Origin of the sequence: Frondihabitans peucedani (genome assembly GCF_039537585.1) — a bacterium.
Taxonomy (GTDB): Bacteria; Actinomycetota; Actinomycetes; order Actinomycetales; family Microbacteriaceae; genus Frondihabitans; species Frondihabitans peucedani.
In genome coordinates, this window is record NZ_BAABAU010000003.1 from 1 (window position 1) to 112,230 (window position 112,230).

Below are 112,230 nucleotides of genomic sequence, written 5' to 3' on the forward strand. Positions count from 1 at the left end.
TAAAAGAAAAACACAGCAGCAACCGGAATAGGCTGACCACTGCAAGTTTGATGCTGACCAAAAGAACAAAACAATCTGACGATTGTTGTCCATTTCAATCTCAAAGAAACCAAGCACCCGACCATCCGTTACTCCGAAGGAGTGACAGAAAGAATCGAATGCCGAGGTATAATTTGGCATTTGACAATGTGCACGCTGTTGAGTTCTCAAGGACCAAACGCACCCCGAACCACACCAAAACCATGGCGCTCGTCGGAAGCAACTGTGAAACCCTACCCACCCCTCCGGGCCCTGTCAAACCCGACCCGAAGACCGTGAACGACTAGACTTCCCAGCCCCCATAAAAGAGCACCAGGCATGCAAGCGAACCTGCAAGGTGAGGACTTACCACCCTACCCACAACCCGTTCAACTCACAAGAAGGAACGAGGGGGAAGGAGCCACCACTTGAGGAAGGTTAGCCAGGCACAAGACCCGGCCCGTTTTCATTCCTTTGGGCTGACAGGAAGAAACATTACGTCCCCCACACCCAACCAGCAAATCCCACCCACATCCCGGGCGTGTCGCACCACCCCCACCCGACAAAACCCCTGATCCTGCGCCGAAAGGCCACCCCCCGCCCCAAAACACGACAACACAGGGCAGAAAGCGGCCTCTCGAGAGGAGCAGCGATGGCGGCCTTCAGTCGGCGACCGTGACGCCGGCGAGCGTCTTCTTGCCGCGTCGCAGAACGGCATGCTTTCCGGCCAGAGCCAGGGACGCGACCGGCGCCGACTCGTCGGACACCCGCTCGTTGTTCACGTAGACCCCGCCCTCGGCCGCCGCGCGTCGGGCAGCCCCGAGCGACGCGACGAGACCGGTGGCCACGAGAGCCTGCGAGACCGTGGTGGTCGCATCGACCTCCGCATTCGGGAGCTCGGCGATGGCCGCTTCGAGAACGTCGATCGGCAGAGCCGCCAGATCGCCCTGCCCGAAGAGCGCGGCCGACGCGTCGATCGCAGCCTGCGCGGCGTCGACACCGTGGACGAGCGACGTCACCTCCAGTGCCAGTCGCTTCTGGGCCTCCCGAGCGAACGGCCGCTCGGCTACCTGCGCCGCGTACTCCTCGATCTCGGCACGGCCGAGGAACGTGAAGACCTTGAGGCGATCGATCACGTCTTTGTCGTCCTGGTTGAGCCAGAACTGGTAGAACGCGTACGGCGAGGTCATCGACGGATCGAGCCAGACGGCGTTCCCCTCGCTTTTGCCGAACTTCGTGCCGTCGGAATTCACGACGAGCGGGGTGCCGATGGCGTGGACGGAGACACCCTCGGTGCGCCGGATCAGCTCGGTCCCGCTGGTGAGATTGCCCCACTGATCGCTGCCACCGGTCTGGAGGACGCACCCGTACGTCCGGTAGAGCTCGCGGAAGTCGAGCCCCTGCAGGATCTGGTAGCTGAACTCGGTGTAGCTGATGCCGGCGTCGGAGTTCAGCCGGGCCGAGACGGCGTCTTTCTTGAGCATCGTGCCCACGCGGAAGTTCTTGCCGATATCGCGGAGGAACTCGATGGCCGACAGAGGCTCGGTCCAGTCGAGGTTGTTCACGACTCGAAGGCCGTTCTCGCCCTCGGGCGACAGGAACTTCTCGACGTGAACGCGGATGCGGTCGACCCACTCGGCCGTCTGCTCGCGCGTCTTGAGCGTCCGTTCAGCAGTCGGACGGGGATCGCCGATGAGACCGGTCGAGCCGCCGACGAGTCCGAGCGGCTTGTGGCCAGCGAGCTGGAGACGCCGGAGGAGGAGCAGCTGCACGAGGTTGCCGAGGTGCAGGCTCGGCGCGGTCGGGTCGAACCCGCAGTAGTACGTGATCGGGGGCCCGGCCAGGAGCTCTCGGAGCGCGGACTCGTCGGTCGAGACGTGGACGAGCCCGCGATAGACGATCTCGTCCCACACGTTCTCGAAGGAGGGATCGTTCGTCTGGGTGGCCAGGAGGTCGGCCGTCGATTGACTCGTCACCCCGTGAGTTTAGCGGAGGGCCTCGTCACGGACGCCGACGCGAGACCGCCGCACGGTAGGCGGAGACGGTCGGGTCGTCGACGTAGAAGCGCCAGGGATACGCGTCGGTGCCTGCGACACCGGAGACGCCCACTCGGGGTGACGACAGGATCCTGCGCTCGGGCACGATAGGGAACTCGAGCGAGAACGGGGGCGTGGCGATGCTCGACCCGTTGTCGGCGAGCTCGATACCGAGCGCAGTCCCGAGGTTGCCCGGGCCGCGAGCAAGGTCGGCGTCGCGCCTCGCCGTGGGTCGACGGAGGCGGGCGATGTCGAGTCCGTCGACGACCTCTCCCCCGCGCAGGAGGACTCCGGACGGGGAGCCCTCCGGGCCGCAGACGAGGTTGAGGCAGCGGTGGATGCCGTACGACAGGTACACGTAGAGGGTTCCCGGGGGTCCCCACATGCTCGCGTTTCGCGGGGTCATGCCGCGGTGGGCGTGCGAACCGGAGTCTCGACCCTCACCGAGATAGGCCTCGACTTCGGTGAGACGGACAGCGACCCCGCCCGACCGGAAGACTGCTCCGAGCAGCAGCGGGGCTGCGTCGAGAGCGGGCCGGTCGAGCGGGGTCGTCATGGAGTCGCGACGGAGATCTAGAAGAAGCGCTGGCCGGTCGCGATCGTGTAGACGATCGCGGCCACGACGATCACGACGGCGACCGTCGCCACGGTCGGGAGCAGCCAGGGGCGAGCCCTGGGGTGCTTGTCGGTCGAGCCGGGACGACCGGTGTCGCGTGCCATCGTCGTCACGCCCGCTCGGGAGCGAAGTACGCGACGAGCTCGCGGACACGAGCGGTCAGGGCTGCCAGTTGCTCGGCGACCCGCGCCGGAGCCGTGCCCCCGACACCGTCGCGACTGGCGATCGACCCCTCGACCGTCAGCACGCCGCGGATCTCCGGGGTGAGGTGCGGCGACACCTCGACGTACTGCTCGTCGGTCGGCTCGTCGAGGTCGAGGCCGTTCTGCTCGCAGAACCGCACCAGGGCGCCGCTGATCTCGTGAGCGTCACGGAACGGCACGCCCTGCTTGACCAGCCACTCCGCGACATCCGTCGCGAGCGAGAATCCCTGTGGCGCCAGCTCGGCGAGGCGGTCCTCGTCGAACTCGAGCGTCGCGATCATCCCGGTGAAGGCGGGCAGCAGCACCTCCAGCTGGGTGACCGTGTCGAACACGGGCTCCTTGTCTTCCTGGAGGTCGCGGTTGTAGGCCAGCGGCAGGCCCTTGAACGTCGCCAGGAGTCCGGTGAGGTTGCCGATGAGCCGGCCCGCCTTGCCGCGCGCGAGCTCCGCGATGTCCGGGTTCTTCTTCTGCGGCATGATCGACGAGCCCGTCGAGTAGCCGTCGTCGAGGCGGACGAAGCCGAACTCGCGCGTGTTCCAGAGGATGACCTCCTCGGCGAGCCGGCTGAGGTCGATCCCGATCGAGGCGGTGACGAAGGCGAACTCGGCCACCACGTCGCGCGAGGCGGTGGCGTCGATGGAGTTCTCGGTGGTGCGGTCGAAGCCGAGCTCGCGGGCCACCAGCGCAGGATCGAGACCGAGCGAGGATCCTGCCAGAGCACCCGACCCGTAGGGCGACGCACCGGCCCGGACCGACCAGTCGCGCAGGCGCTCCAGGTCGCGGACCAGCGGCCACGCGTGTGCGAGCAGGTGGTGGGCGAGCAGGACGGGCTGAGCGTGCTGGAGGTGCGTCCGGCCCGGCATGACAGCGCGGTCGTGCCTGGTGGCCTGCCCGGCGATGGCGTCGACGAGCTCCGTGACGAGATGGGCGATGACCCGGCCGTGGTCGCGGAGGTACAGGCGGACGAGAGTGGCGATCTGGTCGTTGCGGCTTCGGCCGGCGCGGAGCTTGCCCCCGAGTTCGGGCCCGGCGATCGCCATGAGGTGCCGCTCGAGGGCGGAGTGGACGTCCTCATCGGTCTCGGCCGCGGTGAGCCGACCCTCCACGACTCCCTGCTCGAGCGCTTCGAGGGCGTCGAGCATCACGGGGAGCTCCGCGTCGTCGAGGTAGCCGGCGGCGTGGAGCGCTCGCGCGTGCGCGCGGGACCCGGCGATGTCGTACGGCGCCAGCTGCCAGTCGAACTGCGTCGACCGGCTGAGGGCTGTGAGCTCGGGACTCGGCCCGGACGCGAAGCGGCCGCCCCACAGGGCGCCCGCCTCCGCAGCCCGGGACGAGCTCGACGAATCGGACACGACTACTGCGCCAGGTCGCGGCGGGCGGAGATCTTCGACGGAAGCGACCACAGCTCGATGAAGCCCTTCGACAGCGACTGGTCGAAGGTGTCGCCGGTGTCGTAGGTGGCGAGGTCGAAGTCGTAGAGGCTCTGCGCGCTCTTCTGGCCGGTGACCGTCGCGCGGCCGCCCTGCAGCTTCAGACGGATGTCTCCGGAGACGTACTTCTGGGTGTCGTCGATGAAGACGTCGAGCGACCGCTTGAGTCCGCCGAACCAGAGGCCGTCGTAGACGAGGTTCGACCACTCCGCCTCGACGCCGCGCTTGTAGCGGCTGACGTCGCGTTCGAGAGTGAGGCTCTCGAGGGCCTCGTGCGCCTCGATGAGGGCCATCGCGGCCGGGGCCTCGTAGACCTCGCGGCTCTTGATGCCGACGAGACGGTCTTCGACGACGTCGATGCGGCCGACGCCGTGCCTGCCCGCGAGCTCGTTCATCTTCTCGACGATGGCGAGAGCCGAGAGACTCACGCCGTCGATGGCGACCGGGATGCCCGCCTCGAAGGTGATGGTGATCTCGTCGGCGTCCTTCTGGACCGTGGGGTCTTGCGTGTACTCGTAGAGGTCTTCGATGGGTGCGTTCCACGGGTCTTCGAGGAAGCCCGTCTCGACGGCGCGGCCCCACACGTTCTTGTCGATCGAGTACGGCGACGCCGCGCTCTGGCGGATCGGGAGACCGTGCTCCTCGGCGTAGATGATCGCCTTGTCGCGGGTGAGAGCCAGATCGCGGACCGGGGCGATGCTCGTGAGGTCGGGGGCGAGCGCTGCGACCGCGGCTTCGAAACGGACCTGGTCGTTGCCCTTGCCGGTGCAGCCGTGAGCCACCGAGTCGGCGCCGAGCGACTTCGCCGTGAGGGCGAGGTGCTTCGAGATGAGCGGACGGCTGAGCGCCGACACCAGCGGGTAGCGCTTCTGGTAGAGGGCGTTGGCCTTGAGCGCCGGCATCAGGTAGTCGTCGGCGAACTCCTCCTTCGCGTCGACGACGATCGACTCGACGGCACCGCAGTCGAGCGCGCGCTGGCGCACGTCGTTCATGTCTTCGCCACCCTGCCCGACGTCGACGGCCAGAGCCACGACCTCCTTGCCGGTGGCGTCCTTCAGCCAGCCGATGCCGACAGAGGTGTCGAGCCCGCCCGAGTAGGCCAGGACTACGCGATCTGCCATGATTCTCCTTGATTCGTGTGTGTCGGTGTGAGTGGTGTCTGAGGTCGGCTACTGCGAGAGCAGCCAGGTGAGGAGGGCCTTCTGGGCGTGGAGGCGGTTCTCCGCCTCGTCCCAGATGACGCTCCGCGGGCCGTCGATGACGTCGGCCTCGACCTCGTAGCCCCGGTCGGCCGGGAGGCAGTGCAGGAAGATCGCCTCGTCGTCGGCCTGGGCCATGAGCGCCTGGTCGACCTTGTACGACCCGAAGGTCGCGACCCGGTGGGCCTTCTCGTCTTCCTTGCCCATCGACACCCAGGTGTCGGTGACGACGATGTCGGCACCGCGGACCGCCTCGACCGCGTCGGTCACGACCGTCGCCGAGCCGCCGGTCGCTGCGGCGATCCGCTCGGCGTCCGCGACGACAGCGGCCTCGGGGGCGAACTCGGTGGGCGCGCCGATCCTGACGTGCATGCCTGCCGTCGTCCCGGCGAGGAGGTACGACTGCGCCATGTTGCAGCGGCCGTCACCCACGAACGCGACCGTCAGGCCTGCGAGAGCACCCTTCCGCTCGCGGATCGTGAGGAGGTCGGCCAGCAGCTGGCAGGGGTGGAAGTCGTCGGAGAGCGCATTGACCACGGGGACGAGGGCCCCCTCGGCCATCTGCTCCAGACCGGCCTGGGCGTAGGTCCGCCAGACGATGGCGGCGACCTGGCGCTCGAGCACCCGGGCGGTGTCGCTCGGGGTCTCCTTGCCGCCGAGCTGGCTCGACGCGGTCTCGAGGATCAGCGGCTGACCCCCGAGCTCGGCGATGCCGACCGCGAACGAGACGCGCGTCCGGGTCGAGGACTTGTCGAAGATCACTGCAACCGTCTGAGGCCCGACGAGCGGGCGCTCCAGATAGCGGTCGGCCTTCAGGGTCGCCGCGAGATCCAGGATCGCCGACTGCTCGGCCTGGTCGAGGTCGTCGTCGCGAAGGAAGTGCCTCGGCATCAGATGCCCTTCAGGACGGCGGCGAAGATCTCGATGAACTCGGCGATCTCGGCGTCGCCCACGATGAGCGGCGGCGCGATCCTGATGCTCGAGTCGTTCGCGGCGTTGATGATGAGGCCCGCCTCGAGAGCGCGGGCAGAGATCTCGTCGGCGATCGGCTGACGGAGCCCGACGCCGATCAGGAGGCCGCGGCCCCGGATCTCGTCGACGTGCGGCGACGCGAGCGCAGCGATGGCCTCCCGGATCTGGTGACCGCGTCGACTGGCGTTGTCGATCAGACCGGCGTCCTCGATCTCGCCGAGGACCGCGTTGGCGGCGGTCGTCGCGAAAGGATTGCCGCCGAAGGTCGAGCCGTGCTGACCCGCCTCGAAGAGGTCGGAGGCCGAGCCGAACGTGACGAGAGCGCCGATCGGGATGCCGCCGGCGATCCCCTTGGCGATCGTGATCGCGTCGGGCGTGATGCCGAACTGCTGGAACGCGAACCAGGATCCCGTCCGGCCCACGCCGGTCTGGATCTCGTCGAGCACGAGGAGCGCCCCGTGCTCCGTGGTCAGGGCGCGCGCCGCCTCGAGGAACCCCTCGGGCAGGTCGACGACGCCGGCCTCGCCCTTGATCGGCTCGATGATGATGCCGGCGACGCGGTCGTCGATCGCGTGCTCGAGAGCCTCGATCGTGGTGTCGATGTGCTCGACGCCCGGCAGCATCGGCTCGAACGGCTCGCGGAGGGCGGGCTTGCCGGTCAGGGCGAGAGCGCCCATGGTGCGACCGTGGAACGAGCTCTGGAGTGCCAGGATCCTGGTCTTCGAGCCGTCGGCGCCGCGGTTCAGCCGCATCAGCTTGAACGCGGCCTCGTTGGCCTCGGCTCCGGAGTTGCCGTAGTACACGCGGCCCTCATCGCCCGCGCCCGTGATGCGCTTGAGGCGCTCGGCGAGCTCGACCTGGGCCGGCGTGGCGAAGTAGTTGGAGACGTGGATGAGCGTGGCGGCCTGCTGGGAGACCGCGTCGACGAGCACCGGGTGCGCGTGCCCGAGGGCGTTGACCGCGATCCCGGCGAGGAAGTCGAGGTACCGCTTGCCGTCGACGTCCCACACCTGGCAGCCCTCGCCGCGAGCGAGCATCACCTTCGGGGTCGAAAGGGACTTCATGAGGGAGTCACCGAATCGGCGCTGCCACGTGCCTTCGGTTGTCTGGGTGGTCGTGGTCATGACTGTCCTTTCTTCTGCTCGTTCGTGTTCTGGTGGGAGGGGCTCAGTCGGACGTAGGTGCTCGGCTTGCCGTTGGGGACGACCTCGGTGCCCGCACCGCGCTGGGTGAAGATCTCGAGGAGGATCGAGTGCGGGATGCGGCCGTCGATGATGGTCGCTCCCCCGACGCCCGCGACGACGGCGTCGAGGCAGGCGGTCATCTTGGGGATCATGCCGCTCTCGAGTCGCGGGAGGAGCTCGGTGAGCTCGTCGACCGAGATGAGGGCGACGAGCGACGAGCGGTCGGGCCAGTCGGCGTAGAGGCCCGGGACGTCGGTCAGCATGACGAGCTTCGAGGCGTCGAGGGCGATCGCGAGTGCCGCGGCAGCCGCATCGGCGTTGACGTTCAGCGCGCCGTCCGGGTCGAGCTCGTTGACCGCGATCGAGGACACGACCGGGATGCGGCCCGCCCCGATCTCGGCCAGGACCCGCGACGGATCGACCGCCGTGATGTCGCCGACGTGCCCGAGGTCGAAGGTCTCGCCGTCGATCTCGACGCCGCGCCTGTGCCCCTCGAAGAGCTTCGCCTCGTCGGTCCCGTCGCTGAAGACGCCGCGGGCGAGATCGCCGTGCTCGTTGATCAGATCGACGATCTCGGCGTTCACCTCGCCGGCCAGGACGTCGCGGACGACCGAGATCGCCTCGGTCGTCGTGACGCGGTACCCGCCTCGGAACTCGGACTCGATGCCGGCCGCCTTCAGCGCGGCCGAGATCTGCGGCCCCCCGCCGTGCACGACGACCGGGTGGAGCCCGACGCGGAGCAGGTAGACCATGTCTTCGGCGAAGGCCCGTTTGAGGTCGTCGTTGATCATGGCGTTGCCGCCGAACTTGACCACGACGATCTTGTCGGCGTAGTTCTTCAGCCACGGGAGCGACTCGATGAGGGTGGCGGCCTTGACCGCCGCGATCGCCTGTTCTGTGTCCATCGTCAGCGCCCTCAGCTCGAGTACGCGCTGTTCTCGTGCACGTAGTCGTGCGTGAGATCGTTGGTCAGGATGGTCGCCGTCTCGGAACCGGCGTGGAGATCGAGCAGGATGTGGAGCGCCCGCGGCGTCATGTCGACCTCCGTCACCGGACGGTCGGGTGCGCCCTTGGCGCACAGCCGGACGCCGTTGAACGACACGTCGACGTCGTAGGGGTCGAACTCCGCCTGCGTGGTGCCGATCGCCGCGAGGACGCGGCCCCAGTTGGGGTCGTTGCCGAACACGGCCGCCATCAGCAGATTGCTGCGGGCGAGGGACCGCCCGACCTCGACCGCATCCTGCTCCGAGACCGCGTTCACGACCTCGACGGTGATGTCGTGCGAGGCCCCCTCGGCGTCGCCCTGGAGCTGGCGGGCGAGGTCGGCGCAGAGCTCGGTGACGGCGGCGGCGAAGTCGGCCTCTGCCGGCGCGACGCCCGAGGCACCGCTCGCGAGCAGCACGACGGTGTCGTTCGTCGACATGCAGCCGTCGGAGTCGAGCCGGTCGAAGGTGACCCGCGTCGCCTGGCGGAGCGCCCGGTCGAGGGCGGCGGCCGGCAGGTCGGCGTCGGTCGTCAGCACGACGAGCATCGTGGCGAGGCCGGGCGCGAGCATCCCGGCGCCCTTCGCCATGCCGCCGACGCTCCAGCCGTCGCCCTGGACCACGGCCTCTTTCGGGTGGGTGTCGGTCGTCATGATCGCCGACGCGGCATCTCTCCCGCCGTCGGGGGCGAGTGCGAGAGCGGCCGCGCGCGATCCTGCGAGGACCTTGTCGCGGAACGCCTGGTCTCCGGTGCCGATCAGACCCGTCGAGCAGACGACGACGTCGCCGGCGCCGATCTCGAGAGCGTCGGCGACCGCCTCGGCCGTCGAGTGCGTGGTCTGGAACCCGAAGGAGCCGGTGAAGCAGTTGGCGCCGCCCGAGTTGAGGACCACGGCCCGCGCGACACCGTCGGCGAGCACCTGCTGCGACCACAGGACGGGGTTGGCCTTGGCGCGGTTCGACGTGAAGACCGCCGCTGCAGCCGAGCTCGGACCCCGGTTGACGACCAGGGCGACATCGGGCAGGCCGGTCGACTTGAGGCCGGCGACGACGCCGGAGGCCTCGAAGCCCCGGGCCGCGGTGACGCTCACGGTGCTACTCCGTCGGTGCTGAGCCCCAGGGTCTCGGGGAGGCCGAGAGCGATGTTGGCCGACTGGACGGCAGCACCGGCGGTGCCCTTGCCGAGGTTGTCGAGGGCGCTGACGACGATGACACGGCCGGCCGCCTCGTCGACGGCGAGCCCGACCAGGCAGCTGTTCGACCCGATCGTGTCGGCGACCCGCGGGAACTCGCCCTCGGGGAGCAGAGTCACGAACGGCTCGTCGGCGTACGCGAGCTCCCACGCGCGCCGGAGGTCGTGCTCGGTCGCGCCGGGCGCGAGCCTGGCCGTGGTCGTCGCCAGGATGCCCCGCGCCATCGGCACGAGGACGGGGGTGAACGAGAGTCGGACGTCGGTGCCGCCCGCGAGCCGCAGGTTCTGCTGCGTCTCGGGGATGTGCCGGTGCGTGCCGCCGACGCCGTAGACCGAGGCGGAGCCGAGCATCTCGCTGGCGAGGAGGTGCGGCTTCAGGGCCTTGCCCGCGCCGGAAGGGCCGACGGCCAGGACCGACACGATGTCGTCGACCTCGACGAGGCCGGCCTCCACGCCCGGAGCGAGGCCGAGCGAGATCGCGGTGACGTTGCAGCCGGGCACGGCGATGCGGCGGGTGCCGACGATCTCGTCGCGCTGCTTCGTCTTGCCCGCATGGAGCAGCTCGGGCATGCCGTAGGTCCAGGCGCCGAAGAACTCGCCACCGTAGAACGCGGCCCAGTCGGCCTCGTCGGTCAGGCGGTGGTCGGCGCCGCAGTCGACGACGAGCGTCTCGTCGGAGAGCTGGGCCGTGATCTCGCCGGACTTGCCGTGCGGCAGCGCGAGGAAGACGACGTCGTGACCCGAGAGGTTCTCGGGGGACGTCTCGAGGAGTGTCAGGTGCGCGAGAGAGCGCAGGTGGGGTTGAGCCGCGATGAGCGGCTGGCCCGCGTTGGTGAACGCCGTGACGGTCGTCACGTCGAATTCCGGATGCGCGGTGAGGAGTCGGAGGAGCTCTCCCCCGGCGTAACCGCTTGCGCCTGCGACGGCGACGGATAAAGGCATGCTTCTACCCTAATGTTCGGCTGGACGGGATCGGGGCGGCGGCGCCTCGCGACGACTAGTCGCGGAGCGTCGCCCCGAATCGCTCGCCGGCCAGACGCACGGCGCCCAGCTTCGCCTCCGAGGCCTCGGCTGCGGTGAGGGTGCGGTCGGTCGCGCGGAACCGCAGCGCGAACGTCAGCGACTTCGAGCCGTCTTCGAGGCCCTCGCCCCGGTAGTCGTCGACGAGGCGCGCGGCCTCGAGGAGGTCGCCCGCGCCTTCGACGACCGCGTCGAGCACCTCGCCCGCGGGCGCGTCGGCGCCTACGACGAGCGTCAGGTCTTGCGTGGCGGCGGGGTAGCCCGAGATCGGACGGGGCTCGGGCTCCGTGCGGCCCAGGGCGATGAGTCGGTCGAGATCGATCTCGGCGACGACGACCGTGCGAGGCAGGTCGAGATCGAGCGCGAGGGCCGGCAGGAGCTCGCCGGCGAAGCCGACGACCTCGTCGCCCACCAGAACGTCTGCGGTGCGGCCGGGGTGGAGCGAGGCGTGCCGACTCTGGCGGACACGGATCTCGGCCGCCACCTGACGAGCCGCGACTCGGAGCGCGTCGATCACCTCGGCCAGATCGGTCGCTGCGGCCTGCTGACCGGGCTGCCTGTCGACGGTCGTTCCCGTCGCCAGGATCGCGAGGTGCCGGGGCTGCACGGGCAGGCTCCCATCGAGATCTGCCAGGACGGCATCGTCGGGACGGGCTGCGCCGACCGGGATGAAGTCGGTGCCGGCTGCCCTCCCCGGAGCCGTGAAGTAGACCGAGCCGGTCTCGTAGAGCGCCAGGTCGACGAGGCCGCGCGAGAGGTTCCGGCGCGCGGTGTCGAGCAGGCCCGGGATCAGCGACATGCGCATCTCGGGAGCGTCGGAGTCGAGAGGGTTCGCCAGGCGCACCGGAGCCGCCGGCGACTGGCGGTCGGCACCGCCGACGGAGGGCGCGAACGCCGCGTTGCGGGCGGTCGACACGAAGGGGTAGGCGAAGACCTCGGTGAAGCCCGCGGCCGCGAGCCCGGTCGAGACACCGCGACGCAGGACCTGCTCGCGCGTCAGCCCGCGGCCGGGAGGGGCGGTGGGCAGGACGGAGGGGATGCGGTCGTAGCCGGTGATGCGTGCGACCTCTTCGACGAGGTCGGCCGAGTGCTGGAGGTCGGGCCGCCAGGTCGGTGGCGTGACGCTCCAGCCGCCGTCGGCGCTCTGCACGTCGGCACCGATGGCGAGGAGGCTCTCCTCCACCTCGGCGTCTGCGTAGTCGACGCCGATCAGCGATGCGGCGCGGCCCTGCGGCAGGAAGATCGCGTCCGGTGCCTCGGAGACGTCGAAGGACGAGCCCAGAGAGTCGCTCGTGCCGCCGGCGAGCTCCACGAGGAGCGACACGGCGCGCTCGGCAGCGAAGCGGGCGACCGCGGGATCGACCCCGCGCTCGAAGCGACGAGACGCTTCGCTCGGCAGCTTGTGGCGGCGCGCAGTCCGGGCGATGCTGATCGGCTCGAAGGTCGCTGCCTCGATGACGACGTCGGTCGTCGACGCGGTGACCTCCGTGCGGGCACCGCCCATGACGCCGGCCAGGCCGACGGGCCCGTCGTCGTCGGTGATGAGGAGGTCTTCGGCGTCGAGGGTGCGCTCGACGCCGTCGAGCGTCGTGAGCCTCTCGCCCGGAGCGGCACGGCGGACGGTGAAGCCGCCCGACACCGTCGCGAGGTCGTAGGCGTGCAGCGGCTGGCCGAACTCGAGCATGACGTAGTTCGTGATGTCGACCGGGAGCGAGATCGACCGGATGCCGGCGAGCCGGAGCCGGGAGCGCATCGCCGGAGGCGTCGGCAGGGTCGGGTCGATGCCGCGGACGACGGCAGTCGTGAAGGTGGTGACGCCGGTGCGACCGCGGACGGGGGCCTCGTCGGAGACGGTGACTCGGAAGCCCTCGCGAGGAGCGGGCTCCTGCTCGGCGACGGGATCGCGGAAGGCGGCTCCGGTCGCGTGCGAGTACTCGCGGGCGACGCCGCGGATGCTCAGGGCGTAGCCGCGGTCGGGCGTGACGTTGATCTCGACGGCGGCGTCGTCGAGACCCAGCAGCGGAATGGCGTCGGCGCCGACCACCGGGTCGAGGCCCAGGTCGCTCAGCAGCAGGATGCCGTCGTGCTCGTCGCCGAGACCGAGTTCGCGGCTCGACGCGATCATGCCGTCGGACACGTGCCCGTATGTCTTGCGCGCGGCGATCGGGAACGGCCCGGGCAGGATCGCGCCGGGGAGGCTCACGACCACCTTGTCGCCCACCGCGAAGTTGTGCGCGCCGCAGACGATGCCGCGGACGTCGTCGTCGTCGGTGGCCGCGTTCGGACCCACGGCGACGCGGCACCAGTTGATCGTCTTGCCGTTCTTCTGCGGCTCGGGCGTGAACTCGAGCACCTGGCCCACGACCAGCGGACCGGTCACCTCGGAGAGGTGGACGTCTTCTTCTTCGAAGCCGACGCTGACCAGCGCCTCGTGGACGTGCTCGAGCGTGACGTCGTCGGGGAGGTCGGTGTACTCGCCGAGCCAGGACAGCGGGATGCGCATCAGACCACCATCCCGAACTGCTCGCTGAAGCGGACGTCGCCCTCGACCATGTCGCGCATGTCGTTGAGGTCGTTGCGGAACTGGAGGGTGCGCTCGATGCCCATGCCGAAGGCGAAGCCCTGGTACTCGTCGGGGTCGATGCCGGCCGACCTCAGCACGTTCGGGTTGACCATGCCGCAGCCCCCCCACTCGACCCAGCGCGCGCCGCCCTTGGCGTGCGGCTGCCAGACGTCCATCTCGGCGCTCGGCTCGGTGAAGGGGAAGAAGTTGGGGCGGAGTCGGATCTGAGCCTCGGCACCGAACATCTGGCGGGCCAGGTGCTCGAGCGTGCCGCGCAGGTGCGCCATCGTCAGGCCCCGGTCGATCGCGATGCCCTCGATCTGGGTGAAGACGGGCGTGTGGGTCGAGTCGAGCTCGTCGGTGCGGAAGACACGACCCGTGGCCACGTTGTAGACGGGGAGGTCTTTCGCGAGCAGGGTCCGGATCTGCACGGGCGACGTGTGCGTGCGGAGCACGAGGTGCCGCTCGACGGGATCGACGAAGAAGGTGTCTTGCATGGCGCGGGCCGGGTGGTCGGCGTCGAAGTTCAAGGCGTCGAAGTTGTACCACTCGTGCTCGAGCTCGGGCCCCTCGGAGAGCTCCCATCCCATGCCGATGAAGATGTCGGCCATCTTCTCTTGGAGGAGGCTCAGCGGATGGCGCGAACCCGGGCGGCGACGCGTCGGCAGGGCGGTGACGTCGACGCGCTCGGACTCGAGACGCTCGGCCTCCTCCGCCTCGGCGAGCTGCTGCTCGCGGGCGGCGATCGCCTGGTTGACCCGGCCCCGGGCGGCTCCCATGAGCTTGCCGGCGGCGGCCTTCTGGTCGTTCGGGAGGTCGCGGAGCCCGGCGTTCATCCGAGCCAGGGCCGAGCCCTCGCCGATGTGCTGACCCCGCACGACCTTGAGCGCGGCGACGGTCGAGGCCGTCTCCACCGCAGCGAGTGCGGCGTCGACAGCGCCCGCCACGGAGGCGTCGGTGATGGCTAGCGTGTCTGACACGAGAACCAAGCCTAGCGAACCCTGTGCCCCTCCTTCACCGCTCACGGCTCCGGTCGCTCGAGCCGATCGGGAGGACCGGCCGCGCGCGGCGTCAGGAACGCTGCGCGAAAGCGCTCTCGTAGAGGCAGACCGATGCTGCGGTGGCGAGGTTCATGCTCTCGGCGTGGCCGTAGATCGGGACGACGACCGCTCGATCGGCCAGGGCGAGGTTCTCGTCGGTAAGTCCCCGCGCCTCGTTGCCGAAGAGCCAGGCCGTCGGAGCCGACAGCACGCCCTCCTGCCGGGCCGCGAGGAGGTCGCCGCCCTTGACGTCGGCCGCGAGCACCTGAAGGCCGGTCTCGGCGCAGCGCTTGAGGACAGCAGCGAGCTCGATCCCCACGGCGACCGGCACGTGGAAGAGAGACCCGGTGGTCGCACGGACCACCTTGGGGTTGTAGAGGTCGACACTCCTGCCGGTCATGATGACCGCGTCGGCCCCCGCGGCGTCGGCGGCCCGGATGATCGTGCCGGCGTTGCCCGGGTCGCGGACCTCCTCCAGGATCGCGATCAGGCGGGGCGCCTCGTCGTCGCCCGACCCGAAGATGTCTTTGACGCTGGTCGGGAACTGGCGGCAGACAGCGACGAGGCCCTGCGGCGTGACCGTGTCGGCCATCGCCTGCAGGACGTCCTCGGTGACGAACTCGATGTCGACCCCCGCGTCGACGGCGGCCTGCGCGAGCTCGGTGTAGCGCTCGAGAGCCGTCGGCGTGGCGAAGAGCTCGACCACCAGCTCGGGGCGGAAGGTCAGGGCTTCGGTGACGGCTTGCGGGCCTTCCAACAGAAAGAGCCCGGTCTGGGACCGGGCGTCTCTCTTGGCCAGTTTGGCCACCGCGCGCACTCGAGGCGAGCGCGGGTTGTCGATCATCTGGTTGCTGGGCACAGAACAACTATGCCCGAGGCAGCCGGGGAACTACGCGACCTGTGCCTTCGGCGCCGACGTGTCGGCGGGGAGGGCGGCCTTCGCGGTGGCGACGAGGCCGGCGAAGGTGGCGGGCTCGGTGACCGCGAGGTCGGCGAGCAGACGGCGGTCGACCTCGACGCCGGCCAGAGCGAGGCCCTGGATGAAGCGGTTGTAGGTCAGGCCGTTGGCACGCGAGGCCGCGTTGATGCGCTGGATCCAGAGGCGGCGGAACTCGCCCTTCTTGGCACGGCGGTCGCGGTACGCGTAGACGAGCGAGTGGATGCCCTGCTCTTTTGCCTTGCGGTAGAGGCGCGAACGCTGACCGCGGTAGCCCTTGGCGCGCTCGAGGATGACGCGACGCTTCTTGTGGGCGTTGACGGCCCTCTTTACTCTTGCCATTTTTCTAGTTCCTTACGGTTTCAGATCGACTCAGCGGCCGAGAAGCTTCTTGATGACCTTGCTGTCGGCCTTGGACAGCACCTGGTCCTGGTTGAGGCGGGCCTTGCGCTTGGCGGACTTCACCTCGAGGTTGTGGCGCATGCCGGCCTGCTGCTTCATGATCTTGCCGGTGCCAGTGACCTTGAACCGCTTCTTGGTGCCGGAGTGGGTCTTCATCTTGGGCATAGTCGTTACTTTCTTCTTCGGAACCGCGAGTGGTGACCCGGCGGTGCGAGGCTCGCGCCCGAGTGCTGCTGCTACTCGGCGGTCGCTTCGGCGGACTTCGACTCCGCGGCCGGGGCCTCGGAGTTCGTGGGGTGCTTCGGCGGCTTGTTGGCCGCCTTGCGGGCTTCTGTCTCGGCTTTCGCCTCGGCCTTGTTCTTCAGGGGGCCGATGACCATGACCATGTTGCGGCCGTCGATCGTGGGGTTGTTCTCGACCGTGCCCCACTCCGCGACGTCTTCGGCGAAGCGCTGGAGGAGGCGGACGCCCTGCTCGGGACGCGACTGCTCGCGGCCTCGGAACAGGATCATGGCCTTGACCTTGTCGCCCGACTGGAGGAAGCCCTCCGCGCGCTTGAGCTTGGTCTGGTAGTCGTGGGTGTCGATCTTCAGGCGGAAACGGACCTCTTTGAGGATCGTGTTGGCCTGGTTCCGACGTGCTTCTTTGGCCTTCTGGGCCGCCTCGTACTTGAACTTGCCGTAATCCATGATCTTTGCCACGGGCGGCTTCGAGTTCGGTGCAACTTCGACCAGATCCAGGTCGGCCTCCTGCGCGAGACGCAGGGCCATGGCGATGGGGACAACGCCCACCTGCTCGCCGGCAGGCCCGACGAGTCGGACCTCTGGGACGCGGATGCGGTCGTTGGTACGGGGATCGCTGATGCGGGGCTCCTCTTATTCTTTCTTCAACGCTCCGGCGGATGACCGGGCGGGCTGAAAAGAGGAAATCAGGTGCCCGCACACACGTGTGCCGGCACCGCACCCTGTCGAGCGGACCTCGTCGAGTGACGGGGAACGCCGGGGCACAACAACCCGGTAACCTTGTAGGACGGTCTCGATTCTTTGCAGAATCAGCGCGGGTGGGAGAATCTCCACTTTCGTAACAGGGCGCAAGACCCCGTAGCCGAAGAGAGCTTAGCAGAGAGAATGCACGTGAGCCACACCCCGCACGAATCCCCGTACGACTCCTTCGGCGACGGCGTCGACGCCGTCGGTGCCGAGCGCGACATCGCCGACGTCCCGGCGGTGGAGGTCATCAACACGGTGGCCGTCCACCTCCTGAGCGCCGGCGCCGTGAAGCTCGGCCTCGCCGACTCCCCCGATACGCAGACCGACCTCGACGAGGCCCGGAAGCTCATCACAGCCCTGGCGGGCCTCGTCACTGCGGCCGCGCCCGAGATCGGCGACGCGCACGCGAGGGCCCTCCGCGACGGCCTCCGCACGCTGCAGCTCGCCTTCCGCGAGGCCTCGCCGATCGCCGACCCCGTCGGCAAGGGGCCCGGCGAGAAGTACACCGGCCCGGTCAACTAGCCCCGGAGCCGGCCGGGGCCGGCCTCAGCTCGCAGCGACGACGCGGACGGCCATGCTGTCGACCCTCGTCGCGACGACCTCGTCGCCGGCCCATGCCTCCTGGAGCCGCGCGAGGAGCGCCGACAGGGCAGCGCGGTCGAGGCCCGGCCGGAGTCCCAGCTCGACGACGACCTCGGGGCCGCCCAGTCGGGCATCGGGCGACGCGGCGGCGACAGTCACGGTCGACACAGCAGGATCGTCCGCGGCCGGCCGCAGGAACGCCTCGGCCACCTCGTCGTCGGCATAGGCGGGCGTCCACGGCAGTGCCTGGGCGAGTGCCCACAGCGCCGGCCGACGCACTCCGAACTCCGTGTCGGACCCGGGGTCGAGGACGAGGAGCTCGGTCGCCTCGGAAGCTGCGGCGATCGCGATCCTGCGTGTCTCGGCGGGCACCGGCCGCGCACCCGGGTTCCAGGCGCGGAGGGTGTCGACACTGGAGAACGCGGGCAGCACGCTGCGGCCGTCGGGGCCGGCGACCGTCACGATGGCGAGCTCCTGGGTCTTGTCGACCCGGACGCCGTGCTCGTTGACCCCCTCGTCGCCGGCGTGGGCCATCAGCGGGATCAGCAGACGCGCCCCCCGAAGCGCGTCGACGACCGCGGCCTCGGAGACCTCGCGGGCCCGGAAGCGCGCCAGGGCACGGACGAGCGCAGGATCAGCGGACCCGTCGTCGCCCGCGTACGCCGTGTCGTGCGCCTGGAACGTCCGCCCGGCCCAGGGGGTGCCGGCACTGTCGGCGCCGCCGGCGAGCCCCTCGTGCCCCGGGACCGCAGGATGCTCGGGCCGGGCCGCCATCACCGGCTCGCGACGTCGAGGGCGGCCCGCAGCGTGAAGGCGCCCGAGTACAGGGCCTTGCCGACGATCGCGCCCTCGAGCCCCTCCGGGACGAGCTCCCGCAGGGCGATCAGGTCGTCGAGGCTCGAGATGCCCCCGGACGCGACGACGGGACGGTCGGTGCGGGCCATGACCTGCCGCAGCAGGTCGAGGTTCGGGCCCTGCAGGGTGCCGTCCTTCGTGACGTCGGTCACGACGTAGCGCGAGCAGCCGGCGTCCTCGAGTCGGGCAAGGACGTCCCAGAGGTCTCCGCCCTCTCTCGTCCACCCGCGGGCGGCGAGCGTCGTGCCGCGGACGTCGAGGCCGACGGCCACGGCGTCGCCGTGCTCCGCGATGGCGTGCGCCGCCCACTCGGGGTTCTCGAGTGCAGCGGTGCCGAGGTTGATGCGCTTGACGCCGGTCTCGAGGGCCTCGGCCAGGGAACGGTCGTCGCGGATGCCGCCCGACAGCTCGACGTGGAGACCCTTGACGTGGTGGATGACCCGGCGGATGAGCGCCCGGTTGTCGCCCCGGCCGAAGGCGGCGTCGAGGTCGACGAGGTGGAGCCACTCGGCTCCCTGCTCCTGCCAGTCGGCCGCTGCGTCGACAGGGTCGCCGTAGCTCGTCTCGGTGCCGGCCTCCCCCTGCGTCAGGCGCACAGCCTTCCCGTCGGCCACGTCGACGGCGGGGAGGAGGGTGAGGGCGGGGGTGGAGGTGAACTCGCTCATGGGACTCTCTGGAGGGGCGGGCACGGACGGGCCGTGCGGAAAGGACGAGGCTGGGGCCGGGTCGACTCAGAGAGTCTGGAGCCAGTTGGTCAGGAGGCGGATGCCCGGCTGCCCGGACTTCTCGGGATGGAACTGCGTCGCCCAGAGGGGACCGTTCTCGACGGCGGCGACGAACGGCCCGCCGTGGTCGGCCCAGGTGACCTTCGGCGACTTCCGGGCTCCGTGACCCTCGAGCGACCACTCCTGGGCGGCGTAGGAGTGGACGAAGTAGAAGCGCTCGTCACGGACGCCGTCGAACAGCTGAGAGTCGACCGGGGCGTCGACGGTGTTCCAGCCCATGTGCGGCACGACCTGCGACTTGAGCGGCTCGATGCTGCCGGGCCACTCGCCGAGCCCCTCGGTGGTCTGGCCTCGCTCGACGCCGCGGTCGAAGAGGACCTGCATGCCGACGCAGATGCCGAGGACCGGACGGCCGCCGGCGAGGCGGCGATCGATCTTCTCGGCTCCGCGGACCGATTCGAGCTGGCTCATCACCGCGCTGAAGGCCCCGACTCCGGGGACGAAGAGGCCGTCGGCCGCAGCGACGTGTGCGCTGTCGGCGGTGAGCTCGACGTCGGCGCCGGCGAGCTCGAGGGCCTTGATGGCCGAGTGCACGTTGCCGCTGCCGTAGTCGAGCACGACGACGTGCGGCCTGGCACCAGAGGCGGGCTCGCCGGTAAGGGCGGTGCTCACAGAGTCCCCTTCGTCGACGGGATGCCGGTGATGCGCGGGTCGGGCTCGACAGCAGCGCGGAGAGCCCTGGCGAACGCCTTGAACTCGGCTTCGGCGATGTGGTGCGGGTCGCGGCCGCCCTGCACCGTGACGTGGACGGTGAGGCCGGCGTGGAACGTGATCGCCTCGAAGACGTGACGGACCATCGAGCCGGTGAAGTGCCCGCCGATCAGGTGGAGCTCGAAGCCGGCGGGCTCGCCGGAGTGCACCAGGTAGGGGCGGCCGGACACGTCGACGACGGCCTGGACGAGAGCCTCGTCGAGGGGGACGAGGGCGTCGCCGTAGCGGCGGATGCCCCGCTTGTCGCCGAGGGCCTCTCGAAGGGCGGTGCCGAATGCGATCCCGATGTCCTCGACCGTGTGGTGGACGTCGATGTGCGTGTCGCCGGTGGCCTTCACGTCGAGGTCGATGAGGGAGTGCTTCGACAGGGCCGTCAGCAGGTGGTCGTAGAACGGGACCGACGTGTCGATGCTCGAGGCTCCCGTGCCGTCGAGATCGATCGCGAGCTCGATGCTCGACTCGCTCGTGGTGCGCGAGACGCTGGCAGTGCGGCGAAGACTCGCCGCGCCGGCGCTCGATCCGGTCGGGCTCTCAGTGGTCATGCTCCGAGCCTAATGTCGCGCATGGCGTCGAGGAACGCGGTCGTCTCGGCCTCGGTGCCCGCGCTGACCCGCAGGTGACCGGGGATCGCCAGGTCGCGCACGATGATGCCGCGGTCGAGCAGGGCCTCGAAGACGGCTCGCGGGTCGTCGACCCCGCCGAAGAGGACGAAGTTCGACCAGGTCGGCCACGGGTGATAGCCGAGCTCGCCCAGGCCGTGCACGATACGGTCGCGCTGCGCCTTGATGTCGTCGACCATCGCGAGCATCTCGTCGGCGTGCCTCAGGGCGGCGACGGCGGCCGCCTGGGTCAGAGACGACAGGTGGTACGGCAGCCGGACCAGCCGGAGAGCATCGATCACGGCCGGATCGGCAGCGAGATACCCGACACGGGCGCCGGCGAACGCGAAGGCCTTGCTCATGGTGCGCGAGACGAGCAGGCGCGGACGGCCTTCGAGCAGGGTCACCGCGCTCGGCCGGTCGGCGGGCATGAACTCGAAGTACGCCTCGTCGACGAGGACGATGCCCCGGCTCGCCTCGTACGCGGCCTCGATCGTCGCCAGCTCGACCGGCGTGCCCGTCGGGTTGTTGGGAGCGCAGAGGAAGACGAGGTCGGGGTCGACCCGTCGGATCTCGGCCGCCACCGTCTCGGGGGTGATCTCGAACCCCTCGTCGCGGCGGCCCTCCACCCACTCGGTGCCGGTGCCCCGCGTGATGATGGAGTGCATGGAGTAGGTGGGCGGGAAGCCGAGGGCACGGCGACCGGGGCCGCCGAAGGCCTGCAGGATCTGCTGGATCACCTCGTTCGACCCGTTCGCCGCCCAGATCTGGTCGGCCCGCAGCCCGTGGCCGATGTAGCCCGCGAGGCTCTCGCGGAGCGCCGTGAACTCCCGGTCGGGGTAGCGGTTGACGTCGAGGACGGCAGCAGCGAGCGACTCGACGATGTCGCGAGCGACGTCTTCGGGAATGGGATGCGTGTTCTCGTTGACGTTGAGGGCGACGGGCACCTTCTTCTGGGGCGCGCCGTAGGGCGACTGACCACGGAGGTCGTCGCGGATGGGCAGGTCGTCGAGTGTCAGAGCCACCCCTCTATTTTACGGGGCGCCGTCGAGTGTTGCTGCGGTCGTCCACAGGCGGAGCAGCCGGCAGCGGGTACTGGTGGCGGCGGGCCGCCGACACGAGAAGGGCAACCCCTCACGGGGACGCCCTCTGGCTGATCCGGCGGCTGCCACGCGACGGCCGACAGAGCGTCGACCGATCGCGCCTAGCTGTGGTCGTACTTCAGCGGGATCGCCAGCGACTGACCCGGCAGGACCTGCGTGGTGGAGAGGTTGTTGAGCTGCTGGATGTCGGCGATGACGTCTCGGGGATCGGAGTCGGGAGCGACGTCTTCGGCGACCTGCCAGAGCGTCTCGCCCGCGGCGACGGTCACGTGCTGGAAGTGGACGTCGCCCGCGGTGCCTGTGGCCACGGCACTGCCGCCGCTCAGGACGAAGCCCAGCACCGTCGCCAGGACCGCCAGCGCCACTGTCGCTGTGAGCACGAGGCGCCCGCGGCGCGTGATGTGAAGGTGGGATGCGCGAGCAGGGGCTTCGACGGAGGCGCGCTCGACGTCGACGGGGAGAATGCCGTGCGTGCCAGCGACGCGGGGGAAGGCTGTGATGGTGGCGCTCATGATGGTCCTCTCAGAAAACCTGGGGCCCGCAGACGGGGCCGTACCGCAAACCGGGGGCCTTCGCGCCGAGTGGTCGAGACCGAACACTCGGCCGGGACTGCTCGTGCTCTCGCACTGGCGCGAAGACGTGTTCCGAACATATCTTCGAACAGCAGCGATTTCAAGAGGATCCGGCCAGAAAGCCTCGAAAAGAGTGCGACACGCTCGAACATATGTTTGTCGGGCATACCGCGACCGGATACAGTTTCGATCGCTGGCCCTATCAGAACAGGAGCCACCGACATTCGAGTCGGAGGCGCCTCCGGGCCAGAGACGACCGGGACGGCGAGGAGAGTCATGAGCGCAGCGGAGACGACCGAGGCGGACCCACGGGCCCGCAAGCCTCTGACGGCCAAGCAGACGCTGATCCTGGGCGCGATCCGCGATTCGATCGCCGCGCGCGGCTACCCGCCGAGCATGCGCGAGATCGGCGACGCCGTCGGCCTCGCATCCCTCTCGAGCGTGACCCACCAGCTGAACCAGCTCGAGCTCGCCGGGGTCATCCGCCGCGACCCGAACCGGCCTCGCGCGCTCGAGGTGCTGGCTGAGGATCCCGCGAAGGAGGAGCCGACCCCGTCGATCGTCCGCTTCGACGACGACGACAACGTCACCGCCCGGGTCCCGCTCGTCGGTCGCATCGCGGCCGGCGTCCCGATCACGGCCGAGCAGCAGGTCGAAGACGTCATGCCGCTCCCCCGCACCCTCGTCGGCAAGGGCGAGCTCTTCATGCTGAGGGTGGTCGGCGAGTCGATGATCGACGCCGCCATCTGCGACGGCGACTGGGTCGTCGTCCGCCAGCAGAACGACGCCGAGAACGGCGAGATCGTCGCCGCGATGCTCGACGACGAGGCGACCGTCAAGGTCTTCCGCCAGCGCGACGGTCACACGTGGCTGCTCCCCCGCAACTCGAACTTCGAGCCGATCGTGGGCGACCACGCGCAGATCCTCGGCAAGGTCGTGGCGGTCCTGCGGTCGCTCTGACCACGGCCTGAACACCCGCCTCGCGCAGCCCCGTACGTGAACCGCCCCCGACCAGAAGGCCGGGGGCGGTTCGCGTCGGTCGGCTTGCTAGGCCACGAACTCCTGGAGCGTCGGGGCATCCTGCGGGTAGACCTTCGCGATGACCCGCGTGCCGGCCTCGACGTACTGCACGTCGACGACCCGCCCGATCTCGTGGATCCTGGCGATCACCTCGCCGCGGTCGTACGGCACCAGCAGGTCGAGCTCGACCTCGGGCCGCGGGAGCAGCTCGGCGAGCTTCGCGCGGAGCTCGTCGATGCCCTCGCCGGTCCGGGCCGACACGAAGACCGCGTCGGGCACCAGACCGCGGAGCACGAGGCGCTGACCCTCGTCGACCAGGTCGCTCTTGTTGAACACGACGACCTCGGGGATCTCGCGGCCGTCGACCTCGGAGATGACCTCCCGCACCGTCGCGAGCTGCGCGGCCGGGTCGGGGTGCGACCCGTCGACGACGTGCACGATGATGTCGCTGCCCTCGACCTCCTCCAGCGTCGACCGGAAGGCCTCCACCAGCTGGTGCGGCAGATTGCGGACGAAGCCGACGGTGTCGGTGTACGTGAACGGGCGGCCGTCGTCGGTGACGCTCTTGCGGACGGTGGCATCGAGGGTCGCGAACAGCGCGTTCTCGACCAGGACGCCTGCCCGCGTGAGGCGGTTGAGGAGGCTCGACTTGCCCGCGTTCGTGTAGCCGGCGATGGCCACGCTCGGGACGACGTTGCGGACGCGGTTCGCGCGCTTGGCGTCTCGAGCCGGCTTCATCTCCTTGATCTTCTTGCGCAGGATCGCCATCCGCGTGTGGATGCGGCGGCGGTCGAGCTCGATCTTCGTCTCACCGGGACCACGCGAGCCCATGCCCGCGCCCGCGCCGCCCACCTGGCCACCGGCCTGGCGGGACATCGACTCGCCCCAGCCGCGGAGCCGCGGGAGGAGGTACTCGAGCTGGGCGAGCTCGACCTGCGCCTTGCCCTCGCGGCTCTTGGCGTGCTGGCTGAAGATGTCGAGGATGACGGCCGTGCGGTCGATCACCTTCACCTTCACCACGTCCTCGAGCGCGCGCCGCTGGCTCGGAGCCAGCTCGGTGTCGGCGATCACGGTGTCGGCGCCGAGCGCCATGACGGTGTTCTTCAGCTCGATCGCCTTGCCCGAGCCGAGGTAGGTGCTGGGGTCGGGGTTCGGACGGCGCTGGAGCAGACCGTCGAGGACGACCGCACCGGCCGTCTCGGCGAGAGCCGCGAGCTCGCGGAGGGAGTTCTCGGCATCCTGCAGGGAGCCCTGCGAATACACGCCGATCAGGACGACGTTCTCGAGTCGGAGCTGTCGGTATTCGACCTCGGTGACGTCTTCGAGCTCGGTCGAGAGCCCGGCCACGCGCCGGAGCGCCTGACGGTCTTCGAGGTCGAACTGGTCGCCGTCGGTCGCGTCGCCGTCGACTGCGGGGCCTCGGAGGCCCCTCGTCTGGATCGCCGACGCGGGCGAGAAGACCGACAGACCGGCGCGGGTCTCGGAGCCTCGCAGGATGCGGTCGACGACGTCGTCGCTCTCCTGGCGCTCGGTGCCCGTGCTGCTGTGCTCAGTCATTGCAGTCACATTAGACCTTTCAGGTTCGATAATCTGTGGGGATGGCCAGCGAGCACTACTTCTCGTCGCAGCCGTCGAGCGAACTCCGACCGCGAGAGATCACGGTCGAGATCGCGGGCCGCGAACTCTCTCTGGCGACCGCCGCCGGCGTCTTCTCACCGGGGCGGATCGACCCGGGCACTCAGGTGCTCCTGGCCGAGATGCCGACGCCACCGCGCGAAGGCACCTTCTTGGATGTGGGATGTGGTTGGGGGCCCGTCGCCCTCACACTCGCCCTGCTCTCCCCCGACGCCACGGTGTGGGCGGTCGATGTGAACGAGCGGGTGCTGGAGCTGCTGCGCGAGAACGCGAGACGGGCGGGCATCACCAACATCAACGCGGTGCTGCCCGACGATGTTCCCTCGGAGATCGAGTTCGACGGCATCTGGTCGAACCCGCCCATCCGGGTCGGCAAGACCGTTCTGCACGAGATCCTGTCGCAGTGGCTGCCTCGGCTCGGACGAGACCTCGAGGCGTACCTCGTGGTGGCGAAGAACCTCGGAGCCGACTCGCTGCAGAAGTGGCTGAACGAAGACCTGAAGGGCGTCGTGGAGGTCGAGCGAACGTCGACATCGAAGGGCTACCGCATTCTGCGGGCGACACGCCTGTAGTTCAGGTTCAGATCTTCATGCCTTGATTCTACGCGCCGTGGGCAGGATGCGAAAGGGCAGGCAGGCGCCTGCAGCCCGGTCAGATGGCGAGCTCTCCCGTGAACACCAGCTCGGCCGGACCGCTCAGCGAGACGTGCTCGCCGTCCTCCGTGGCGAACATGCGGACGCCGACGGTTCCGCCCGGGACGTCCACCCGCCACTGGTCGGGCGCGCTGGGGCCCGCGTAGTAGCGGACCGCGAGAGCTGCCGCCGCGGCGCCGGTGCCGCACGACAGCGTCTCGCCGGAGCCTCGTTCGTGGACGCGCATCGTGATCCTGCCCACGCCGTCGGCGACGAGCGGGTCGGACGGCACGACGAATTCGACGTTCGCGCCCTCGAGAGGCGCCGGCTCGATGATCGGGATGACCGTGAGATCGACCTTGGCAAGCTCGTCGGCGGTCGCCAGCGCGACCACGACGTGCGGGTTGCCGACGCTCAGCCCGAGCCCCGGCCGCACGGCGTGGAGATCGCGCGCCCGCACCTCGGGGTGCTCGTCGTCGAGGCGCCACCGCCCCAGGTCGACCTGGAACCCGCGGGCGTTGAGCTGCACGTCGCGGACGCCTGCGCGGGTGCCGATGGAGAGCGTCTCGCCCGGGGTCAGAGTCGCGAGACCCTGCTCGAGGAGGTATGCCGTGAAGACGCGGATGCCGTTGCCGCACATCTCGGCGGCGCTCCCGTCGGCGTTGTGGTAGTCCATGAACCACTCCGCGGCGTCGTCCTCCTCGAGGATCGCCCGCCCCTCGGGGTGGTTCTCGGACCGCACCGCGCGGATCACGCCGTCGCCGCCGACGCCGAAGTGGCGGTCTGCCAGCGCGCGGATGCGGTCGGGCGTCAGGTCGAAGTCGCCCTCCGGATCGGAGAACAGCACGAAGTCGTTGCCGGTGCCCTGACCCTTGGTGAATCGGACGGTGGTCGGCTGCGCGGTGGTGGTCACCCCAGCAGTGTATCGGCGGCCGCCTCCGCTGCCCCGGGAGTGCCGGATCGCGACCAGGACACCCGCGGATAGCGCCGGAACCAGCTCACCTGCCGACGCGCGTAGCGTCTCGTGAGCTGCTTCGTGGCATCCTGCGCCTCGCTCTCGGACAGGTCGCCGCGGACCTCGGCGATCGCCTGCGCGTAGCCGATCGCTCGAGAGGCGGTGACGCCCTGTTCGAGCCCCTGCGGCAGGAGCGCGCGGACCTCGTCGACGAGGCCGTCACGCCACATCGCCTCGACGCGCCGGTCGAGGCGGTCGACCAGCACGCCGCGCTCCTCCTCCAGGCCGAAGAAGACGGCAGGATGCCACAGGGGCGCGTCGTCGGGGAGGCCCACGGCGAACGACTCCCCGGTGAGTTCGCCGACCTCGAGGGCGCGGGCGAGTCGGCGCCCGTTGTGAGGCCCGATCGCCGTGGCCGCTGCAGGATCGCGCTCCCGCAGCAGCTCGTGGAGGGCGCGAGCCCCCTCCCGCTCGAGCTGGTCTTCGTAGCGCGCGCGGATCTCGGGGTCGGTGCCCGGGAACCGGAAGTCGAAGGCCACGCCGCTGACGTAGAGGCCCGAACCACCGACCAGGATCGGCACGCGGTCGCGGCGCAGGATGTCGTCGATCACGTCGCGCGCACGCCCCTGGTACCACTCGACGCTCGCCTCTGCGGTGACGTCGAGCTCGTCGAGGAGGTGGTGCGGGACGCCGCGACGCTCACCCGGCGACAGCTTGGCAGTGCCGACGTCCATGCCGCGGTAGAGCTGCATCGCGTCGGCGTTCACGATCTCGGCTGCGGAGCCTCGTCGCGCGAGAGCGTCGGCGAGGTCGAGGGCGAAGGCGGATTTTCCGGTGCCCGTCGCGCCCACGACGACCGCGAGGCGCCCGGTCGCGTCGCCGGCGAGGCGCCCGGTCGCGTCGGCGGATCCGCGATCGGCGGGCGCAGGATCGGGGTGGCTCACGACCTAGCGCTGGCCGTCGGCGGGGTCGTAGATCGGGGTCGTCGCGACACGGAGCGTCGGGAGGCCGAGCGAGACGCGAGCGCCGGTGCCGGTGCCGGTGCCGGTGCCGGTGCCGGTGCCGGTGCCGGTGCCGTTAGTGGCGCCCGCATGCCCCGCTCCGCTCGTCGAGGACGGGACCGCGCAGCTCGCGATCTCGGCGGCGTCCCACGCGTCGCCGGCGCGGGTGCGCCGGACGGAGAACTCCGACCCGGGCGCGGCGTCGGCGATCAGGTAGAAGGGCTTCGCATCGGTGATCGTCGTCGTGACGACATCGCCCGGGCGGGGCGCCGGGGCGCCTTCGGGGACCTCGAAGTGGACGAGCCGTGAGTCTTCGGCACGGCCGGAGAGGCGGTGCGTGGCCTTGTCTTTGCGGCCCTCGCCGGTGGCGACGAGGATCTCGACGCGGCGTCCGACCTGCTTCTGGTTCTCTTCGGCGGAGATGCGGTCTTGGACGGCGACGAGACGCTCGTACCGCTCCTGAACGACCTCCTTCGGGAGCTGGTCGGGCAGCGTGGCGGCCGGAGTGCCGGGCCGGATGGAGTACTGGAACGTGAAGGCGCTGGCGAAGCGGGCCTCTTCGACGACGCGGAGCGTCTCGAGGAAGTCGGCTTCGGTCTCGCCGGGGAAGCCGACGATGATGTCGGTGCTGATCGCGGCGTTCGGGATCCGGGCGCGGACACGGTCGAGGATGCCGAGGAACTTCTCGCTCCGATAGCTGCGCCGCATCGCCTTCAGGATGCGGTCGGACCCCGATTGGAGCGGCATGTGCAGCTGGGGCATGACGCTCGGCGTCTCGGCCATCGCGTCGATGACGTCGTCGGTGAAGGCGGCGGGGTGCGGACTCGTGAAGCGGATGCGCTCGAGGCCGGGGATCGTGCCCACGGCGCGGAGGAGCTTGGCGAACGCGCCGCGGTCGCCGAACTCGACGCCGTACGAGTTGACGTTCTGGCCGAGGAGCGTGACCTCGACGGCCCCGTCGTCGACCAGCGCCCGGATCTCGCTCAGGATGTCGCCGGGACGGCGGTCTTTCTCCTTGCCGCGGAGCGCGGGCACGATGCAGAACGTGCAGGTGTTGTTGCAACCGACCGAGATGGAGACCCAGCCGCTGTAGGTCGAGTCGCGCTTCGTCGGCAGCGTCGAGGGGAACACGTCGAGGGACTCGAGGATCTCCAGCTGCGCCTCGTCGTTGTGCCGGGCCCGCTCGAGGAGCGTGGGCAGCGCGCCCATGTTGTGCGTGCCGAAGACCACGTCGACCCACGGGGCCTTCTCGAGGATGACGGACTTGTCTTTCTGGGCGAGGCAGCCGCCGACCGCGATCTGCATGCCCGCGTGGTCGCGCTTCAGGGCGGCCAGGTGCCCGAGGGTGCCGTAGAGCTTGTTGTCGGCGTTCTCGCGGACGGCGCAGGTGTTGATGACGACGATGTCGGCTTGTCGGCCCGCGGCGGGAAGGTAGCCGGCGGCCTCCAGCGACCCGCTCAGGCGCTCCGAGTCGTGCACGTTCATCTGACAGCCGAAGGTGCGGACCTCGTAGGTGCGCGGCGCCGCTGCTGCTGCGCTGGGGGTGGGACTGCTCTCGAGGACCGTCGACATAGTGCTCCAGTGTAAATCGTCAGGCCGTCGACCGAGTCGCAGTCGAACCGTCGACCCGCCGCCGCATCCGGGGTCTCAGCGTGCTGCGACAGTCGTCACTCGAAGCGGACGCCGCCGCCTCGGCCCCCGCGGGGAAGAGCCTTCTCGACCGCGCGGCGGATCACCTCGGACCGGTAGCCGCGTCGCATCAGGAAGGCGTTCAGTCGCCTCTCGGCCGTCGCCTGATCGAGGCCGCGCAGCTGGCCCGCCCTCTTCAGAGCCCACTCGTCGCAGCGCGCCTGCTCTTCGTCGTCGTCGATCTCGGAGACGGCCTGTTCGATCGCCTCCTGGGCGATGCCCCGCTGCCGCAGCTCGGCGGTGATGGCCTGCTTGCCGAGGCCCTTGCGGTCTTGCTTGGTGCGGACCAGGTTCTCGGCCAGCTCCGCGTCGTCGAGCAGCCCCACCCGCTCGAGCCGCTCGACCTCGGCGATCACGACCTCCTCGGGGAGGTCGCGCGACCGCAGTGTCTTGGCCATCTCGTGCGACGACACCCCTCGGCGACTCAGCGCGTGCAGGCTGATGTTCTCAGCCCGCTTCTGCGCTGCCTCGAGGCCTTCCGGCTCGGGCTCGGGCGGCTCGTCGTCGTCGAACCGCACGCCGCTGTCGGGGCCCTCGGTCTTCGCGGCGAAGGCGGCGTACGTCGGCAGAGGGCTCACGATCGCGGTGGCGTCACCGTCGACAGCGCGGAGGGCAGAGGCCCGCCGCCGAGTGCTGGGGTGCGTGCTCGTGCCTGCTCCCCCGTCGGCGCGCCCGTCAGAGGCACTGCCCGCAGCATCATCGCCACTGTGTTCGATGGCGCCAGCCTCAGCGGCCCCGGCCTCAGCGGCACCGGCCTCATCGGCCCCGGGAGTCGCGCTCAGGGCCCAGCCGTCAGCAGTCTCGCCTGCCGAGGCCGCGGCGCCCGAGGCACGGCCGGACGACCGCCCGGAGCCCGGCGACTTCGCTCCGAAGAGCGGAGTCACCGGAGCGAGGCGGTCGTCGTGCTCCGTCACGCGCCCTTGCGCTCAGCCAGCTTGCGCTGGATGGGCTCGACGGGTGCAGCAGCGGAAGCCGCATCGGTTGCGGCCTTGGCGGCAGCCCCGTCGGCTCCGACGCCGAGCTTGGCGAGGATCTTCTGCTCGATCTCGTCGGCGATGGCCTTGTTCTGCAGCAGGAAGTTGCGCGAGTTCTCTTTGCCCTGGCCGAGCTGGTCGCCTTCGTAGGTGTACCAGGCGCCCGACTTGCGGACGATGCTGTGCTCGACACCGAAGTCGATCAGGCTGCCCTCGCGGGAGATGCCGACGCCGTACAGGATGTCGAACTCGGCCTGCTTGAAGGGCGGAGCCATCTTGTTCTTGACGACCTTCACGCGCGTGCGGTTGCCCACCGCGTCGCTGCCGTCTTTCAGGGTCTCGATGCGGCGGATGTCGAGCCGTACCGAGGCGTAGAACTTCAGCGCCTTGCCGCCCGCGGTGGTCTCGGGGCTTCCGAAGAACACGCCGATCTTCTCGCGGAGCTGGTTGATGAAGATCATCGTGGTGCCGGTCTGGTTGAGACCACCGGTGAGCTTTCGGAGGGCCTGCGACATGAGTCGCGCCTGGAGGCCGACGTGGGAGTCGCCCATCTCGCCCTCGATCTCGGCGCGGGGCACCAGGGCCGCCACGGAGTCGATGACGACGAGGTCGATGGACCCGGATCGGACGAGCATGTCGGCGATCTCGAGGGCCTGCTCACCGGTGTCGGGCTGCGACACGAGGAGGGCGTCGATGTCGACGCCGAGCTTCTTGGCGTACTCGGGGTCGAGCGCGTGCTCGGCGTCGATGAAGGCGGCGATACCGCCGGCCTTCTGCGCGTTGGCGATGGCGTGCAGCGTCAGCGTCGTCTTTCCCGAGGACTCGGGGCCGTAAATCTCGACGATGCGGCCACGCGGAAGACCACCGATGCCGAGGGCGACGTCGAGGGCGATCGAGCCGGTGGGGATGATGGCGACGGGGGCGCGGTCGTCGCTGCCCAGCCTCATCACCGCACCCTTGCCGAACTGACGGTCGATCTGGGCGAGAGCGGTCTCGAGGGCCTTCTCGCGATCAGCAACTGAGGGCATGGTGTTCTCCTTGTGACTGTCACCGTCGCGGCCACGGCCGAAGGGTGAGAAGCGGTGCGCCTATAGGCTGTCGCGTCTTCGTCGGCCGGTGGAGCAAGGCCGCCGTGTCTACGACAAGGCTCTGGGGTGCGCTGTTGTCCGGAACGTTACGGGCGGCCACCGACACTCGAGAGCGACGTGCGACTACCTGTGGAGAACCGGGCGGAAGTGCGCCCCTGTGAGGATGAGGCTAGCACTCGACCGAACACACGTTCGAGTGGCGCGGCCGCGTGTCGCGCGATCCTGCAGGGCCTGCTTCTGACGTTCGTGCGCAGAAGAGCCGGGCTAGGTGCGGGGCTTCGGCAGGCCGACGCCGTAGCGCCGCTCGGGCGGCACGCCCTCGACCTCACAGAGCGCCAGCCACACGTCGCGCGGGTCTTCGCCGCGCGTGACGGCCTCGTCGGCGGTCGCGTTGCCGAAGGCGGGCAGGACGACGTCGCGGGTCACGACGCGGCCGTACCCCTCGCCGAACTCGTCGACGACGGCCCGGGCGAATTCACTCTTGCGCACGAGGCGAGGGTACCTTCCTGGAGGTCCGGAGGCTCAGCGAGAGCCGGGAAACACGAACGCCCCGACGATGTCGGGGCGTTCGCTTCGGAGCCGGTGCGTTCTACCGGACCGCGAGGTCGGCGTCGAACTCGGCGACGAGGTCGTCGGGGAGCGTGTCGGGGACGGGGCTGAGCCCCTCGAGGACCGCCATGCGGTCTCCGACCTCACGCATGATGGTGGAAATGGGCGTCTCGAGAGCATCCGCAACCGAAGCGAGGATCTCGGAGCTGGCCTCTTTCTGACCGCGCTCGACCTCGCTCAGGTAACCGAGCGCGACGCTGGCCTTCGAAGCGACCTGGCGGAGCGTGCGGCCTTTCTGCAGGCGGAAGTCACGAAGGACGTCACCGATTTCTTGACGTACGAGAACCATAGGACCCTCCTCCTGAGGACGACCCACCGTGATCGAAGTACCAGGTGGGTGAGTAACACTAATGCGACCGCTGCTGTAACCATAGCCAGCAGACTTTGAATGCGCCGTGTGTACCTGCGAGTTGTAACGCGACCGAAACCCGCGCTATTCCCGAGATCGCTGGAGCAGCCTCTCAGCCGCCGCAAGGGATTCGGACACGGTGGCCCTGCGGATTGCCTCGCGGTCGCCCTCGAGAGAGAGAGCTGTCACATCGACGTGGGAGCCGAGCGAGACACCGACGTAGACGGTGCCGACCGGCTTGCCGTCTTGCGGGTCGGGCCCGGCGACACCCGTCGTCGAGATGCCGACGTCGGCCGGGCGGCCGTCGACGGTCAGGCGCTGGCGGACGCCCTGGGCCATCTGAGCCGCGACGTCGGGGTGCACGGCTCCCTCGCGCTCGAGCAGGCCGGCGTCGACGCCGAGGAGGGAGTGCTTGAGCAGAGTCTGGTAGGCGACGACGCCGCCCGCGACGACGGCGGACGCCCCCGGTACGGAGACCAGCTCGGCGACGACCAGCCCGCCCGTCAGCGACTCGGCGACTGCGACGGTCAGGCCGGCCGAGCGGAGCTCGGCGACCAGATCGACGGCGGTGGTCACGCTGCCCCGCCGGAGCGGCTCCGCGAGTGCAGGAGCGCCACCCGCATGTAGTCGAGCCCCGACAGGATCGTCGCCACGAACGCCGCCGACATGACGACGATGTTCACGTAGTCGAACCAGTGGCCGAACCAGTGCACGAACGGGAACAGGGCGAGCGTCAGCGCGACCCCCTGGAGCAGGGTCTTGAGCTTGCCGCCGCGAGAGGCGGCGATGACGCGGTCGCGGAGCGCGATGAACCGGTAGACGGTGATGCCGACCTCCCGGACCAGGATGAGGACGGTCACCCACCAGGGCAGCTCGCCGAGCACCGACAGGACGATGAACGCCCCGCCGGTCAGGACCTTGTCGGCCAGAGGGTCGACGATCTTGCCGAAGTCGGACACCAGGTTCTGACGGCGGGCGAGGAACCCGTCGAGGCTGTCGGTCAGGATCGCGACCACGAAGATGACGGCCGCCCAGACGCGGAGCGCACCGTCGGCGTGGTCGTCGGCGATCAGCAGGACGAAGAACACCGGGGCCATCAGGATGCGGACCACCGTGATGATGTTGGCGATGTTCGCCGTCGATGCGGGCCCGTCGCCGCGGCTGACGATCCGCCCGGTCAGGGGGAAGGCCTTGGCACGAGGGGTGTCGCCGTTCGGTGAGGAGCTCATGGACTCAGTCTCGTCCTGTCAGGCCCCAGGCGTCTTCGGACCCGTCGTCGCCGTCGACCTCCTCGTAGCCGCGGGTCAGGTCGCCGACCGGGTCGGCGGAGTAGCGGTCGCCCGCCGAGCGGTCGCCGCCCGCGCGCTCCGCCGGAGCGTCGGGACGCGGTGCGTAGCGCGGGTCGTCGACCGTCGGGCTGGCCGGCGCCGAGCCCTGGGAGCCTCCCTCGAGGCCGCGGAGCTTCGCGAGGACGCCGGGCAGCTGCTCGACGGTCACGAGGACGTCGCGCGCCTTGGAGCCCTCGGACGGGCCGACGATCTCGCGGGACTCCATGAGGTCCATCAGGCGCCCGGCCTTGGCGAATCCGACGCGGAGCTTGCGCTGCAGCATCGAGGTCGAGCCGAACTGCGTCGAGACGACGAGCTCGGCCGCCGCGAGGAGGAGCTCGAGGTCGTCGCCGATGTCGCCGTCGATCTCTTTCTTCTCGACCACGGCCGCGACGTCGGAGCGGTACTCGGGCCGCGCCTGCCGCGTGACGTGCGCGACCACGTCGTTGATCTCGCTCTCCTGGACCCAGGCGCCCTGGATGCGCATGGCCTTGGAGGCGCCCATGGGGAGGAAGAGGCCGTCGCCCTGGCCGATCAGCTTGTCGGCGCCCGGCTGGTCGAGGATGACGCGGGAGTCGGTGACGCTCGCCACGGCGAACGCCAGGCGCGACGGCACGTTGGCCTTGATGAGGCCCGTGACGACGTCCACGGACGGCCGCTGCGTGGCGAGCACGAGGTGGATGCCGGACGCGCGGGCGAGCTGCGTGATGCGGACGATGGAGTCCTCGACGTCGCGCGGCGCGACCATCATCAGGTCGGCGAGCTCGTCGACGACCACGAGGAGGTAGGGGTAGGGCTTGAGCGAGCGCTCGCTCCCCTGCGGCAGGACGATCTCGTTGTTCACGACCGCCTTGTTGAAGTCGTCGATGTGACGGAAGCCGAACGACGCGAGATCGTCGTACCGCATGTCCATCTCCTTCACGACCCACTGGAGAGCCTCGGCGGCCTTCTTGGAGTTCGTGATGATCGGCGTGATCAGGTGCGGGATGCCCGCGTAGATCGACAGCTCGACGCGCTTCGGGTCGATCAGCACCATGCGGACGTCGGTCGGCTTCGCGCGCATCAGGAGCGAGGTGATCAGCGTGTTGATGAAGATCGACTTGCCGGAGCCGGTCGACCCGGCGACCAGGAGGTGCGGCATCTTCGCGAGGTTCGCCACGACGTAGCCGCCCTCGACGTCTTTGCCGACGCCGATGGTCATCGGGTGGGTGCTCTTCGTCGCCGTGGAGGAGCGCAGGACGTCGCCGAGCGACACGATCTCGCGGTCGGTGTTGGGGATCTCGACACCGATGGCGCTCTTGCCGGGGATCGGCGACAGGATCCGCACCTCGTTGGAGGCGACGGCGTACGAGAGGTTCTTCGACAGCGCGGTGACCTTCTCGACCTTGACGCCCGGGCCGAGCTCGATCTCGTAGCGCGTCACGGTCGGGCCGCGCGAGAAGCCGACGACGCGGGCGTCGACGGAGAACTGCGTCAGCACCTCGGTGATGGCGGCGACGATGGTGTCGTTCGCCTCGCTCCGGGTCTTCGCAGGATCGCCCGGACTCAGCGTCGAGACGGCCGGGAGACGGTAGGGCGCGGCGTCGTCGTCGACGAGGTCGAGGCGCTGCGGCTCGTCGGCCTCGTCGGGCTCGAAGAACTCCGAGGCGGCGTCGGACGGGCCGAGGCTCGCGGCCGGAACGACGGGCCCCGCGGGTGCCGCCGCGGTCGCGGGGAGGCTCGGGAGGACCGTCGTCGCGGAGTCGTCGCCCGACAGGTGACGGACGGCCTCTTCTGCGAAGCCAAGGTCGCTCAGCAGGTCTGTCTCGGCAGTCGCCGCGGCGGCGGCGCCGAACGGCTCGGGCGCCCCGGCCGTGGACGGCACGACTGGCGCGGGCACCGGGGGCTGCCCCTCGATGATGTCGGTGAACGACGCGGACTCCCCTCGACGGCCTCGGCGCTTGCGCGAGCCCAGGCCCTCGGTCGGTGCCGTCTCGGCCACGACGGGGGTGTCGTACGCGGGGTCTTCTTCGCGGCCGCTCTTGTTGCGGCGCCACCACGGGAGCGAGTCGGCGTCTTCGTCGTCGACGCCGTCGATCGGCTGCTGCCCGGTCTCGTCTCGGCCGCGAGAGGGCGCGGAGGCAGCATCGTCGGGCCCGGGGGCGTCGAAGAGGTAGGCGTACAGCTCGTGGACGCGTCGGCCGATGTGGTTCGGCGGCGTCTTCGTGACGATCAGGATCGACAGCGCCAGGACGAAGCAGACCACCGGGACCGCCACCCAGACGGTGAGGAGGTTGACCATCCACGACGCGACGACCCAGCCGAGGATGCCGCCGCCCGCTGCGAGGCCGGCCATGCCGTCGGACGCGACGGGACGCCCGCCGTAGATGTGGCAGAGACCGCTGATCGAGACGACGAGGAGGCCGAGCCCGATGCCGATCCTGGTGTTGTCGTGCACGGAGGAGGGGTGTCGGAACAGCCAGCCGGCGAAGACCACCATGATGACCGGCAGGGCGTAGGCGACGCGGCCGAAGAGCCCGCCGAACGTGTAGTGGTCGAGAGCCATCGCGATCGGGTCGGCCGGATTCAGCCACTCGACGACGGCGCCGGCGACCGCGAGGAGCACCAGGAAGAAGGGCACGCCGTCGCGGCGCTCCGCAGGATCGAGGGACTCTTTGCCGAGGACGCGGAAGCCCGCGCCGACGATGTGGGCGAGGCCGAGCCACGCGCGCGTGCCGAGACCGGGGCCCTCGTGCACCGGCACGGGGGCGCGGGTGGCGGGCGCCTTGGACGCGGGGAGCCGCTTGGTCGCGGCGGCGCCGGAGCGCGAGGAACCGCGCGCCGGAGCCTTCGTCGACACAGGGGTCTTCGAAGACGCGCGAGGGCGCGACGACGGTTTCGTGCTCGTAGCCATGCCGCAAAGGTACAGGCCGCCACCGTCAGCAGGCTCGTTCGGAGGCGCGTGTCACCAGTCACACCAGTAACACGCGCCCCACGAGGAGGGCCGGGATCGGCCGGGGATCAGGCCGAGATGACGACCGGGACGATCATCGGACGACGGCGGTGCTGGCTGTTGACCCAGCGCCCGACGGTCCGGCGGACGACCTGGCTGAAGGCGTGCGCGTCGCGCGTGCCGTTCTCGGCGGCCTCGGTGAGCGCGGCCAGGATCTTCGGCCGCACGTCGTCGAAGACCGACTCGTCTTCGGCGAATCCGCGCGACTGGATCTCGGGGCCGACGACGACGCGACCGGTGGTGGGGTCGATCGCCAGGAAGACGCTGATGAAGCCCTCCTCGGCCAGCACGCGCCGGTCTTTCAGGTCGGCGTCGGTGATCTCGCCCACGGTCGAGCCGTCGACGTACACGTAGCCGAGGTCGAGCTGACCGGCGACGGTCACGACGCCGTCGCGGAGGTCGACCACGATGCCGTCCTGCCCGGTGATGATGTTCTTCCGCGGCACGCCCGTGCGCTCGGCCAGCGCGGCGTTGGCGAAGAGGTGCCGGTGCTCGCCGTGGACGGGCAGGACGTTCTTCGGGCGCAGGATGTTGTAGCAGTACAGCAGCTCGCCGGCGGAGGCGTGCCCGGAGACGTGCACCTTCGCGTTGCCCTTGTGCACGACGTGCGCGCCGAGCTTGGTCAGCCCGTCGATGACGCGGTAGACGGCGTTCTCGTTGCCGGGGATGAGGCTCGAGGCCAGGATGACCGTGTCGCCCTCGCCGATCTCGATCTGGTGCTCGAGGTTCGCCATCCGCGCCAGGACCGCCATCGGCTCGCCCTGCGACCCGGTCGACATGTAGACGATCCGGTCGTCGGGGAGGTCTTTCGCCTTCTTCGAGTCGATGAGGACGTTCTCGGGGACCTTCAGGTAGCCGAGGTCGGCGGCGATCGTCATGTTGCGGATCATCGAGCGGCCCATGAACGCGACGCGGCGCCCGTTGGCGTGTGCGGCGTCGAGCACCTGCTGGACGCGGTGGACGTGGCTGGAGAAGCTCGCGACCACGACCCGGCGCGGAGCGCGGGCGATGATGTCGTCGAGGACCGGCCCGATGTCGCGCTCGAGAGCGGTGAAGCCGGGGACGTCGGCGTTCGTCGAGTCGGGGAGGAACAGATCGACACCCTCCTCGCCCAGGCGGGCGAAGGCCCGGAGGTCGGTGATGCGGTCGTCGAGCGGGAGCTGGTCCATCTTGAAGTCGCCCGTGTGGAGCACGAGCCCGGCCGAGGTGCGGATCGCGACCGCGAGCGCGTCGGGGATGGAGTGGTTCACCGCGACGAACTCGAGCTCGAACGGGCCGAGCTTCTCGATCTGCCCCTCCTTGACCGCCAGCGTGTAGGGCTGGATGCGGTGCTCCTTGAGCTTCGCCTCGACGAGCGCCAGGGTCAGGGTCGACCCGAGCAGCGGGATGTCTTTACGGAGACGGAGGAGGTAGGGGACCGCGCCGATGTGGTCTTCGTGACCGTGCGTCAGGACGACGCCGAGGATGTCGTCGAGACGGTCTTTGATCGGCGAGAAGTCGGGCAGGATCAGGTCGACGCCCGGCTGGTGCTCTTCGGGGAAGAGCACGCCGGCGTCGACGATGAGGAGCTTGCCGTCGAGCTCGTAGACGGTCATGTTGCGGCCGATCTCGCCGAGGCCGCCGATCGGGATGACACGGAGCGTGCCCTTCTCGAGGGCGCGGGGAGTCTGGATTGTCGTGGGCATCTGTTCCTTGGTGTTCGTGTGCGAGGTCGTGAGCCTCCGGTGTAGGTCTGTGTGCCCGGCGCGCGGGTGGTGGGCCCGCGCTAGCGCGTGGTGCCGTGCACCTTCGGCAGGGCGCCGCCCGCGGCCGCGTTGCGGTCGGGGCGGAAGGACGAGAAGTCGACGCCGGGGATCTGCCCCACGTGCGACAGCTCGTCTTCGATCAGGGCGGCCTCGGTGTCTTCGGGGCCGACGAGCGGCAGGCGGACCCGCGGGCTCGAGATGCGGCCGAGGCCGTGGAGGATGTACTTCGCCGCGACCGTGCCGGGCACGTGCGTCATGACGGCGCGGACCAGCGGCTCGAGCTGCTTGTGGGCGGCCGTCGCGGTCGCGAGGTCGCCCGCGTTCACCGCGTCGACGATGGTGCGGTAGGGCGCGGCCGCGATGTTCGCGGTGACGCCGATGAGGCCGGTCGCGCCGATCGAGAGGTGCGGGAGCACGTTCGTGTCGTCGCCGGAGAAGTAGAGCAGGTCGGTCTGGTTGAGCACCCGGCTGACCTCGGCGAAGTCGCCCTTGGCGTCTTTCACGCCGACGATGTTGGGGTGCTTCGCGGCGCGCAGGATCGTCTCGTAGCGGATGGGCACGCCGGTGCGGCCCGGGATGTCGTACAGCAGCACCGGGAGGTCGGTCGCGTCGGCGATCATCCGGAAGTGGGTCAGGATGCCGGCCTGCGTCGGCTTGTTGTAGTACGGCGTGACGATCATGACGCCGTCGGCGCCGGCCTTCTCGCTGGCCTTGTAGAGCTGGATCGCGTGGGCGGTCTCGTTGGAGCCGCCGCCGGTGATGATCTTCGCCCGGCCGGCCGCGACCGACCTGCCCACCTCGACCAGCCGCAGCTTCTCGGGGTCGGTCAGCGTCGAGGTCTCGCCGGTGGTGCCGGTCACGACGATGCCGTCGGCGCCCGCGTTGATGCAGTCGTCGATGTGCTTCTCGACGCCCGGCCAGTCGACCTCGCCGTCGGCCGTGAAGGGCGTGACCAGAGCGACCAGGACCTGACCGAAGGGATTCGCGATGTTCGACACCCCTACAGAGTATCGGCACCGCCACCCCTTGCAGGAATCGTCCGGGTTTTGCAACCCCCCACGAGCACGGACGCGGCGGGGTTCGATGCTGGACGTGAGCACAGCACCGACCGGCACGACCGACCTGGACCCGAACGACCCGGACCCGAACGATCCGGACCCGAACGATCCGGACACGCACGAGCCCGACCTGCCCGACCTCGACCGCACGGCCCTGGAGCGCTTCGGCTGGGAGCACGTCCACCACGGCCAGCGCGAGGCCGTCGAGCACCTGCTCGCGGGACGAGACGTCGTGACCATCATGCCCACGGGCTACGGCAAGTCGGCGGTCTACCAGCTCGCGGCCGTCCTGCTCGACGCGCCGGTCGTCGTCGCGTCGCCGCTGATCGCCCTGCAGGCCGACCAGGAGGCCGGTCTCCTCGAGGCCCCCGGCGCTCCGCCCACCGCCTCCGTCAACTCGTCGAAGAGCGCGTCGCAGCTCGCCGCCGCGTGGGAGATGGTCGAGGGCGGCGGGGCGTCGATCCTGTTCGTGTCGCCGGAGCAGCTCGCGAAGCCGGAGATCCTCGAGCGGCTCTCGGAGCGCGGCGTCGCGCTCGTGGTCGTGGACGAGGCGCACTGCGTGTCGTCGTGGGGGCACGACTTCCGCCCCGACTACCTACGGATCGGCGACGCGGTGCGGCGGCTCGGGCATCCGACGACGCTCGCGCTGACGGCCACCGCGTCGCTGCCCGTCCGGCGGGAGATCGTCGACCGGCTGGGGATGCGCGATCCTGCGATCGTCAGTCACGGGATCGACCGGCCGAACATCCGGCTCGCCGTCGTCCGGCACGCCGACGCGGACGCCAAGCGCGACGCGGTGGCCGACGAGGTCGTCGCCCGCGCGGAGGCCGCACCCGGGTCGGGGCTCGTCTACGTCGCGACGCGGAAGGACACCGAGAGCCTGGCGGCGATCCTGCGCGATCGCGGCCTGTCGGCGGAGGCGTATCACGGCGGGCTCGCGGCGAAGCGGCGGGACGGGATCCACGGGCGGTTCCACGACGGCGAGACGCGGGTCGTCGTCGCGACCAGCGCCTTCGGCATGGGGATCGACAAGCCGGACGTGCGCTTCGTGGTGCACGAGGCGGTGCCGGAGTCGATCGACGCGTACTACCAGGAGATCGGCCGGAGCGGGCGCGACGGCGACGAGGCGTCGGCGACTCTCCACTATCGGAGCGAGGACCTCGGGCTACGGGCGTTCTTCGCGTCGCGGAAGCCGGGTCGGGCGACGGTCCGGCGGGCGGTCGAGGCGCTGGAGCAGGCGGACGGGCCGCTGACCGTCGTCGATGTCGCGGAGCGGTCCGGGCTCGCTCGTCGGACCGCGGGCTCCGTCGCGAATCTGCTGGAGGAGGCGGGCGTCGTGCGCTCCGACGACCGCGGGCTCGTCGCGGACGGCCCCGTCGATGCCGAGGAGGCCGTCGCGCGCGTCCGGGAGGTGACGGGCGGGCAGGAGCGCATCGCCGCGTCCCGCCTCGAGATGATGCGCTCCTACGCCGAGGCGCGGACCTGTCGGCGGCGCGTGCTGCTCGGGTACTTCGGCGAGCAGGACGCTCAGGAGTGCGGGCACTGCGACCTCTGCGAGGAGACCGGCGCCCAGGATCACGGGGCTGCCGGAACCGCGGCGCAGGAGCACGACAGCGGGACCGTGGCCGCGGACGAGGTCTCAGACGACGCCCCGGACGAGTCACCCGAGCGCTGTCTCGACGTGGAGACGGAGGTCGAGCACCGCGAATGGGGCCGCGGCACCGTGATGGAGAGCGAGGCGGACCGCGCGACGATCTTCTTCGAGGGGCAGGGCTACCGGGTGCTGTCTCGGGAGCTGGTCGAGGAGAACGGCCTCCTGACGAGCGTCGAGTAGACGCCGGGCGACCGCGGACCGACTACGGGGCGACACGGCCGTTCTTGCCGAACGCGGCGTAGGTGAGCGGCATGAGCCCGGCCCAGATGTCTTCCATCTTCTCGGCGCACATCTCGATCTCGCGCTGCGGGAACGACGGGAAGTGCGTGCCCTCGCGCTTGGTGCGGAGACTCAGGAAGTTCATCAGGGAGCGCGCGTTCACCGTGACGTACATCGACGAGTAGATGTTCAGAGGCAGGACGATGCGGGCGACCTCGCGGGCGACGCCGGCGTCGAGCATGTCCTGGTAGGCGTCGAAGGCCTGGACGGACGACTCGCGGACGGCCGAGTCGACGAGCTCGAACTGGTCGGCGGTGCCGGGCACGAAGTCGTAGGCGCCGGGCTTGCCGACCTGGACCAGGTTGCGCGTCTCGGCGGGCACGTAGAAGACCGGGTTGAGCTCGCGGTAGCGGCCGCTCTCTTCGTTGTACGACGCCATGCGGTGCCGCATGAACTCGCGGAACACGAAGATCGGCGCCTGGACGTAGAAGGTCATCGAGTTGTGCTCGAACGGGGAGCCGTGACGGTCGCGCATCAGGTAGTTGATGAGACCGGCGCCCTTCGTCGCCCCCTCGCTCTCGGCGCTCGCCTGCGCGCCCTCGAGGGTCTGCTCGCCCATCGTCGAGACGCGGGCCGCGAAGAGCACGTCGGAGTCGTGGGCGCTCGACCGGACGAGCTCGACGGTGACGTCGCTGCGGAACTCCGGCGTCGGCCGGGCGCGAGCGCCCTCGTGAGCAGCGCTGGCCGCGGCGAGCTCGGAGGTGCCGGCCTGCGTGGTGGCTGCGGGCTCGGTGGCGGTGGGCTCGGTGGCTGCGGGCTCCGACGATGCGGGCGTGGTCGATGCGGGCGTGGTCGAGGCTTCTTCTGGCACGGGAACGAGACTACCGGCGAGCGGAGACATTCACGGCGGCGTCCCCAGCCAACCGGGCGGACGCCCGTCTACGCTGAACCCGACGAAGGGCGCTCCATGACTCCGAACGACTCCACCGGCTCGACCGTTCTCATCGCCGGAGGCTCCGGGCTGATCGGGTCCGAGGTCACCAGGCAGCTCGAGGCGGCCGGGCACACCGTGCTCACCCTGGTGCGGCGGCCTCCGTCGAAGCCGACCGAGTTCACCTGGTCGCCCGCCGCGGGCATCCTCGACTACACGCTGATGGACCGCGCCGACTCGGTCGTCAACCTCTCCGGGGCGTCGCTGTCGAAGCTCCCGTGGACGCCTGCCTACAAGCACGAGATCCACGACTCCCGGGTCACCGCGACGCGGACCCTCGTCGAGGCGATGCGACGTGCCGAGACCCCTCCGAGCGTCTTCCTGAGCGGGTCCGCGGTCGGCGTCTACGGCGACCGGCCGCTCGACATCCTGACCGAGGACTCGACCCGCGGCACGGGGTTCCTGGCCGACGTGGTCACCGACTGGGAGGCCGAGGCGGAGGGCGCGCCGGAGTCGACGCGCGTCGTCCTGCTCCGCACCGGGATCGTCATCGGGCCCGGCGGCGCGATGAAGCCGCTGCTCGCCCTGACGAAGGCGTTCCTCGGGTCACGGCTCGGCAACGGCTCGCAGATCTGGCCGTGGATCAGCCTCCACGACGAGGCCGCGGCGATCGTCCACCTGCTGAGCAGCGACCTCGAAGGCCCGGTCAACCTCGCCGGCCCGGTCCCCGCCACCAGCAACCGCCTGACCGCGCGGGTCGCCGAAGACCTCGGCAAGCCCTACCGGCTCGCCGTCCCCGAGTTCGCGATCCGCGGGTTGCTCGGCGACGCCGGCCAGGAGATGCTGCTGTCGAGCCAGAAGGTGGTGCCGCAGAGGCTGCTCGACGACGGGTTCGTGTTCCGCCACGAGACGGCCGAGCAGGCGCTCGACGCCCTGATCAAGTAGGGCTGGAGGGCTCGCGCCGCAGGCGGATGGAGCGCCGGATGGCGCCGCGCGCGCGGCGCCGGTCTCCGCACGCGTCGTAGGCCAGCCCGAGCCGGAACCAGGCCCGCCAGTCGTCGGGGCTGGCCTTCACGGCGTCGGCGTAGCCCGGGAACGCCTCGTCGGCCGCCTCCCGCTCGTAGCGTCCGCTCGCCCGGCGGGGCACGTCGTCGACGGGCAGCGAGCCCTCGCTCTCGAGCTGCTTCACGATGCGCTCGGTCGTCCAGCCGAAGCGCACCTCGGCCAGCAGGGCGAAGACGCCGATGATCGGCAGCACGAACAGCGCGACTCCGATCACGATCGCGACCGGCTCGCCGGTCTCGAGGAACAGCACGGCCCGCTGGGCGATGAGGACGAGGTAGAGCACGAGGAGCGCGCACATCACGACGGCCGCGATCCTGCCCTTCACGGGGTCGTCACTCCGGGGCCCCGAGCGACAGGATCGAGTCGAGGCCGACGACGACTCCCGTGACGGTGGGCGCCGCGTCGAGAGAGAGCCGGATGCCCTTCTCGTAGGCCGACTGCGCCGTCGTGTCGTGGAGGAGCGACAGCGTCTCGCCTGTGCCGCCGAAGACGACCTCCTGGCGGGCCTCGATGCCGGGGAGCCGGAGGCTGTGCACCGGCACGCTGGCGACCTGCTGCCCGCGGGCCCGCTGGTCGGCGTGCGGCGCGCGGACGGGCCCGAGGTCGCGCCGTGCCGCGGCGATGAGCTCCGCCGTGCGGATCGCGGTGCCCGACGGCGAGTCGACCTTGCCGGGGTGGTGGGTCTCGATGATCTCGACGGACTCGTAGAAGCGGGCCGCCATCGTGGCGAAGGTGGTGGCGAGCACCGATCCGACCGAGAAGTTGGGGATGACCAGGACGCCGGGCCCGTCGACCTCGGCGACGACGCGGCGGAGCGCTGCGAGCCGGGGCTCCGACCAGCCGGAGGTGCCGACGAGGACCGGGATGCCGGCCCGGACGGCCTTCTCGACGATGCCGGGGCTCACGGCGGGCACGGTCACGTCGACGACGAGGGCGGCACCGACGACGCCCTCGAGGTCGTCCTTCGACGAGAGGCCGGCGTGCAGCTCGAGCTCCGGGTCGTCGTCGATCAGCCGGAGGAACAGCCGCCCCATCTTGCCTGTTGCTCCGACCACGGCGACACGAGTTGTCATGCGTCAAGGCTACCCGGGGGTCGCTAGCATCGTCGTCGTGGTGCACTATCGCGAGGTCCCTGTCGACGAGCCCGAGGCGCACGCCCTCCTCGAGGCCTACTTCACCGAGCGGATCGCGACGTTCCCCGATCCTGCCGGGTACACCACCACGTTCCCCGACTCGGCCGCGTTCGTGCCGCCGCGCGGAGTGTTCGTCGTCGTCGACCTCGACGATCGAGAGGCCGTGGCCTGCGGCGGCATCCGCAGGATCGACGCCGGCTCGTCAGGAGAGGTCAGGTACGAGGTCAAGCACCTCTTCGTGTCGCCGGACGGCCGTGGGCACGGGCTGGGCAAGGCCCTGCTCGCCGAGCTCGAGCGTCGCGCCGCCCGGTTCGGAGCGACGGAGGCCGTGCTCGACACCAACGACAGCCTGACCGCTGCCGGGGGCCTCTACCGCTCGACCGGCTACTCGTCGATCGAGCCCTACAACGACAACCCGAACGCGACGCACTGGTACGCCAAGCGCCTGAGCGCCGTCGACGCGCCGGATATCTCCGGCTAGAGCGGCTGCTCGACCGGGAGGCCGGTCCGGAGCTCCACCGGCAGGTGCCCGAGGTCGTTGTGCGTCACGAGCTCCGGCGGCTTCGCCGAGCGCACCCGGATGATCGTGAGCCCGCAGTTGGCCTGGTTGACGCCCATCCAGCGCCAGGACGGCGCCCCGAACACCTCGCGGACGAACCAGCCGATCACGAAGTTGTGCGTGATGAGGAGGTCGTGTCGGTCTTCGCGAGCCGGCGTCAGCCACTCGGCGACCGCGTCGGACATCTGCGCCTCGCCGGCCTCGATCTCCTGCTCGGTCACTCCCCCGAAGAACGGCTTGTAGGCCTGCGGCATGTCGGGCGACGGCCCGCAGGGGATGCAGTCGAACAGGAGCGTCGACGGCTCCGGCGTCAGGGCCGGCATCATCTCGGTCATGATCGTGGCCGTCTCGGCGGCGCGCTCGAGGGGCGAGTGCCAGGCCGCGTCGAACGGGACCCCGCCGAGCCGCTGGGCGATCGCGCGGGCCTGCCGCTTGCCCCGCTCGGAGAGCGGGCCGTCGGGGAGGCCGTACTCGGCGTCCTGCTGCTCGCCGTGCCGGACGAGGTAGAGGTAGTGCGACACTGTCGCCTCCTGATTCACGGAAGGGCCGGCGGCGTCGTCGCCGCGGGCCGGACGTCGGACGGATCGAACAGCGCAGGATCGACGTCGCCCACGACCACCGTGGACAGTACGCCCGCGCGCAGCTCGGCGGCGAGACTCTGCACGTCGTCGGCCGTGACCGCCGCCAGGCGGGCCAGCGACTCGTCGAGATCGACGAACTCGCCCGTTGAGATCTCGGCCCGCCCGAGGCGGTTCATGCGCGTGTCGCTGTCTTCGAGGGCCAGGGCGGCCGCCCCGCCGAGCATGCCGAGGGAGCGCTCGAGCTCGTCGGAGGTGGCACCGTCGGCCGCGAGCCGGTCGAACTCGTCGAGCAGGAGCCTCGACACGTCGGGGGCGTTGCGGGGCGCGCAGCCGGCGTAGAGGCCGAAGAGGCCGCCGTCGGAGTAGCTGGGCGTGAACGAGTAGACGGAGTAGGCGAGGCCGCGCTTCTCGCGGATCTCCTGGAAGAGCCGCGACGACATGCCGCCGCCGAGGACGGCGTTCAGCATGCTCAGCACGGGGCGCCGCGGGTCGGTGAGTGCCAGGCCGGGCACGCCGAGCAGCACCGTGGCCTGCTCCAGGGGGCGAGGGAGGACGAGGACGGGCTCGCCCTGCACGAAGGGGGCCGGGGCGGTGGAGCGACGAGGGACCGGGGTGCCCGCGGAGGCGGGCCAGCCGGCCCGGGTGAGGGCGGCCTCGATCCTGCGCACCAGCTCGTCGTGATCGACGGCACCGGCGACGGTGACGATGAGGTCTTGCGGACGGTAGTTGGCCCGGTAGTGGCGGAGCACGTCGTCGCGCTTCGCCTGGCGGATGCTGTCGGGCGAGCCGCCGATGGGCCGACCGAGCGGGTGGTCGCCGAAGACGGACTCGAAGAGGCGCTCGCTGCCGACGTCGGCCGCGTCGTCGTCGGCCATCGCCAGCTCGTCGAGGATGACGCCCCGCTCGATCTCGAACTCGGCCTCGTCGAGCGTCGACGAGATCACCATGTCGGCGAGGACATCGACAGCCATGTCGAGATCGACGTCGCGGACCTTGGCGTAGTAGCAGGTGTACTCCTTGGCGGTCGCGGCGTTGTGCTCGCCGCCGACGCTCTCGAAGGCCACGGAGATGTCGAAGGCCGACCTCGTCTCGGTGCCCTTGAAGAGGAGGTGCTCGAGGAAGTGGGTGGAGCCCCGTTCGCCCTCGGTCTCGTCGCGCGAGCCCACGGCGACCCAGAAGCCGACGGTCGCGCTCCGGGCCCCGGCCATGCGCTCGGAGAGCACCCGGACACCGGTCGTCAGGATGCTCCGGCGGACGAGCTCGTCGCCGGATGCGCGGAACGAGAGCTCGACCTGGTCGAGTGGCAGCGGGACAGGACCATTCATCGCGTTCGAGCCTACGGGATCGCTGACACCCGAACTGGGGTACGGCAATTGTGGACAGACAGACTCGTCTGTTTGTCCTCCTCCATGCTAGGGTCGGTCCACCGAGTGAGGGGCCGAGGCCCCGAAGCCCGGCGGCTAGTCGGACATCCGTCTGCCACCGTCGTTCCCCTGACGACGGTCTCCAGCCGAATCGTCCTCAAGGAGCCACGCTGTGACGGTCGAATTCCCCCCATCGGCCGTCCAGCGCTCCCCTGACGGGCGTGGCCTCCAGTCGGGCCCCGGCGCCAAGGCGCGCGTGCTCGCGACCGCAGACCGCCTCTTCTACCACGAGGGCATCCGGACCGTCGGCGTCGACCGGCTGATCGCCGAGTCGTCGGTGACGAAGGCGACGTTCTACAAGCACTTCGGGTCGAAGGACAACCTCGTCCTCGACTACATCGGACGCCGCCGCGACGAGGCCAGGCAGTCGGTCGAGGACATCCGGCGCGCCACCGAGACGCCGCTCGCCGCGCTCCGCGCCATCGCCCTCGACATCGTCGAGGCCCTGCAGTCGGCCGACTTCCGCGGCTGCCCCTTCTCGAACGCCGCATCCGAGTTCGCGGAGGCGGCCCACCCCGTCCGCCGGGTCGTCGTCGCGCACCGCGACTGGTACACCGAAGCCCTCGACGAGCTCTTCCGAGACGCCTCGCACCCGATGCCGGGCGATGCGGCCGACGAGTTCTACCTGGCCCGCGACGGTGCCATGAGCGGCGCCTACGCCGGCGACGCCATCGCGTCCTCGGCGGCCTTCACCCGCGTCACCGACGCCCTCCTCGCCGACTGCCGCTGACCGTGCGCGCCGTCGTCCTGGTCGCGCTCGTCGCGGCCGCGGTCCGCGTGACGCTGCGGGGCCGGGGTCGCTAGGAGCTGACCCGGTCGAGCTCCGCGACCTCGTGCCGCGTGAGCTGGACTCGAGCGGCCTCGGCCAGCTCGACGACCTGCTGCGGCGACGTGGCGCTGGCGACGGGCGCGACGACGTTCGGCTTGGCCAGCAGCCACGCGAGGGAGACCGCGGCGACCGGCGCGGCGTGGAGCGAGGCGATGCGGTCGAGCTCCGCCAGGATCCGGAGGTTCCGCTTCGAGAGGAGCTTCGCGACCTCGCTCCCCCGCCGGTGACCCTTGATGTCGGCCTTCGTGCGGTACTTGCCGGAGAGGAAGCCGCTCGCGAGCGCGAACCGCGGCATGACGGCCAGGCGCTGCTGGGCCGCGACCTTCGCGAGGTCTCTCTCGTACTCGGCGCGGTGGACGAGGCTGTACTGGTTCTGCAGCGCCACCATCGGGGCGATGCCGAGCATGCCCGAGGCGATCCTGGCCTCGTAGAGCCGGTTGCCGGAGTGGTCGGACCCGCCGAACCAGCGGACCTTGCCGGACCGGATCAGGCGGTCGACGCCGAGCAGGGTGCGTTCGAACGCCACCTCGGTGTCGTCGATGTGCAGGTAGAGGAGGTCGATGCGGTCGGTGCCGAGCCGCTTCAGCGACGCGTCGACGGCACGCTCCATCGCCCACGGCGTGAGACCCGGGTTGTCGCGGTTCTTGCCGACCTTCGTGGCGAGCACGACGTCGTCGCGCGAGCGCCTCGAGCGCATCCACTGCCCGATCAGGCGCTCGCTCGCGCCGTCGGTGTACGAGTCGGCCGTGTCGAGGAAGTTCCCGCCCACGTTGAGGTAGGTGTCGAGGACGTCGAAGGTCTGGGCGTCGTCGGTCGTCCAGCCGAAGACGTTGCCGCTCAGCGCGACCGGGAAGACCCGGAGGTCGGAGACTCCGAGGCGCCGGCGGGGCTGGATGATGCCGAGGTCGACCGGGACGGTGGAGATGGGCTGCGTCGGAGCGGAGTGGCGGCCGTGGGGTGCGGCGGGCCGCTGATCCTGCGCATTCTCATGCGCGTCGTCCTGTGTGGCCGCGGATCGGCGCGCGGAGGATCGCGGAAGGGACGAATCGACGCGTGCGGTCGGTTCGGTCACTCGCTGCCTCCTGATATCTGCCTGAGACGAGAGTAGATCGCCTTCTGGGCCGCAACAGCGCGGCGCACCAACTCGTTACCGAATTCGTCACCCCAGTTCCGGGGCGGTTTCGCAATCCGGCCCACCGTCGGGCCGGGGTACGGCTGCCAGTGGGTTCATCGAAAGCGCTCAGCCGTCTCTGGGCTGAGTGCGGTGGTGCCCACAGGGGCCGTCCGTAGTGTCTGTCGTGTGCGGTTCCTGGGAGGGTTCCGGGGCGACGTTCTTCGTGGTGGGGGGCGTCGTCGTCACACTGTGCCGGTGGGTAAGCCGGCGCCGAGAAGGGCCAGTGCGGTGGGGATCGCGCTGGCCCTTCGCCAATTCTGCTGCCGACCCGCGGGGCCGCGCCGCGCGGGGGCGGAACGCGGAACGCCCGCCGCCGACCGGGGTCGGGGCGGGCGCTCGCGTGATGAGGCTCGGAGAGGCTAGACCTCGACCGACGCGTCTTCGGAGACCTCGGCCGCGCCGGAGGAGTCGGTGTCGGCCTCCTCGGCGATGACCGGGGCGAGCGAGAGCTTGCCGCGGTCGTCGGTCTTGGTGATCTCGACCAGGATCTTCTGGCCGACTCCGAGGACGTCCTCGACGTTCTCGACGCGCTTGCCACCGGCGAGCTTGCGGACCTCGCTGATGTGCAGCAGACCGTCTTTCCCGGGGAGGAGCGAGACGAACGCACCGAAGGTCGCGATCTTGACGACCGTGCCGAGGAACTGCTCGCCGACCTCGGGGTTGGTCGGGTTGGCGATCGCGTTGACCTGGGCGCGGGCGGCCTCGGCCGACGGACCGTCGACGGCGCCGATGTACACGGTGCCGTCTTCTTCGATCGAGATGTCGGCGCCGGTCTCGTCCTGGATGGCGTTGATCGTCTTGCCCTTCGGGCCGATCAGCTCGCCGATCTTGTCCTGCGGGATCTGCACCGAGATCACGCGAGGCGCGGTCGGGGCCATCTCGTCGGGGGTGTCGATCGCCGAGTTCAGCACGTTCAGGATGGCCGTGCGGGCCTCCTTCGCCTGCTTGAGGGCGGCGTCGAGCACGGCCGAGGGGATGCCGTCGAGCTTCGTGTCGAGCTGGATCGCGGTGACGAACTCGGCGGTGCCGGCGACCTTGAAGTCCATGTCGCCGAGGGCGTCTTCGGCACCGAGGATGTCGGTGAGGGCGGCGTAGCGGGTCTGGCCGTCGACCTCGTCGGAGACGAGACCCATGGCGATGCCGGCGACGGGGGCCTTCAGCGGGACGCCCGCGTTGAGCAGCGACAGCGTCGAGGCGCAGACGGAGCCCATCGAGGTCGAGCCGTTCGAGGACAGCGCCTCGGACACCTGACGGATCGCGTAGGGGAACTCCTCGCGGCTCGGCAGGACCGGCACGAGGGCGCGCTCGGCGAGGAAGCCGTGGCCGATCTCGCGACGCTTCGGCGAACCGACGCGGCCGGTCTCACCGGTCGAGTAGGGCGGGAAGTTGTAGTGGTGCAGGTAGCGCTTCTTGGTGATCGGGCTCAGCGAGTCGATCTGCTGCTCCATCTTGAGCATGTTCAGCGTGGTGACACCCAGGATCTGGGTCTCGCCGCGCTGGAAGATGGCGGAGCCGTGCACGCGCGGGATGACCTGCACCTCGGCGTCGAGCGGACGGATGTCGGCGAGGCCGCGGCCGTCCATGCGGATCTGCTCGGTGAGGATGCGTGAGCGGACGACCTTCTTGGTGACGGACTTGTAGGCGCCCGAGACCTGACCGGTGGCGGTGGCGGGCAGCGAGCCCGCCTCGACCTGCTCGGCGATGGCGGCCTTGACGCGGCCCTTCAGCGCGTCGTCGGCGTCCTGGCGCTCCTGCTTCGCGGCGATCTGGTAGACGCCCTTCAGCTCCTCCTCCGCGACAGCGGCGACGGCCGAGTAGACCTCGTCGGTGTAGGGCGGGAAGACGGGGTAGTCGGCGATCTCCTTCGCGGACTGCGCGGCGAGCTTGGCCTGCGCCTCGACGAGGACCTTGAGGAACGGCTTGGCCGCCTCGAGACCCTGCGCGACGACGGCCTCGTCGGGCTTGGTGTCGCCGCCCTGGATGAGGCCCCAGGCGTGCTCGGTGGCCTCGGCCTCGACCATCATGATCGCGACGTCTTCATTGCCGGCGGCGTCGGTGACGACGCGGCCCGCGACGGTCAGGTCGAAGACGGCGTCCTCGAGCTGCGACGCCTTCGGGAAGGCGACCCACTGGCCCTTGATGAGCGCGAGGCGCACACCGGCGATCGGGCCGGAGAAGGGCAGACCGGAGATCTGCGTGGAGGCGCTGGCCGCGTTGATGGCCAGGGCGTCGTAGAACTCGTCGGGCGCGATCGACAGGACCGTGATGACGATCTGGACCTCGTTGCGGAGGCCGTCGACGAACGACGGGCGCAGCGGCCGGTCGATCAGACGGCAGACGAGGATCGCCTCGGTGGAGGGGCGGCCCTCGCGACGGAAGAACGAGCCGGGGATCTTGCCCGCGGCGTAGGAGCGCTCCTCGACGTCGACGGTCAGGGGGAAGAAGTCGAAGTTGTCCTTCGGGTTCTTCGAGGCGGAAGTGGCCGACAGAAGCATGGTGTCTTCGTCGAGGTACGCGGCGACGGCTCCCTGAGCCTGCTGCGCGAGGCGGCCGGTCTCGAACCGGACCGTCCTGGTGCCGTACTTGCCGTTGTCGATGACGGCTTCGGCGAACTTGATCTCTGGACCCTCCATATGGGGGTTCTCTCCTCTTTGTTTTGTATCGCCCGACCTTGTTGACAGGCGATGTCGCACAGGGAGCACACGCGGAGTGGAGGCGACCTCGACGGCACGCCTGAGGGCGTGCGCAGACGAACCGCGCTTAGGAGGCGGTGGCGTGTGCCTGGCCAGCAGTAGAAACGGTCGGAGGCGCAGGATGAACCCGCGCGGCTTCCGCACATCACCACCGATGACCAGCTTCGTGCCGACCTGTTCCGGGGTGTTCCGTATTTCTTTGTATCGGCGCGATCCTAGCATTCCGCGTGGAAATCCCTCCGAACCGCGAGTCGCGAGCGGGACGGGAGTGGCGCCTGTTACTGGTGTTACTCGTGTGATCGGCGTTACAGTCGGGCCTATGGCAAACGACGCACGGCGATCGCGCACGCCCCGGCGCCTGGCTCTGCCCTCCCTCGGCGTCCTGCTCGTGGCCGGTCTCGCCGCGACGGTCGTGCTCGGAGCACCGCAGCCGGCCTCGGCCTACCCGTCCTGGAGCGAGGTGCAGGCGGCCAAGGGAAACGCCGCCGCCACCAAGACCCGGGTCGACCAGATCACGTCGGCACTCAGCGGCCTCGAGACAGAGGCTGCGGCCCGGAGCAGCGAGGCCCTGAAGGCCGATGCGGCCAGCACCGACGCCGAGACGCGGCTCCAAGCGGCGACCGAGCAGGCCCGCGCTCTCGACCAGCAGCTCGCAGCCGAGAAGAAGAAGGCCGGCGAGGCCCACGAGCAGGCGGGCCAGCTCGCGGCGCACCTCTACCGCATCGGGAACAGCACCTCGCTCGACGGCCAGCTCTTCTCCGGGCGCGACGCCAGCGGCACCCTCTACAAGCTCGGCGCCCTGTCGCAGCTGACCGCCCAGTGGCAGACGGTCCTCGACGACGCGACCGTCGCGAGCCACGCCGTCTCCTCCCTCAGCGCTCAGGCCGGCGTCGCAGCCCGCGAGCGCGACCGCCTCGCGGTGAAGGCTCAGACCACCCTGGCCGCGGCGACGGCCGCTCAGCGCGCCGCCGACCAGGAGGTCGCGACGGCGACGACGCACCAGCAGACCCTCTACGCCCAGCTCGCCTCCCTGAACAACACCTCGGCGACCCTCGAGGCGAAGTACCGGCAGGGCGAGGCGGCGAAGGCCGCCTACGAGGCGCAGCAGAAGGCCGCCGCCGCCGAGCACGCGAGGCTCGTCGCGGCGAACGAGGCGGCGCACCGGCCGAAGCCGGTCGCCGCGCCGGCGCCCGTCCCAGGGTCCGGCTCCAGTGCGGGGTCGGGGTCGAGCGGCTCGGGGTCGAGCGGGTCGGGTTCGAGCGGGTCGGGGTCGTCCGCCGGGTCGGCTCCGGTCTCGACCGGCGGATCGCTCGGATCGGGCGTCGTCGACGATCCGGCGGGGGCCCAGGCCTACGCGTCGAGCGTCCTCGGCTCGTACGGCTGGTCGTCGTCGCAGATGTCGTGCCTCGTGCTCCTCTGGAACCAGGAGTCGGGCTGGCGGACGTCGGCCCTCAACCCCTCGAGCGACGCCTACGGCATCCCGCAGGCCCTGCCCGCAGACAAGCTGGCCTCCGCCGGCCTCGACTGGCAGACCAGCTACCGGACCCAGATCAACTGGGGCCTCGGCTACATCCGGGCCGTCTACTCCTCCCCCTGCGGTGCCTGGGCCCACGAGGTCGCGCACAACTGGTACTGACCCGCTCGGTGTGGCGGGATCCACAGGCGTCTGCAGACGTTCTCCACAGCCGCAGGATCGGCAGAGGCGGAGCATAGAGGGCGTGGCTACTCTGATCCCATGGACACCCTCCGGAGCCTGATCGCAGCCAGGTCGAGCGATGCGCCCGACGACGCCTACCTCGAAGACGCCCGCAGCGAGCGCGTCGTCACCTTCGCCGATCTCGACCGGCAGGCGACCTCGTGGTCGCGAGCCCTCGACGCCCTCGGCGTAGGTTCGAATGCGACCGTGGTCGTCGACATCGGCGACCCGCTGGCGTTCGCCGTCGCCCACCTCGCCGTGGTCGCCTCCGGTCGGCGGAGCGTGCCCGTCAACCCCCAGGGCACCTGGGCGGAGACCCTCCGCGCGGTGTCGCTCGGCGGCTCTGCGGCGATCGTGAGCGACCGCGACGAGCCCGGCGAGTCGAGCGTCCCGGTGCTGCGGCCCGACCCCGCGACGTGCTCTCCCGCGGGGGCGGCCGACTTCGATCCTGCGGCACCCGTCGACGGAGGCGCCGCTGAGCCGGGGGCGGGCTCCGTGATCCTCTTCACCTCGGGCTCGACCGGCACACCGAAGGGGGTCGAGCTGACCGAGGCGCAGCTGCTCTTCGTCGCCCGCGCGATCGCCCGGCACAACGCGCTGACGAGCGACGACCGCGGCTTCAACTCGCTGCCGCTGTTCCACGTCAACGCCGAGGTCGTCGGTCTGCTCTCGACGCTCGTCGCCGGCGCGACGCTCGTCCTCGACCGCGGATTCCACCGCACGGGCTTCTGGGAGCTGCTCGAGGAGCGGCGGATCACCTGGCTGAACGCGGTGCCCGCGATCCTGGCCGTCCTGGCGAAGTCCGGGCCCGCGCGGCCGCCGGCGGGGCTGCGCTTCGTCCGGAGCGCGTCGTCGGCCCTGCCCGAGGCCGTGCGGACGGCGTTCGCCGGCATCCCCATGATCATCAGCTACGGCATGACCGAGGGCGCGAGCCAGATCACGGCGACGCCGCTCGGCGAAGAGCCCCGCGCGGGCTCCGTCGGGCTGCCGGTCGGCGACGAGGTGCAGCCGCGCGACGCCTCGGGAGGCGCCGTGCCCGTCGGCGAGATCGGCGAGCTGTGGATCCGGGGTCCGGGCGTCGTCACCGGCTACTTCGAGGGCCGTGCCGCCGACCGCTTCGACGCCGACGGCTGGCTCCGCACCGGCGACCTCGGGCACGTCGACGCCGACGGCTGGGTGTACCTCGCCGGCCGCACCGACGACGTCATCAACCGCGGCGGCGAGAAGGTCTACCCCGCCGAGGTCGAGGACGTCCTGCTCGAAGACGCGCGGGTGCGCGAGGCGGTCGTGGTGGCGCGGCCCGACCAGATCCTCGGGTCGGTGCCCGTGGCGTACGTCATCCCCGCCGATCTCGACCTCGCCGATCCTGCGCGCCCCGACGAGGCCCGGAAGGCGCTGACCGCCGACCTCGCGGCCCGCTGCGACGCCGAGCTGCCCCGGTTCAAGAGGCCGGTCGACATCACGGTGGTCGAAGACCTCCCGCGGACGCCGACCGGCAAGGTGCAGCGCGGCCGGACCCGCGAGCTGCTCGCGGAGTCGACGCCAGCGTGAGCGAGAGGGGCGACCTGCGCGCTCCGGGCGACCCCGTCTCCGTGCCGACCGCAGCGTCGACGCCGTCTCGGGATGCCGATCCGGCCGCGACGCCAGCGCCGGTGCGCGCGGAGTCGCCGAGGCGGAAGCACCTGTACGAGGTCGACATCCTCCGGATCCTGACCTTCGTCTGCGTGATCGCCGTGCACGTGGTCAGCCACGCGGCGTCGAGCGGCGACGTCGGGCAGAACGGGTTCCTGATCCTGGTCCACTTCACCCGAGAGGTGTTCTTCGCCCTCACGGCCTTCGTCCTGGTGTACAGCTTCCTGCTGCGGCCGCGGCCCCTGGCGGAGTTCTGGCCGAGGCGGTTCCTGCTCGTCGCCCTCCCCTACGTCACCTGGTCGGCCATCTACGTCGTCGCCGACTGGCTGCACGACCCGCAGGGCACGCTCCTCTCGCTCCTGCCGGCGTTCTGGCGCGACCTCTACACCGGCTCGGCCTGGTACCACCTCTACTTCCTGCTCGTGACGATGCAGGTGTACCTCCTCCTGCCGGTGATCGTCCGGCTGGTCCGGGCGACGCGCGGGCACCACCGGCTCGTGCTCGGCATCGCGCTGGCCGTCGAGCTCGTCATCGTCGGCAGCTACCAGTACTTCCCGGCGCTGACCGCGTCGTTCAACCACTACAGCCGCATCGAGTTCTGGAGCTACGGCTTCCTGATCGTCGCCGGCGCGATCGCCGCCGACCACGTGGGGCCGTTCCTCGCCTGGGTCCGCGGCAGCCGCGGGCTGATCGGGATCATCACCGCCGTCGGCGCCGCCGTCTCCCTCGCGGTCTACGCGATCAACCTCGGGCTCGGTCAGTCGCCGGTCAAGGCGTCCACGGCCCTGCAGCCGGTCGTGATCGTGTGGTCGATCCCGGTCGCCCTCGCGTTCCTGGCGATCGGCACGGCCTGGGCCGACAGGCGTGTCGCAGGATCGCGCACCGCCCGCCTCGTCGACACGGCGAGCGACCGCTCCTTCGGCATCTTCCTGGCACACCCGTTCCTGATCTGGGTGCTGCTCCTCGCCTTCGACGGCTGGCTGCCGCGGATGATCCCGAGCCCGTGGCTGAGCGTCGTGCTGTACGTGCTGGTGGTCGTCGGGACGGTGCTGCTGGTCGAGATCCTGCGACGCACGCCCCTGAGCCTCGCCCTGACCGGTAGGCCGTTCCGCTCGCGCCGGTAGCCGCGCGCCCGGCGGGGGGCAGGGCTCCGGCGCCGGGCGGGAGCTAGGCCAGCTTCTGCGCCCGGGCGAGGCCGTCGGTCGACGAGATGCGCTGCGGGTTCATCCGCCAGGCGACGACGGCGGCCGCGCCGAGGAGCACGATCGACGCGACGAACGGCCACTGCCAGCCGGTGGCGTCGACGAGGGCGCCGAACACGATGGGCGAGAAGATCCCGGCGATGCCGAAGCCGGTGTTCATCATGCCGCTGGCGGTCCCGGCCCACTCGGGCGCGGCATCCATCGGGATCGCCCACAGCACGGCGTTGCAGAGCTCGAGGAAGAAGAACGACAGCGTCAACGACACGATCGCGACCGTGAGGTCGTGGAACACGAAGACCGGCACCAGGCAGAGCGCCGATCCGATCAGGCCGATCATGAGGGTGTTGCGGCGGGCGCTCCGCATGTCGCGGGTGCGGCGGAAGAACGCGTCGCTGACCACGCCGCCGACGGTGTCGCCGACCACGCCGCCGAGGAGCACCAGGGAGGTGAACACGGCGAAGGTGGTCAGCTTCAGGCCGAAGCTGTCGCCGAGGAACGACGGCAGCCAGGTCAGGAACACCCACAGGGTCCAGCCGTAGCCGAAGTCGACGAAGGTGACCGGCAGGATGGTGCGGATCAATCGCTTCCACGGCACCGGCGGGCGCACAGCGTCTTTCGGCACCGACGGCATCTCCGCCAGCTCGACCTGCGTGACCTTCTTGTGCTCGTCGGGGCGGTTGCGGAAGTACAGGAACCAGATGACGCCCCACACCGCGCTCACGACGCCGAGGATGAGGAACGACTCGCGCCAGCCGGCCCAGACGATGAGGGCTGCGACGATGAGCGGGGCGGCGGCGTTGCCGAGGCGCGAGGCCGAGTGGACGACTCCCTGGACGAAGCCGTTCCGGTCGGACGGCACCCACCTCGTCATCGCGGACGTCGCCGTCGGGAAGGCGGCCGCCTCGGTCAGGCCGAGCAGGATGCGGGCGGCGAAGAGCGACCAGAAGCCGATCGAGAGACCGGTCGCGAGTGTCGCGACTCCCCAGAGCAGCGCGATCACGAAGAGCGCCTTCCGGGCGCCGAACCTCTCGCCGATGTTGCCGCCGACCACCTGGAGCAGCGCGTACGGGATGGAGAAGGCGGCGACGACGAGCCCCAGCTGCGTGTCGGTCAGCGAGAGGTCGGCCTTGATGCTCGGGAGGGCCGTCGAGATGTTCGTGCGGTCGATGTACGAGATCGCGTACATGACGCAGAGGATGAGGACGACGTTCCCGCGGACGCGATGCCGCATCGGCGTCGCCTTGACCTTGACGGGCTTCTCTTCGGTCAGACTCATTGGTTCGGGCACCTTCGGGGTTGTTCGTTCTTGTGTACTCCGGAGCGAAGTTCGACGCTCCCCCATGAACTCTGCAGAGTCCCCCTCGGGTCATCCTAAGCAGAATCGGGCAAACGGCTAAGAGCCGATCTCTCCGGAGACGCAGAACGGCCCCTCCTGAGACAGGAGGGGCCGTTCTGGTGTCGTGTTTCAGACACGAACTGCGAAACGCGGCGTGAGCCGAGCGGTGCGCGGGACTAGCGGCGCAGGCCGAGACGCTCGATGAGCGCGCGGTAGCGGTTGATGTCGACGTCGCTCAGGTAGCCGAGCAGACGACGACGCTGGCCCACGAGGAGCAGCAGACCACGACGCGAGTGGTGGTCGTGCTTGTGCTCTTTGAGGTGCTCGGTCAGGTCTTTGATGCGCTGAGTCATGACAGCCACCTGGACTTCGGGGGAACCCGTGTCGCCGGGGTGGGTCGCGTACTCTTCGATGATCGCAGTCTTCACTTCGGGTGCAAGTGCCATAGCTGGATCCCCTCTCTGTCGTTGCGCGGTGCTTCACGCCTGATGCGCGAGGCTCTCTTTATCCGCGGCCGTTGGACGGCAACCTGAAGAGCTTAGCACCTGTCAGTACTGCCGGACAGCGCGCGACCGCCCGGCCGACGCGGACCGCGGCGAGCGCCGGGGCTTCCGGCCGGCGTTCGCGAACGGCAGGAAGAGCAGCCGGAGGAACAGCGCCGCGAGGACCCCGAGCAGGCCGCCGGCGCTGTTGTGGACGACGTCGCCGTAGTCCTCGACGCGGGTCGACGACAGGACCGTGCCCTGGTAGGTCTCGATCCCGAGCGACAGGACGACGCAGAGGGCCACGGCGAGGAAGAACAGCCGCTTCGGGAAGAACAGCGCCAGGAAGAATCCGAGCGGGACGAACATGGCCGCATTGGCGATCGACTCGACGACGTCGAAGGTGAGCCAGCTCGTCGAGGAGTGCCGGCCGAAGAAGCCGAGGGCGCGCCAGAGGAGCTCACCGGTCTGAGAGTCGTAGACGGAGGGCCGGAGGGTCATCCAGGCGACGAAGAGCAGGTAGAGGGCGGTGACGACGAGGAGCCACGGTCGGAATCGCATCCGGTCATCCTCCCCGATGCCGCCTGCGGATTCCCACGACGCGCCTCGGCGTCAGCCGAGGAGTCCCTGGACGACCGTCGGGGCCTCGAGCACGACGGCCAGCAGGAGGGCGGCGGCAGCACCCACGGCCCAGGCGGCCCGGATCCTGCGCGCGCCGTCGACCTCGGCCCGGACGCGTGCGAACCAGGACTGCAGCTCGGCCTGCGTCGGGAGCGCCTCGGGGGCCCTCGAGTCCGGGGCGGCGGAGGCCTCTGCTGGTGGTGCCGCGAGGGCGGGCCTCGGGTGCCAGGTGCGCGGCTTGAGAGCGGCGCGGGTGAGCTCGCGGACCTCGTCGACCGTCAGGATCGCGGGGAGGCCGCGCAGGTGGCGCTCGATCGCCGCCGCTCGGACGATCACGACCTCCTCCGGCTGCTGCGCGATCCTGAGGTGCGTCGCGCCGAGCACGACCACGAGCGGCGCGACCGGCACGGGGCGTCCGAGCGCGGTCTCGAGCAGGATCGACACGCGCCCGGCGCCGACGACGGAGTCGCGGAGGTACGGGGTCGACTCCCCGTCGGCGATGACCGAGTGGTCCCAGACGACGACGCGCTTGCCGGGGTGGTTCTCGGTCGTGAGCGTGAAGACGCCGGCCGGTCCGATGACGACGTGGTCGACGTCGCGAACGCCGTCGCCGACCGGCACCGAGTGGAGCACCCGCCAGGCCTCGCCGCGCGTGCCGAGGGCGCGCAGCCGCTCGGCGACCTCGAGCTCGCCCACGGCTCCGACGAACCACAGACGGGCGCCGGGGGCGAGAGGGCTGCGGCCGGTAAGGCGCATCCGAGGACTTCGGTGAGCAGCGTCGTGCTGGCTCCGCCAGAGGCGTTCGAGCATCGTGGGCTCCGGCGCGCGGTCGTCGGCCAGCGGTGCTGACACGAGGTCGTCACTCGGACTCGGGATCGTCAATGGGAGGCCTTTCGAAGCGGTCCTCGAACGCTACCGACGCCCCGGTCGCTGCCGGTAGCGCTCATTGGGGGGTGAAATCCCGAACGGGGGCCGTACGGATGCTGAATGTCTCTCGGGTCCCAGCCGAATCGCTGCCCACCGCTCAGGAGTCGCCGCGCAGCACCTCAATAGGCTGTCGGCGTGGACACCCTCACCGCCCTGTGGTCGCGCGTCACCCAGATCTCGGCGCCGCTGACGGTCCCGCTGCTGGTCGGCTCGCTCGTCGTCGGCATCCTGCTCGTCCTGCTGCCGGGCACCTGGCACACCGTCCGGCACGCGGTGACCGTGGTCCACGAGGGCGGTCACGGGCTCGCCGCGGTCGTGAGCGGGAGGCGCCTGTCGGGCATCCGGCTGCACTCCGACACGTCCGGCCTCACCGTGTCGAAGGGGCCGCGCACCGGGCCCGGCATGGTCCTGACCCTGCTCGCCGGCTACACGGCCCCGGCCCTCGCTGCCCTCGGAGCTGCCTGGATGCTCAGTCGCGGCTACTCCGCGGGGCTCCTCTGGGCGCTGCTGGTCGTGCTCGCGCTGATGCTGATCCAGATCCGGAACTGGTTCGGGCTGTGGGTGATCCTCGTCGGCGCGGCTCTCGTCGCCGCCGTCACATTCTTCGCCACGCCGCAGTGGCAGCTGGTCTTCGGGCACGTGGTCACGGTGGTCCTGGCGCTCGGCGCCCTCCGGGCGAGCATCGAGCTTCAGGCGAGCAGGCGCCGCAGCCGAGGCGGCCAGTCGGACGCCGACCAGCTCGCGCGCCTGACGCGGGTGCCGGGGCTCGTCTGGGTGTTCGTGTTCGTCGTCGTGGCGCTCGGCTGTGCGATCGCCGACGCCTGGATGCTCGTGCCGCAGGGGCTGCTCACGCAGCCGTAGCGGGGCGGGAGTCGCGTCAGGCCGGCGCCGACGAGATCGCGTGCACCGGCACGCGCGAGGCGAGGCGGTCGCGTCCGCCGAGCCCGTCGAGCTCGAGGAGCACTGCCACGCCGACCACCTCGTAGCCCGCGCGCTCGAGCAGCGTGATGGAGGCCTCCGCCGTGCCGCCGGTGGCGAGGACGTCGTCGACGACCAGGACGCGCGAGCCGCGCGGCAGCTGGCCCGGTCGGAGCTCGATCGTGGCCTCTCCGTACTCGAGCGCGTAGCTCTCGCTGAGCACCTCGCCCGGGAGCTTGCCCGCCTTGCGGACGGTCAGGACGCCGGTGCCGGTCTGCGCGCCGATGCCTCCGGCGAGCGCGAAGCCGCGGGCCTCGATGCCCGCGACGGCCGTGAAGGCCCCCTCGAACGGCTCGGCCAGCTCGGCGCAGACGACGCCGAAGGCCTCGGCGTCGGCGAAGACCGGGGTGATGTCGCGGAACAGGATGCCGGGCTTCGGGAAGTCGGCCACGACGGCGGTAAGTCGGTCGACGAGGGCGGAGGCATCGGCTGCGGTCATGGGATCAACGGTAGCGGGCCCCGGCTGCGCGTCCCGCCTCGGGTGCCGCCCGATCCTGCGCTCGGACGCGTACCCCGGACTGGGGCCGCTCCGTCCCCCGAACGGGCGCTGCTGGTCGGCGCCGCCCTCTGGTGGACTTGACAGCGACCACCCCGACCCGCCGATCGAGAGGCCACGATGTCTGCCAGCCGCACCCGCGCGATCGTCCGGGCGCTGGCCGTCGCGGGCGCCGTCGCCGTCGTCGGCGGAGCGCTCGCCCAGGGGTTCCCGGCGGACGCCGCGACGGCCGCGAGGACGGCCCCGCCCAAGGTGCTCTCGATCGCCGAGATCCAGCGGTCGCAGGCGAAGCAGCTGTTCTCCGGCGGCCTCGCCGTCCAGAAGGACTCCAAGGCCGCGTCGATCGTCAGCGACCTCACCCGGCAGCGCAGGACCGCCGACGCGAAGGCGATCGGCCGGATCGCGTCGCAGCCGGTCGCGATCTGGCTCGGCGACTGGTACTCGAAGGCGCAGCTCGCCACGGTCGTCGGCCGCGCCGTCGCGAACGCCGCGAAGGCCGGGAAGACGCCGACGTTCGTCACCTACGCGATCCCGGACCGCGACTGCGGCGGCTACTCGAAGGGCGGTCTGACGGCCTCCCAGTACCTCAGCTGGAACAGGGCCGTGGCCGACGCCCTCCGCGGGCACCGCGCGGCCGTCCTGGTCGAGCCCGACTCCCTCGCCATGATCAGCAACTGCCCCTCCGTCGCGAAGGCCAGGCTGCCGCTGATCAAGTCGGCTGTCACGACCCTCGCCGGAGCCGGCATCGCGACCTACCTCGACGCGGGCAACTCGCACTGGGTCACGCCGCAGGTGATCGCCCCGCGTCTCGAGGCGGCCGGCATCGCATCGGCCCGCGGCTTCTTCACGAACGTGTCGAACTTCTACCCGCTGAAAGACGAGACCGCGTTCGCCGACCGGGTGTCCGCTCTGACGGACGGGTCGCACTACGTCGTCGACGTGTCGCGGAACGGACAGGGCTGGAAGGGCACCTGGTGCAACCCGAAGGGCGCCGGCCTCGGCAAGAACCCCGCGGTCGCCTCCGGGACCACCCGCCTCGACGCCACCCTGTGGGTCAAGACGCCCGGTGCCAGCGACGGCACCTGCAACGGCGGGCCCGCAGCCGGCACCTGGTGGCAGTCGTACGCGCTCGCCCTCGTCCGGCTCCGGGCGAAGTAGGGCGCAGGATCGGCCCGGCGGCACTCTCGCTGAGGCTCACGCTGCCTCGACCCCGGGGCCTCAGGCCACCTCGACCACGGTCAGCCGCTGCGTCGGCCTGGTCATCGCCACGTAGAGGCTCGCGTTGCCCCGCGAGGAGAGCTCGCGGATCTGCCTCGGACCGACGACCACGACCGAGTCGAACTCGAGGCCCTTCGACGTGGCGGGGCTCAGGACGCTGATCGGCGCGGTGAGCGAGCTCGTGCCGAGCGCGACATCGCCGGGGAAGCGCTCCTCGAGTGCACCGGCCAACCCCTCCACGAGGGCCTCAGGGGCGATGACCGCCAGCGTGCCCACCGCGTCGATGCCGCGATCGAGAGCGACCGCCTCGACGACAGCCTCGCGGGCGTCATCACCCGCCTGGACCTCCCGCACCGGCCACTCGCTCGCGCGGACCGACCGGGACGCGGTGATCCGGAGCCCCGACTCGCGGGCGACCCGCTCGGCGTACTCGACGATCTGGCTCGGGGTGCGGTAGTTGACGGTCAGCTCTTCGAGGCGCCACGGGCCGGTCTCGCTGGACGCGGCCTGGCGGCGGCGACCGAGGAGGCTCTGCAGCGCGCGGTCCCACGAGTCGGCCGAGGCAGGCGAGGACGCCTGCGCGATGTCGCCGACGACCGTGAAGGACCGCAGCGGGCAGCGCCGGGCGAGGAGTCGCCACTGCATGGGCGAGAGCTCCTGCGCCTCGTCGACGACGACGTGGCCGAACGCCCACGTCCGGTCGCCCGCAGCGCGCTCGGCGGTCGTCATCGACGCTGCCCGCTCGGCGAAGTTCCCGGCGATGTCGGACGCCGACACCATGCCCTCGACCTGCATGTTCTCGATGGCGCGCTCGGCGTTCTCGATGTCGCGCTTCTGCTGCTGCTTGCGCGCCCGCTCCCCCGCATCGACGGCGACGTCGAACTCGCCGAGGAGCTCGGCCGCCTCGTCGAGGAGCGGGACGTCGCTGATCGTCATGGCCGAGCCCCGCTCGCGCCGCAGCAGGGCGCGCTCCTCGTCGGTCCACTGGGGCGTGATGCTCCGGAGCCAGTTCGGGCGGGCGTAGAGGTCTTCGAGGAGCTTCTGCGGGGTGAGCGGCAGCCAGGCCGTGTTGAGGAGCACGCGGACGTCGTACGACTGCCGGATGTCTTCGCGGAGGACGAGGACGTCGGCGTCGTCGATCGTCGTGCCGCGCGTGCGGAGCTGTGCGACGAGCTGCCGGGTGAGGGCGGCGAGCGCGTTCTTGTTGAAGGTGACGCGGCCCTCGTTGTGCGGCTTCCCGCGATCCTGCGCCCGCTTCATCGCGTCGACGACGAGCTGCGGCTGCACGACGAGACGCTCGCCGTCGATGTCGACGGTGGCCGGCTCGGTCGGCGGGATCTGCCGCGAGCGGACGGCTCGCCGGAGCAGGTCGGCCATGCGCGACGCGCCCTTGAGAGCGGCGACGTCGGGAGCGTCGTCGGTCGTCGCCTCGACGCCCGGGTAGAGGCCGCCGACGCTCGACAGGACGACGCCCGACTCGCCGAGCGACGGGAGCACCTGCTCGATGTAGCGGAGGAACGAGCGCGACGGCCCGACGACGAGCACGCCCGAGCCCCGAAGCCGCTCGCGGTGCGAGTAGAGGAGGTAGGCGGCGCGGTGGAGCGCGACCGCGGTCTTGCCGGTGCCGGGGCCGCCCTGCACGACCAGGATGCCGTCGAGCGCCGACCGGATGATGCGGTCCTGCTCGCCCTGGATGGTCGCGACGATGTCGGTCATCCTGCCGGTGCGCTGCGCTGTGAGCGCTGCCATCAGGGCGCCCTCGCCCTGCAGCTGCGCGTCGCCCCGGTCGAGGAGCGCGGCGTCGAAGACCTCGTCCTCGATGCGGGTGACCGTGCGGCCCTCGAGGGTCAGGTGACGCCTGGCGCGGGCTCCCATCGGGGTCGCCGCGGTCGCCTGATAGAAGGCGCTCGCACCGGGCACGCGCCAGTCGAGCAGGATCGGGTGGTGGTCGGGATCGCGGAGACCGATGCGCCCGATGTAGCGGTAGTCGCCCGACGGAGCCCCGTGGACGGCGGTCAGCGACCGGGGGGACGTCGTCTCGTCGGGCTCCTCGAGCTCGAGGCGACCGAAGGCCAGGCGGTCGTCGACCTCGGACAGCTGCGCGAGGGTGTCCTCGTAGAGCCTCGCGTAGGCGTCGCGCTCGCTGCGGCTCTGGTGGTTGCCGCCGACCGTCTCGCGCCGGGTGGCGAGGAGCCGCTCGCGCGCCTCGTTCTTGAGGGTGTCGAGGCGCTCGTAGAGCGTGGACACGTAGTCGCGTTCGCGATCGAGTTCAGATGGCAACAGGCGGGCACCCCTCGGGAAAGACAGCACACGATTCTAATCACTCGCGCGCCTGACATTCCTCCGAGGGGCGACCGCCTGTCGTTCGGAGGCTAGAACTCCTCGTGCGTCTCGGGGTCGCCGTCCCAGAGGCGGCCGCGCTCGAGGCCGGAGATCGCCTCGACCTCGTCGCTCGTCAGCTCGAACCCGAACACGTCGAGGTTCTCGCGCTGCCGGCCGGCGTCGCCCGACTTCGGGAGCGGGACGGCGCCCAGCTGGACGTGCCAGCGGATGACGACCTGCGTCGGGGTCACCGAGTGCTCGCGAGCGATGCCGGTGATGACGTCCTCGGTGAGCAGCTCGCTCTGCTTGCCGATGGGGCTCCAGCTCTCCGTGACGACGCCGAGCTCGGCGTGCACGGCGCGGAGGGCCGCCTGCGGGAAGTACGGGTGCAGCTCGATCTGGTTGACCGCCGGCACGACGCCGGTCTCGTCGCGGACCCGCTCGAGGTGCTCCCTCGTGAAGTTGGAGACGCCGATGGAGGTGACGAGCCCGTCGTCCTGCAGCTTCTTGAACGCCCGGAACGACTCCACGTACTTGTCGATCCGCGGCAGAGGCCAGTGGATCAGGTACAGGTCGACCCGGTCGAGGCCGAGGTTCTGGCGAGTCTCGTCGAAGCTCCGGAGCGTCTCGTCGTAGCCGTGGTGGCGGCCGGGCAGCTTCGACGTGACGACGATCTCGTCGCGCGGCACGTCGGTCTCGCGGACCGCGCGCCCCACGGCGCCCTCGTTGCCGTAGTTCAGCGCCGTGTCGAGGAGGCGGTACCCGGTGTCGAGGGCGTTCCGGACGGCCAGGGTGCCCTCGTCGCCGTCGAGCTTGTAGGTGCCGAGGCCGACGGCGGGGAACGCCGTCCCGTCGTTGAGCTGGAGGGTGGGGACGCTGACGGCCTCGGCCATCAGCTGACGCCCAGGAGGTCGATCACGAAGATGAGCGTCTTGCCGCTCAGCGGGTGACCGCCGCCCTGAGGGCCGTAGGCCAGGTGCGGCGGGAGGACGAGCCGGCGGCGACCGCCGACGCGCATGCCGGGGATCCCCTCCTGCCAGCCGCGGACGAGAGCCGCGAGCGGGAAGTTGATCGACTCGCCGCGGCCCCAGGAGGAGTCGAACTCCTCGCCGGAGTCGTACTCGACCCCGACGTAGTGGACGTCGACCGTCGAGCCGGACTGGGCCTCGGCCCCGTCGCCCACGGTGATGTCGGTGATCTCGAGGCTCTCGGGGGCGGGGCCCTCGGGGGCGTCGATCTCGGGCTTGGTGGATGCATCGTGTGTCATGAGACCAGTCAAGCGCGTTTCGGGGCGTCTTGTGAGATGCGACGGGCCGGACGCTCGCGTCCTCCCTGCGAAGGAATCGAGTGCCCGGCCCGTCGTGTGACCGCACCGAGAGTCGTCATCGATACGAACGCATGCAGGCTACGCCCGGGGCGCGACTCTCCGCAAACGGGATGTGACCGCTCACTTCGATCCGCTGAGAGAATGGGATCTTGACCGCCACCGACCCGACTCCCCCAGCTCCCGCGCGGAAGCGCCTCTTCGTCGATCTCGAGCCGCTCAGGGCGTCGCCCGCCTTCGCCCGGATGTGGATCGGCTCGGCCGTCTCCGGGATCGGCGCGCAGCTCACCCTGGTCGCCGTCGGCCTCGAGATCTACGACATCACCCGCTCCACCTTCGCGGTGGCACTCGTCGGCGTGATCTCGCTCGTGCCGATGATCGTCGCCGGGCTCTACGGCGGCATGCTCGCCGACGCCTTCGATCGCAGGATCGTCGCCCTCCTCGCCGCGGTCGTCGCCTGGGCGACCACCGCGCTCATCGCCCTGCACTCCTACCTCGGCCTCGACAACGTCGCCCTGCTCTACGCGCTGACCACCGTCGACGCGGTCGCGGCGACGATCATCAACACGTCCAGGCAGTCGATCATCCCCCGCCTCATCCCGACGCGGCTGCTCCCGGCCGCGTCCGCGCTCAACGGGATCTCCGGCGGCGTACAGCTCACCGTCGGCCCCGCGCTGGCCGGAGTGCTCGTCGCCTCGGTCGGCTTCAGCGCGACGTACACGGTCGACGTGGTGCTGTTCACCGCCGCGTTCCTCGGGATCGTGGCGCTCCCCGCGATCCTGCCCGAGGGCGAGATCCAGCGCCCGGGGCTCGAGTCGCTCCTCTTCGGCTACCGGTTCCTGAAGCGCTCGCCGAACATCCGGATGACCTTCGTCGTCGACATCATCGCGATGACCTTCGGGCAGCCGCGCGTCCTCTACCCGGTGGTCGGGGCCGTCCTGATCGGCGGCGGGGCGGTGACCGTCGGCGTGCTGACCGCCGCCTACGCGGTCGGCGCGCTCCTCTGCAGCCTCTTCTCCGGGCGGCTCGGCCAGGTCCGGCGGCAGGGAGCCGCTGTCAACTGGGCGATCGTCGCCTACGGCGCCTGCATCGCGGCGTTCGGGATCGTGCTCTGGGTCGCGCAGTCGGGCGGCTCCCGCGGGCTCGGGAGCCTGACCGAGGGGCTCGCCTCGGCGAACCTGCCGGCGCTCGCCGCGGCCGCCGTCGCTCTCGCAGCCGCCGGCGCGGCCGACAACGTCTCGTCGATCTTCCGCAACACGATCCTGCAGGCCGCCGCGCCCGACGCGATGCGCGGGAGGCTGCAGGGCATCTTCACGGTGGTCGTCACCGGCGGCCCGCGGGTCGGCGACCTCTTCGTCGGCCTGCTCGCCGCGGCGGGCACGGTCTGGCCGCCGCTCCTCGGCGGCGCGCTGATCGTGGTGCTGATCGGGCTGCTCGCGCGGCTGCAGCCGTCGTTCCGGCGCTACGACGCCGCGAACCCGACGCCGTAGCCGGTCGCCGGTCAGACGAGCGGGAACGGCGGCGGCTGCCGGAGGAGCGCGCGGTTCGCCGCCACCTGCGCGAGGAGCTCCGACTCGTCGCGAGTCGCGGCCGCACGGGCAGCCTCCGAGTGCCGCGACGACACGATCTTCTGGCGGGTCGAGGCGAGCCGCGTCGAGTCTGAGATGAACGCCCGCATGACGGGGCCCAGGCCGTTGCGCCTGGCCCAGCGGAGAGCCCGCTGCCTCGAGGAGCCCTGGGAGAGCATCCTGACCTCGTCGTCGTCGAACCAGCCGGCGCGCGCGTACTCGGCGAGCCGCACGCGGGTCACGCGCCGCTCGAGCCAGCGCAGCACGAAGACACCCACCACGCAGGCCGCGAAGATCGGCACCTGCACGAGCACGTAGTACGAGAAGAAGCGGTCGCCGACGACGACGAGCGCGCCGTTCCAGAGGGCGTGCAGGAGCATCGCCGGGATCAGCCCCACGAAGAAGTAGCCGATGGCGCCGAAGGGCCCGGTGCGGCGGGCGGCGAGCCCGAGGGCGAAGCCGGTGCAGGCCGTGTAGATGATGTGGCCGAACGGCGCCATGACGGCCCGGACGAGGAACACGCCCGCGAGACTCGCGCCGCCGTACGCCTGGTCGACCACCTGCACCGAGAAGTACTGGATGTTCTCGACGAACGCGAAGCCCGCCGCGACGGTGGCCGCGTACACGACGCCGTCGACGGGGCCGTCGAAGTGCTTGCGGAAGATCCAGAGCACCAACAGCACGCCGAACCCCTTGGCGCCCTCCTCGACGATCGGCGCCTGGACGACGGCCCCCAGGATGTCGCTCAGCTCGCTCTTGCCCCCGCCGAACACGCTCTGGACGGTCTGCACCGCGAAGTCGAAGAGCAGCGCCGCCCCGATCGAGACCCCGGCTCCCCAGAAGAACGCGAAGACCAGGACGAGCCGCGGCTCCGGCTCCCAGCGGTCGACGAGCCAGATGCCGAAGAGGACGATGCAGAGCGGCACGACCGCCAGCAGCAGGCCGATCACGAGCACCTGCGGCGGCAGGACGAGGAGGAAGTACGCCACGACCGCGACCGCGAAGCAGGCGATGACGACGAACCCCACGGCGACCGCGGCGAGATTACCGGCCGGGCTGCGGCGCGGAGGCGCGATCGTCGCGGGCGGCGGCGTGGCGGAGGAGAAGGGCTCTCCCGGCTCGCGCCCGGAGCCAGGTGCACCGCCCCACGTCATGCCTCGACTGTAGCGGGGTGTCGCGGTGGGGAACGCGGATACTCTTGACGACATGACCGGGATCGCGCGCAGGCCGGCCGAAGGCCTGATCCTGCGCGTCTGGCGGCCCCTGTGGGCGGCGCTCCGGGCCGCCGGCCGTCTCGTCTCGCGGCTGACCTGGCCGGTGCTCCGGCTCCTCGGGCATCTGGGCGCGGCACCGTTCGTCGCCGGCTGGAACCGCTGGCTCGTCGTCGGCGCGCACGACCCGATCCCGTGGCGATACGCCCTCCGACGGACCTACCACGGCTTCTACCGGCACCGGACGATCGACTCCGGAGCCTCCCTTGCGTTCTTCTCCACGCTCGCCCTGTTCCCGGGCGCCCTCGCCGTCGTGTCGGCCGTGTCGCTCGGCCAGAGCGACGGGGACGCGGTCGCCGACATCCTGCGCATCGCCACCATCGCGCTGGGGCCGAACACCGCCGAGTCGCTCCGCTCGCCGCTCGAGTCGCTCCTCAGCCTGTCGAGCCCGGGCGTCACCCTCGGGATCGGCCTCGCGCTCACCCTGTGGTCGCTGTCGGGCTACACGTCGGCGTTCGGGCGGGCCATGAACACCATCTACGACATCCAGGAGGGGCGGCGCTTCGTGCGCTTCCGGTCGTCGATGCTGCTGCTCTCACTCGTGCTGATGGTCGTCTTCGGCGCCATCGCCGCGATCCTGCTGATCACGCCGTCGATCGCCCAGGCCATCGGCGACCAGTTCCGCTTCGGCGGCATCCTGGTCGCGCTCTGGAACGTGCTCAAGTGGCCGGTCCTCGTCGGACTGGTCGTGCTGGCGATCGCGCTGCTCTACTACTTCACGCCGAACATCAAGCACCCGGAGGTGCGGTGGGTGTCGTACGGCGCCCTCTTCGCCATCGCAGGATGGGCCCTCGCCACCCTCGGCTTCGCGATCTACGTGGTGACCTTCACCCACTACGACCGCGTGTACGGGATCCTCGGCGGCGCCGTCGTCATGCTGCTCTACGCGTTCGTCTCGAACTTCGTGCTCGTGCTCGGCGGGGAGCTCGACTCGCAGATCATCCGGGTCAGGTACCTGCAGTCGGGCGTCGAGGCCGAGGGGATGATCCCGCTGCCGGTGCGGTCGAGCGCCCGCACCCTCGCGATGGCGCGGCACCTCTCACTCGACCAGACCGACGGGCGCACGATGCGGCTGAAGGCGGTGCGCCTGTACGGCGAGCCGACGCTCGACGAGAGCGGCCGGCCGCACGTGCGGCCGCGGTTTCAGACGCTGAGCGGGCGCGAGCGGAAGGGTGCGCCGCCGGAGGAGTAGCCGGCCGGAGCCTCAGCCGGCGGTCTCGTCGGCGTGCGAGGTGTCGAGCGACGCCAGGTGCGCCGTGATCTGCTCCGCCGTGACGACCGGGATCGACGACGTGATCGCCTCGAGGCCCGACAGCCGCGCCGGCGACAGGACATGCTCGACCTGCTCCTTCGACATGAGGCCGGCCGCGACGACGAGGGTCGCGATCGAGGTCTCGGTGGCGAGCGCGGTGTGGGCGATGGAGGCCGCTGCGGCGTAGCCGATGTAGGGGGTGAGCGCCGTGACGACGCCGATGTTCGTCTCGACCTGCTGCGCGAGGCGGGCGGTGTTCGCCTGGATGCCGTCGATGCAGTTCACCCGGAGCGTCTCGCAGGCGCGGGTCAGCCACTGGAGGCTCTGCAGCACCGAGTTCGCGATGACGGGCTCGAACGCGTTGAGCTGCAGCTGCCCCGCCTCCGCCGCCATCGTCACGGTCACGTCGGCACCCGCCACGGCGAACGCGACCTGGTTGACCACCTCGGGGATCACCGGGTTCACCTTGCCGGGCATGATCGACGATCCTGCCTGACGCGGCGGCAGCGTGATCTCGCCGAGACCCGCCTGCGGCCCTGACGACAGCAGCCGCAGGTCGTTGCAGATCTTCGAGAGCTTGATGGCGCTCCGCTTGAGCGCGCCCGAGACCGTCATGTACACGCCGGCGTCACTGGTGGCCTCGATGAGGTCGGGCGCCGTCACCATCTCGATGCCGGAGATCTCCGAGAGGTGCCGCCTGACCGCCTCCGCGTAGTTCGGGTCGGCGGTGATCCCGGTGCCGATCGCGGTGGCGCCGAGGTTGATCTCGGCGAGGAGCGGCAGGGTGTCGCGGAGGCGCTGCTGGTCTTCGCCGAGGGTGTGGGCGAAGCCGGTGAACTCCTGGCCGAGGGTCATCGGGACGGCGTCCTGCAGCTGCGTCCGGCCGACCTTCAGGACGTCGCGGAACTCCGCGCCCTTGGCGGCGAACGCGTCGGCGACCCGGCCGAGCTCGTCGACGAGCGTCGCCAGCGTGAACGACATCGCCAGCTTGATCGCGGTCGGGTAGGTGTCGTTCGTGGACTGGCTGCGGTTGACGTCGTCGATCGGGTGCAGGAACTGGTACTCGCCCTTCTCATGACCCAGGATCTCGAGCGCCCGGTTGGCGATGACCTCGTTGCTGTTCATGTTGGTGCTGGTGCCCGCACCGCCCTGCATGACCCCGACCCGGAACTGGTCGTGCAGGGATCCTGCGCGGATCTCCTCGCAGGCCTGCTCGATCGCGCGGGCCTTCTCCCGGTCGAGGACGCCGATCTCGACATTGGCGCGCGCCGCCGCCTGCTTGACCACGGCCAGCGCGGTGACGAGGTCTGCGTACACCGAGATGGGCCGGTTGGCGATCGGGAAGTTCTCGAGGGCGCGGAGGGTGTGGATGCCCCAGTAGGCGTCGGCCGGGACGTCTCGCGAGCCGAGCGAGTCGGTCTCCCGGCGGAGCCTCCTGGTCGTCTCGTCCGGCAGAGTGGCGTCGTGATGCCCCATGGGTTCTCCTCGTCGATGGTCCGCCGTCGAGCCTAACGGGCCGCTAGCGTCGACGCATGACCGAGAGCGCCGTGCTGACCCGATTCGTGACCGCCTCCGACGAGGACGCCTGGAAGGCCCTCTACTCCGGCTACCGCGAGTTCTACCGCCTGGAGCGCGACGACCGGGTGGTCGACCGGGTGTGGGGCTGGATCCTGCGCGGCGAGCACTCTCTTCGCGGCCTCGTGGCGACCGGCGACGACGACGTGCCGATCGCGCTGGCCGACATCCGGACGTTCGCCAGACCCTCGAGCGGCACGACGGGGCTCTACCTCGACGACCTGTTCACGTCGCCTGCTGCGCGGGGCCGGGGCGCAGGATCGGCGCTCCTCGCCCGGATCGCGGACCTCGCGGGCGACGAGGGGCTGAGCGTGGTGCGGTGGATCACCGACCGGGAGAACGCTCCGGCGCGGCGCCTGTACGACCGGCACGCGACAGCGACCCGGTGGGTCACCTACGACCTGCCGCCTTCTGCCCTCACGTCGTGACGACGAGCTTCCCGGCGCCGCCGCCCGCGAGCATCACCCCGTGGGCCTCGGCGATCTCGTCGAGCGTGAAGACACGCTGGATCGGCACGACGGCGTCCCCCGCGGCCACCGCGTCGAGGAACTCCTGGAGCACCCCGGGCGGCAGATCGCTGGCGTCGCCCGAGTAGCCGGCGAGCCGCACGCCGCGCGGCAGGTAGTCGTTCGGGTAGAAGTCGGGCAGGATCCACTCGTTCGAGAGCATCCCCGTGAAGCAGACGGTGCCGTGGTAGCCGACCGCCCGGAGGGTGTCGCGGACGGCGGGGGCGCCGACGAGCTCGAGCGCGGAGCCGACTCCCTCAGGCAGGATCGCGCGCACCTGCGCCGCGACATCGCCGTCGTCGACGAGCACGTGGTCGACGCCGATCGCCGTCAACTGGTCGGCCTTGTCGGGGTTCCGGGTGGTGGAGAAGACCGTCATGCCGCGCTGCTTGCCGAGGACGGCGGCCGCCATGCCGATCGACGAGGTGCCGCCGCGGATCAGGATCGACGAGCCGGGCTGAGCGTCCATGCCGACGGTGAGCGACCCGTAGGCGGTCTGCAGCATCTCGCCGACCGCCCCGAGGGTCGACCAGGGAAGGTCGCTGGTGAAGGGGACGACCTGCGCGACCGGGACGCTGGTGTACTCGGCGTAGCCGCCGTCGAAGGTGCGGCCCATGCCGCCCATCATCGCCACGACCTGCTGGCCGACCTCGAACTCGCCGCCCGGGGCTGCGGCTACGACGCCGGTCGCCTCGATCCCGAGAACCCGCGGGAACGTGACGCCGTCAGCGAGGCCCATTCGAGTGTGGAGCTCAGACCGGTTGAGGCCGAAGGCCCTCACGCGGATCAGGACCCGTCCGGGCTCGGGAGTCGGGACAGGCAGGTCGCGGACGGCGAGGCCACCGGGCTCCTCCTCGGTGCCGGGAGCGTCGAGGACCACGGCGCGCATCGTGGCCGGGATCGGCTCGGTGCCGGCCGGGGGTGTCGGGGTCGCAGGTGTCGGGGTCGCGGGCGTCGGGGTCGCGTTCACGGGGTGGTCCTCTCGGGGCGGGGGGCGGCCGTCTGGCCGGTGGTGGAATGAGAGCGGCGCAGGATCGAGAGGGTGTCGCCGAGGGCATCGAGCCGCCGGTCACCGAGCGGGCCCAGGAGTCTCGTCGACAGCTCGTCGCGGAGGGTGTCGGTGGCCGCCGCGAGGGCTCCCTCGCCGGCGGTGGTCAGCCCGATGAGCGACGAGCGGCGGTCCTCCGGGTTGGCGCGGCGGAGGCAGAGGCCGGAGGACTCGAGGCGGTCGACCAGCTTGCTGGCGCCTCCGACGGTGATCACGAGGTCGTCGGCGATGTCGCCCACGCGGCAGCCGCCTCGCTCGGCGATCACGCGGAGCGGCTCGAAGGTGGCCGCGCCGAAGCCGTGGTCACGGCGGAGGCGGGCGTCGACGGCGTTCCAGAGTTCGATCTGCGCGCGGACGAGGTCGGAGAAGACCTGCTCGAGGGGGCCCATGGCGCTCCAAGTGGATTCTGCGGATGTATCTTCCGTGGAATCTACATGACTCGGGGCCCGAGCGCCAGCGCCGAGGCGGGCGGACGGACGGAGGGACGGCCGCCTGCGACGATGGACGCATGCGCTACGTCGAGCCCGAACCCGATGCCCCCGAGGTCCCGCTGCTCGGCGGCGACGTGACGGAGGGGCTCGTCCGGAAGGGCGGTACCGTGCGGCGCCCGGCCGCACCGACGTCGGCGGCCGTCGCGCGCCTGCTCCGCGAGTTGGAGGCAGCCGGGTTCGACGGCGCCCCGCGCCACCTCGGGACCGACGACGCGGGCCGGGAGGTCCTCACCTTCGTCGAGGGCGATGCGGCTGTGCGGCCGTGGCCCGAGTGGATCGGCGAGCCGGAGCGGGCGGGGAGCGTCGCACGGCTGGTGCGGCGGTACGACGACGCGGCCGAGCGCCTCGGCGTGCCGGAGTGGTCTCGGGAGCTGGGGATGCCCGATCCTGCGGGGTCTCCCCCGACGCTCGCGGGCCCACCGACACTCATCGGGCACCTCGACGTGACGCCCGAGAACGTGGTGTTCCGCGACGGAGCCGCCGTGTCACTGATCGACTTCGACCTCGCACGGCCCGCGACGCGCGTGGAGGAGCTGGCGAACGTGCTGCTCTGGTGGGCGCCGTGGATGCCGGCCGAGGACCGCGAGGAGGCGCTCCGCGACGCCGACCCGTTCGAGCGGGGACGCCTGATCGTCGACGAGTACGGGATGAGCGCTGCCGGGCGAGCGCAGCTGGTGCGCGTCTCGCAGAGCATCGCGGTGCGCTCGTGGCACTCGATGCGGCACCGGGCCGAGACCCTCGGCGGGGGCTGGGCGCGAATGTGGCAGGAGGGGGTCGGCGACAGGATCGTGCGGCGTCAGGAGTGGCTCGAGAGTCAGGCCGACGCCCTCGAGGCGGCCGTCCGGTTCTGACGTCGGCCGCCCGGGCGACTCAGGCGGCCGCGGAGTCCGCCGCCGGTGCGGCCGGAGCCGCCGGTGCGGCCAGAGCCGCCGGTCAGCCAGGCGACAGCAGCGATGACCAGCGGCATGACGACGGCCGTCAGCCCCAGCTGGAGCCAGGGCGGGTCGAAGGGCACGACGCCGCGGGTGCTCCCGACCGGCCGGATGCCGAGCGCGAAGGCCGGGACGAGACCGAGGCCGACACCGATGAGCGCGCCGAGCCCGACGAGGAGGACGGCCTGCCAGAATCCGTACGCGCGTTGCAGCCGGGGAGGCGCTCCGATCGAGTCGAGCACCTCGCGGTCGCGCCGTGCGTCGGCCCGGGCCAGGGCGAGGGCGACTCCGGACGCTGCGATGGCGATCAGCGTCGTCAGCAGGAGGAGCGTCCAGGAGGTCGTCTGGGCGAAGTCGTCGGGCCCCGTCTCGATCTGGACGTTCAGCGAGTCGTCGATGACGGAGAGCCTCGCGGCGGCGGCCTCCCGCTCGGCGCTCGTCGGCGGACCGTCGAGGGTCGCCAGCACCATCGACGGCGCCGGATGCAGGCCGAGCCGAGCCGCGGTCGACGGCAGGAGGAAGAGCCCGAAGGACATGTCGTGGGGCGGGCGCTGCACCGTCGCGGGGACGGAGACGGATCTCGTCGCAGGGCCGGCCGATCCGTCGGCGGCGGGCTTCGCCGGGACCGTGTCGAGCGTCACATGCCCCTTCGCGACGTACTGCGGGTAGAGCGAAACGACGCCGCCCGCGCGGAGCGTCGCCTCGGACTCCGGAGAGACGCTCTCGCCCAGGATCGCGCGGAGGTCGCTCTCCGAGCCGACGAGGACGTGGTCTCCGCTCCCCGTCGAGTCGAGGTAGATCGGGCGCTGCGTGTTTGGCTCGGCAGGCAGCCGAGGCACGACGTAGCTCGACACCGCCTCGTCGCCCAGCTCGCCGAAGTCGGGCAGGCCGGAGAGGACGCGGGCGCGGGACCCCGGGAAGGCCTGCTCGAGGGCGGTCGGGATCGAGCCGGCCGTCCGGCGGACGGCCACGGGGCTCTGCGAGCCCGAGGTCGCGTTGTCGTAGGTGTAGAGGCCGACCGCGGCGGTGTCGAGCGGCGAGTTCCACTGGTGATCGCGGATCGTGAGCGCCTGGCCGCCGGAGACGAGGCACATGACGAACGCGGAGACGAACACCGTGCTCATGATCGCGGCGAGCGCCGGGACGCTCCGGGACGGGTTGCGGGAGGCGTCGCGCGTGCCGAGCCGGGCCGCGCTGCCCAGCGTCGACAGGATCGACGTCGCCCAGCGGAGGAGCCGCGGCGCGAGGAGGACCGCGCCGACCTGCATGAGGACTGGGCCCGCGACGAGGAGCGCGACGCCTCCGGAGAAGGCGTGCTGGTTGACCTGATCGCCCTGCTGGCTCGCGATGACGACGAGCCCGCCCATGAGAGCGACGATCGAGCCGCCGACGGCGATGAAGAACCCGACGATCGGCCTCTTGAGGGTCGCCCGGGGCGGACGGAGGGCGCCTCGGAGTGCCGCGACGACGTCGACCCGCGAGGCCGCGCGGGCGGGCACGGCCGCCGCGATCCAGCCCGAGACGGTCGCCCCGAGCACGATGAGAGCGAGGACGGGCAGGTCGACGTGGAAGCCGGGGTACTGCGAAGCGACGCCGTCGGCCAGGATCGGGAGCGCCACCCGGGCGGCGAGGACGCCGATCCCCGTGCCGACGAGCCCACCGACGAAGCCGAGCAGGATGCCCTCGAACGACATCACCGCGAAGATCGTGCGCCGCTCCGCTCCCACGCTGGAGAGGATGGCGAGCTCGCGCTGCCGGCGCTTGGCCCCGACGGCGAAGGCGGCGCCGGCGAGGAGGCAGACCTCGAACATGCCGAAGGCGCCGACCAGTGCCACCGCGAGGACTCCGAAGAGATTGCCTTGCTCGATGCCGTCGGTGCGGGGTGCCACCCGCTCGGAGGGCGGATCGAGCAGCACGCTCCGCGACAGGACGGTGACGCCCTGCGCGTTGAGCCGCCGGACCTCGCTCCACGGCACCGACCGGTCGGTGGCGTAGAAGGTCGTCTCGGTCAGAGCACTCCGAGCCGTCGCGTCGTCGAAGGCGCCGTCGTCGCCGAAGACGACGACTGTCGCGGTCGCCGCGTCGACGTCGCTGAGGGTGCCGACGACGCGCAGGTCGCGCGGCTCGGGCTTCGTCAGACGGATCGTGCCGCCGAGGGGGATGCCGAAGTGGGCGAGGCCCGCGGGCGTGACCATCACCTCGCCCGGGGACGTCGGCCGCCGACCGTCGACGAGGTCGAACCTCCCGGCGAAGGCGGGATCGAAGGCCTGCCCCTCGACGGCCTGGAACGAGCCCAGGCCGTCGGGCGTCCGGGCCACGACGCTGGCGGGACGGAGCGTCAGGAGGTGCGTCCCCGACGGGAACAGCGAGGCCGGGTCGCGGAGCGAGCCGGTGACCGGATCGGTCGCGCCACTCGAGTACATGGTCGGATTCAGGGGATCCTGCGTGAGCGTGGCGTCGGGCGCGGAGACGACGGTGAGAGCCGCCTCGGTCTGCCCGAGCGCGATGCGCGCCTGCTCGCTCGACGTGGCCGTGCGGCTCGCCTCGACGGTGTCGATGCCGCTCACCCCGATGATCGGCACCGCGATCAGCGCGGCCACCAGGATGCTCCGGCCCGGCCACTGCAGGAGCATCCTCCGGGACATCCGGAAGCCGAGTCGGACCACCCCGCGACTCGACTCCGGAAGCCCTCCCCCCGCGGCCCTCACCGATCCGCTCCCTCGAAGAGCGTCGCGATCGGTGCGGGCTCGGACTGGTCGACGATGCGGCCGTCGCGCAGGAACACGATCCGGTCGGCCCAGGCGGCGTGCCTGGCATCGTGGGTGACCAGGATGCCGCCTGCTCCCGCGTCGACCCGGCCCCGGAGCATCCTGAGCACGATCTCGCCCGTGCTCGAGTCGAGCGCGCCGGTCGGCTCGTCGGCCAGGATCAGCGACCGGCCGCCGACGACGGCGCGAGCGATGGCCACCCGCTGCTGCTGACCGCCCGACAGGTCGGCCGGATACCGGTCGCCCTTGCCCTGGAGCTCGACCACGGCGAGCGCGTCGAGCGCCGGACGCCGGGCGCGCCTGGACGGGAAGCCGTCGAGCTCGAGCGGGAGGGAGACGTTCTCGAGCGCGGTCAGGGACGGGATCAGGTTGAAGTCCTGGAAGACGAAGCCCAGGCTGCGCCTGCGGAGGGTCGCCACCTGCCGCGGTGAGAGCTGGCTGAGCCAGTGCCCCTCGACGACGACCTCGCCGCTGGTCGGCTGCCGGAGCCCGCCCGCGACGGTCAGGAGGGTCGACTTGCCCGAGCCGGAGGCGCCCATGACAGCCACCAGCTCGCCTCGCGAGACGGTGAGGTCGACGCCCGAGAGTGCTGTGACGCTCGTCTCGCCCCGGCCGTACTGCACCGAGACGCCGTCGAGACGCAGGAGCTCGTCGCCGTTCACGCCGGCCCCCCGCCCCGGACACGCGCGGGCCTCCCCCGGCGCACCGGGGTGTCGTCGATCGGCAGCGGTTCGGCGAGGCCCTCCGCCGCGGCGCGCACGAGGCGCGTCTCGGAGTGGTCGAGCCAGCGGATCTCGGCCTCCGCCTGGAACAGCATGCTGTCGACCACGAGCTGCCAGGCGAGATCGTCGGACGTGAGCGGTTCGCCGCCCGCGTTCTTGGTGCGGGTGAGCTCCTGCAGGGTGCGGAAGGTCGACGCCCGCTGCGCCTGGATGATGGCGACGATGTCGACGCCTGGCAGAGTCACGGCGATCGCGAGCTTCATCGCGAGCTCGTCGCGGTTCGCTGCGGCGGAGCGGACGACGGGGGCGGTGAGCCACTGCCGCACCTCGGCGCTGCCCGCCTCGGTGATCGTGTAGTAGATCTGGTCGCCCTCGGACGACTCGTCGCGGGCGACGAGGCCGTCTCGCACCAGCCGGTCGAGCGTCGAGTAGATCTGGCCGATGTTGAGGGGCCAGGTGGAGCCGGTGCGCCGCTCGAACTCGGTGCGCAGCTGATAGCCGTAGCACGCTCCCTGGTCGAGGATCGCGAGGAAGCTCTGGCGGATGGACACGGACGGTACCCCCTGATCGTCGTGGGTAGTGCTTACTCAGTATTGCATACCCGGTACTGCCCGAACAGATCGTTCTGCCAGGAGTTTGGCCGTGCCTGTCCAGAAACGGCAGCCATACTCGCTGCTTCGCCTGCTGCGCGGCCTCCGGGTCCGGCGGGCAGGGGCCGAGACAGCGCCCCACCGATAAGCCACCGGCCCATCACCCGCCCGTCTCGCGACCGGATCCGTCTCTTCCGGATCGCACGGGCACGGTCCGGCGCGCCCGCCGCGAGACCGCAGCGCGCGTGCCCGGACTCGACGTCGCCCTGCCTTCGTCGAGGTGCCTGGACCCCGGTCGACCCTTTGGACAGAATGCGCTTCCGCCCCTCCTCCACGCCCTCCGACAGATCCAAGCCCTCCGACAGATCCACGCCCTCCGCCACATCCACGCCCTCCGCCAGCCCCGCCACGACGGCCGACACTGCCGCCACGCCGCCCGAGGCGTTCACCCGCCGCGACCTCGCGGCCCGCAGGCGCCGCTCGCGCCGCGCCCGCATCATCGGCGTCACCGGCATGGCGGCCACGGCCGCCGTCGCCTGCACCGGCTTCGTCGGCGCCACCCTCTCCGGCGGCTCCGCCCTCGCCCTCCCGACTCCGACCGCCACGGCGAGCCACGACGTCACCGTGACGGAGGTGGGCGGCGACCGCCTCTCGATCCACGCGGGCTCTGCGATCCCCCGCGAGACCGCCGACACCGTCGCCCGGCTCGCCCTCGCCTCCGGCAGGCAGATCGCCGAGGAGGCGCAGGGCAAGGTCGCAACCGGCGCACTGACGACGTCGCTCGCCTCGCTGAAGGACTACCGGGAGATGAACGCCGACACGGTCCTCGCCCGGGTAGCCACGACGCAGGATGCCGCGGAGTCGGTCGGCGCCGCGTCCATCGCGGCCGACCAGCGGGCAGCGGCAGCCCTCCAGGCGGCCGCTGCGAAGGCCGCCGCAGAGAAGGCGGCAGCCCAGGCCGCGGCCCGGGCTGCGGCCGACGCCGCTCGGCAGGCCGCCGCGAACACCCCGGCGGGCGCGAAGGCGACCGCCCAGGCCCTGATGGCCTCCGAGTACGGCTGGGGCTCCGACCAGTACTCCTGCCTCGTCTCGCTCTGGACCAAGGAGTCCGGCTGGAACTACAAGGCGTACAACCCCTCCGGCGCGACCGGGATCCCGCAGGCCCTCCCCGGCAGCAAGATGGCGACCGTCGCGTCCGACTGGTCGACCAACGCCACGACGCAGGTGATCTGGGGCCTCCGCTACATCTCCGGCTCCTACGGCACCCCGTGCGCCGCGTGGGGTCACTCGCAGGCGGTCAACTGGTACTGATCGGCGCGTAGACCAGGAGCGCCTCGGGCACGACCTCGATCTCGATCGGGAGCGGCCCGAGGCGTTCCCCGTCCCCGTACGCGACCACGCCGGGAGCCGAGATCGTGACCGTCTTCGCGCGCGACATCCTGACCCTGGGGTCGTCGCCGTGCGTGCCCTTCGACACGCGAGGGAACAGCCGGAGGAACGCCCGGCGTGACAGGCGGTCGACGATGAGGAGGTCGAGGAGCCCGTCGTCGACGACCGCGTCGGGGAGCAGCGTGATCCCGCCTCCGACGCTCCGCGCGTTCCCGACCGAGACGAGGGTCCCGGCCACCTCCTGAGGCACGCCGTCGACCACGACCTCGTAGTCGACCTGCCGCAGGCGCAGGAGCTCGAGGGCGAGCGCGATGTCGTAGCGCGCGCGGCCCCGCGGCCTCCGCATCCGGTTGGCGCGCTCGTTCACGAGGGCGTCGAAGCCCGCCGACACCCCGCCGGCCACCCAGGTCTCGCCCTGGGATCCCCGGGCGAGGAGCGCGTCGACGGGGCGCGGTGATCCGTCGAGCAGGGTGACGAGCTGAGCGATCGCCCGCGCAGGATCGTCGAAGGGCAGCCCGAGCGCGCGGGCGAAGTCGTTCCCGGTGCCGGTCGGCACGAGCGCGAGCGGGATCCCGGTCGACGCGACGAGCCCGGTGCCGAGGCTGACCATCCCGTCGCCGCCGACCACGACGAGGGCGTCGGGGCGGGCTGCACCGCCGGCGTCTCCGAGCGCGCCGCCTCCGAGCGCGACGCGCAGCGCCTCCCGGAGCTCGCCCTCCGAGGAGCGCTCGAGCGCGTGGACGTCGTGACCGGCCTTAGTCAGAGCGTCGACGACGACGGGGCCGACCGGCCGGTGACGGCCGAACGAGGCGCTGGGGTTCACGGCGACCAGGAGCCGCTTCGGGTCGTGCGTCGACATGGTCCGATCATGGCAGAGCCCCGCTCCGGCGAGCGCTACGCTCGGGCCACGGACGCGGTGTCGCGCCCGCCGGAGCGAAGAGGTGCCATGGAGGCCGGAGGCCACGGGTCGGCAGCGGCGGCAGCCGCCGCCGCGTCGCACGACGACGACTTCCGCGCCCGGTTCCAGGCGGCGTTCCACGCGGCGGGCGGGGAGGGCGACGCCTTCGACGAGCTGCTGGCCCGGGTGCCGGCCGCGGGCTTCCCGCCTGCCGGGGCCGCGGATCCTGCGCTCGAGCGCGCCGCCCTGGCCGAGGCGGCCTTCTCGGGAGTCGGGAGCGACCAGGATGCACGGGCCTCGGCTGCCAGGCTCGCCGCGTTCGACGCCCGCCGACGTCAGCAGTCGCGCGCGCTCGACGCGGCCCTCGCGGCCACCCCCCTCGTCGCCCCGCCCGAGTCACCCGAGCTGCCCGCGTCGCCCGAGCCGCCCGCGTCACCCGTGTCGCCCGAGCCGCTCGGAGCCGCCGCCGCGTACGCCCCGACTCCCGCCCCGACACGGGCACCGGCCAGCGCCGTCGCACGCCCGCAGCGAGCGCCCCTCCGATTCGCCCGCCGCCACCCGGTCGCGCTGACGGCAGCGGCCCTCGTCGCCGCTGTCGTCCTCGGGGCGGCGCTCGGTCGGGCGACCACGTCCAGGCCCGCGGCGGACTCGCCTCCGTCGTCCGCGTCGTCCGCCGTGTCGACGCCCGATCCCGGCGCGACGGCCTTCACCGAGTTCGGCGGCTCGGTGCTGGCTCGCGCGATCAACCGGGTCCAGGTGCCGACCGACGCCCTGCCCGACGGCCTCCGCGACGCCGTCTCGCCGCCGTCGAGCCGCCTGCTCTACGACGACTCGCCCTCCTCACAGCCGTCGCAGCACCGCTGGCGCCTCTGGGCCGGCACGGGCGAGAACCCGCGGCAGCTCTGCTACGTCATGTCGTTCGACGGCGTGCGCGACTCGGTCTCGTGCCTGCCCCGCGCCGAGGCCTTCGTCGGGCGCTACGTCGTCTCGGAGTCCACTCCGGACGGCGTGTTCACGGCCCTCGTCGTCGACGGCGCCATCGCGGTCCAGATCGACTAGCGGCGTCTGGATCGCGGAGCGGCATCCCCGCGCCGACCAGCAACGGCCGGACCGACCAGCGGCCGTCCGGACCGCCTAGTGGAAGGTCGGCACGATCAGGTAGATGCCGAAGAGCACGCCGACGGCGCACAGCGCGAAGCAGGCGTAGGCGCCCGCCACCGCCGCGGTCGGTCGCCCGTCGATGGCCAGGAGCCGCAGACCGGCGGCGTAGAGGCTGACGAGCGCTGCCGCGGCGCCGAGCGACACGGCGGCGACCAGGAGGAATGCGCCCCAGTCGATGCTCATCGGACCTCCTCCTCGGCGCCGAGGCCGAACAGGGGCGACTCGTCGCTCATCCTGCGACGCTCGGCCAGGAGCTCGTCGCTCCGCTTCTTGGCGAGCACGCGCCGGTCGTGCCGCGTGAGGACGGAGTTCATGGCGACGTCGACCTCCAGGGCGTTCGACTGGACGGCGGGCTTGCGGCGCGAGGCGACGAAGATCCCGACGATGACCGCGACGCCGAGCGCCGCGTCGATGATGAGCCCGGCGACGCCGAGGCGGGCGATCAGCTCGCAGACCGCGCCGACCGCGCCGGCGGCGGGGAGCGTGATGAACCAGGCGATCACGATCTTGCCGGCGGTCCCCCACTGGATGGTCGAGCCGCGACGGCCGAGGCCGGCGCCGATGATCGATCCGGACGAGACCTGCGTGGTGGACAGGGCGAACCCGAGGTGGCTCGAGGCGAGGACGGTCGCGGCGGTCGACGCCTCGGCGGAGAAGCCCTGGGTCGCCTTGATGTCGGTGAGGCCGCCGCCCATGGTCTGGATGATGCGCCAGCCGCCCGTGTAGGTGCCCGCGGCGATCGCGCAGGCGCAGACCAGGATCACCCAGAACGGCGGCTCGGCGTCGGCGGTGAGGAAGCCGCCCGCGATGAGGGTGAGCGTGATGACGCCCATCGTCTTCTGCGCGTCGTTCGTGCCGTGCGCGAGCGCGACCAGCGACGAGGTGAAGATCTGACCGACCCGGAATCCGCCGCGCTGGTTCTTGCCGACCGGGCGCCTCGTGATCCGGTACGCCAGGCGGCTCGCGACGAAGGCGACGAGCCCCGCGACGAGCGGCGCCAGGACGGCCGGGAACACGACCTTCGACAGCACGACCGAGAAGTCGACGCTGCCGGTGCCCGCCCCGACGAGGGCCGCGCCGATGAGGCCGCCGAAGAGCGCGTGCGACGACGACGACGGCAGTCCGCGGAGCCAGGTGATCATGTTCCAGATCACGGCGCCGATGAGCCCGGCGAAGATCATGGTCGGGGTGATCTCGACGCCGCCGGGGCCCTCGCGGATGATTCCGCCCGAGATCGTCTTGGCCACCTCCGTCGAGAGGAAGGCGCCGACGAGGTTCAGGAGCGCGGCGACGGTGACCGCGACCTTCGGCCTCATCGCGCCGGTCGCGATCGGAGTCGCCATCGCGTTGGCAGTGTCGTGAAAACCGTTTGTGAAGTCGAAGAAGACGGCCAACGCGATGACCAGGACGACTATGACTGTGAGATCCACCGCCTGGAGTCTTCCAGGCCGGGTGAACAGAGGTCAACTCGGAGATGAACTCCCGGCGTGGCGGAGGCGCTCCTAGAGGTGCGGGACGAAGTCCTGCCAGACCCGTCGGCGCTCTCCGCGCGGGTCGAACTCGACCCGGTCGACGGTGTCGATGATGAGCGTCCGGCGGCGGTGCGGGTCGTAGGACGGCCAGTCGGCGACCTCGCCGGTGCGGATGAACTCCAGCCAGCGCCGTCGCATCCTGCCGGCCGTCCGGAGGAACGCCCGTCGCCCGCCGAGGGAGCTCATGGCCCAGCCGAACGCGGAGTCCATCCGGTCGAACAGGGCCCAGAGCTCGAGGCCGTGGAAGGCGTCGACGCGGGCGAGACGCAGGATGCGCGGGGCTGCGTCGAACCGGTAGGAGTACACCCGCGCGAAGCGGGCGTGCCGCTCGGCGACCTTGATCGAGGGGTACCAGAACGAGAAGTCGCCCCCGAAGTCGAGGGAGGCGCGGCGCGCGGGAAGCCCCGGGTACTGCGCGGTGATCGCCTTCCTGGCCTTCTTCTTCGTGTTGGCGAAGATGGAGCGGATGCGCAGCGGCGTCGTGGCCAGGATGTCGCGGCGCCCGGTGAACACGGAGCCCTCCCGGTCGTTCGTCCCGATGATCAGCGGGACGCGGTGCGCCCGGCCGGACTTGAACGCGTCGAGCGGGCGCTCGGGCAGGAAGTCGCCGTCGATGACGGGCGACAGGAAGATCGAGCCGGGCTGGTCGTCGGGCGTCCGGAGGAACAGCCGCGCCGTCGCCCGCACGACGTCGTGCGTCGAGGCCCGGCGCAGGAGGTCGACGGCCCCGTCGTGCGAGGTCGACTCGAGGTCGTCGTCCCGGACCACGCGGCTCAGGATCTCGAGGAAGTCGCCCGCCCAGCGCTCGGTGACGTCGGGAGGATAGACCGCGTTCGTCGGAGCCGACTGCGCGATCGCCCGGGCGAAGAGCCCCTCGGCCCGCGGCACGGTCATCAGCGTGGTGACGGCGTTCGCGCCGGAGGACTCCCCGCAGACGGTCACCTGCCCGGGGTCGCCGCCGAAGGCCTCGATGTTGTCGCGGACCCACTCGAGCGCCTGCACCTGGTCGCGGAGGCCGAGGTTCGACTCGATCGGGCGCTCGGGAGTCGACCAGGCCGTGAAGTCGACGTAGCCGAACCCGCCGAGCCGGTAGTTGAACGAGACGTAGACGATGCCGCCGTCCCGCACCAGGGACTCGCCCTGCCGGGGGAACTCCCGCGACGAGCCGACCGCGTAGGCGCCGCCGTGGACGTAGACGAGCACCGGCAGGCCGTCGCCCGGGGACGACCCCTCGGGCGCGGTCACGTTGATCGTGAGGCAGTCCTCGCTCTGCGGCGTGGTGGCATCGATCCCGACGAACTGGCCGCGATCCTGCGGGGCGGCCGGACCGAAGTGGCGGGCGTTCCGCACCCCTCTCCACTCCGCCGGAGGCCTGGGCGCCCGGAAGCGCAGGTCACCGACCGGTGGCTGCGCAAACGGGATCCCCCGCCAGGCCACGATGCCGCGCTCGGCCACGCCGCGGACCTCGCCGCTCGTCGTCGTCCGCCGGATCACCCCCTGATCGTACGAGGCCGGCCTCGACCGCGGCCGGGAGCGCGCACCCTCCTCGCTGAGAGGTGCGGCGGGACGCCTGGCAGAATGACTATCCAGAACACGACGGACGGATCCGCCATGGAACTACTCGAACTCCTCCTCCTGCTCGCCGGATCTCTCGCCATCACGGCGTTCGCCCGGTGGCGCGGACTGCCCGCGCCCCTCCTCGTCGTCGCCGTCGCCCTCCTGGTGTCGTTCATCCCCGGTGTCCCCGACATCAGGATCGACTCCGAGGTGATCCTGACGGTGATCCTGCCGCCGCTGCTCTACTCGGCGTCGCTCGACGTGTCGTTCCAGAACTTCCGCGAGAGCCTGGTCCAGATCCGGCGCCTCGGCATCATCCTGGTGATCGTGACGGCGCTCGTCGTCGGCTGGGTGGCCTACGTGCTCATCCCCGACATGACGCTGCCCGCCGCGATCCTGGTGGGCGCCGTCGTCGCCCCGCCCGACGCCGTGTCGGCCGCGTCCATCGGCCGGAAGCTCGGCCTCCCCCGCAAGATGATGGCCGTCATCTCCGGAGAGAGCCTCATCAACGACGCCGCCTCGCTGACGCTCGTGAAGGTGTTCCTCGCCATCGTCGGCGGGGCCGCGCTGACCGTCTGGCAGGATCTCGGGATCTTCGGCCTCGCGATCGGGGTCGGCGTCGTCGTGGGCCTCGTCCTCGGCATCCTGGCGCACTACCTGCGCATGAAGGTCAAAGACCCCGTGGTCGAGATCGTGATCGGGCTGATCCTGCCGTTCCTCGCCTACATCACCGCCGAGCAGCTGCAGGGCTCGGGCGTGCTCGCGGTCGTCGCGGCCGGCCTCTACGTCGGCTACAACTCGCCCAAGGAGGGCTACGCGTCGAGGCTGCAGGAGCGCCCCATCTGGGCCGCGGCCGACGTGACCCTCGAGGGCTTCGTGTTCGCCCTGATCGGGCTGCAGCTCTCGACGGTCGTCCGCGACGTCGTGGAGTCGAACCGCGACCTCGGCCAGAGCCTCGGGGTCGCCTTCATCGTGCTCGGCGTCGTCATCGTGGTGCGGCCGGTCTTCATCTTCACGTCGTACTACTGGTCGCGCGGCATGCGGCGGTTCGTCATCTCGAGGTTCCGGAGGTTCCGGCGGGCGCGGGTGGCGCGGGTCATGTGGGGCAGGCGCGATCCGAAGCTCAGCTGGCAGCAGCTGGTGGTCCTGTCGTGGACGGGCATGCGGGGCGTGGTGACGCTCGCCGCCGCCGTGTCGATCCCCCTGGTCACGTCGAGCGGCAAGGAGGTCCCGGCCCGCGACACCATGTTCCTCATCGCGTTCGTCGTGACGGTCGGCACCCTGCTCCTCCAGGGGCTGACGCTGCCCTGGCTCATCCGGAGGCTCGGCGTGCAAGACCTGACGCAGGCCGAGCGCGACGTGCAGGCCGAGCTGCGGCTGGTCAGCAACAGCACGCAGGAGGCCCTCGAGTACCTCGACAAGCGCCGCGACGCGTGGGCCGAGCAGTGGGGCTCCGAGCCGATCGACCGCGGCATCACGATCCTGAAGGAGCGCCTCCAGCGGCAGGATCAGGCGTTCCGCCAGGGGCTCCGCGAGGACGCCGACCAGGCCGAGGAGGACCAGGCGGACGGCGGCTCGGCTGCGGGCGCGGAGGAGGTCGACGCGACTCCCCCGGAGCGCGAGACCGACATGCGGAGCACCCCGCACATCGTGATCCCCGACATCACGCCCGACCCGAGGCTCGTGAAGCCGACCCGCAACAACGCGCGGGCGCTCGCGAGCATCCGGCGGGAGCTCCTGCAGAAGCGGCGCGACGTCGTCCTCCGCGAGCGCGACAACGGCAACCTCGACGAGGAGGTCATGCGGCGCGTGCTGCTCGGCCTCGACGCCGAGGAGCTCGCGATGGACACCTCGGCGGTGTCGCGCACCCGGTCCTGAGCGGGCCCGGCAGCCCGGCTCCTCACGGCCCTCTCCCTCGCACCCAGCCGCCGCTCGCTATCGTGAGGGTGAGCAAGAGGGAGGCGCCGCCATGGGTCGGAGCGAGAGGATCGTGTCGACGAGCGACTCGCAGCACAAGTCGGCGTTCCGCCTCTGGTACGGACGACTGCACCCGTCGCTGCAGCTGATCGGCCTGCAGCTCTGGCTCCCGCTGTTCTTCATCGTGATGTTCTGCCTCTGCTACGTGGCGGCGTTCCACGCCCCGCACCCGCACGAGGTGCCGGTGGCGATGGTGGGCGTGCCCGACTCGGTCCGGCAGGCGATCGGCAAGGCGCTGCCCGGGGTGCTCGACCCGCAGAGCTACTCGTCGCTCCAGGCGGCCAAGCAGGCCGTGCTGCACGGCCGCGTCGCCGTCGCCTACGACGGCGCCAGCCACGAGATCTTCAAGGCCAGCGCGCACCAGTACCAGGTGTCGGCCCTCATCCCGGCGATGCTGACGCCGGTCCTCGCGGCGGCCGGCGTGACGGCGACCGTCACCGACCTCGCGCCGCTGCCCGCCTGGGACGAGTACGGCACGGTCTCGCTGTACCTCATGCTCTCGTGGTGCATCGGCGGCTACATGGTCGCCATGTTCATCGGCCTGATGGGGGCTCCTCTCCGGCACCGGACCAGGGTGCTCGTGATCCTGGGCGGCGGCGTCATCATCTCGCTCGTCACCAACGTGCTCGCCGGCCCCGTGATCGGCGCCGTGCACGGTCACTTCGGCATGCTGTTCCTGATCGCGTGGGGCTGGATCACCGCCATCGGCCTCGCGGTCAACGGCTTCAGCTACTTCGCCGGGCGCTTCATCGCCCTGCCCGCGATGGTGGTCTTCATCTTCCTGTCGATGCCGTCGTCGGGGGCGGCGTACCCGGCCTGGTTCATGACGCAGCCGTTCGCCTGGCTGAACAACGTCGTCGTCGGCAGCGGCATCACCGAGATGCTGAAGCGCGAGCTCTACGGCACGGGGCCCGGGTTCTCGCGCGGCATCACCATGATGGCGAGCTACGTCGTGGGCGGGCTGATCCTGATGGTGGTCGGCAAGAGGGTGTGGGAGGCGCGCAGGATCCGGGCCATCACGACCGGACGCACCACGATGTTCCAGGACGCCCAGGCGGCCAACCGCGACTTCCTGATCCAGGAGCGCGACGACGTCCTGGCCAGGCACCACCTGTCGAGGACCGAGACCGGGACGATCCGGACGCTGCCGGACGCGGAGCGCGACGACCGCGACTTCGACGACCGCGACTTCGAGGACCCGTCCACGAGCGACATGTTCCTCGGCTCCCCGTCGGGACTCGAGGCGACGGCGCCCAGGACGCGCCCGACCCGGACGCAGGTAGACGAACGCGGCGAGGGCGGTTCCTCGGGCGGCGTATCCTGAGGGCGTGACCCGCCTGCAGCTGCACCGACTCCTCCTCGGACTCGTCGTCCTGTTCGTCGTCGGCGCTGCGGTGCTCTACGTGCTGTCGATCGCGCTGGCGTCCGGCGGCGGAGGCGTGGCGAGGCACTTCGACCAGCTGGCGATGCTCTCGTTCCTCGGCGCGGTGCTCTTCGGCATCGTCGACTTCTTCGTGCGGCCGGTCATGCACCGCACGGCCGACGGCTCGCGAGACGTCCACACGCCGCTGAACGGCTGACTCCGAGGACGTGCCGGGCGGCTGACGCCGCAGGGCGTGCCGGGCGGCTGACGCCGCAGGGCGCTCAGTACTGGATGCGGCCGGAGCCCTCGGCACCGGGGGCGCCGTCGATCACGAGGTTGGCGTGGCGCACGCGGCGACCGACGACCTTGGCTCCCTGGCGGATCAGCATGGCGGCGACGCCGGCGATGCCGAACCAGAGCAGGAGGCGACCGGAGTCGCCGAGGAGGGAGCCCGCCACGACGGCGGTCCAGACGGCGGGCCAGACGAGGGCGGCGACCCAGCCGACCTGGCTGGCCGACGAACCCGGGGTACGATACTGCTCCCCCGAAATGCGGACTCTGGCCGACACGCGGCTGTCGAAGACGGTCATCATGCTCCCTACGGCACCTGGCTCTGTCACCCGGCGGGTGGCATGCCACAAAAGTACCGATCAGATCGGGAAGCCGCGTCCCCCTTTCGTAGTGCCACCCGTTCGGGGGCGCTTCCTGCGGGGTCAGGGGCCGACAGGGCCGACGGGCCGCTCGGACGCCACGGTCGAGAGGTCGCTCGCGAACACGAACTCCCGCGACACCTGTCCCCCGACGAGCACTCCGGGCAGCCACTGCCTGGCGTCGTCCCACATCTCGTCGAGGGGCAGGTCGTCGATGTCGAACCAGACCGGGTCGAGCTCGTCACTGGGGGACGCCTCGCCCTCCCAGCGCGTCACCACGAACACGGTCGACCGCTGGCTCCACGCCTCGCGGTCGGGGAACAGGTAGAAGAGGTCGCCGCGCCGGTCGAGGTCGGCAGGATCGACGCGCAGCCCCGACTCCTCCTCGATCTCGCGCACCGACGCGAGCCGCTCGGTCTCGCCGGCCTCGAACTTGCCGCCGAGCCCCACGAACAGCCCCTCGCCGAGTCCGCGCTTCTTCCGTCCGAGGAGCACCTGCCTGCGCCCCTCGCTCGTCCGGCAGAGGTAGGCGACGGTGACCCGCGGCAGGTCGTCTCGCGAGGGGCCGGGCAGCGCGGGTGGGATCACGCCCTCAGCATGCCAGGCGTACCATCGCTCGCGTGAACGAGACCGGAGCGCCCATCCGTGGCTGACCTCCGCCGACCCTCCTTCCGCGGGGCCGGGCGGAGCCTCGAGATCCTGCGCGCCGAGGCCCACGACGAGCTCCACACCCTGATCGAGCTCCGCTGCCGGGCCGGCGAGGACCCGTGGGAGGTCATCCCCGACCTCCCGAGCGTCGACGAGCAGGTCGTCATCTCGCTCCGGGCCGACGCCCTCGGACACGCCGGCACGGGCTCGGCCTCCGGGCTCGACCTCGACGACGAGCTCGGGTTCCTCCGCGAGATCGCCCTCTGGCATCCGGAGCTGTCGCGCGCCGTCTGGTCGCTCATGGGACGCCTGCAGGATGTCGGCGGCCTCGCCTAGCCTTCCGGCATGACCTTCTGGAGCACCCTCGTCACGGTGGCCGTCGGCGCCTTTCTCGGCTCCGGTGCGGCGTTCGCCAGCAACCTCCTCGCCGGCCGCATCGGCGACCGCCGCCGCGAGGCAGCGGCACTCAACGAGCTCGTCCACGAGATCCACTTCCGGCGGGTGCTCCGCCGTATCGAGCCGCGGCTCGTCCCGCGCGCCGACGTGCTCGACCCCGGGTACGAGAAGGCGCGGCACTCCGCCGCGACGCTCCGGAGCGAGATCCGCACGGCGAGACGGGCCCTGGTGCCGGGGTCCGCAGCGCACCCGCTGCTCGACGCCATGACGCTCGCCTGCAACCGGTTCCTCGACGAGAGCGAGGCCGATCCTGCCCGGTACCAGCTGTTCGTCATGCAGCTGCAGGCGCGCCTCAGCGACGCCGTCGGGCGGGTGGCCGACCTGTCGCGCGGCGTCGACGACCTCGAGCCCGGCAACGCCGAGCTCCAGCCGACGGTGCGGGGACTCGAGCCGCCGACCGCGATCGGCGAGCCGCTGCTCTGACCCGCGACGGCTGCGACCGGGTACCGTCGGGGCATGAGTGATCGCGACCAGAAAGCCGACGACGAGGCGGTGCGCCGGGCGAAGGGCGCCGACGTCGACGGGCTGAAGACCCTGCCCGACGTCTGGACTCCTCAGGCGACCGAGAAGGCCGGCACCGGCGAGCCCGTCGACGACGGCGGCACCGCCGACTGAGGCGTTCCACGACCTGCGAGGGGCGTCAGTAGGCTTGGCCCATGGCACTCCCGGAAGCACCGCGCGCTGCGAAGAGACCCTCCATCCGCTCCCACCACGGCCGGGAGTTCGTCGACGACTACGAGTGGCTCCGTGAGAAGGAGAGCCCCGAGGTCATCACCCACCTCGAGGCCGAGAACGCCTACACCGAGCTGAGTGCGAGGCACCTCGAGGGCCTCCGCGAGAGCGTCTTCGAGGAGATCAAGGGCCGCGTCCAGGAGACAGACCTCGGTGTCCCGACGCGCGAGGGCGGCTACTGGTACTACTCCCGGACGGCCGAGGGCAAGCAGTACGGCATCCAGTGCCGCCTGCCGATCCGGAGCACCGACGACTGGACCCCGCCGAGCATCGAGCCGGGCGTCGACGCCCCCGGCGAGGAGGTCGTCTTCGACGGCAACGTCGAGGCCCAGGGCCACGACTTCTTCTCGCTCGGCAGCTTCGACGTCTCCGCCGACGGCCGGCTCCTGGCCTACGCCGTCGACCTCGAGGGCGACGAGCGGTACACGCTCCGCATCCGCGACCTGGCGACGGGCGAGAACCTCCCCGACGAGATCGCCGAGACCGCCCCGGGCGCGACCTTCGACGCGTCGGGCCGCTACCTCTTCTATCCCACGGTCGACGAGTCGTGGCGGCCCGACACCATCTGGCGTCACGAGGTCGGCACCACCGGCGACGACGTGAGTGTCTTCCATGAGGACGACGACCGCTACTGGATCGGCGTGGGCCTCACCCGCAGCCGCCAGTACCTCCTCATCGAGGCGGGCTCGAAGATCACGAGCGAGACCTGGCTGCTCGACTCCGCCGACCCGACCGGCGAGTTCCGGGTCGTCTGGCCTCGCCGCGAGGGCGTCGAGTACGAGATCGACCACGCGATCGTCGACGGCAGCGACCGCCTCCTCATCCTGCACAACGACGGAGCCGTCGGCTTCGAGCTAGTCGACGTGCCCGCCGACCGACCCGACTCGACCGACGACCGCCGCGTGGTCCTCGAGCACCGGCCCAGCCGCCGCCTGGAGTCGGTCGAGGCGTTCGCCGGCCACCTCCTCGTCGACTTCCGCGCCGACGGCCTCTCGCAGATCGGCGTGATCCGGCTCCCGGGCGGAGGCGCCGGGTTCGGCGAGCTCGACGTTCTGGCCTTCGACGAGGCACTCTTCACGGCGGGCTGGTCGTCGAACCCCGAGTTCACGCAGGCGACCGCGCGCTTCGGCTTCACCTCGTTCGTCACGCCGTCGACCGTGCTCGACCTCGACGTTTCGAGCGGCGAGCGCCACCTGCTGAAGCAGCAGACGGTCCTCGGCGACTACTCCCCCGACGACTACGACCAGAGCCGCGAGTGGGCGACGGCCGACGACGGCACCCGCGTGCCGGTCTCGCTGGTCTGGAAGAAGGGTCTCGTCGAGCCGGGAGTCCCGGCGCCCGTGCACCTCTACGGCTACGGCTCGTACGAGCACAGCATCGACCCGGGGTTCAGCGTCGCGCGCCTGTCGCTCCTCGACCGCGGCGTGGTCTTCGCGGTCGCGCACGTCCGCGGCGGCGGCGAGTTGGGCCGGGAGTGGTACGAGGACGGCAAGACGCTCACGAAGCGCAACACCTTCACCGACTTCGTCGCGGTGGCCGACCACCTGATCGCCGAGGGGCGGACGACGCCCGAGCGGCTCGTCGCCGAGGGCGGGAGCGCCGGCGGGCTCCTCATGGGCGCTGTGGCCAACCTCGCGCCCGACCGGTTCGCGGGGATCCTGGCGGCCGTGCCCTTCGTCGACGCGCTCACGAGCATCCTCGACCCCGACCTGCCGCTCACCGTGATCGAGTGGGACGAGTGGGGCGACCCGCTCCACGACCCCGAGGTCTACGACTACATGGCGGGCTACACGCCCTACGAGAACGTCGCCGACGACGCATCCGGCTACCCGAGGATCCTCGCCGTCACGAGCCTCAACGACACCCGCGTGCTCTACGTCGAGCCGGCGAAGTGGGTGGCGCGGCTCCGCGACGCAGGGGCTCCCGTGAACCTCAAGATCGAGATGCAGGCCGGTCACGGCGGTGTCTCGGGCCGGTACGAGTCGTGGAAGGAGCGCGCGTTCGAGATCGCATGGCTCCTGGAGGTCCTGGGGCTCGCCGACGCACCGGTCCGATGACCGACCGCGTGGCGCTCCTCCGCGGCATCAACGTGGGGGTCGCCAAGCGCATCGCGATGGCCGACCTGCGGGCGGTCTACGAGGGCCTCGGGTTCACTCGCGTCGCGACGCTGCTGAACAGCGGCAACGTGGTGTTCTCCTCCGACGCGGCGCCCGATCCTGCCGTCGTCCGCGCGGCCGTCCGAGCGGCGACCGGCGTCGACAGCGAGGTCGTGCTGCTCGACGGCGACACGGTGCGCAGGATCGCCGCCGACAATCCCCTGCGGCGGCCGGGCCGAGACCCGAGGCGCCTCAGCGTGGCGTTCGCCGCCGCGCCCCTCGATCCTGACACGGCCGTCGTCCCGCCGCCGGAGTCGCTCGGCGCGGAGGAGCTCGTCGTCTCGCGCGACGCCGTCTACCAGTGGCTGCCGGACGGCGTGACGGCGAGCCGCGTGCCGCCGGCGTTCTGGAAGGCGCTCGGCCCCACCGTGACGGCGCGGAACGACGCGACGGTGCTGCGGATCGTCGAGCTGCTGAGCGCCCGGGCGGCGATGTAGCGCTCCCTCCGGGTCAGAGCTTCTCGGCCAGCTTCGGCAGACGCGCGAGGGCGGCCTCCCGCCGACCCGAGGCGAGCGTCGCCAGCGCTCCGTAGCCGAACGTGTCCTCGCCGGCCCAGCGCGCCGTGTGGGCCGCGGCGACGAACCGCTCCGCCGCCGCCTGCGCGTCGAGAGCGTCGCCGAGGGCGTCCTGCAGGGCGTGCGCCGCCTTCGGCGAGACGGCGCCCTTCAGCTCGGCGTCGCGCTGCGCCTCGACGGCGTAGCGGAGGCGCCGCGCCGCCTTCCGGACGGTGTGGAGCGTCTCGCGGTCGGCGTCGCCGGTCTCGCGGTACAGCTTCGAGGCGGCGGCGGCGCGCTTCCGGGCCCGCTTGGACTCCTTCGCGATCCTGGCGGCCACGAACTTCACCGCCGGGTCGTCGGCCTTCGGGCCCTCGGGCCGGGTGGCGAGGAGAACGTCGAGCCGGTCGAGCAGCTCGAAGTACGACGGGTCGCCGAGGTCGCGCTCGAGGTCGCGGGCCGCCTCGCGGGCGCCCTCCCGGAAGCCCGCCTGCAGGCGCCCGACCGTCTCGTGGAGCACGTAGCCCTCCGGGGCGGCGTCGAGGTCGACGTCGAGCTCGTCGCGGGCCACCTGCAGGTCGCGTGCCGCGCCGGCCGCACGGCCAACCCGCCCCAGGGCCTTCTCGACGGTCGCCGCATCGTCGGCGTCGACGACACCGCGGAAGACCCGCAGGATGCTCCGGAGCCGCCGGGCGGTGATCCTGAACCGGTGCACCGCCTCCGGGTCGGCGTCGCGCACGCCCGGGTCGAGTCGCTGCAGAGCGTCGACGAGGGAGCCGACCGCGTCGAGCACGAAGCGGGCGGCGGTGCCCTCGTCGGCCTCGTGCCGGGCCAGGAGCGGTACCGTCGTGACGTCGCCGAGACCGCGGGCGAGCTTCGACTTGGACGACGAGACGGAGGCTCCGGCCCGCTCGAGGACGTCGCCGACCTCGTCGAGCAGGGCCTCGCCGTCGGTGCGCGACACCCCGGGGGCGAGCTCGACCTCCCACTCGCGCCAGGACCGCGACGATCCTGCGCTCGGATCGGTCGCCGTCACCTCGTCGTCGGCCAGCTCCGCGAGATCGGCACCGTCAGCGTCGCGGAGCATCGTGATGCTGCGCTCCGTCTCGAGCACGAGCACGGGGCGGAGCGGGCGGCCGCGGAGGACCGCCTCGACGACCCGGCGGAGCGCTGCCGGGACGCCGTCGTCGGGGCTCTCGCCGAGCGGGGCGTGGACCTCGCGCCGGGCGCCCTCGTCGGCGGGGAGCTTCGCGTGCCAGCCCGAGTCGTGTCCGCCCTCGCGGCGCCGCAGCGTGATCCGGTTCGACAGGAGGGTGTGCTCGACCGTGTCGAAGTACACGGCGCGGAGCGACACCGCGGGGAATGACTCGACGCTCGCGACGACGCCGGTGCCGCCGAGGTCCGGCAGCCGCGCCTCGGAGTCGACGTCGTACTTCCGCTCGATCTCGAGCTGCTCGGAACGGGGGGACGGCGAGGAGGCGCTCATCCCTCTGTTCTACAGGTGTCGGTGTACCCCCTGTGCAAACGGGAGGAGAATCGTCAGGGTCGAGGCCGCAGCCGGAGCGTAGGGTCGGCTCATGAGCACAGTTGCCCCCTCCCTGGCCGGCTGGATGGCGCGTCAGCGCTGGTACGCCACGAAAGGGCGGACACCCGCGATCCGCGTCATCGGGAGCATGGAGGCCATGCTCGACGAGGGCCTCGTCATGACGCTCCTGGTGATCGACGAGGCGCCCGACAAGCCGGTCCTGTACCAGATCCCGGTCGTCGCCCGCACGTCGCCGCTGCCGGGCGGCGACGGCGCCTTCATCGGGTCGAGCGACGGCCTGTATCTCTACGACGGGCCGCACGACCCCGCGTACGCCGAGTACCTCCTCCGCTCCCTCGCGACCGAGAGCCACATCCAGGGCTCCGACATCGTCGCCGACGGGCACCGCGTGAGCGACCCCGGCCGCGTCCTCCGCTCGAAGGTGCTCGAGGGCGAGCAGTCGAACACGTCGATCATCTACGACGTCGACGGCGACTCCCCCAAGGTCATCACGAAGGTCTTCCGCGTGCTCCACCACGGCGACAACCCCGACGTCACCTCGCAGGCGGCTCTGACCCAGGGGCACTCCACGCGCGTGCCGGCCTCCCTCGGCTACCTCACCGCCACCTGGTCCGACCCGGGCCGCGACGAGGGCCGGGCGTTCGGGCACCTGGCCTTCGCGCAGGAGTTCCTCGCCGGCAGCGAGGACGCCTGGCGCGTCGCCCTCCAGGCGGCCCGGCGGGGGCAGGACTTCACCGCCGAGGCCCGCGACCTCGGCCGCGCGACCGCCGAGGTGCACGCGACCCTGGCCCGAGAGCTCGGCACGACCGCGGCCGGCGACGACGAGGTCCAGGGCGCCCTCACCAGCATGAGGCGCAGGATCGAGACCGCCTCGCGCGAGGTCCCGGAGGTCGCCGAGTACGAGACCGCCATCCGCGCCGTGTACGACGTCGTCGGAGACCTCCCGTGGCCCGATCTCCAACGCATCCACGGCGACCTCCACCTCGGGCAGGCCCTCCAGTCGCCCGCGCGCGGCTGGGTGCTCCTCGACTTCGAGGGCGAGCCGCTCCGCCCGATGCCCGAGCGGTCGCGCCCCGACGTGACGCTCCGCGACGTCGCCGGCATGCTCCGCTCCTTCGACTACGTCTCCGGCTCGCTCGCGCAGGAGCACCCCCGCGTCGACGCGGCCGACTGGGCGAGCGCCGCGCGCCGCGCCTTCGTCGACGGCTACATCGCCGAGTCGGGTGTCGACATCCGGGCGCACCGCGCCCTGCTCGACGCGTTCGAGATCGACAAGGCCGTCTACGAGGCGATCTACGAGTCCCGCAACCGTCCCGACTGGATCGGGATCCCGCTCGGAGCCATCGGTCGGCTCGTCGCCCGGAGCGCGCCGAAGCCGGCGTGATCCTGCGCGTTCGCCCTGCCGGTGGCGAGGCCGGTCGACGTAGAGTGGACGCATGACCTCGACCGCTGCTCCCACCGCCTACATCCCTGAAGCCGGCACCATCACGATGTTCTCGACGGGGTGGTGCGGCTACTGCGCTCGTCTGAAGCAGCAGCTGACGAAAGACGGCATCGGCTTCACCGAGGTGAACATCGAGGAGGTCGACGGCACCGCCGCGATCGTCGAGAGCGTCAACGGCGGCAATCAGACCGTGCCGACCGTGATCTTCCCCGACGGCTCCACCGCGACGAACCCGTCGCTGGCCGAGGTCAAGTCGCGCCTCTAGCCGCCTGGCGGCTCCCGCCTCACGAGTAGTCGTCGGGGTGGTCGGTGCCGAGCACCCGGTACGGCCGGCTCGGCTTCGCCGCAGGCTCCCGTGCAGTCGCCGCGGCGATCTCCTCGGCGCTCGGCCCGGTCTCGAGGGCGGCCGTCGTGCGTCCGATCGCGACGAGGGTCGACAGCGTTCCGAACACGCCCCAGAAAATCGTGAGTGCGCCGACGAACGGCCCTCGGTCGAAGAATCCTGCTGCGACGGCGACTCCGAGAGGGACGACGAGGGCCGCGACGGCGACCTCCATCAGCACCACGCGGGGGTGGTTCCGGCGGATCTCCCTCGCCATGTCGGCCGCGGCCGCGCGGTCCAGGACGGACACCGCAGGATCCCGCCCCGCGCGCCACGCCGACGCGATCTCGCGGTTCACGGCGTCCGGCGAGGCGAGCCGGCTGAAGCGTCGATCCGGCTCCCCCGGAGCCGAGGCCGGGCGTGGGCTCCGCGTGCCGACGACGAGCAGCACGCCCGCCACGACGACCCCGGCGAGGAGTCCGACCGCGAGGGAGCTCAGCGCGGGGTGACGGTCGGCCGATCCTGCGCCGGCCAGCCGGAGGCCCGCCCAGAGGGCGCTCAGACCCGCCGCGACCGCCGACGCGATCGAGATGATCAGAACGCGCCGCGCCACCGGGATGCGGTCGTCGCACCAGTCGCCGAACACGACCCAGCCCGACGCCAGGGCGCTCCTGCGTCTCTGCACCGCCGACTCCCCCCGGGCCCGGTGTTACTCGGCGCTCTTGGCGGCGGCGAAGAACTCGATCTGGTTGCCGTCCGGGTCCTTGATGTTCAGCACGGTGCCGTAGGCGGCCTCGACGAGGTCGCCCGCGATGCCCGCGTCGGCCAGGCGGTTCTGCAGCCGCGCCACGTCGGCCGCCGTCGGGACGGCGAAGCTCACGTGGTCGAGGCCGGCGACGAGCGGGTCGAAGCGGCCCTCGCGCTTCTCGACGTACTGCGTGACGCCGAAGACCTGGCCCTCGCCCGCCGGGAAGATCTTCCGGTCGAAGTCGTCGGTGACGAGCTCGCCGACCGGCGCCGTCTCGAACACCTTCTCGTAGAAGGGCAGGCTGGCTCCGTGGTCGGTGACGGTGACGGCGACGTGGGCGTATCCACTGAATTCGGGCATGACTCGGCTCTCTCTCGGATGCGCTCAGTCAACACCGTCGGCTGAGTCTTCTCCCCAGGATGGCCGCCGGCACCGTCTGTCCACCGGCCGCGACGCCCTCCCCGCCTCGCCCGGGCCGAGACGGCAGGATCGCCGGATGCCCCGCCCCGCCCTCGGCCCCGAGCTCCTCGTGGTCTCGTCGTTCGACGACACGGCCGTGCGTCGCGCCCACCGCGGCGGCGACCTCGTCCGTCTGGCGCCCGGCCGCTACGTCCGCGCCGGCCTCTGGGCGCTGCTCGACGCCCCCGACCGTCACGCCCTCCGTGCCGTGGCCGTCATCTCCGCCAGCGCGTACCCGCTCGTCGCCTGCCGAGAGACCGCTGCCTCCGTGTGGGGGCTCGCGTCGCTCGGACTGCCGCCCGAGCGGGTGCACCTGCTGGACACGCGGGCGTCGACGACGCAGACGACACGTCACGCCGTGAAGCACCGCGGCGCGCTCGAGGAGTCGGAGGTGCACGAGCGCTGCGGGATCCTGGTCACGTCGCCCGCCCGGACCGCTCTCGACCTCGCGGCGCATTCCGCCCGGCGTCCCGCCGTCGTCGCACTGGACGACGGGTACCGCCAGGGGCTGTTCACGGCCGCCGAGCTCCTCGAGGGTCTCGGTCGCCGGGGGGAGCACCGAGGGGCGGTACGGGCTGAGGCGGCGATCCGGTTCGCCGACGGGCGAGCGGACAGCCCCGGCGAGTCGCTCAGCAGGCTCGTCTTCGACGAGGCCGGACTCGAGCCGCCGACGCTCCAGCAGCCCTTTCAGACCCGGCGCGGCCGGTTCCTGGTCGACTTCTGTTGGGAGCGTGCCGGCGTCGTTGGCGAGTTCGACGGCGAGGTGAAGTACCGCGACCGGTCAATGCGGCAGGGACGCTCGGCAGAGGACGTCGTCGTCGACGAGAAACGCCGCGAGGACGCCATCCGCGAAGACCCTCGCGTTCGGCGCTTCGTCCGCTGGACGTGGGCGGATGTCCGGCGTCCCGGCCTCGTGCCCGCCCTCCTTCGCGAGGCCGGCGTCGCTGTCCTCGGCAGCACCGCGTCACGCGTGACGTAGCGCGTCCCGCCATGGCGAGACGCGCTACGTGAGGCGAGACGCAGTGCTAGCCCGCGAGCGGTAGGGCTAGCGGCGGCGCTGCGGCGCAGCCTTGCGCGCGGACGGCGACGCGGCCAGCGCGTCGGTCAGCAGCGCGACGAGCGCGCCGAGCTGCACGTCGCTCGACGACGTGATCTCGGCGTCCGACCCGTCGAGGGCGCGGGCGGCGAGCCCGGCCTTCGAGTCGATCAGCTCGGCGATCTTCGTGTCGATGGTCTGCGCGGCGATGACGCGCCACGCGGTGACGGGCTCCTCCTGGCCGATGCGGTGCACGCGGTCGATGGCCTGCGTCTGCTCGGCGTCGGTCCACGACAGCTCGGCGAGCACGACGTTCGAGGCGACCTGGAGGTTCAGGCCGACGCCGGCGGCGGTCAGCGAGCAGACGACGATCTCGACCGAGGGGTCGTTCACGAAGGCGTCGATGTTCTTCTGCCGGACGGTCGGCGTCTGGTCGCCGCGGATGGACGCGTACTTGATGCCGCGCTTCTCGAACGTCTCGGACGCGGTGTCCATGACGTCGATGTGCTTCGCGAAGAACACGACCTTGCCGACGTTCCGGGCCAGCTGAGCGGTGTAGTCGGCGGCGAGACCGGCCTTGGCCTGGCCGATCCTGCGGACCATCGAGAACACGTTCTCGCCGGTCTTCTGGCTGTCGCCGTCTTCGAGCTCCCACTTGGCGACCTGGCGCACCAGGTCGTGGTCGATGCCCTCGACTCGCACGCCGGAGGTGCGGGTGGCGAGAGCCGTCTGGTAGCGCGCCACGAGCTTCTTGGCGAGCTCGCGCTCGGCCTCCCGGATGGAGCGGCCGACCTCGTCGTCGAGCTCGACGGGCAGGTCGGCGATGCGGCGGGCCGGGATGTCGGCGGCCACGTCGACCTTGCGGCGGCGGACGATGCCGAGGTCGATGACGGAGGCGCGGGCCGAGGCGAAGAAGCCGGGCTCGGCCGGGGTGAGGCCGGTCTCTTCGAGGGCCTCCATCAGCTCGGGGCCGGGCTTCTTGTCGTCGATCCAGCCGAGGAACTGCCAGATGGCGCGGAAGTCCTCGATGTCGTTGATGAGCGGGGTGCCGGTGAGCGCCATCAGGAGCGGGTGCGCCATCCGCGCGCGGATGCGGGCCGACAGCTGGAGCACGTTGCGCGAGCGCTGCGACTCCTTGTTCTTGATGAAGTGCGCCTCGTCGACGACCATGCCGCGGAACCCGAGGTCGCCCAGCCAGCCGACGTGCCGGTCGAGGACCTCGTAGTTGACGATGACGATGTCGGCGAACCCGTCGATGGTGTCGCCGTCGCCGTGGATCACCGTGGCGGTGCGGTTCGGGGTCCAGAGGCCGACCTCGCGGGCCCAGTTCGTCTTGACGACGTTGGGGACGACGACGAGCAGCGGGTAGGCGTCGGCAGCCTGGGCCGCGAGCAGCGACTGCGCTGTCTTGCCGAGGCCGGGCTCGTCGGCGAGCAGGAACGTCCGGTGGCCTTCGGCCGCGGCCTCGACCACCTGCGCCTGGTGGCGCATCATCTCGGCACCGCCGGGGGCGCGGAGCGTGGTCGGCTCGGGGAGGTCCATGCACGCCGAGACGCCGCCGGCGCCGTACTCGAACGACTTGAACAGGGGGCCGAAGAGCTCCCAGTTCGCCAGGCGGACGGGGTGGACCTCGCGCTGCTCGGCCAGCGAGAAGTCGGGGGCCAGGAACGGGTTCGCGAGCTGGCGGGAGATCACCGACTGCGGGACCACCTGCCGCTCGGTGGTCGGCGCCGAGACGGGCGCCTCGGTGGTGATGATGAGGTCGTCGGGGCTGAGCTGGACCCCCGCGGCGATCAGCATGTCGCGCTTCAGCGACTTCGCCGTCTCAGAGACGACGGCCTCCTCCGCGAGGAGCGCGATCAGCGACGTGTCGCGGGCGGCGGCCTTGGCCAGGATCGTGGCGACCCCGTCGAGGCGCTTGAGCTGCTCGGCGCGGTCGGCGTCGCTGATGGTCTTGTCGGCCTTGACGCGGGCGCGCTCCTCGCGCATGAGCAGCGCGACGACCTGGAACTTCGTGCGGCCCGACGGCTTCACGGGGCCGCGCTGAGCGCCGGCCTCGACCTCGCGGACGGCCTTCGCGAGGACGGGGATGATGCCGTCGTTGTCGAGGTCGCGGACGCGCCGGTGATTCGAGCGGGAGGCGGTTCGAGTACCGCCGGACTGGCGCTGGCCTGGTCGAGCCAAGGCTCCTCCTAAGTGGTGCCGCCGCGCTGCGAGAGCGCGAGCCGCGGCAGGATGACTGCGTCGGGCCGGTGGAGACGGCCGGACGCGGTGGTGGTGCGAGAACTGGTGTCGCTGACGAACGGTGCAGGACCACCCCTGGGAGGGGATCCCGGATGCGACGAGACGGGGCTTCGGAGAGCCCCCGCTCGGCCGGCGGCGCGACGCGAGAGCGTGTCGGGTGCCGGGCGACCTGATCGTCGCAGCACGTGACCCGTCGGAGAAGACCTGTCGGGGGCCGTGCAGCGCCTAGTTTACGCCCCGCGGCGGGCCGCATGCCACCGCGGGCGGCGGCGCGCCGCGCCCCGGGCGTGTCAGAGCGGCCGCGGCGTCATCCCTCGCGTGGCGGGACCCTCGATGACCTCGCCGCGCGGGGTGAACCGGGAGCCGTGCAGCGGGCAGTCCCAGGTGGACTCCTGGTCGTTCCACGAGACGATCCCGCCGAGGTGCGGGCAGACGGCCGAGAGGGCGCAGGACTCCCCCGCGACCGTCGACCGCGCCACCGGCGACAGGCCCTCGGAGCCGACCACGCCCTCGCCCTCGCCGGGCAGCTCGCCGGCCGAGACGGGCGTCGCGAGCGCCTTCGTCCAGCCGCGGGCGAAGTGCCAGGCGACCGCGGCGTTCGCGCCGAGGCCCCAGCCGATCGCGGCAGGCAGCGTGACGCGGTGATGGAGGGTCGTCATCCAGGGCGAGTCGTCGCCGATCACGTCGGCCACGAGCATCCTGGCGGCGCTCACCGCGTTCGTCATCCCCCACGAGTCGTAGCCGGTCGCGACGAAGACGCGGCCGCGGCCGCGCGGCAGGAAGCCGACGAACGGGACGCCGTGCAGGGTCGCGTAGTCCTGCCCGCTCCAGGCCCGGCGCCTGCGGGCCGCCGGCCAGTGCGCCGTCGTCCAGTCCTCGAGATCCTGCGCGAGCGCCGTCTCGGAGGCCGCCCGGCCGGTGCCGTGCGTGTTCCCGCTGACGATCAGGTCGCCTCGGTGCCGCCGGATGCTCCGCGACGGCGCGTCGACCGAGCGGTAGAGGGCGCCCGGGAGGTCGTCGTCGTCGACGCCGGAGAACGCCATGCCGAGCGAGCGGCGCGGGGTCGTCTTGGCGAAGTAGAGGCCGCGGTCCAGGATCGGCGCCCCTGTCGTCAGGTGCACCCGCTCGCTCCGGACGTCCCCCTGCGAGGTGTGCGTCGTCGCGGGATCGCCCGCCTCGACCCCGGTCACATGCGCGTTCTCGACGATGATCCCGCCGAGGGCCCGGACGTCGGCCGCGAGCGCCGCCACGAGCTCGCGCGGGTCGAGCTGCGCCTGGTCGCGGAGGCGCACGGCGCCGAGCGTGTTGAAGGGGACGTCGACCTTGAGGGTCTTGACGAGGTCGAGGCCGGCGCGCCGGCCGACGAAGTACTCGGAGTCGACGCGCTCGAGCCCCCGCCTCGTGGTCGCGTAGCTGTAGGCGTCGCGCCGCTCGACGTCGACCCCGGCGCCCTCGGTGTAGTCGAGGAGCCACGAGAACGCCTCCCGGCTGCCCTCCGCGTAGGCGTCGACGACACCCTGGTAGGTGCGCTGCCGGATCTTCTGCAGCTGCGCGCCCTGCAGGAGGCTGACGAGCCCGGACGAGCTGCCCGTGGCGAGCCCGCCGACCGTGCCGGCCTCGAGCACGGCGACGGTGTGCCCGCGCCGGGCGAAGAGGAGCGCGGTGACGAGGCCGGTGAGGCCTGCTCCGACAATCACGTCGTCGTAGCTCGCCAGCGGCTCGAAGTCGTCGGTGGGGATGGGGCGGAGCACGTCGAGCCAGAGCGACGTCATCGGGGCCTCCTGGTGGATCGTCAGTCGGACGGGGAGCTTGCCGCCACGCTAGGCGCGCCGCCTGGATCGTGGTCGGACGACGGCGCCTCGGGGCGTCTCGGCCAGAGCGTGAAGGCGGCCGCGTCGACCAGCTGGAGGGCCTTTGTGCGTCCGGTCTCGGTGCCGAGGGTCGCCTGGCCGCCGGCGTGCGCGAGCAGCTGCGAGGCGATCGTCGGCGCCAGGCGGTCGGCGAGCGCGGGGTTCCTGGCGGTCCACGCCTCGACGACGTGGTCGGCGATGACCTCGCAGGATCGCGCCTGGGTCTGGTCGCCGTTGCCCCGGTGCCACTGCGCCGTGACGACGAGGTGCGCCACCAGCGCGCCGGCGTCGCGCGCCGGGTGGCCCCAGCCCGCGGTGTCGATGTCGAGGAGTCCGGTGATCCTGCCGGCCTCCTCCGGGTCGACGAAGAGCTGCTCGAGGTGGAGGTCTCCGTGGACGACCTGCCGCTCGTCGGGCGACCACCGCGAGACGCGGGCCTCGATCTCGTCGTAGACGCCGTGGATCTCGCGGGCCCGGTCGGGCAGCGAGGAGGCGAGGCTGGTGCGGTGCCAGGCGCCGTTGTCGAGCGCGTCGGCCTGGGCGCGCTGGGTCAGCTCGACGGAGGCGACCGCCTGCGACAGCGAGACGAGGTTGTCGACGAAGGCGGTGCCCTCCGCGAGCTCGACGACCCGGGTGCCGGCGGCGACGCCGCGGACCGCCTCCAGCACGAGGAGCCCGTCGGGCTGCACGGCGAGCACCCGCGGCACCGGCAGCCCGCGGGCCTCGAAGGCCGCGTGCTGCGTGGCGATCGGCTCGGCGCGGGAGGGCCGGACGACCTTCAGGAAGAGCGTCGTGGTGCCGCTCCGCAGCTTGACGACGGCGCGCTTGCCGGGGCGGTAGGCGGCGACGCTGAGCTCGGGGTCGACGACGTCGATCCCGAAGCGGGCGAGGAGCGGCACGACCCGCTCCGGGTAGGTCACCGAGGCCAGGGCGGGCAGCGCAGGATCGGACGGGTAAGCCCACACGCGCACCGGCAGGCCGGTCGCGGGGTCGGTCAGCACCGCGCCCTCGCCCGCCCGCGCCGCTTCGACGGACGCGGGGTCGGTGTCGATGAACGTCAGGACGGTCGACTCCGCCCCGTCGGGATCGACCGTGTCGACCTCGTAGCCGAAGAGGTAGCCGCCGCCCGACGGCTCGACCGAGTGCGGTCGGAACGCCACCACCCGCGCCCCGCTCTCGGCGAAGGCCGCGGGGAGGATCTCGCCGGAGGTGGGCCACACAGCCCACAGTCAACTACCCGCACGGCCGTTCGCCGCCTCTTCGGCTCCCGGCGCGCCGTACCCTGGTCGTCGTGGCAGCCATCGGATCGAGCGTCGTCGGACGACTCCGCCAGCCGTCGAGACTCCCACTGCTGCAGGTGGTGAAGACGTCGCTGGCCGTCATCGTGGCCTGGGTCCTCGCGTTCCTGCTGCTCGGGCAGGGCCTGCCGATCTTCGCCGCGATCGCCGCGCTCCTCGTCGTGCAGCCGAGCGTCAACCAGTCGTTCGGGCGCGGGCTCGAGCGGAGCGCCGGCGTCGTCCTCGGCGTCGCGCTGGCCTACGTGGTCGGCGCGGTGCTCGGCCACGAGCAGACCTTCGTCGTGCTGGTGGCCGTGATCCTGGCCCTCGTCGTCGCCTGGGCGATCCGGCTCACGCCGACCTCCACGACCCAGGTGCCGATCTCGGCCATGCTCGTCCTGTCGGTCGGCGTCGTCACGCCGAACTACGCGTTCGACCGGATCATCGAGACGGTCATCGGAGCCGTGGTGGCGCTCGCGGTCAACGCGCTGATCGTGCCGCCGGTGCTCCTCGGGCCGGCCCACCTCGCTGTCGGACGCCTCGCGCGCGACCTCGCCACCGCTCTCGACTCCCTCGCGCAGGCCCTCGATGAGCCGACGCCGAGGCCGGAGCTCGACGCCGTCCTCGGTCGGGCCCGCGAGCTCCGCGACCAGGTCGCGAAGGCGTCGGCGGCCGTGAAGACCGGAGAAGAGAGCCTGACGCTCAACCCGAGGGCGAAGCAGCAGCGCCGCGTCCTGGAGGCCGACCGCGCGATCCTGCACACCCTCTCGAACCTCGTGCACCGGGTGGTCGCCATGACCCGGACCCTCCGCGACAACTACGAGGCCCGCCTGGTCGACGATCCCGTCGTGGAGGGCATCGCCGACGAGCTCCGCCGCGCCGCCCACGACGTCCGGCTCCTCGTCCTCGAGCGCGAGGAGGAGGCTGCTTCGGGAGAGGCGGTCCCGGTCACCACCGACGATCTCCCGGCGCTCACGGCGCCGCTCCTCGTGGTGACCCCCGACCCCGAGCACTGGATCCTGATCGGGTCGATGCTCGAAGACCTCCGCCGCGTCCGCGAGGAGCTCCAGGGCTCCTGAGGCGGCTCCGGCCTAGACGTCGATCGCAGCCAGGATGAGGGCTCGGCCCGCCGGGTGGCCGAGCGGGCGGAAGTGCCCGTCGAGCGGGAACGTGACGTTGCGGGCGCCGGGCAGGATCGTCCCCTCCGGCACGTGCAGGTCGGCGCGCGACCCGAGCGACGTGATCCTGGCGTTCACCTCGAGCTGCTCGGCGAGCCGCAGCAGGTCGGCGTCGTCCGTCCGGAACACCCGGATGCTCGGGTCGGGGATGAACCTCGCCCAGCGCGATCCCGAGAACGGCGAGTTGACGGTGACCATCCGGTCGATCCGGCCCGACGCGTCGGTGTCGAGCATCATCGTCTTGCCGATGATGCCGCCCTTCGAGTGCCCCAGGATCACCACCCCCCGCAGGTCGTGCGCGTCGAGGATCGCCTGCGCGAGCAGCGCCGTGGCCGCGATCGGCTTGCGGTTGTGCGCCATGCCGGGCACCACCACCACCGGGTGGCCGCGCTCGTTCAGGTAGTCGCCGAACCAGCGGAGGTACCGCCACGACTCGTAGACGCCGGGGAGCAGCAGGATCGGCGCCCGGTCGCCCTCCAGATACCTCTTCGGCACCGACGCGTTCCCGAGCAGCGAGCGCAGGTGGCTGCGCCAGACGAACGCGTAGTCGAGCGGGAGCGCGCGGAGGTAGCGCAGGATCCCGCCGGGGAAGGAGCCGGGAGAGGTCACGCCCCGATCGTAGGCGGCGGCACCTCGGAGTGGTCCGCCGCCGCTGTCGCGTCGCTGCACTCGGCCGCCGCTATCGCGTCGAGACACGCGGCGAGCAGGTCGGCCCACCCGGGCGTGACGCCGGCACACGCGGGGCGCCGCCCGCCGGCCCGCCAGACGGCTCGGACGGCGGCCTGGCCGTGGCCCGACCGCCCTGCGGCGCTGGCCGCGTCGAGGACCGCACCCGTGGCGTCGGCGATCATGCGGTCGCGGTGCTCGGCCGACATCCCCTCGTGCTCCGCGAACGCGTGGAATGCCGTCGCCAGGTCGCACTCCAGCCGGCGGACCCCGGCCGGCTCGTCGACGGTCTCGCACTCCGGATCGATCGCCGGGCAGTCGGTGTCGGTCATGGTCGCCCCCCTCAAGGCCAGTGCTCAGGAACACTACCCCAGCGGGGGTACAGGAGCACGGCCCCGGTCGAGGCGGCAGGCGTACCGTGCACGACGACGTCCACGACCTGAGAAGGAGACACCATGTTCCAGGGATCCGAGAAACTCCGCGACGACCTGCAGAAGGTCCTCGTCGACCTCATCGAGCTGCACATCCAGGGCAAGCAGGCGCACTGGAACCTGCTGGGCACCAACTTCCGCGACCTGCACCTCCAGCTCGACGAGATCGTCGACGCCGCCCGCGGCTTCTCCGACGAGGTCGCCGAGCGCATGCGCGCCATCTACCTCGTCCCCGACGGCCGCTCCAGCACGGTCTCGAAGGGCACCAGCCTCGAGGAGTTCCCCGAGGGCCCCGTCGAGACCACCGACGTGGTCGACCTGATCGTCGACCGCATGTACGCCGTCACCGAGACCATGCGCACGGTCCACGACGACGTCGACGACGAGGACCCGACGACCGCCGACGTCCTGCACGGCATCCTCGAGCGCCTCGAGCAGCTCGCCTGGATGACCGGCGCCGAGAACCGCCACCCGCAGGCTGACCAGAAGAACAAGGCCACCCGGGACCGCGACGCCGAGGCCGAAGAGGCCGGGCTCGACCGAGTGGGCGCCATCGCCAACTGACGCTGAACCACCCCGAGCGACGGGGCCACGACCGTTTCATCCCGAGCGGCCGTGGCCCTTCGTCATGTCGATGCGGCCGCGACGGCAGGACGGTGCTCTTCTCGTGCACGTCGTAGTCTGAGCACGACTGCGACCCCGCAGCGGGAGGACGTGACCCATGGCCGACGGCAAGCGGATCGTCCTCCTGGTCGCGATCCTGGCCTCCTTCGTCGCGTTCCTCGACGGCTCGATCGTCACGGTCGCGCTCCCGGCGCTCGCCCGCGATCTCGGCGGGGGCGTCACCCTCCAGCAGTGGGTGGTCGACGCCTACCTGCTGACGCTCGGTTCGCTCATGCTGGTGGCGGGCTCGCTCTCCGACACCTTCGGCAGACTCAGGATCCTGCGCGCCGGTCTCATCGGGTTCGGCCTCACCTCGCTGCTGGCGGCCGTCGCCCCGAACGCCGAGCTCCTCATCGCGGCGCGTGCCCTGCAGGGGGTCGCGGGCGCCCTGCTGGTGCCGTCGAGCCTGGCGCTCATCACGGCGACGTTCACCGGCACCGCGATGGCGAGGGCCATCGGCACCTGGACGGCCTGGACCGGCGTCGCCTTCCTGATCGGCCCGCTCGCCGGCGGAGCGCTCGTCGACACGGTGGGCTGGCGCTGGGTGTTCGGCATCGTCGTGCTGCCGGTCGTCGTGACGCTCGTGCTGCTGATGCGGCTCCCCCGCGACTCCCACCGAGGGACGGCGGAGGACGGCGCCCACGTCGACGTCGTCGGCGCGGTCCTCGGCGCGCTGGGCCTCGCCGGCCCGGTGTTCGCGCTGATCGAGGGTCAGCGCGTCGGCTTCGGCACTCCGTTCATCGTCGCCGCGCTCGTGATCGGCCTCGCCTGCCTCGTCGCCTTCGTGCTCTGGGAGCGACGCGCGCCTCACCCGATGATGCCGCTCCGGCTGTTCGCGGTCCGCGCCTTCTCGGTCGGCAACCTCGCCACCGTCGGCATCTACGCCTCGGTCAGTCTCGGGACCCTCCTGCTGCCGCTCGTCGTGCAGGAGGTGGGGCACCTCCCGGCGACCGTGTCCGGGCTCATCACTCTGCCGACGACGATCGTGTCGATCCTGCTCAGCCGCACCGTCGGCGGCCTCGCCGGCCGCTTCGGGCCGCGTCCGTTCATGACCGCGGGGCCGCTCGTCAGCGCGGCGGGCTTCGCCTGGATGCTGACCACCCGGGAGCCGCTCGACGTCTGGTGGCAGCTGCTGCCGGGCGTGATCCTGTTCGGTCTCGGCATGACCATCACGGTCACACCGCTGACCTCGACCGTCCTGGCGCAGATCGCTCCCGCCGAGGCGGGTATCGCGTCGGCGGTCAACAACGCGATCTCGCGCGTGGCCGGCCTGGTCGCCGTCGCCTTCGTCGGGGTGATCACGGGGGCGAGCCTCGACATCGCCGGCTTCCACCGGGTGCTGATCGTCGTCGTGGTGCTGCTCGTCATCAGCGCCGGGGTGTCGCTGGTGGGGCTGCCGCGCGGGGTCCCGGCCGGGCGGGATGCCGAGGGCCAGCTCTCAGGGGACTGACGCAGAGCCCGACGGAGTGACTCCTACGGCGTGACGGGCGACGTCACGAGGGGCACGGTGGGTCGACGGGTCTCGGCTCCGTCGAGGAAGGCGTCGTCGAAGGACTCGTTCCCGAAGTCCTCGAAGATGCTCGGCTGCGCGTGTTCCATGGGACCACGGTAGGGCCTGGTGCGCCCCCGCCACGAACCCGCGTTCGGGCCGCGCCCGTTCGGGGGTGCGGGAGCCGAGTGGAAAGCAGGCGGGAAGTGGGCCGTGCGGCGGCCAGTAGGGGTGACCGCCGCACGACGTCTCGCCGGATGAGTCAGTCGGAGCCGTACTGACGGACCTGCTCTTCGAGCCAGGCGTCGCCCACGACGGACAGTCCGTAGTCTCGGGCCTCGAGGGCCTGACCGTAGGGCTGGGCATAGCCGGCCTGGCCGCCGAGCTGGTCGTTGTCCATCGGAGCACCTCCTGAACACACGATAAAAGCCCCGGTCAAACAGGCACGAGCCCGCTTTCGGGTAGCGCTCCTTCGGGGGCAGACCGAGCCGATCCCCCCATCCTGCGGGGTGCCGGGCCTCGCCCGCTCGTCTAGGGTCGTGGCATGGCCAGAGAGCGCGACCCCCGGAGGATCGCCCTCGTCGTGTGCGCCGCGATCGGTGTGGCCGGGGTGGCGGTCACGGTCGTCGTGCGGGTCGCCGTCAGCCGGATGTTCGAGTCGGGGTCGCCCGTCCGCTACTCGACCCGGCCGCCCGGTCTCGACGTCTTCGAGCGGATCAACATCCTGTCGTCGGTCGGCCTGGCCGCCCTGGTCGTGGCGATCGCCGCTCTCACGGCCGTCGTCGTCCTGGCGCTCAGGATCGCGCGCTCCCGCTGACCGGCCGCTCAGGCTCCGCTCGAGCCGGGGGCGCGCAGCCCGCAGGCCGGCAGGATCACGCCGTCGATCAGCGAGACGAGGAACGCGCGGTCGACCGTCTTCTTCAGGATCAGGGTGCGGTACGCAGCCATCGAGGACGACACCATCGACAGCGTCTCGATGTCGACGTCGGGCGAGATCTCGCCGCGCTCGATGGCCCGGGTGAAGAAGGTGCGGTTGATCCGGACGCGGGGCTCGACGATGGCGCTGTTCACGACCTCGGCGAGCTCGGGGTTCTTGGCGAGAAGGGAGGCGAGCCCTGACATGACGCGCAGCTTCTTCTCGGCGTCGTCGATCGAGTGGGGCCTGATCATGCCCACGAGGTCGCCGCGGAGGCTCCCGGTGTCGGGGATCGACTCCAGGGTCTGGTCGCCCTTCTTCATGCAGGCGACCGCGTCGATGACGAGGTCGTTCTTCGACGCCCAGCGGCGGTAGAGGGTGGCCTTGCCGGCCTTGGCGCGGGCTGCCACCATCTCGATGGTCATGCCCTCGTAGCCCTCCTCGGCGAGGACGTCGAGCGCGCAGCGCAGGATCTCGGGGTCGCGGGTGTGGTCGCGCTTGCGGCCGAGCCTCGCGGGCTCGGCGGCCTGAGCTCTGTCTGCTTCCGTCGTCGGTTCGACCTGCGTGACGGGTGCGGCCTGCTCCATCGCTGCCGACCCCCTTTCCTAGAGACGCCCCTATTCTACGACTCCCCCAATGGGAGAATCAACAGTTCCGAAACTCGTGAGAACCGTATAGAGTCCCCCACATGTCACAAACCTCATCCCTCCCTGGCGCCGCCGGCGCCGTCGCGGCCCCGCGCCGCTGGTGGACCCTCACGACCGTCGCGCTCGCGCAGCTGATGGTCGTGCTCGACTCCACGGTCGTCAACATCGCGCTCCCGAGTGCCCAGACCGACCTCGGATTCAGCAACGGCGAGCGCCAGTGGATCGTCACCGCGTACTCGCTGGCCTTCGGCAGCCTGCTCCTCCTGGGCGGCCGCCTCTCCGACCTGATCGGGCGCAAGCGCACGTTCATCATCGGCCTCATCGGCTTCGCTCTGGCGTCCGCCCTCGGCGGGGCCGCCGGCAGCTTCGGCATGCTCGTCTTCGCCCGCGCTCTGCAGGGGGCCTTCGGCGCGCTGCTCGCCCCGACCGCCCTCGCGGTCCTGACCACCACCTTCACCGTCCCGAAGGAGCGCGCTCGCGCGTTCGGCGTGTTCGGCGCGATCGCCGGCGCCGGCGGGGCCATCGGCCTCCTGCTCGGCGGCTTCCTGACCGAGAAGCTCGACTGGCGCTGGAACCTCTACATCAACGTCGTCATCGCGATCGTCGCCGTGATCGGGGCGCTCGTGTTCGTCAAGACGGTTCCTCGCGAGGGCGCTCGTCCGAGGCTCGACGTGCCCGGCACGATCCTGGTCTCCGGCGCTCTGTTCTCCCTCGTCTACGGGTTCTCGAACGCCGAGACCGACGGCTGGGGCTCCGGTCTCACCTGGGGCTTCCTGGCGGCCGCCGGCATCCTGTTGGTCGCGTTCGTCCTCTGGCAGCGCCGCGCCGCGCACCCGCTCCTCCCCCTCCACATCGTGCTCGACCGCAACCGCGGCGCCGCGTACGCCTCGGTCACGATCGCCGGTGCCGGCATGTTCGGCGTCTTCCTCTTCGTCACGTACTACCTGCAGACGTCGCTCGACTACACGCCGATCCGCACGGGTCTGTCGTTCCTGCCGATGATCGGCATGCTGGTCCTCGCCGCGCAGCTCTCGACGAACATCTTCGTGCCGCGCTTCGGTCCGAAGATCATGGTGCCGTTCGGCATGACGCTGGCAGCCCTCGGGATGTTCCTGCTCACCAACCTGGGCGTCCACAGCACCTACGCCGCGAACGTCCTCCCTGCGCTCATGGTCCTGGGCTTCGGCATGGGCTCGATCATGCCGGCGTCGATCCAGACCGCGACCCTCGGCGTCGACCGCGGTCACGCGGGCGTCGCATCGGCCATGGTCAACACGAGCCAGCAGGTCGGCGGCTCGATCGGCACGGCGCTCCTCAACACGCTCGCGGCGACCGCTGCCGCGAACTACCTGACGTCGCACGTCGCCGGTGCCACCACCACCGCCGCTCGGGCGTCGATCGCCGCCGAGGCCGCCGTGCACAGCTACGCGACGGCGTACTGGTACGGGGCCGCGTTCTTCGCCTTCGGGGCGATCCTCGCTGCGCTGCTCTTCCGCACGAAGTCCGACACGGCTGCGCGTGCTGCTGCTGCCGCGTCGCTGCACGGGGCTGGTGCTGGGGCCGGGGCTGGTTCCGGGACTGGTTCCGGGTCTGCCGAGGCGCCCGAGCCCGTCGTCGCGCACTAGGGGCCTCGCTCCCGCTCACTCCGCAGCCCCCGTCCGCGCGTTCACCGTGCGGGCGGGGGCTGCGTCTGTCTGTGCTGGTTCGGCCGGATCCTGCGCTCGGTCTGTGCTGTGTCTGCCCTGCCCCCGTGCATGCCAGCTGGCGTGTCTCCGTGCTCAGCCCCTGCGCGAACATATGGACGGAGATTCTCGAGCAATACCCCTCCGATCCGCATGAATCGTCGCAGGATCGAAGTATCTCCGTCGTTCTGCACCCCGCACGCCCCGTGGAGCCCGATCTCCGTCGTTATGGACGGAAAAACGCACGAGCGCTCAGGATCTCCGTTCATATGTTCGGAGCAGCAGCGCGAGCGAAGAATCTCCGTCGGTGTGGACGGAGAAACGCCTCAGCGCC

The 112,230-nt window shown here is 71.2% G+C and carries 108 protein-coding genes; 34 read left to right on the plus strand and 74 right to left on the minus strand.

Features of this window, described 5'->3' with window-relative positions; all coding sequences use genetic code 11:
• Positions 1-680: 680 nt before the first annotated feature.
• The 16 genes from tyrS to infC all read right to left on the minus strand — a co-directional run bounded on the left by tyrS (position 681) and on the right by infC (position 16,658).
• Positions 681-1,994 carry a tyrosine--tRNA ligase gene (tyrS, locus tag ABD733_RS11410; protein WP_344796276.1) on the minus strand — a complete coding sequence of 438 codons (1,314 nt, stop codon included), beginning with the start codon at positions 1,992-1,994 and terminating at the stop codon, positions 681-683.
• Between the two features lie 25 nt (positions 1,995-2,019).
• Positions 2,020-2,610 (minus strand): DNA-3-methyladenine glycosylase, encoded by a 591-nt coding sequence (locus ABD733_RS11415; RefSeq protein WP_344796278.1) that lies wholly within the window; start codon positions 2,608-2,610, stop codon positions 2,020-2,022.
• 17 nt (positions 2,611-2,627) lie between these two features.
• Positions 2,628-2,783, minus strand: coding sequence for a hypothetical protein (locus ABD733_RS11420; RefSeq protein ID WP_344796280.1), 156 nt, complete (start codon positions 2,781-2,783; stop codon positions 2,628-2,630).
• Positions 2,780-4,225, minus strand: coding sequence for an argininosuccinate lyase (gene argH, locus ABD733_RS11425; protein ID WP_344796282.1), 1,446 nt, complete (start codon positions 4,223-4,225; stop codon positions 2,780-2,782). The genes ABD733_RS11420 and argH overlap by 4 nt, the downstream gene beginning before the upstream one ends.
• 2 nt (positions 4,226-4,227) lie before the next feature.
• Positions 4,228-5,424 (minus strand): argininosuccinate synthase, encoded by a 1,197-nt coding sequence (locus tag ABD733_RS11430; RefSeq protein ID WP_344796284.1) that lies wholly within the window; start codon positions 5,422-5,424, stop codon positions 4,228-4,230.
• A gap of 48 nt (positions 5,425-5,472) precedes the next feature.
• Positions 5,473-6,393, minus strand: coding sequence for an ornithine carbamoyltransferase (argF, locus tag ABD733_RS11435; RefSeq protein WP_344796286.1), 921 nt, complete (start codon positions 6,391-6,393; stop codon positions 5,473-5,475).
• The gene (locus ABD733_RS11440; protein WP_344796288.1) at positions 6,393-7,598 is read right to left on the minus strand and encodes an acetylornithine transaminase; all 1,206 of its coding nucleotides are present in this window, start codon (positions 7,596-7,598) and stop codon (positions 6,393-6,395) included. Before ABD733_RS11440 ends, argF begins: the two co-directional genes overlap by 1 nt.
• Entirely contained in the window at positions 7,595-8,563 is a 969-nt protein-coding gene (argB, locus tag ABD733_RS11445) for an acetylglutamate kinase (RefSeq protein WP_344796290.1), read from the minus strand. The genes ABD733_RS11440 and argB overlap by 4 nt, the downstream gene beginning before the upstream one ends.
• Positions 8,564-8,574: 11 nt before the next feature.
• Positions 8,575-9,732 (minus strand): bifunctional glutamate N-acetyltransferase/amino-acid acetyltransferase ArgJ, encoded by a 1,158-nt coding sequence (argJ, locus tag ABD733_RS11450; RefSeq protein ID WP_344796292.1) that lies wholly within the window; start codon positions 9,730-9,732, stop codon positions 8,575-8,577.
• Positions 9,729-10,775: an N-acetyl-gamma-glutamyl-phosphate reductase gene (gene argC, locus ABD733_RS11455; protein WP_344796294.1), complete on the minus strand. Its 1,047-nt coding sequence runs from the start codon at positions 10,773-10,775 to the stop codon at positions 9,729-9,731. The genes argJ and argC overlap by 4 nt, the downstream gene beginning before the upstream one ends.
• A gap of 55 nt (positions 10,776-10,830) precedes the next feature.
• Complete coding sequence (gene pheT / locus ABD733_RS11460; protein ID WP_344796296.1) at positions 10,831-13,356, minus strand: phenylalanine--tRNA ligase subunit beta; 2,526 nt, start codon at positions 13,354-13,356, stop codon at positions 10,831-10,833.
• Positions 13,356-14,396, minus strand: a complete 1,041-nt coding sequence (gene pheS, locus ABD733_RS11465; protein WP_344796298.1) for a phenylalanine--tRNA ligase subunit alpha — start codon at positions 14,394-14,396, stop codon at positions 13,356-13,358. Before pheS ends, pheT begins: the two co-directional genes overlap by 1 nt.
• A gap of 91 nt (positions 14,397-14,487) precedes the next feature.
• A complete protein-coding gene (locus ABD733_RS11470) occupies positions 14,488-15,300 on the minus strand; it encodes a TrmH family RNA methyltransferase (protein ID WP_344797017.1) in 813 nt (270 codons plus the stop codon).
• A 45-nt stretch (positions 15,301-15,345) separates the two neighbouring features.
• Positions 15,346-15,735 carry a 50S ribosomal protein L20 gene (rplT, locus tag ABD733_RS11475; RefSeq protein ID WP_344796300.1) on the minus strand — a complete coding sequence of 130 codons (390 nt, stop codon included), beginning with the start codon at positions 15,733-15,735 and terminating at the stop codon, positions 15,346-15,348.
• A 30-nt stretch (positions 15,736-15,765) separates the two neighbouring features.
• A complete protein-coding gene (gene rpmI, locus ABD733_RS11480) occupies positions 15,766-15,960 on the minus strand; it encodes a 50S ribosomal protein L35 (protein ID WP_344796302.1) in 195 nt (64 codons plus the stop codon).
• 71 nt (positions 15,961-16,031) lie between these two features.
• A complete protein-coding gene (infC, locus tag ABD733_RS11485; protein ID WP_344797019.1) occupies positions 16,032-16,658 on the minus strand; it encodes a translation initiation factor IF-3 in 627 nt (208 codons plus the stop codon).
• A 270-nt stretch (positions 16,659-16,928) separates the two neighbouring features.
• Between infC and ABD733_RS11490 the strand changes: the two genes are divergently transcribed.
• Positions 16,929-17,306, plus strand: a complete 378-nt coding sequence (locus ABD733_RS11490) for a DUF1844 domain-containing protein (protein WP_425552911.1) — start codon at positions 16,929-16,931, stop codon at positions 17,304-17,306.
• 24 nt (positions 17,307-17,330) lie between these two features.
• Here the strand turns inward: ABD733_RS11490 and ABD733_RS11495 are convergent, their stop codons facing one another.
• From ABD733_RS11495 to ABD733_RS11520, 6 genes are all read right to left on the minus strand, one after another.
• Positions 17,331-18,140 (minus strand): SseB family protein, encoded by an 810-nt coding sequence (locus ABD733_RS11495; protein WP_344796304.1) that lies wholly within the window; start codon positions 18,138-18,140, stop codon positions 17,331-17,333.
• Entirely contained in the window at positions 18,140-18,886 is a 747-nt protein-coding gene (priA, locus tag ABD733_RS11500) for a bifunctional 1-(5-phosphoribosyl)-5-((5-phosphoribosylamino)methylideneamino)imidazole-4-carboxamide isomerase/phosphoribosylanthranilate isomerase PriA (RefSeq protein WP_344796306.1), read from the minus strand. Before priA ends, ABD733_RS11495 begins: the two co-directional genes overlap by 1 nt.
• 66 nt (positions 18,887-18,952) lie before the next feature.
• Positions 18,953-19,618, minus strand: coding sequence for an imidazole glycerol phosphate synthase subunit HisH (gene hisH / locus ABD733_RS11505; RefSeq protein WP_344796308.1), 666 nt, complete (start codon positions 19,616-19,618; stop codon positions 18,953-18,955).
• Entirely contained in the window at positions 19,615-20,259 is a 645-nt protein-coding gene (hisB, locus tag ABD733_RS11510; protein ID WP_344796310.1) for an imidazoleglycerol-phosphate dehydratase HisB, read from the minus strand. Before hisB ends, hisH begins: the two co-directional genes overlap by 4 nt.
• The gene (locus tag ABD733_RS11515) at positions 20,256-21,341 is read right to left on the minus strand and encodes a histidinol-phosphate transaminase (RefSeq protein ID WP_344796312.1); all 1,086 of its coding nucleotides are present in this window, start codon (positions 21,339-21,341) and stop codon (positions 20,256-20,258) included. The genes hisB and ABD733_RS11515 overlap by 4 nt, the downstream gene beginning before the upstream one ends.
• Before the next feature lie 179 nt (positions 21,342-21,520).
• Entirely contained in the window at positions 21,521-21,931 is a 411-nt protein-coding gene (locus tag ABD733_RS11520) for a LysM peptidoglycan-binding domain-containing protein (protein ID WP_344796314.1), read from the minus strand.
• Between the two features lie 336 nt (positions 21,932-22,267).
• Between ABD733_RS11520 and lexA the strand changes: the two genes are divergently transcribed.
• Positions 22,268-22,951, plus strand: a complete 684-nt coding sequence (gene lexA / locus ABD733_RS11525; protein ID WP_344796316.1) for a transcriptional repressor LexA — start codon at positions 22,268-22,270, stop codon at positions 22,949-22,951.
• A gap of 87 nt (positions 22,952-23,038) precedes the next feature.
• On the opposite strand, the gene hflX is transcribed toward lexA, so the two are convergent.
• Positions 23,039-24,568 carry a GTPase HflX gene (hflX, locus tag ABD733_RS11530; protein ID WP_344796318.1) on the minus strand — a complete coding sequence of 510 codons (1,530 nt, stop codon included), beginning with the start codon at positions 24,566-24,568 and terminating at the stop codon, positions 23,039-23,041.
• A 41-nt stretch (positions 24,569-24,609) separates the two neighbouring features.
• On the opposite strand from hflX, the gene ABD733_RS11535 reads away from it, so the two are divergent.
• Positions 24,610-25,218, plus strand: coding sequence for a class I SAM-dependent methyltransferase (locus ABD733_RS11535; RefSeq protein WP_344796320.1), 609 nt, complete (start codon positions 24,610-24,612; stop codon positions 25,216-25,218).
• Between the two features lie 79 nt (positions 25,219-25,297).
• Here ABD733_RS11535 and dapF read toward each other — a convergent pair whose 3' ends face one another.
• The 12 genes from dapF to dapA all read right to left on the minus strand — a co-directional run bounded on the left by dapF (position 25,298) and on the right by dapA (position 39,006).
• Complete coding sequence (dapF, locus tag ABD733_RS11540; protein WP_344796322.1) at positions 25,298-26,191, minus strand: diaminopimelate epimerase; 894 nt, start codon at positions 26,189-26,191, stop codon at positions 25,298-25,300.
• Positions 26,188-27,084 carry a tRNA (adenosine(37)-N6)-dimethylallyltransferase MiaA gene (miaA, locus tag ABD733_RS11545; RefSeq protein ID WP_344797023.1) on the minus strand — a complete coding sequence of 299 codons (897 nt, stop codon included), beginning with the start codon at positions 27,082-27,084 and terminating at the stop codon, positions 26,188-26,190. The genes dapF and miaA overlap by 4 nt, the downstream gene beginning before the upstream one ends.
• A 96-nt stretch (positions 27,085-27,180) precedes the next feature.
• Positions 27,181-28,806: a tRNA (N6-isopentenyl adenosine(37)-C2)-methylthiotransferase MiaB gene (miaB, locus tag ABD733_RS11550; RefSeq protein ID WP_344796323.1), complete on the minus strand. Its 1,626-nt coding sequence runs from the start codon at positions 28,804-28,806 to the stop codon at positions 27,181-27,183.
• Positions 28,807-28,901: 95 nt separating this feature from the next.
• Positions 28,902-29,837: a regulatory protein RecX gene (locus ABD733_RS11555; protein WP_344796325.1), complete on the minus strand. Its 936-nt coding sequence runs from the start codon at positions 29,835-29,837 to the stop codon at positions 28,902-28,904.
• Positions 29,834-30,925: a recombinase RecA gene (recA, locus tag ABD733_RS11560; RefSeq protein WP_344796327.1), complete on the minus strand. Its 1,092-nt coding sequence runs from the start codon at positions 30,923-30,925 to the stop codon at positions 29,834-29,836. Before recA ends, ABD733_RS11555 begins: the two co-directional genes overlap by 4 nt.
• A gap of 324 nt (positions 30,926-31,249) precedes the next feature.
• Positions 31,250-31,474: a DUF3046 domain-containing protein gene (locus tag ABD733_RS11565; protein ID WP_344796329.1), complete on the minus strand. Its 225-nt coding sequence runs from the start codon at positions 31,472-31,474 to the stop codon at positions 31,250-31,252.
• Between the two features lie 100 nt (positions 31,475-31,574).
• A complete protein-coding gene (locus ABD733_RS11570) occupies positions 31,575-31,883 on the minus strand; it encodes a helix-turn-helix domain-containing protein (protein WP_123505971.1) in 309 nt (102 codons plus the stop codon).
• 144 nt (positions 31,884-32,027) lie between these two features.
• Positions 32,028-32,519: a CinA family protein gene (locus ABD733_RS11575; protein WP_344796336.1), complete on the minus strand. Its 492-nt coding sequence runs from the start codon at positions 32,517-32,519 to the stop codon at positions 32,028-32,030.
• A complete protein-coding gene (gene pgsA, locus ABD733_RS11580) occupies positions 32,516-33,172 on the minus strand; it encodes a CDP-diacylglycerol--glycerol-3-phosphate 3-phosphatidyltransferase (RefSeq protein WP_344796338.1) in 657 nt (218 codons plus the stop codon). Before pgsA ends, ABD733_RS11575 begins: the two co-directional genes overlap by 4 nt.
• Before the next feature lie 4 nt (positions 33,173-33,176).
• Positions 33,177-36,164, minus strand: a complete 2,988-nt coding sequence (locus ABD733_RS11585) for an FtsK/SpoIIIE family DNA translocase (protein ID WP_344796340.1) — start codon at positions 36,162-36,164, stop codon at positions 33,177-33,179.
• A gap of 107 nt (positions 36,165-36,271) precedes the next feature.
• Positions 36,272-37,948 carry a ribonuclease J gene (locus ABD733_RS11590; protein ID WP_344796342.1) on the minus strand — a complete coding sequence of 559 codons (1,677 nt, stop codon included), beginning with the start codon at positions 37,946-37,948 and terminating at the stop codon, positions 36,272-36,274.
• A gap of 80 nt (positions 37,949-38,028) precedes the next feature.
• Complete coding sequence (gene dapA, locus ABD733_RS11595; protein ID WP_344796344.1) at positions 38,029-39,006, minus strand: 4-hydroxy-tetrahydrodipicolinate synthase; 978 nt, start codon at positions 39,004-39,006, stop codon at positions 38,029-38,031.
• Positions 39,007-39,091: 85 nt separating this feature from the next.
• Between dapA and ABD733_RS11600 the strand changes: the two genes are divergently transcribed.
• The gene (locus ABD733_RS11600) at positions 39,092-40,900 is read left to right on the plus strand and encodes a RecQ family ATP-dependent DNA helicase (RefSeq protein WP_425552912.1); all 1,809 of its coding nucleotides are present in this window, start codon (positions 39,092-39,094) and stop codon (positions 40,898-40,900) included.
• Between the two features lie 22 nt (positions 40,901-40,922).
• Here ABD733_RS11600 and thyX read toward each other — a convergent pair whose 3' ends face one another.
• Positions 40,923-41,810 (minus strand): FAD-dependent thymidylate synthase, encoded by an 888-nt coding sequence (gene thyX / locus ABD733_RS11605; protein WP_344796348.1) that lies wholly within the window; start codon positions 41,808-41,810, stop codon positions 40,923-40,925.
• A gap of 96 nt (positions 41,811-41,906) precedes the next feature.
• On the opposite strand from thyX, the gene ABD733_RS11610 reads away from it, so the two are divergent.
• Complete coding sequence (locus tag ABD733_RS11610) at positions 41,907-42,815, plus strand: TIGR01777 family oxidoreductase (protein WP_344796350.1); 909 nt, start codon at positions 41,907-41,909, stop codon at positions 42,813-42,815.
• Here ABD733_RS11610 and ABD733_RS11615 read toward each other — a convergent pair.
• Both ABD733_RS11615 and dapB read right to left on the minus strand, forming a co-directional pair.
• Complete coding sequence (locus ABD733_RS11615) at positions 42,808-43,260, minus strand: hypothetical protein (protein WP_425552913.1); 453 nt, start codon at positions 43,258-43,260, stop codon at positions 42,808-42,810. The two genes, ABD733_RS11610 and ABD733_RS11615, sit on opposite strands and share 8 nt — an antisense overlap.
• Before the next feature lie 7 nt (positions 43,261-43,267).
• Positions 43,268-44,008 carry a 4-hydroxy-tetrahydrodipicolinate reductase gene (gene dapB, locus ABD733_RS11620; protein WP_344796352.1) on the minus strand — a complete coding sequence of 247 codons (741 nt, stop codon included), beginning with the start codon at positions 44,006-44,008 and terminating at the stop codon, positions 43,268-43,270.
• On the opposite strand from dapB, the gene ABD733_RS11625 reads away from it, so the two are divergent.
• Positions 44,007-44,549, plus strand: coding sequence for a GNAT family N-acetyltransferase (locus ABD733_RS11625; RefSeq protein ID WP_344796354.1), 543 nt, complete (start codon positions 44,007-44,009; stop codon positions 44,547-44,549). The two genes, dapB and ABD733_RS11625, sit on opposite strands and share 2 nt — an antisense overlap.
• Here the strand turns inward: ABD733_RS11625 and ABD733_RS11630 are convergent.
• Together ABD733_RS11630 and ABD733_RS11635 are read right to left on the minus strand one after the other, a co-directional pair.
• Positions 44,546-45,148: a histidine phosphatase family protein gene (locus ABD733_RS11630; protein ID WP_344796356.1), complete on the minus strand. Its 603-nt coding sequence runs from the start codon at positions 45,146-45,148 to the stop codon at positions 44,546-44,548. The genes ABD733_RS11625 and ABD733_RS11630 overlap by 4 nt on opposite strands.
• Positions 45,149-45,162: 14 nt before the next feature.
• Positions 45,163-46,533 carry a M16 family metallopeptidase gene (locus tag ABD733_RS11635; protein ID WP_344796358.1) on the minus strand — a complete coding sequence of 457 codons (1,371 nt, stop codon included), beginning with the start codon at positions 46,531-46,533 and terminating at the stop codon, positions 45,163-45,165.
• A 211-nt stretch (positions 46,534-46,744) separates the two neighbouring features.
• Here ABD733_RS11635 and ABD733_RS11640 point away from each other — a divergent pair, with 211 nt between their 5' ends.
• Positions 46,745-47,362, plus strand: coding sequence for a TetR/AcrR family transcriptional regulator (locus ABD733_RS11640; RefSeq protein WP_344796360.1), 618 nt, complete (start codon positions 46,745-46,747; stop codon positions 47,360-47,362).
• 70 nt (positions 47,363-47,432) lie between these two features.
• Here ABD733_RS11640 and ABD733_RS11645 read toward each other — a convergent pair whose 3' ends face one another.
• Both ABD733_RS11645 and ABD733_RS11650 read right to left on the minus strand, forming a co-directional pair.
• Positions 47,433-48,533 carry an aldo/keto reductase gene (locus ABD733_RS11645; RefSeq protein ID WP_344796362.1) on the minus strand — a complete coding sequence of 367 codons (1,101 nt, stop codon included), beginning with the start codon at positions 48,531-48,533 and terminating at the stop codon, positions 47,433-47,435.
• Between the two features lie 461 nt (positions 48,534-48,994).
• Complete coding sequence (locus tag ABD733_RS11650) at positions 48,995-51,268, minus strand: polyribonucleotide nucleotidyltransferase (RefSeq protein ID WP_344796364.1); 2,274 nt, start codon at positions 51,266-51,268, stop codon at positions 48,995-48,997.
• Between the two features lie 379 nt (positions 51,269-51,647).
• On the opposite strand from ABD733_RS11650, the gene ABD733_RS11655 reads away from it, so the two are divergent.
• The 3 genes from ABD733_RS11655 to ABD733_RS11665 all read left to right on the plus strand — a co-directional run bounded on the left by ABD733_RS11655 (position 51,648) and on the right by ABD733_RS11665 (position 55,780).
• Entirely contained in the window at positions 51,648-52,964 is a 1,317-nt protein-coding gene (locus ABD733_RS11655) for a coiled-coil domain-containing protein (RefSeq protein ID WP_344796366.1), read from the plus strand.
• 99 nt (positions 52,965-53,063) lie between these two features.
• Positions 53,064-54,575 carry an AMP-binding protein gene (locus tag ABD733_RS11660; RefSeq protein ID WP_344796368.1) on the plus strand — a complete coding sequence of 504 codons (1,512 nt, stop codon included), beginning with the start codon at positions 53,064-53,066 and terminating at the stop codon, positions 54,573-54,575.
• A complete protein-coding gene (locus ABD733_RS11665) occupies positions 54,572-55,780 on the plus strand; it encodes an acyltransferase (RefSeq protein WP_344796370.1) in 1,209 nt (402 codons plus the stop codon). Before ABD733_RS11660 ends, ABD733_RS11665 begins: the two co-directional genes overlap by 4 nt.
• A gap of 43 nt (positions 55,781-55,823) precedes the next feature.
• Here the strand turns inward: ABD733_RS11665 and ABD733_RS11670 are convergent, their stop codons facing one another.
• The 4 genes from ABD733_RS11670 to ABD733_RS11685 form a co-directional block, all read right to left on the minus strand.
• The gene (locus ABD733_RS11670; RefSeq protein WP_344796372.1) at positions 55,824-57,134 is read right to left on the minus strand and encodes an MFS transporter; all 1,311 of its coding nucleotides are present in this window, start codon (positions 57,132-57,134) and stop codon (positions 55,824-55,826) included.
• A gap of 236 nt (positions 57,135-57,370) precedes the next feature.
• A complete protein-coding gene (gene rpsO / locus ABD733_RS11675; protein ID WP_286343241.1) occupies positions 57,371-57,640 on the minus strand; it encodes a 30S ribosomal protein S15 in 270 nt (89 codons plus the stop codon).
• 102 nt (positions 57,641-57,742) lie between these two features.
• Complete coding sequence (locus ABD733_RS11680; RefSeq protein WP_344796377.1) at positions 57,743-58,237, minus strand: VanZ family protein; 495 nt, start codon at positions 58,235-58,237, stop codon at positions 57,743-57,745.
• Between the two features lie 51 nt (positions 58,238-58,288).
• Positions 58,289-59,149 carry a nuclease-related domain-containing protein gene (locus ABD733_RS11685; RefSeq protein ID WP_344796379.1) on the minus strand — a complete coding sequence of 287 codons (861 nt, stop codon included), beginning with the start codon at positions 59,147-59,149 and terminating at the stop codon, positions 58,289-58,291.
• Positions 59,150-59,359: 210 nt separating this feature from the next.
• Here ABD733_RS11685 and ABD733_RS11690 point away from each other — a divergent pair, with 210 nt between their 5' ends.
• Positions 59,360-60,085, plus strand: coding sequence for a M50 family metallopeptidase (locus ABD733_RS11690; RefSeq protein WP_344796381.1), 726 nt, complete (start codon positions 59,360-59,362; stop codon positions 60,083-60,085).
• A gap of 16 nt (positions 60,086-60,101) precedes the next feature.
• On the opposite strand, the gene ABD733_RS11695 is transcribed toward ABD733_RS11690, so the two are convergent.
• Positions 60,102-60,641 (minus strand): adenine phosphoribosyltransferase, encoded by a 540-nt coding sequence (locus ABD733_RS11695; protein WP_344796383.1) that lies wholly within the window; start codon positions 60,639-60,641, stop codon positions 60,102-60,104.
• Positions 60,642-60,818: 177 nt separating this feature from the next.
• Here ABD733_RS11695 and ABD733_RS11700 point away from each other — a divergent pair, with 177 nt between their 5' ends.
• A complete protein-coding gene (locus ABD733_RS11700) occupies positions 60,819-61,856 on the plus strand; it encodes a glycoside hydrolase family 6 protein (RefSeq protein WP_344796385.1) in 1,038 nt (345 codons plus the stop codon).
• A 60-nt stretch (positions 61,857-61,916) separates the two neighbouring features.
• Here the strand turns inward: ABD733_RS11700 and ABD733_RS11705 are convergent, their stop codons facing one another.
• The 3 genes from ABD733_RS11705 to ABD733_RS11715 form a co-directional block, all read right to left on the minus strand.
• A complete protein-coding gene (locus tag ABD733_RS11705; RefSeq protein ID WP_344796387.1) occupies positions 61,917-64,163 on the minus strand; it encodes a UvrD-helicase domain-containing protein in 2,247 nt (748 codons plus the stop codon).
• 125 nt (positions 64,164-64,288) lie between these two features.
• Entirely contained in the window at positions 64,289-65,131 is an 843-nt protein-coding gene (locus ABD733_RS11710) for an aldo/keto reductase (protein ID WP_344796389.1), read from the minus strand.
• Positions 65,131-65,505, minus strand: coding sequence for an FKBP-type peptidyl-prolyl cis-trans isomerase (locus ABD733_RS11715; RefSeq protein WP_344796391.1), 375 nt, complete (start codon positions 65,503-65,505; stop codon positions 65,131-65,133). Before ABD733_RS11715 ends, ABD733_RS11710 begins: the two co-directional genes overlap by 1 nt.
• A gap of 209 nt (positions 65,506-65,714) precedes the next feature.
• Between ABD733_RS11715 and ABD733_RS11720 the strand changes: the two genes are divergently transcribed.
• Positions 65,715-67,052 (plus strand): MFS transporter, encoded by a 1,338-nt coding sequence (locus tag ABD733_RS11720; protein ID WP_344796393.1) that lies wholly within the window; start codon positions 65,715-65,717, stop codon positions 67,050-67,052.
• 11 nt (positions 67,053-67,063) lie between these two features.
• On the opposite strand, the gene ABD733_RS11725 is transcribed toward ABD733_RS11720, so the two are convergent.
• Positions 67,064-68,284, minus strand: coding sequence for a PrsW family intramembrane metalloprotease (locus ABD733_RS11725; RefSeq protein ID WP_344796395.1), 1,221 nt, complete (start codon positions 68,282-68,284; stop codon positions 67,064-67,066).
• 52 nt (positions 68,285-68,336) lie between these two features.
• Between ABD733_RS11725 and ABD733_RS11730 the strand changes: the two genes are divergently transcribed.
• Positions 68,337-69,593, plus strand: a complete 1,257-nt coding sequence (locus ABD733_RS11730) for a YihY/virulence factor BrkB family protein (RefSeq protein WP_344796397.1) — start codon at positions 68,337-68,339, stop codon at positions 69,591-69,593.
• 12 nt (positions 69,594-69,605) lie between these two features.
• Here ABD733_RS11730 and ABD733_RS11735 read toward each other — a convergent pair whose 3' ends face one another.
• Entirely contained in the window at positions 69,606-71,129 is a 1,524-nt protein-coding gene (locus ABD733_RS11735) for an aspartate ammonia-lyase (protein ID WP_344796399.1), read from the minus strand.
• A gap of 56 nt (positions 71,130-71,185) precedes the next feature.
• On the opposite strand from ABD733_RS11735, the gene ABD733_RS11740 reads away from it, so the two are divergent.
• Entirely contained in the window at positions 71,186-71,656 is a 471-nt protein-coding gene (locus ABD733_RS11740) for a GNAT family N-acetyltransferase (protein WP_344796401.1), read from the plus strand.
• Here ABD733_RS11740 and ABD733_RS11745 read toward each other — a convergent pair.
• Positions 71,646-72,704, minus strand: a complete 1,059-nt coding sequence (locus ABD733_RS11745) for an alcohol dehydrogenase catalytic domain-containing protein (protein ID WP_344796403.1) — start codon at positions 72,702-72,704, stop codon at positions 71,646-71,648. The genes ABD733_RS11740 and ABD733_RS11745 overlap by 11 nt on opposite strands.
• Entirely contained in the window at positions 72,701-73,171 is a 471-nt protein-coding gene (locus ABD733_RS11750; RefSeq protein WP_344796405.1) for a MarR family winged helix-turn-helix transcriptional regulator, read from the minus strand. The genes ABD733_RS11745 and ABD733_RS11750 overlap by 4 nt, the downstream gene beginning before the upstream one ends.
• A gap of 119 nt (positions 73,172-73,290) precedes the next feature.
• Here ABD733_RS11750 and ABD733_RS11755 point away from each other — a divergent pair, with 119 nt between their 5' ends.
• Positions 73,291-74,124, plus strand: a complete 834-nt coding sequence (locus ABD733_RS11755; protein WP_344796407.1) for a phosphotransferase — start codon at positions 73,291-73,293, stop codon at positions 74,122-74,124.
• Here ABD733_RS11755 and ABD733_RS11760 read toward each other — a convergent pair.
• Genes ABD733_RS11760 through ABD733_RS11770 form a run of 3 tightly spaced genes read right to left on the minus strand, consistent with a single transcriptional unit; the run spans position 74,088 to position 78,246 of the window.
• Entirely contained in the window at positions 74,088-76,871 is a 2,784-nt protein-coding gene (locus ABD733_RS11760; RefSeq protein WP_344796409.1) for an FtsX-like permease family protein, read from the minus strand. The two genes, ABD733_RS11755 and ABD733_RS11760, sit on opposite strands and share 37 nt — an antisense overlap.
• Positions 76,872-76,909: 38 nt before the next feature.
• Complete coding sequence (locus ABD733_RS11765) at positions 76,910-77,635, minus strand: ABC transporter ATP-binding protein (protein ID WP_344796411.1); 726 nt, start codon at positions 77,633-77,635, stop codon at positions 76,910-76,912.
• On the minus strand, positions 77,632-78,246 hold the full coding sequence (locus ABD733_RS11770) for a PadR family transcriptional regulator (RefSeq protein ID WP_344796413.1): 615 nt from the start codon (positions 78,244-78,246) through the stop codon (positions 77,632-77,634). Before ABD733_RS11770 ends, ABD733_RS11765 begins: the two co-directional genes overlap by 4 nt.
• Positions 78,247-78,597: 351 nt before the next feature.
• Here ABD733_RS11770 and ABD733_RS11775 point away from each other — a divergent pair, with 351 nt between their 5' ends.
• A complete protein-coding gene (locus ABD733_RS11775; protein WP_344796415.1) occupies positions 78,598-79,596 on the plus strand; it encodes an aggregation-promoting factor C-terminal-like domain-containing protein in 999 nt (332 codons plus the stop codon).
• On the opposite strand, the gene ABD733_RS11780 is transcribed toward ABD733_RS11775, so the two are convergent.
• Positions 79,583-80,533 carry a diacylglycerol/lipid kinase family protein gene (locus tag ABD733_RS11780; RefSeq protein WP_344796417.1) on the minus strand — a complete coding sequence of 317 codons (951 nt, stop codon included), beginning with the start codon at positions 80,531-80,533 and terminating at the stop codon, positions 79,583-79,585. The two genes, ABD733_RS11775 and ABD733_RS11780, sit on opposite strands and share 14 nt — an antisense overlap.
• 9 nt (positions 80,534-80,542) lie before the next feature.
• On the opposite strand from ABD733_RS11780, the gene ABD733_RS11785 reads away from it, so the two are divergent.
• On the plus strand, positions 80,543-81,631 hold the full coding sequence (locus ABD733_RS11785) for a hypothetical protein (RefSeq protein WP_344796419.1): 1,089 nt from the start codon (positions 80,543-80,545) through the stop codon (positions 81,629-81,631).
• Between the two features lie 75 nt (positions 81,632-81,706).
• Here the strand turns inward: ABD733_RS11785 and ABD733_RS11790 are convergent, their stop codons facing one another.
• The 3 genes from ABD733_RS11790 to ABD733_RS11800 all read right to left on the minus strand — a co-directional run bounded on the left by ABD733_RS11790 (position 81,707) and on the right by ABD733_RS11800 (position 84,759).
• A complete protein-coding gene (locus ABD733_RS11790) occupies positions 81,707-81,916 on the minus strand; it encodes a hypothetical protein (RefSeq protein ID WP_344796421.1) in 210 nt (69 codons plus the stop codon).
• Positions 81,913-83,163: an inorganic phosphate transporter gene (locus tag ABD733_RS11795; RefSeq protein ID WP_344796423.1), complete on the minus strand. Its 1,251-nt coding sequence runs from the start codon at positions 83,161-83,163 to the stop codon at positions 81,913-81,915. Before ABD733_RS11795 ends, ABD733_RS11790 begins: the two co-directional genes overlap by 4 nt.
• Positions 83,164-83,235: 72 nt before the next feature.
• Positions 83,236-84,759 (minus strand): carboxylesterase/lipase family protein, encoded by a 1,524-nt coding sequence (locus tag ABD733_RS11800; protein WP_344796425.1) that lies wholly within the window; start codon positions 84,757-84,759, stop codon positions 83,236-83,238.
• 117 nt (positions 84,760-84,876) lie between these two features.
• Between ABD733_RS11800 and ABD733_RS11805 the strand changes: the two genes are divergently transcribed.
• The 3 genes from ABD733_RS11805 (at position 84,877) to ABD733_RS11815 (ending at position 88,379) form a co-directional block, all read left to right on the plus strand.
• The gene (locus ABD733_RS11805) at positions 84,877-86,700 is read left to right on the plus strand and encodes a cation:proton antiporter (RefSeq protein ID WP_344796427.1); all 1,824 of its coding nucleotides are present in this window, start codon (positions 84,877-84,879) and stop codon (positions 86,698-86,700) included.
• 91 nt (positions 86,701-86,791) lie between these two features.
• Positions 86,792-88,123: an ABC transporter permease gene (locus ABD733_RS11810; protein ID WP_344796429.1), complete on the plus strand. Its 1,332-nt coding sequence runs from the start codon at positions 86,792-86,794 to the stop codon at positions 88,121-88,123.
• Positions 88,124-88,127: 4 nt separating this feature from the next.
• Positions 88,128-88,379: a hypothetical protein gene (locus ABD733_RS11815; RefSeq protein ID WP_344796431.1), complete on the plus strand. Its 252-nt coding sequence runs from the start codon at positions 88,128-88,130 to the stop codon at positions 88,377-88,379.
• A gap of 64 nt (positions 88,380-88,443) precedes the next feature.
• Here the strand turns inward: ABD733_RS11815 and ABD733_RS11820 are convergent, their stop codons facing one another.
• Positions 88,444-88,752, minus strand: coding sequence for a hypothetical protein (locus tag ABD733_RS11820; protein WP_344796433.1), 309 nt, complete (start codon positions 88,750-88,752; stop codon positions 88,444-88,446).
• A gap of 123 nt (positions 88,753-88,875) precedes the next feature.
• On the minus strand, positions 88,876-89,400 hold the full coding sequence (locus ABD733_RS11825; RefSeq protein ID WP_344796435.1) for an 8-oxo-dGTP diphosphatase: 525 nt from the start codon (positions 89,398-89,400) through the stop codon (positions 88,876-88,878).
• 57 nt (positions 89,401-89,457) lie between these two features.
• Here ABD733_RS11825 and ABD733_RS11830 point away from each other — a divergent pair, with 57 nt between their 5' ends.
• From ABD733_RS11830 to ABD733_RS11850, 5 genes are read left to right on the plus strand one after another with little or no spacing between them, the layout of a single operon-like run.
• Positions 89,458-89,796 carry a hypothetical protein gene (locus ABD733_RS11830; RefSeq protein WP_344796437.1) on the plus strand — a complete coding sequence of 113 codons (339 nt, stop codon included), beginning with the start codon at positions 89,458-89,460 and terminating at the stop codon, positions 89,794-89,796.
• 9 nt (positions 89,797-89,805) lie between these two features.
• Positions 89,806-90,339 (plus strand): hypothetical protein, encoded by a 534-nt coding sequence (locus ABD733_RS11835; RefSeq protein ID WP_344796439.1) that lies wholly within the window; start codon positions 89,806-89,808, stop codon positions 90,337-90,339.
• A 33-nt stretch (positions 90,340-90,372) separates the two neighbouring features.
• The gene (locus ABD733_RS11840; protein WP_344796441.1) at positions 90,373-90,531 is read left to right on the plus strand and encodes a hypothetical protein; all 159 of its coding nucleotides are present in this window, start codon (positions 90,373-90,375) and stop codon (positions 90,529-90,531) included.
• Between the two features lie 41 nt (positions 90,532-90,572).
• Entirely contained in the window at positions 90,573-92,705 is a 2,133-nt protein-coding gene (locus ABD733_RS11845; protein WP_344796443.1) for a S9 family peptidase, read from the plus strand.
• Positions 92,702-93,241 (plus strand): DUF1697 domain-containing protein, encoded by a 540-nt coding sequence (locus ABD733_RS11850; RefSeq protein WP_344796444.1) that lies wholly within the window; start codon positions 92,702-92,704, stop codon positions 93,239-93,241. The genes ABD733_RS11845 and ABD733_RS11850 overlap by 4 nt, the downstream gene beginning before the upstream one ends.
• A 13-nt stretch (positions 93,242-93,254) precedes the next feature.
• On the opposite strand, the gene ABD733_RS11855 is transcribed toward ABD733_RS11850, so the two are convergent.
• Positions 93,255-94,784, minus strand: coding sequence for a CYTH and CHAD domain-containing protein (locus ABD733_RS11855; RefSeq protein ID WP_344796446.1), 1,530 nt, complete (start codon positions 94,782-94,784; stop codon positions 93,255-93,257).
• A gap of 91 nt (positions 94,785-94,875) precedes the next feature.
• Here ABD733_RS11855 and ABD733_RS11860 point away from each other — a divergent pair, with 91 nt between their 5' ends.
• Positions 94,876-96,228 carry a maltokinase N-terminal cap-like domain-containing protein gene (locus ABD733_RS11860; RefSeq protein ID WP_344796448.1) on the plus strand — a complete coding sequence of 451 codons (1,353 nt, stop codon included), beginning with the start codon at positions 94,876-94,878 and terminating at the stop codon, positions 96,226-96,228.
• 52 nt (positions 96,229-96,280) lie between these two features.
• Positions 96,281-96,553: a mycoredoxin gene (locus ABD733_RS11865; protein WP_344796450.1), complete on the plus strand. Its 273-nt coding sequence runs from the start codon at positions 96,281-96,283 to the stop codon at positions 96,551-96,553.
• 19 nt (positions 96,554-96,572) lie between these two features.
• Here ABD733_RS11865 and ABD733_RS11870 read toward each other — a convergent pair whose 3' ends face one another.
• Positions 96,573-97,295: a hypothetical protein gene (locus ABD733_RS11870; protein ID WP_344796452.1), complete on the minus strand. Its 723-nt coding sequence runs from the start codon at positions 97,293-97,295 to the stop codon at positions 96,573-96,575.
• Between the two features lie 24 nt (positions 97,296-97,319).
• Positions 97,320-97,718 carry a VOC family protein gene (locus tag ABD733_RS11875; RefSeq protein ID WP_344796454.1) on the minus strand — a complete coding sequence of 133 codons (399 nt, stop codon included), beginning with the start codon at positions 97,716-97,718 and terminating at the stop codon, positions 97,320-97,322.
• A gap of 136 nt (positions 97,719-97,854) precedes the next feature.
• Here ABD733_RS11875 and ABD733_RS11880 point away from each other — a divergent pair, with 136 nt between their 5' ends.
• Positions 97,855-98,796 carry a hypothetical protein gene (locus ABD733_RS11880; protein ID WP_344796456.1) on the plus strand — a complete coding sequence of 314 codons (942 nt, stop codon included), beginning with the start codon at positions 97,855-97,857 and terminating at the stop codon, positions 98,794-98,796.
• Between the two features lie 66 nt (positions 98,797-98,862).
• Here the strand turns inward: ABD733_RS11880 and ABD733_RS11885 are convergent, their stop codons facing one another.
• From ABD733_RS11885 to ABD733_RS11895, 3 genes are all read right to left on the minus strand, one after another.
• On the minus strand, positions 98,863-101,037 hold the full coding sequence (locus ABD733_RS11885) for a DEAD/DEAH box helicase (RefSeq protein ID WP_344796458.1): 2,175 nt from the start codon (positions 101,035-101,037) through the stop codon (positions 98,863-98,865).
• Between the two features lie 350 nt (positions 101,038-101,387).
• Positions 101,388-102,869 (minus strand): FAD-dependent oxidoreductase, encoded by a 1,482-nt coding sequence (locus ABD733_RS11890; protein ID WP_344796460.1) that lies wholly within the window; start codon positions 102,867-102,869, stop codon positions 101,388-101,390.
• A 20-nt stretch (positions 102,870-102,889) separates the two neighbouring features.
• Positions 102,890-104,167 carry a phosphotransferase family protein gene (locus tag ABD733_RS11895; RefSeq protein WP_344796462.1) on the minus strand — a complete coding sequence of 426 codons (1,278 nt, stop codon included), beginning with the start codon at positions 104,165-104,167 and terminating at the stop codon, positions 102,890-102,892.
• Positions 104,168-104,238: 71 nt separating this feature from the next.
• Between ABD733_RS11895 and ABD733_RS11900 the strand changes: the two genes are divergently transcribed.
• Positions 104,239-105,303 carry an FUSC family protein gene (locus ABD733_RS11900; RefSeq protein WP_344796464.1) on the plus strand — a complete coding sequence of 355 codons (1,065 nt, stop codon included), beginning with the start codon at positions 104,239-104,241 and terminating at the stop codon, positions 105,301-105,303.
• A gap of 12 nt (positions 105,304-105,315) precedes the next feature.
• Here the strand turns inward: ABD733_RS11900 and ABD733_RS11905 are convergent, their stop codons facing one another.
• Together ABD733_RS11905 and ABD733_RS11910 are read right to left on the minus strand one after the other, a co-directional pair.
• Positions 105,316-106,011, minus strand: coding sequence for an esterase/lipase family protein (locus tag ABD733_RS11905; protein WP_344796466.1), 696 nt, complete (start codon positions 106,009-106,011; stop codon positions 105,316-105,318).
• Positions 106,008-106,400 (minus strand): hypothetical protein, encoded by a 393-nt coding sequence (locus ABD733_RS11910; protein ID WP_344796468.1) that lies wholly within the window; start codon positions 106,398-106,400, stop codon positions 106,008-106,010. The genes ABD733_RS11905 and ABD733_RS11910 overlap by 4 nt, the downstream gene beginning before the upstream one ends.
• Before the next feature lie 123 nt (positions 106,401-106,523).
• Here ABD733_RS11910 and ABD733_RS11915 point away from each other — a divergent pair, with 123 nt between their 5' ends.
• Together ABD733_RS11915 and ABD733_RS11920 are read left to right on the plus strand one after the other, a co-directional pair.
• Positions 106,524-107,063 carry a Dps family protein gene (locus ABD733_RS11915; protein ID WP_344796470.1) on the plus strand — a complete coding sequence of 180 codons (540 nt, stop codon included), beginning with the start codon at positions 106,524-106,526 and terminating at the stop codon, positions 107,061-107,063.
• A 157-nt stretch (positions 107,064-107,220) separates the two neighbouring features.
• Positions 107,221-108,612, plus strand: coding sequence for an MFS transporter (locus ABD733_RS11920; RefSeq protein ID WP_344796472.1), 1,392 nt, complete (start codon positions 107,221-107,223; stop codon positions 108,610-108,612).
• Positions 108,613-108,635: 23 nt separating this feature from the next.
• Here the strand turns inward: ABD733_RS11920 and ABD733_RS11925 are convergent, their stop codons facing one another.
• Positions 108,636-108,761, minus strand: coding sequence for a hypothetical protein (locus ABD733_RS11925; RefSeq protein WP_344796473.1), 126 nt, complete (start codon positions 108,759-108,761; stop codon positions 108,636-108,638).
• Between the two features lie 152 nt (positions 108,762-108,913).
• Positions 108,914-109,051: a hypothetical protein gene (locus ABD733_RS11930; RefSeq protein WP_344796475.1), complete on the minus strand. Its 138-nt coding sequence runs from the start codon at positions 109,049-109,051 to the stop codon at positions 108,914-108,916.
• Between the two features lie 144 nt (positions 109,052-109,195).
• Between ABD733_RS11930 and ABD733_RS11935 the strand changes: the two genes are divergently transcribed.
• The gene (locus ABD733_RS11935) at positions 109,196-109,468 is read left to right on the plus strand and encodes a hypothetical protein (protein ID WP_344796477.1); all 273 of its coding nucleotides are present in this window, start codon (positions 109,196-109,198) and stop codon (positions 109,466-109,468) included.
• Between the two features lie 8 nt (positions 109,469-109,476).
• Here the strand turns inward: ABD733_RS11935 and ABD733_RS11940 are convergent, their stop codons facing one another.
• On the minus strand, positions 109,477-110,154 hold the full coding sequence (locus ABD733_RS11940) for a TetR/AcrR family transcriptional regulator (RefSeq protein ID WP_344796479.1): 678 nt from the start codon (positions 110,152-110,154) through the stop codon (positions 109,477-109,479).
• A gap of 101 nt (positions 110,155-110,255) precedes the next feature.
• On the opposite strand from ABD733_RS11940, the gene ABD733_RS11945 reads away from it, so the two are divergent.
• The gene (locus ABD733_RS11945) at positions 110,256-111,839 is read left to right on the plus strand and encodes an MFS transporter (protein ID WP_344796481.1); all 1,584 of its coding nucleotides are present in this window, start codon (positions 110,256-110,258) and stop codon (positions 111,837-111,839) included.
• Positions 111,840-112,230: the final 391 nt, after the last annotated feature.

Bases quoted from the DNA above. Each gene is read 5' to 3' on its own strand.
- ABD733_RS11790 (WP_344796421.1), bottom strand. From the start codon at position 81,916: ATGAGCATCGACTGGGGCGCATTCCTCCTGGTCGCCGCCGTGTCGCTC.
- ABD733_RS11805 (WP_344796427.1), top strand. From the start codon at position 84,877: ATGGAACTACTCGAACTCCTCCTCCTGCTCGCCGGATCTCTCGCCATC.
- ABD733_RS11535 (WP_344796320.1), top strand. From the start codon at position 24,610: ATGGCCAGCGAGCACTACTTCTCGTCGCAGCCGTCGAGCGAACTCCGA.
- ABD733_RS11915 (WP_344796470.1), top strand. From the start codon at position 106,524: ATGTTCCAGGGATCCGAGAAACTCCGCGACGACCTGCAGAAGGTCCTC.
- rplT (WP_344796300.1), bottom strand. From the start codon at position 15,735: ATGGCAAGAGTAAAGAGGGCCGTCAACGCCCACAAGAAGCGTCGCGTC.
- ABD733_RS11845 (WP_344796443.1), top strand. From the start codon at position 90,573: ATGGCACTCCCGGAAGCACCGCGCGCTGCGAAGAGACCCTCCATCCGC.
- ABD733_RS11725 (WP_344796395.1), bottom strand. From the start codon at position 68,284: ATGACGTGGGGCGGTGCACCTGGCTCCGGGCGCGAGCCGGGAGAGCCC.
- ABD733_RS11415 (WP_344796278.1), bottom strand. From the start codon at position 2,610: ATGACGACCCCGCTCGACCGGCCCGCTCTCGACGCAGCCCCGCTGCTG.
- ABD733_RS11780 (WP_344796417.1), bottom strand. From the start codon at position 80,533: ATGTCGACGCACGACCCGAAGCGGCTCCTGGTCGCCGTGAACCCCAGC.
- ABD733_RS11850 (WP_344796444.1), top strand. From the start codon at position 92,702: ATGACCGACCGCGTGGCGCTCCTCCGCGGCATCAACGTGGGGGTCGCC.
- rpsO (WP_286343241.1), bottom strand. From the start codon at position 57,640: ATGGCACTTGCACCCGAAGTGAAGACTGCGATCATCGAAGAGTACGCG.
- ABD733_RS11680 (WP_344796377.1), bottom strand. From the start codon at position 58,237: ATGCGATTCCGACCGTGGCTCCTCGTCGTCACCGCCCTCTACCTGCTC.
- ABD733_RS11735 (WP_344796399.1), bottom strand. From the start codon at position 71,129: ATGGGGCATCACGACGCCACTCTGCCGGACGAGACGACCAGGAGGCTC.
- ABD733_RS11600 (WP_425552912.1), top strand. From the start codon at position 39,092: ATGCTGGACGTGAGCACAGCACCGACCGGCACGACCGACCTGGACCCG.
- ABD733_RS11650 (WP_344796364.1), bottom strand. From the start codon at position 51,268: ATGGAGGGTCCAGAGATCAAGTTCGCCGAAGCCGTCATCGACAACGGC.
- ABD733_RS11840 (WP_344796441.1), top strand. From the start codon at position 90,373: ATGAGTGATCGCGACCAGAAAGCCGACGACGAGGCGGTGCGCCGGGCG.
- ABD733_RS11570 (WP_123505971.1), bottom strand. From the start codon at position 31,883: ATGGTTCTCGTACGTCAAGAAATCGGTGACGTCCTTCGTGACTTCCGC.
- ABD733_RS11750 (WP_344796405.1), bottom strand. From the start codon at position 73,171: ATGGGCCCCCTCGAGCAGGTCTTCTCCGACCTCGTCCGCGCGCAGATC.
- argF (WP_344796286.1), bottom strand. From the start codon at position 6,393: ATGCCGAGGCACTTCCTTCGCGACGACGACCTCGACCAGGCCGAGCAG.
- ABD733_RS11715 (WP_344796391.1), bottom strand. From the start codon at position 65,505: ATGACACACGATGCATCCACCAAGCCCGAGATCGACGCCCCCGAGGGC.
- ABD733_RS11860 (WP_344796448.1), top strand. From the start codon at position 94,876: ATGAGCACAGTTGCCCCCTCCCTGGCCGGCTGGATGGCGCGTCAGCGC.
- dapB (WP_344796352.1), bottom strand. From the start codon at position 44,008: ATGACAACTCGTGTCGCCGTGGTCGGAGCAACAGGCAAGATGGGGCGG.
- ABD733_RS11785 (WP_344796419.1), top strand. From the start codon at position 80,543: ATGGCAGAGCCCCGCTCCGGCGAGCGCTACGCTCGGGCCACGGACGCG.
- ABD733_RS11945 (WP_344796481.1), top strand. From the start codon at position 110,256: ATGTCACAAACCTCATCCCTCCCTGGCGCCGCCGGCGCCGTCGCGGCC.
- ABD733_RS11625 (WP_344796354.1), top strand. From the start codon at position 44,007: ATGCGTCAAGGCTACCCGGGGGTCGCTAGCATCGTCGTCGTGGTGCAC.
- ABD733_RS11810 (WP_344796429.1), top strand. From the start codon at position 86,792: ATGGGTCGGAGCGAGAGGATCGTGTCGACGAGCGACTCGCAGCACAAG.
- ABD733_RS11925 (WP_344796473.1), bottom strand. From the start codon at position 108,761: ATGGAACACGCGCAGCCGAGCATCTTCGAGGACTTCGGGAACGAGTCC.
- ABD733_RS11775 (WP_344796415.1), top strand. From the start codon at position 78,598: ATGCGCTTCCGCCCCTCCTCCACGCCCTCCGACAGATCCAAGCCCTCC.
- ABD733_RS11730 (WP_344796397.1), top strand. From the start codon at position 68,337: ATGACCGGGATCGCGCGCAGGCCGGCCGAAGGCCTGATCCTGCGCGTC.
- miaB (WP_344796323.1), bottom strand. From the start codon at position 28,806: ATGTCGACGGTCCTCGAGAGCAGTCCCACCCCCAGCGCAGCAGCAGCG.
- priA (WP_344796306.1), bottom strand. From the start codon at position 18,886: ATGAGCGAGTTCACCTCCACCCCCGCCCTCACCCTCCTCCCCGCCGTC.
- ABD733_RS11855 (WP_344796446.1), bottom strand. From the start codon at position 94,784: ATGAGCGCCTCCTCGCCGTCCCCCCGTTCCGAGCAGCTCGAGATCGAG.
- ABD733_RS11495 (WP_344796304.1), bottom strand. From the start codon at position 18,140: ATGGCGGCCCGGCCCGAGCATCCTGCGGTCCCGGGGCACGAGGGGCTC.
- hflX (WP_344796318.1), bottom strand. From the start codon at position 24,568: ATGACTGAGCACAGCAGCACGGGCACCGAGCGCCAGGAGAGCGACGAC.
- ABD733_RS11835 (WP_344796439.1), top strand. From the start codon at position 89,806: ATGACCTTCTGGAGCACCCTCGTCACGGTGGCCGTCGGCGCCTTTCTC.
- ABD733_RS11660 (WP_344796368.1), top strand. From the start codon at position 53,064: ATGGACACCCTCCGGAGCCTGATCGCAGCCAGGTCGAGCGATGCGCCC.
- ABD733_RS11520 (WP_344796314.1), bottom strand. From the start codon at position 21,931: ATGAGCGCCACCATCACAGCCTTCCCCCGCGTCGCTGGCACGCACGGC.
- ABD733_RS11910 (WP_344796468.1), bottom strand. From the start codon at position 106,400: ATGACCGACACCGACTGCCCGGCGATCGATCCGGAGTGCGAGACCGTC.
- ABD733_RS11880 (WP_344796456.1), top strand. From the start codon at position 97,855: ATGCCCCGCCCCGCCCTCGGCCCCGAGCTCCTCGTGGTCTCGTCGTTC.
- ABD733_RS11940 (WP_344796479.1), bottom strand. From the start codon at position 110,154: ATGGAGCAGGCCGCACCCGTCACGCAGGTCGAACCGACGACGGAAGCA.
- ABD733_RS11655 (WP_344796366.1), top strand. From the start codon at position 51,648: ATGGCAAACGACGCACGGCGATCGCGCACGCCCCGGCGCCTGGCTCTG.
- rpmI (WP_344796302.1), bottom strand. From the start codon at position 15,960: ATGCCCAAGATGAAGACCCACTCCGGCACCAAGAAGCGGTTCAAGGTC.
- ABD733_RS11440 (WP_344796288.1), bottom strand. From the start codon at position 7,598: ATGACCACGACCACCCAGACAACCGAAGGCACGTGGCAGCGCCGATTC.
- ABD733_RS11740 (WP_344796401.1), top strand. From the start codon at position 71,186: ATGACCGAGAGCGCCGTGCTGACCCGATTCGTGACCGCCTCCGACGAG.
- ABD733_RS11610 (WP_344796350.1), top strand. From the start codon at position 41,907: ATGACTCCGAACGACTCCACCGGCTCGACCGTTCTCATCGCCGGAGGC.
- ABD733_RS11930 (WP_344796475.1), bottom strand. From the start codon at position 109,051: ATGGACAACGACCAGCTCGGCGGCCAGGCCGGCTATGCCCAGCCCTAC.
- pgsA (WP_344796338.1), bottom strand. From the start codon at position 33,172: ATGAGCTCCTCACCGAACGGCGACACCCCTCGTGCCAAGGCCTTCCCC.
- ABD733_RS11695 (WP_344796383.1), bottom strand. From the start codon at position 60,641: ATGACCGCAGCCGATGCCTCCGCCCTCGTCGACCGACTTACCGCCGTC.
- ABD733_RS11890 (WP_344796460.1), bottom strand. From the start codon at position 102,869: ATGACGTCGCTCTGGCTCGACGTGCTCCGCCCCATCCCCACCGACGAC.
- ABD733_RS11920 (WP_344796472.1), top strand. From the start codon at position 107,221: ATGGCCGACGGCAAGCGGATCGTCCTCCTGGTCGCGATCCTGGCCTCC.
- ABD733_RS11710 (WP_344796389.1), bottom strand. From the start codon at position 65,131: ATGGCCGAGGCCGTCAGCGTCCCCACCCTCCAGCTCAACGACGGGACG.
- ABD733_RS11755 (WP_344796407.1), top strand. From the start codon at position 73,291: ATGCGCTACGTCGAGCCCGAACCCGATGCCCCCGAGGTCCCGCTGCTC.
- ABD733_RS11875 (WP_344796454.1), bottom strand. From the start codon at position 97,718: ATGCCCGAATTCAGTGGATACGCCCACGTCGCCGTCACCGTCACCGAC.
- recA (WP_344796327.1), bottom strand. From the start codon at position 30,925: ATGCCCTCAGTTGCTGATCGCGAGAAGGCCCTCGAGACCGCTCTCGCC.
- hisB (WP_344796310.1), bottom strand. From the start codon at position 20,259: ATGACCACTGAGAGCCCGACCGGATCGAGCGCCGGCGCGGCGAGTCTT.
- lexA (WP_344796316.1), top strand. From the start codon at position 22,268: ATGAGCGCAGCGGAGACGACCGAGGCGGACCCACGGGCCCGCAAGCCT.
- argB (WP_344796290.1), bottom strand. From the start codon at position 8,563: ATGGACACAGAACAGGCGATCGCGGCGGTCAAGGCCGCCACCCTCATC.
- ABD733_RS11430 (WP_344796284.1), bottom strand. From the start codon at position 5,424: ATGGCAGATCGCGTAGTCCTGGCCTACTCGGGCGGGCTCGACACCTCT.
- ABD733_RS11635 (WP_344796358.1), bottom strand. From the start codon at position 46,533: ATGAATGGTCCTGTCCCGCTGCCACTCGACCAGGTCGAGCTCTCGTTC.
- ABD733_RS11470 (WP_344797017.1), bottom strand. From the start codon at position 15,300: ATGATCGACAACCCGCGCTCGCCTCGAGTGCGCGCGGTGGCCAAACTG.
- ABD733_RS11820 (WP_344796433.1), bottom strand. From the start codon at position 88,752: ATGACCGTCTTCGACAGCCGCGTGTCGGCCAGAGTCCGCATTTCGGGG.
- ABD733_RS11585 (WP_344796340.1), bottom strand. From the start codon at position 36,164: ATGGCTACGAGCACGAAACCGTCGTCGCGCCCTCGCGCGTCTTCGAAG.
- ABD733_RS11670 (WP_344796372.1), bottom strand. From the start codon at position 57,134: ATGAGTCTGACCGAAGAGAAGCCCGTCAAGGTCAAGGCGACGCCGATG.
- ABD733_RS11935 (WP_344796477.1), top strand. From the start codon at position 109,196: ATGGCCAGAGAGCGCGACCCCCGGAGGATCGCCCTCGTCGTGTGCGCC.
- ABD733_RS11865 (WP_344796450.1), top strand. From the start codon at position 96,281: ATGACCTCGACCGCTGCTCCCACCGCCTACATCCCTGAAGCCGGCACC.
- argC (WP_344796294.1), bottom strand. From the start codon at position 10,775: ATGCCTTTATCCGTCGCCGTCGCAGGCGCAAGCGGTTACGCCGGGGGA.
- ABD733_RS11590 (WP_344796342.1), bottom strand. From the start codon at position 37,948: ATGCCCACGACAATCCAGACTCCCCGCGCCCTCGAGAAGGGCACGCTC.
- pheT (WP_344796296.1), bottom strand. From the start codon at position 13,356: ATGCGCATCCCGCTGTCCTGGCTCGGCGAGTACACCGACCTCCCCGAC.
- ABD733_RS11700 (WP_344796385.1), top strand. From the start codon at position 60,819: ATGTCTGCCAGCCGCACCCGCGCGATCGTCCGGGCGCTGGCCGTCGCG.